Annotated in this window: 100 protein-coding genes and 2 pseudogenes (1 of these 102 running past the window's edge); 55 read left to right on the top strand and 47 right to left on the bottom strand. The window is 70.6% G+C overall.

Annotation, left to right across the window (positions count from 1 at the left end; all coding sequences use genetic code 11):
* From nadA to IPN03_22525, 3 genes are all read left to right on the top strand, one after another.
* Positions 1-591 carry the 3' portion of a quinolinate synthase NadA gene (gene nadA, locus IPN03_22535; GenBank protein ID MBK9376421.1) on the top strand. Its footprint begins 402 nt before the window's first position, so only the last 591 of its 993 coding nucleotides appear in the window; its start codon lies beyond the left edge, outside the window; it ends in the stop codon at positions 589-591.
* A 13-nt stretch (positions 592-604) separates the two neighbouring features.
* Positions 605-2944 (top strand): serine/threonine-protein phosphatase, encoded by a 2340-nt coding sequence (locus tag IPN03_22530; GenBank protein ID MBK9376420.1) that lies wholly within the window; start codon positions 605-607, stop codon positions 2942-2944.
* A 78-nt stretch (positions 2945-3022) separates the two neighbouring features.
* The gene (locus IPN03_22525; GenBank protein ID MBK9376419.1) at positions 3023-3601 is read left to right on the top strand and encodes an ATP-binding protein; all 579 of its coding nucleotides are present in this window, start codon (positions 3023-3025) and stop codon (positions 3599-3601) included.
* A gap of 9 nt (positions 3602-3610) precedes the next feature.
* On the opposite strand, the gene IPN03_22520 is transcribed toward IPN03_22525, so the two are convergent.
* Positions 3611-4078 (bottom strand): hypothetical protein, encoded by a 468-nt coding sequence (locus IPN03_22520; protein MBK9376418.1) that lies wholly within the window; start codon positions 4076-4078, stop codon positions 3611-3613.
* 64 nt (positions 4079-4142) lie between these two features.
* On the opposite strand from IPN03_22520, the gene IPN03_22515 reads away from it, so the two are divergent.
* Both IPN03_22515 and IPN03_22510 read left to right on the top strand, forming a co-directional pair.
* A complete protein-coding gene (locus IPN03_22515; protein MBK9376417.1) occupies positions 4143-6023 on the top strand; it encodes a gamma-glutamyltransferase in 1881 nt (626 codons plus the stop codon).
* A gap of 74 nt (positions 6024-6097) precedes the next feature.
* Entirely contained in the window at positions 6098-7849 is a 1752-nt protein-coding gene (locus tag IPN03_22510) for a gamma-glutamyltransferase (GenBank protein MBK9376416.1), read from the top strand.
* Between the two features lie 18 nt (positions 7850-7867).
* On the opposite strand, the gene IPN03_22505 is transcribed toward IPN03_22510, so the two are convergent.
* Entirely contained in the window at positions 7868-8773 is a 906-nt protein-coding gene (locus tag IPN03_22505) for an NAD(P)-dependent oxidoreductase (protein ID MBK9376415.1), read from the bottom strand.
* Positions 8774-8827: 54 nt separating this feature from the next.
* Between IPN03_22505 and IPN03_22500 the strand changes: the two genes are divergently transcribed.
* The 21 genes from IPN03_22500 (at position 8828) to IPN03_22400 (ending at position 27029) form a co-directional block, all read left to right on the top strand.
* The gene (locus IPN03_22500; GenBank protein ID MBK9376414.1) at positions 8828-9418 is read left to right on the top strand and encodes a hypothetical protein; all 591 of its coding nucleotides are present in this window, start codon (positions 8828-8830) and stop codon (positions 9416-9418) included.
* Positions 9415-9969: a hypothetical protein gene (locus tag IPN03_22495; GenBank protein ID MBK9376413.1), complete on the top strand. Its 555-nt coding sequence runs from the start codon at positions 9415-9417 to the stop codon at positions 9967-9969. Before IPN03_22500 ends, IPN03_22495 begins: the two co-directional genes overlap by 4 nt.
* Before the next feature lie 803 nt (positions 9970-10772).
* Positions 10773-12068, top strand: a complete 1296-nt coding sequence (locus IPN03_22490) for a hypothetical protein (GenBank protein MBK9376412.1) — start codon at positions 10773-10775, stop codon at positions 12066-12068.
* Positions 12069-13016: 948 nt separating this feature from the next.
* Positions 13017-13574 carry a hypothetical protein gene (locus IPN03_22485; protein MBK9376411.1) on the top strand — a complete coding sequence of 186 codons (558 nt, stop codon included), beginning with the start codon at positions 13017-13019 and terminating at the stop codon, positions 13572-13574.
* 1062 nt (positions 13575-14636) lie between these two features.
* Positions 14637-15653: a hypothetical protein gene (locus tag IPN03_22480; protein ID MBK9376410.1), complete on the top strand. Its 1017-nt coding sequence runs from the start codon at positions 14637-14639 to the stop codon at positions 15651-15653.
* A gap of 103 nt (positions 15654-15756) precedes the next feature.
* Complete coding sequence (locus IPN03_22475; protein MBK9376409.1) at positions 15757-16026, top strand: BrnT family toxin; 270 nt, start codon at positions 15757-15759, stop codon at positions 16024-16026.
* On the top strand, positions 16023-16316 hold the full coding sequence (locus tag IPN03_22470) for a BrnA antitoxin family protein (protein ID MBK9376408.1): 294 nt from the start codon (positions 16023-16025) through the stop codon (positions 16314-16316). Before IPN03_22475 ends, IPN03_22470 begins: the two co-directional genes overlap by 4 nt.
* Positions 16317-16516: 200 nt before the next feature.
* Positions 16517-17368: a CPBP family intramembrane metalloprotease gene (locus IPN03_22465; GenBank protein MBK9376407.1), complete on the top strand. Its 852-nt coding sequence runs from the start codon at positions 16517-16519 to the stop codon at positions 17366-17368.
* A 1099-nt stretch (positions 17369-18467) separates the two neighbouring features.
* Positions 18468-18698: a CopG family transcriptional regulator gene (locus IPN03_22460; protein MBK9376406.1), complete on the top strand. Its 231-nt coding sequence runs from the start codon at positions 18468-18470 to the stop codon at positions 18696-18698.
* On the top strand, positions 18685-18948 hold the full coding sequence (locus tag IPN03_22455) for a type II toxin-antitoxin system RelE/ParE family toxin (protein ID MBK9376405.1): 264 nt from the start codon (positions 18685-18687) through the stop codon (positions 18946-18948). Before IPN03_22460 ends, IPN03_22455 begins: the two co-directional genes overlap by 14 nt.
* An 84-nt stretch (positions 18949-19032) precedes the next feature.
* Entirely contained in the window at positions 19033-19617 is a 585-nt protein-coding gene (locus tag IPN03_22450; GenBank protein ID MBK9376404.1) for a YdeI/OmpD-associated family protein, read from the top strand.
* Between the two features lie 180 nt (positions 19618-19797).
* Entirely contained in the window at positions 19798-20352 is a 555-nt protein-coding gene (locus IPN03_22445) for an NAD(P)H-dependent oxidoreductase (GenBank protein ID MBK9376403.1), read from the top strand.
* 131 nt (positions 20353-20483) lie between these two features.
* Positions 20484-21068 carry a hypothetical protein gene (locus tag IPN03_22440; GenBank protein MBK9376402.1) on the top strand — a complete coding sequence of 195 codons (585 nt, stop codon included), beginning with the start codon at positions 20484-20486 and terminating at the stop codon, positions 21066-21068.
* Between the two features lie 103 nt (positions 21069-21171).
* The gene (locus IPN03_22435) at positions 21172-21864 is read left to right on the top strand and encodes a hypothetical protein (protein MBK9376401.1); all 693 of its coding nucleotides are present in this window, start codon (positions 21172-21174) and stop codon (positions 21862-21864) included.
* Positions 21865-22057: 193 nt separating this feature from the next.
* A complete protein-coding gene (locus tag IPN03_22430; GenBank protein MBK9376400.1) occupies positions 22058-22537 on the top strand; it encodes a VOC family protein in 480 nt (159 codons plus the stop codon).
* A 208-nt stretch (positions 22538-22745) separates the two neighbouring features.
* Positions 22746-23015, top strand: coding sequence for a hypothetical protein (locus IPN03_22425; protein MBK9376399.1), 270 nt, complete (start codon positions 22746-22748; stop codon positions 23013-23015).
* 16 nt (positions 23016-23031) lie between these two features.
* A complete protein-coding gene (locus tag IPN03_22420; GenBank protein ID MBK9376398.1) occupies positions 23032-23595 on the top strand; it encodes a hypothetical protein in 564 nt (187 codons plus the stop codon).
* Between the two features lie 35 nt (positions 23596-23630).
* A complete protein-coding gene (locus IPN03_22415; protein MBK9376397.1) occupies positions 23631-24203 on the top strand; it encodes a dihydrofolate reductase in 573 nt (190 codons plus the stop codon).
* 18 nt (positions 24204-24221) lie between these two features.
* Positions 24222-24995: an SGNH/GDSL hydrolase family protein gene (locus tag IPN03_22410; protein MBK9376396.1), complete on the top strand. Its 774-nt coding sequence runs from the start codon at positions 24222-24224 to the stop codon at positions 24993-24995.
* 76 nt (positions 24996-25071) lie between these two features.
* Complete coding sequence (locus IPN03_22405) at positions 25072-25443, top strand: VOC family protein (GenBank protein MBK9376395.1); 372 nt, start codon at positions 25072-25074, stop codon at positions 25441-25443.
* A 26-nt stretch (positions 25444-25469) separates the two neighbouring features.
* Positions 25470-27029 carry a beta-lactamase family protein gene (locus IPN03_22400; GenBank protein ID MBK9376394.1) on the top strand — a complete coding sequence of 520 codons (1560 nt, stop codon included), beginning with the start codon at positions 25470-25472 and terminating at the stop codon, positions 27027-27029.
* Here the strand turns inward: IPN03_22400 and IPN03_22395 are convergent.
* Positions 26925-28754, bottom strand: coding sequence for a peptidase M14 (locus IPN03_22395; GenBank protein MBK9376393.1), 1830 nt, complete (start codon positions 28752-28754; stop codon positions 26925-26927). The two genes, IPN03_22400 and IPN03_22395, sit on opposite strands and share 105 nt — an antisense overlap.
* Positions 28755-28867: 113 nt before the next feature.
* Between IPN03_22395 and IPN03_22390 the strand changes: the two genes are divergently transcribed.
* The 5 genes from IPN03_22390 to IPN03_22370 all read left to right on the top strand — a co-directional run bounded on the left by IPN03_22390 (position 28868) and on the right by IPN03_22370 (position 32688).
* A complete protein-coding gene (locus IPN03_22390; protein ID MBK9376392.1) occupies positions 28868-29275 on the top strand; it encodes a hypothetical protein in 408 nt (135 codons plus the stop codon).
* Positions 29276-29291: 16 nt separating this feature from the next.
* On the top strand, positions 29292-29699 hold the full coding sequence (locus IPN03_22385) for a TonB C-terminal domain-containing protein (protein ID MBK9376391.1): 408 nt from the start codon (positions 29292-29294) through the stop codon (positions 29697-29699).
* A 134-nt stretch (positions 29700-29833) separates the two neighbouring features.
* Complete coding sequence (locus IPN03_22380) at positions 29834-31879, top strand: oligopeptide transporter, OPT family (GenBank protein ID MBK9376390.1); 2046 nt, start codon at positions 29834-29836, stop codon at positions 31877-31879.
* Positions 31880-31976: 97 nt separating this feature from the next.
* Complete coding sequence (locus IPN03_22375) at positions 31977-32507, top strand: hypothetical protein (GenBank protein ID MBK9376389.1); 531 nt, start codon at positions 31977-31979, stop codon at positions 32505-32507.
* Positions 32473-32688 (top strand): hypothetical protein, encoded by a 216-nt coding sequence (locus IPN03_22370; GenBank protein MBK9376388.1) that lies wholly within the window; start codon positions 32473-32475, stop codon positions 32686-32688. Before IPN03_22375 ends, IPN03_22370 begins: the two co-directional genes overlap by 35 nt.
* A gap of 36 nt (positions 32689-32724) precedes the next feature.
* Here IPN03_22370 and IPN03_22365 read toward each other — a convergent pair whose 3' ends face one another.
* Positions 32725-34260, bottom strand: coding sequence for a VWA domain-containing protein (locus IPN03_22365; protein MBK9376387.1), 1536 nt, complete (start codon positions 34258-34260; stop codon positions 32725-32727).
* A 249-nt stretch (positions 34261-34509) separates the two neighbouring features.
* Between IPN03_22365 and IPN03_22360 the strand changes: the two genes are divergently transcribed.
* Positions 34510-35448, top strand: coding sequence for a CPBP family intramembrane metalloprotease (locus IPN03_22360; GenBank protein MBK9376386.1), 939 nt, complete (start codon positions 34510-34512; stop codon positions 35446-35448).
* A 131-nt stretch (positions 35449-35579) separates the two neighbouring features.
* Here the strand turns inward: IPN03_22360 and kbl are convergent, their stop codons facing one another.
* The 4 genes from kbl to IPN03_22340 form a co-directional block, all read right to left on the bottom strand.
* Positions 35580-36764, bottom strand: a complete 1185-nt coding sequence (kbl, locus tag IPN03_22355) for a glycine C-acetyltransferase (protein MBK9376385.1) — start codon at positions 36762-36764, stop codon at positions 35580-35582.
* Between the two features lie 70 nt (positions 36765-36834).
* Complete coding sequence (locus tag IPN03_22350) at positions 36835-37476, bottom strand: VOC family protein (protein ID MBK9376384.1); 642 nt, start codon at positions 37474-37476, stop codon at positions 36835-36837.
* Between the two features lie 120 nt (positions 37477-37596).
* Entirely contained in the window at positions 37597-38031 is a 435-nt protein-coding gene (locus IPN03_22345) for a molybdenum cofactor biosynthesis protein MoaE (protein MBK9376383.1), read from the bottom strand.
* A 2-nt stretch (positions 38032-38033) separates the two neighbouring features.
* A complete protein-coding gene (locus IPN03_22340; GenBank protein MBK9376382.1) occupies positions 38034-38288 on the bottom strand; it encodes a MoaD/ThiS family protein in 255 nt (84 codons plus the stop codon).
* A 57-nt stretch (positions 38289-38345) separates the two neighbouring features.
* Between IPN03_22340 and IPN03_22335 the strand changes: the two genes are divergently transcribed.
* Genes IPN03_22335 through IPN03_22325 form a run of 3 tightly spaced genes read left to right on the top strand, consistent with a single transcriptional unit; the run spans position 38346 to position 41381 of the window.
* Complete coding sequence (locus IPN03_22335) at positions 38346-39137, top strand: SDR family oxidoreductase (GenBank protein MBK9376381.1); 792 nt, start codon at positions 38346-38348, stop codon at positions 39135-39137.
* A gap of 59 nt (positions 39138-39196) precedes the next feature.
* Positions 39197-39835 (top strand): HAD-IA family hydrolase, encoded by a 639-nt coding sequence (locus IPN03_22330; protein MBK9376380.1) that lies wholly within the window; start codon positions 39197-39199, stop codon positions 39833-39835.
* A gap of 34 nt (positions 39836-39869) precedes the next feature.
* Entirely contained in the window at positions 39870-41381 is a 1512-nt protein-coding gene (locus IPN03_22325; protein MBK9376379.1) for an amino acid permease, read from the top strand.
* A 49-nt stretch (positions 41382-41430) separates the two neighbouring features.
* Here the strand turns inward: IPN03_22325 and IPN03_22320 are convergent, their stop codons facing one another.
* The 8 genes and pseudogenes from IPN03_22320 to IPN03_22285 all read right to left on the bottom strand — a co-directional run bounded on the left by IPN03_22320 (position 41431) and on the right by IPN03_22285 (position 52552).
* Complete coding sequence (locus IPN03_22320) at positions 41431-42456, bottom strand: hypothetical protein (protein ID MBK9376378.1); 1026 nt, start codon at positions 42454-42456, stop codon at positions 41431-41433.
* A gap of 94 nt (positions 42457-42550) precedes the next feature.
* The gene (locus IPN03_22315) at positions 42551-44752 is read right to left on the bottom strand and encodes a hypothetical protein (GenBank protein ID MBK9376377.1); all 2202 of its coding nucleotides are present in this window, start codon (positions 44750-44752) and stop codon (positions 42551-42553) included.
* A 37-nt stretch (positions 44753-44789) separates the two neighbouring features.
* Positions 44790-45602, bottom strand: a complete 813-nt coding sequence (locus IPN03_22310) for a hypothetical protein (GenBank protein MBK9376376.1) — start codon at positions 45600-45602, stop codon at positions 44790-44792.
* A gap of 24 nt (positions 45603-45626) precedes the next feature.
* On the bottom strand, positions 45627-46526 hold the full coding sequence (locus tag IPN03_22305; protein ID MBK9376375.1) for a sugar ABC transporter permease: 900 nt from the start codon (positions 46524-46526) through the stop codon (positions 45627-45629).
* A gap of 1 nt (position 46527) precedes the next feature.
* A pseudogene (locus tag IPN03_22300) lies at positions 46528-47681 on the bottom strand (sugar ABC transporter permease).
* A gap of 839 nt (positions 47682-48520) precedes the next feature.
* Positions 48521-49735: an extracellular solute-binding protein gene (locus IPN03_22295; GenBank protein ID MBK9376374.1), complete on the bottom strand. Its 1215-nt coding sequence runs from the start codon at positions 49733-49735 to the stop codon at positions 48521-48523.
* Between the two features lie 20 nt (positions 49736-49755).
* Positions 49756-50853: a sn-glycerol-3-phosphate ABC transporter ATP-binding protein UgpC gene (gene ugpC, locus IPN03_22290; GenBank protein MBK9376373.1), complete on the bottom strand. Its 1098-nt coding sequence runs from the start codon at positions 50851-50853 to the stop codon at positions 49756-49758.
* Between the two features lie 16 nt (positions 50854-50869).
* On the bottom strand, positions 50870-52552 hold the full coding sequence (locus tag IPN03_22285; GenBank protein ID MBK9376372.1) for an alpha-glucosidase C-terminal domain-containing protein: 1683 nt from the start codon (positions 52550-52552) through the stop codon (positions 50870-50872).
* Between IPN03_22285 and IPN03_22280 the strand changes: the two genes are divergently transcribed.
* From IPN03_22280 to IPN03_22270, 3 genes are all read left to right on the top strand, one after another.
* Positions 52551-53840: an NTP transferase domain-containing protein gene (locus tag IPN03_22280; protein MBK9376371.1), complete on the top strand. Its 1290-nt coding sequence runs from the start codon at positions 52551-52553 to the stop codon at positions 53838-53840. The genes IPN03_22285 and IPN03_22280 overlap by 2 nt on opposite strands.
* 53 nt (positions 53841-53893) lie before the next feature.
* Positions 53894-55504, top strand: coding sequence for a DUF1957 domain-containing protein (locus tag IPN03_22275; protein MBK9376370.1), 1611 nt, complete (start codon positions 53894-53896; stop codon positions 55502-55504).
* Between the two features lie 103 nt (positions 55505-55607).
* Positions 55608-56210 carry a superoxide dismutase gene (locus tag IPN03_22270; GenBank protein ID MBK9376369.1) on the top strand — a complete coding sequence of 201 codons (603 nt, stop codon included), beginning with the start codon at positions 55608-55610 and terminating at the stop codon, positions 56208-56210.
* A gap of 115 nt (positions 56211-56325) precedes the next feature.
* Here IPN03_22270 and IPN03_22265 read toward each other — a convergent pair whose 3' ends face one another.
* Together IPN03_22265 and IPN03_22260 are read right to left on the bottom strand one after the other, a co-directional pair.
* Entirely contained in the window at positions 56326-60807 is a 4482-nt protein-coding gene (locus IPN03_22265; protein MBK9376368.1) for a DEAD/DEAH box helicase, read from the bottom strand.
* Entirely contained in the window at positions 60804-61130 is a 327-nt protein-coding gene (locus IPN03_22260) for a hypothetical protein (GenBank protein MBK9376367.1), read from the bottom strand. Before IPN03_22260 ends, IPN03_22265 begins: the two co-directional genes overlap by 4 nt.
* Before the next feature lie 105 nt (positions 61131-61235).
* Between IPN03_22260 and IPN03_22255 the strand changes: the two genes are divergently transcribed.
* Positions 61236-62048 (top strand): SDR family oxidoreductase, encoded by an 813-nt coding sequence (locus IPN03_22255; GenBank protein ID MBK9376366.1) that lies wholly within the window; start codon positions 61236-61238, stop codon positions 62046-62048.
* 93 nt (positions 62049-62141) lie between these two features.
* Here the strand turns inward: IPN03_22255 and IPN03_22250 are convergent, their stop codons facing one another.
* Genes IPN03_22250 through IPN03_22240 form a run of 3 tightly spaced genes read right to left on the bottom strand, consistent with a single transcriptional unit; the run spans position 62142 to position 66296 of the window.
* The gene (locus IPN03_22250) at positions 62142-63626 is read right to left on the bottom strand and encodes an efflux RND transporter periplasmic adaptor subunit (GenBank protein ID MBK9376365.1); all 1485 of its coding nucleotides are present in this window, start codon (positions 63624-63626) and stop codon (positions 62142-62144) included.
* Positions 63627-63642: 16 nt separating this feature from the next.
* Positions 63643-65052 carry a TolC family protein gene (locus tag IPN03_22245; GenBank protein ID MBK9376364.1) on the bottom strand — a complete coding sequence of 470 codons (1410 nt, stop codon included), beginning with the start codon at positions 65050-65052 and terminating at the stop codon, positions 63643-63645.
* Entirely contained in the window at positions 65049-66296 is a 1248-nt protein-coding gene (locus IPN03_22240) for an ABC transporter permease (protein ID MBK9376363.1), read from the bottom strand. The genes IPN03_22245 and IPN03_22240 overlap by 4 nt, the downstream gene beginning before the upstream one ends.
* Positions 66297-66314: 18 nt before the next feature.
* On the opposite strand from IPN03_22240, the gene IPN03_22235 reads away from it, so the two are divergent.
* The 3 genes from IPN03_22235 (at position 66315) to IPN03_22225 (ending at position 70109) form a co-directional block, all read left to right on the top strand.
* Positions 66315-68150 (top strand): serine/threonine protein kinase, encoded by a 1836-nt coding sequence (locus tag IPN03_22235; protein MBK9376362.1) that lies wholly within the window; start codon positions 66315-66317, stop codon positions 68148-68150.
* Positions 68151-68553: 403 nt separating this feature from the next.
* A complete protein-coding gene (locus tag IPN03_22230) occupies positions 68554-69696 on the top strand; it encodes a PKD domain-containing protein (protein MBK9376361.1) in 1143 nt (380 codons plus the stop codon).
* Between the two features lie 59 nt (positions 69697-69755).
* Positions 69756-70109 (top strand): DUF971 domain-containing protein, encoded by a 354-nt coding sequence (locus tag IPN03_22225; GenBank protein ID MBK9376360.1) that lies wholly within the window; start codon positions 69756-69758, stop codon positions 70107-70109.
* Between the two features lie 40 nt (positions 70110-70149).
* Here the strand turns inward: IPN03_22225 and waaF are convergent, their stop codons facing one another.
* The gene (gene waaF, locus IPN03_22220) at positions 70150-71166 is read right to left on the bottom strand and encodes a lipopolysaccharide heptosyltransferase II (GenBank protein MBK9376359.1); all 1017 of its coding nucleotides are present in this window, start codon (positions 71164-71166) and stop codon (positions 70150-70152) included.
* 21 nt (positions 71167-71187) lie between these two features.
* Between waaF and IPN03_22215 the strand changes: the two genes are divergently transcribed.
* Positions 71188-71961, top strand: a complete 774-nt coding sequence (locus tag IPN03_22215) for a glycosyltransferase family 2 protein (protein MBK9376358.1) — start codon at positions 71188-71190, stop codon at positions 71959-71961.
* A 3-nt stretch (positions 71962-71964) separates the two neighbouring features.
* On the opposite strand, the gene IPN03_22210 is transcribed toward IPN03_22215, so the two are convergent.
* From IPN03_22210 to IPN03_22200, 3 genes are all read right to left on the bottom strand, one after another.
* The gene (locus IPN03_22210) at positions 71965-74055 is read right to left on the bottom strand and encodes a hypothetical protein (GenBank protein MBK9376357.1); all 2091 of its coding nucleotides are present in this window, start codon (positions 74053-74055) and stop codon (positions 71965-71967) included.
* Positions 74056-74673: 618 nt separating this feature from the next.
* Positions 74674-75090, bottom strand: coding sequence for a YjbQ family protein (locus tag IPN03_22205; protein MBK9376356.1), 417 nt, complete (start codon positions 75088-75090; stop codon positions 74674-74676).
* A gap of 13 nt (positions 75091-75103) precedes the next feature.
* Entirely contained in the window at positions 75104-79678 is a 4575-nt protein-coding gene (locus IPN03_22200) for a GNAT family N-acetyltransferase (GenBank protein ID MBK9376355.1), read from the bottom strand.
* A gap of 86 nt (positions 79679-79764) precedes the next feature.
* On the opposite strand from IPN03_22200, the gene IPN03_22195 reads away from it, so the two are divergent.
* The 6 genes from IPN03_22195 (at position 79765) to IPN03_22170 (ending at position 87825) form a co-directional block, all read left to right on the top strand.
* A complete protein-coding gene (locus IPN03_22195; GenBank protein MBK9376354.1) occupies positions 79765-81276 on the top strand; it encodes a hypothetical protein in 1512 nt (503 codons plus the stop codon).
* A 152-nt stretch (positions 81277-81428) separates the two neighbouring features.
* Entirely contained in the window at positions 81429-83417 is a 1989-nt protein-coding gene (locus IPN03_22190; GenBank protein MBK9376353.1) for a hypothetical protein, read from the top strand.
* 131 nt (positions 83418-83548) lie between these two features.
* The gene (locus IPN03_22185) at positions 83549-85159 is read left to right on the top strand and encodes a HAMP domain-containing protein (GenBank protein MBK9376352.1); all 1611 of its coding nucleotides are present in this window, start codon (positions 83549-83551) and stop codon (positions 85157-85159) included.
* Positions 85156-85719 (top strand): archaemetzincin family Zn-dependent metalloprotease, encoded by a 564-nt coding sequence (locus IPN03_22180; protein ID MBK9376351.1) that lies wholly within the window; start codon positions 85156-85158, stop codon positions 85717-85719. Before IPN03_22185 ends, IPN03_22180 begins: the two co-directional genes overlap by 4 nt.
* Entirely contained in the window at positions 85716-87077 is a 1362-nt protein-coding gene (locus IPN03_22175; GenBank protein ID MBK9376350.1) for a sigma-54-dependent Fis family transcriptional regulator, read from the top strand. The genes IPN03_22180 and IPN03_22175 overlap by 4 nt, the downstream gene beginning before the upstream one ends.
* A 49-nt stretch (positions 87078-87126) precedes the next feature.
* On the top strand, positions 87127-87825 hold the full coding sequence (locus tag IPN03_22170) for an aspartate/glutamate racemase family protein (GenBank protein ID MBK9376349.1): 699 nt from the start codon (positions 87127-87129) through the stop codon (positions 87823-87825).
* A gap of 103 nt (positions 87826-87928) precedes the next feature.
* Here IPN03_22170 and IPN03_22165 read toward each other — a convergent pair whose 3' ends face one another.
* The 13 genes from IPN03_22165 to IPN03_22105 all read right to left on the bottom strand — a co-directional run bounded on the left by IPN03_22165 (position 87929) and on the right by IPN03_22105 (position 99511).
* Positions 87929-88744, bottom strand: a complete 816-nt coding sequence (locus tag IPN03_22165; protein ID MBK9376348.1) for a hypothetical protein — start codon at positions 88742-88744, stop codon at positions 87929-87931.
* Positions 88745-88757: 13 nt separating this feature from the next.
* Positions 88758-89993 (bottom strand): polysulfide reductase NrfD, encoded by a 1236-nt coding sequence (nrfD, locus tag IPN03_22160; GenBank protein ID MBK9376347.1) that lies wholly within the window; start codon positions 89991-89993, stop codon positions 88758-88760.
* Positions 89986-90741 (bottom strand): 4Fe-4S dicluster domain-containing protein, encoded by a 756-nt coding sequence (locus tag IPN03_22155; GenBank protein MBK9376346.1) that lies wholly within the window; start codon positions 90739-90741, stop codon positions 89986-89988. Before IPN03_22155 ends, nrfD begins: the two co-directional genes overlap by 8 nt.
* Positions 90742-90745: 4 nt before the next feature.
* Positions 90746-92638, bottom strand: a complete 1893-nt coding sequence (locus tag IPN03_22150; GenBank protein ID MBK9376345.1) for a molybdopterin-dependent oxidoreductase — start codon at positions 92636-92638, stop codon at positions 90746-90748.
* Positions 92639-92648: 10 nt separating this feature from the next.
* Positions 92649-93227 (bottom strand): cytochrome c3 family protein, encoded by a 579-nt coding sequence (locus IPN03_22145; GenBank protein MBK9376344.1) that lies wholly within the window; start codon positions 93225-93227, stop codon positions 92649-92651.
* A complete protein-coding gene (locus IPN03_22140; protein MBK9376343.1) occupies positions 93224-94171 on the bottom strand; it encodes a hypothetical protein in 948 nt (315 codons plus the stop codon). Before IPN03_22140 ends, IPN03_22145 begins: the two co-directional genes overlap by 4 nt.
* Before the next feature lie 25 nt (positions 94172-94196).
* A complete protein-coding gene (locus IPN03_22135; protein ID MBK9376342.1) occupies positions 94197-94448 on the bottom strand; it encodes a hypothetical protein in 252 nt (83 codons plus the stop codon).
* Positions 94449-94672: 224 nt separating this feature from the next.
* A complete protein-coding gene (locus IPN03_22130) occupies positions 94673-96007 on the bottom strand; it encodes an ABC transporter permease (protein MBK9376341.1) in 1335 nt (444 codons plus the stop codon).
* A complete protein-coding gene (locus IPN03_22125; protein ID MBK9376340.1) occupies positions 96004-96918 on the bottom strand; it encodes an ATP-binding cassette domain-containing protein in 915 nt (304 codons plus the stop codon). The genes IPN03_22130 and IPN03_22125 overlap by 4 nt, the downstream gene beginning before the upstream one ends.
* A 52-nt stretch (positions 96919-96970) precedes the next feature.
* Positions 96971-97384 (bottom strand): globin, encoded by a 414-nt coding sequence (locus IPN03_22120; GenBank protein MBK9376339.1) that lies wholly within the window; start codon positions 97382-97384, stop codon positions 96971-96973.
* Positions 97385-97487: 103 nt separating this feature from the next.
* Positions 97488-98360, bottom strand: a complete 873-nt coding sequence (locus IPN03_22115) for a CoA ester lyase (GenBank protein MBK9376338.1) — start codon at positions 98358-98360, stop codon at positions 97488-97490.
* A complete protein-coding gene (locus IPN03_22110; GenBank protein MBK9376337.1) occupies positions 98357-98803 on the bottom strand; it encodes a thioesterase family protein in 447 nt (148 codons plus the stop codon). The genes IPN03_22115 and IPN03_22110 overlap by 4 nt, the downstream gene beginning before the upstream one ends.
* A 45-nt stretch (positions 98804-98848) precedes the next feature.
* Positions 98849-99511 carry a heme-binding protein gene (locus IPN03_22105; protein ID MBK9376336.1) on the bottom strand — a complete coding sequence of 221 codons (663 nt, stop codon included), beginning with the start codon at positions 99509-99511 and terminating at the stop codon, positions 98849-98851.
* Positions 99512-99567: 56 nt separating this feature from the next.
* On the opposite strand from IPN03_22105, the gene IPN03_22100 reads away from it, so the two are divergent.
* Positions 99568-99849 (top strand): hypothetical protein, encoded by a 282-nt coding sequence (locus IPN03_22100; GenBank protein MBK9376335.1) that lies wholly within the window; start codon positions 99568-99570, stop codon positions 99847-99849.
* A 27-nt stretch (positions 99850-99876) separates the two neighbouring features.
* On the opposite strand, the gene leuD is transcribed toward IPN03_22100, so the two are convergent.
* The 9 genes and pseudogenes from leuD to IPN03_22055 form a co-directional block, all read right to left on the bottom strand.
* Positions 99877-100377, bottom strand: coding sequence for a 3-isopropylmalate dehydratase small subunit (gene leuD / locus IPN03_22095; GenBank protein ID MBK9376334.1), 501 nt, complete (start codon positions 100375-100377; stop codon positions 99877-99879).
* 1 nt (position 100378) lies between these two features.
* Positions 100379-101668 (bottom strand): 3-isopropylmalate dehydratase large subunit, encoded by a 1290-nt coding sequence (locus IPN03_22090; protein MBK9376333.1) that lies wholly within the window; start codon positions 101666-101668, stop codon positions 100379-100381.
* A 10-nt stretch (positions 101669-101678) separates the two neighbouring features.
* Positions 101679-102877: pseudogene (locus IPN03_22085) on the bottom strand (CoA transferase).
* Positions 102874-103812: a hydroxymethylglutaryl-CoA lyase gene (locus IPN03_22080; protein ID MBK9376332.1), complete on the bottom strand. Its 939-nt coding sequence runs from the start codon at positions 103810-103812 to the stop codon at positions 102874-102876. Before IPN03_22080 ends, IPN03_22085 begins: the two are co-directional and overlap by 4 nt.
* A gap of 1 nt (position 103813) precedes the next feature.
* A complete protein-coding gene (locus IPN03_22075; GenBank protein MBK9376331.1) occupies positions 103814-104932 on the bottom strand; it encodes an isocitrate/isopropylmalate dehydrogenase family protein in 1119 nt (372 codons plus the stop codon).
* Between the two features lie 52 nt (positions 104933-104984).
* On the bottom strand, positions 104985-107342 hold the full coding sequence (locus IPN03_22070; protein ID MBK9376330.1) for a response regulator: 2358 nt from the start codon (positions 107340-107342) through the stop codon (positions 104985-104987).
* Positions 107339-107923, bottom strand: coding sequence for a hypothetical protein (locus IPN03_22065; protein MBK9376329.1), 585 nt, complete (start codon positions 107921-107923; stop codon positions 107339-107341). The genes IPN03_22070 and IPN03_22065 overlap by 4 nt, the downstream gene beginning before the upstream one ends.
* Positions 107924-107935: 12 nt before the next feature.
* A complete protein-coding gene (gene ispG, locus IPN03_22060; protein MBK9376328.1) occupies positions 107936-109222 on the bottom strand; it encodes a flavodoxin-dependent (E)-4-hydroxy-3-methylbut-2-enyl-diphosphate synthase in 1287 nt (428 codons plus the stop codon).
* Between the two features lie 119 nt (positions 109223-109341).
* Entirely contained in the window at positions 109342-110115 is a 774-nt protein-coding gene (locus tag IPN03_22055) for a methyltransferase domain-containing protein (GenBank protein ID MBK9376327.1), read from the bottom strand.
* A 38-nt stretch (positions 110116-110153) separates the two neighbouring features.
* Between IPN03_22055 and IPN03_22050 the strand changes: the two genes are divergently transcribed.
* The 5 genes from IPN03_22050 to IPN03_22030 all read left to right on the top strand — a co-directional run bounded on the left by IPN03_22050 (position 110154) and on the right by IPN03_22030 (position 115030).
* Positions 110154-111257, top strand: coding sequence for a saccharopine dehydrogenase NADP-binding domain-containing protein (locus tag IPN03_22050; GenBank protein MBK9376326.1), 1104 nt, complete (start codon positions 110154-110156; stop codon positions 111255-111257).
* A gap of 89 nt (positions 111258-111346) precedes the next feature.
* Positions 111347-111766 (top strand): CoA-binding protein, encoded by a 420-nt coding sequence (locus tag IPN03_22045; GenBank protein ID MBK9376325.1) that lies wholly within the window; start codon positions 111347-111349, stop codon positions 111764-111766.
* A 75-nt stretch (positions 111767-111841) separates the two neighbouring features.
* Positions 111842-113278, top strand: coding sequence for an amidophosphoribosyltransferase (locus tag IPN03_22040; protein ID MBK9376324.1), 1437 nt, complete (start codon positions 111842-111844; stop codon positions 113276-113278).
* 112 nt (positions 113279-113390) lie between these two features.
* Entirely contained in the window at positions 113391-114374 is a 984-nt protein-coding gene (locus IPN03_22035) for a phosphoribosylformylglycinamidine cyclo-ligase (GenBank protein ID MBK9376323.1), read from the top strand.
* 5 nt (positions 114375-114379) lie between these two features.
* Positions 114380-115030, top strand: a complete 651-nt coding sequence (locus IPN03_22030) for a phosphoribosylglycinamide formyltransferase (protein MBK9376322.1) — start codon at positions 114380-114382, stop codon at positions 115028-115030.
* Positions 115031-115343: the final 313 nt, after the last annotated feature.

Genomic DNA, 115343 nt, shown 5'->3' with positions numbered 1-115343 from the left:
TCCGACGTCATCGTCACCTCCTCCTCGGCGGAGGCCATCCTCCGCCAGCTGCCCGACCCGATCGTCTTCGCTCCGGACAGGAATCTCGCGGCCTGGCTCGAGAAGAAGCTCGACCGCAAGTTCGTCGTCTGGCCGGGGACGTGCGTCGTCCACGAGACCTTCTCGGAGAAGCGGATCCTCGACCTCATGGTGAGGAACCCGCGGGCCCGCCTCGTCGCCCACCCGGAGTGCGACGAGCGGATCCTGGCCCACGCGCACTTCGTCGGCTCGACCTCGGCGCTCCTGAAGCACGTGACGGAATCGGAGCACGCCTCCTTCATCGTCGCGACGGAGGAAGGGATCCTCCACCAGATGAAGCGGGCGGCGCCGGGCAAGGAGCTGATCCCGGCACCGCCCGACGACGGCTGCTCGTGCAACACCTGCCCGCACATGAAGCGCAACTCGCTGGAGAAGCTCTGGCTCGCCCTGCGCGACCTCCGTCCGGCGATCGAGGTGGAGGAGGGAATCCGGGTTCGGGCGAAACGGTCGCTCGACCGGATGCTCGAGATGACGACGGGGAAGACCTTCGTTCCCGCTCTCGGCCGATCGTGACGCTCGAGACGCCGTGACCGGGAACGCCCGGCCCCCGCGCCCGCGCGTTCCGTGGGCGCCTCTCCTCGCGGGGTTCGCCGTCCTCGCCGCCGGCGCCGTCGCGGCGCACCGCGTCCTTCCCGAGTGGCAGCCGCTCGGCGTGTCGAAGGAATCGGCGCTGCAGACGGCGCGGGACGAGATGGCCGCGGCGGGCGCGACGCTCCTCTCGCCGAAGGCGAAGGTGCGCAACGCGCTCGCGAGCTCCGAGCTCGAGAGGGCTTACCGCCGGCTCGGGAGGGAGGCGCCGGCGTGGCTCGCCCGGCACGGCGCGCTCGGGTCGTGGGTCGTGTCGGGGGACCTTCGCGTCCCGGGCGTCGGGACGGGACGGACCGAGATCGCCATCGGGCGCGACGGGTCGATGCGGCGCCTCGAGTTCACGAGCGGGAGCCTCTTCCGCGTCGCGGCCCCGACGGGGGAGCTCGCGGGGGCGCGCGAGCGCTTCGCCGAGGCCGTTCTCGCGCGGCTGGCCCGCGGCCATGCGATCGGCCCCTCGGCCGACTACGAGAGCGGGAATGCGATCGTCCGCGTCACCGCGCTCGAGGCGAGGGGCGAGGGGCCGCGCGAGGTCCTCACGCGCCTGGCGCCGACGCCGGCGATGCTGATCGTCTCGCGCGAGCTGTCGGACCCCGACGTCGGCCACCGCTTCGAGCGCATGAAGTCGCGGGCCCTCATCATCGCGATTCCCCTCTTCGCCATCGTCGGCCTCCTCGTCGTCGTCCTCCTCGGCGTCCTCCTCTTCCGGCGGCGCCTCGGCTTCCGGATCGCGATCGGCCTCGGCCTCCTCGGCTTCGGCGCGATGGTCCTCTCGGGCTCCCTCTTCGAGCTCGAAGGGCAGAGCGGGTACACGGCGGGGATCATCCTCACCGGGCGGATCTTCATGGCCGTCGCCCTCGTCGCGTACTGGGCCGTCGCCGAGTCGCTCCTGCGCGACACCGTCACCGGCTTCCGGACGAGCCTCGACGCCCTCGCCGCCGGGCGCCTTTCGCCGCGCCTCGGGAAGGCGATCCTGGGCGGCCTCGGCCTCGGCGCGGCGGTGGCCGGCCTGCGCCTCCTCTTCGCCTCGGGAGTCGCGGCGGCGGGCCTCCGCGGGGTCCACGCGGAATCGCCGTCCTACGTCCTCCCGCTCTTCGGCGGCATCGCGAACGCCCTCCTCGAGGGGCCGTACGCGGCGGCGAGCCTCGTCCTCGTGGCGGCCCTCTTCCGGTTCGTCCTCTCCCGCGAAAGGGCCGACGCGCTCGGCGCGATCGGGTACGCCCTTCTCTACTCGTGCGCCTTCCAGTACGCCCCCTGGGGAGCGACACTGGTGCTCAGCCTCGCCGAGGCGGCGATCCTCCTCCTCGCCTTCCGGACGCTCGGCCTCACCGGCCTCCTCGTCGCGGCGACGACACCCGCGCTGCTGCGCGATCTCCTCGCGTCGCTGCGCTTCCCCGGAGAGCTCGTGGCGCCGATGCTGCTGGCGGCATCGGTCCTCGCGGTCCTCGCGTGGGTCGGGGTCGTGGCGACCCGCAAGCCCGAGAGAGAAGACGAGGCACGGCTCGACGCGCCCGACTTCATCAAGCGCATCGAGAGCGAGACGCGCGTGAAGCACGAGATGGACCTCCTGTCGCGGATGCAGGTGGCCCTCCTCCCCGACCACCCGCCCGAGGTGCCGGGGCTCCAGATCGCGGCGAAGACGATCCTCGCGACCGAGGCCGGGGGAGACCTGTACGAGTTTCTCGTCGACGAGGAGGGGGCCCTCTGGGTCGCCGCGGGCGACGTCGCCGGGCACGGGTTCTCGTGCGGCATCCAGGGGGCGATGGTGAAGGCCTGTCTCCTGACGCTCGTCAAGGCGGGGCGGCGGCCGGCGGAGATCCTCGTCGAGGTGGACCGCGTCCTGCGCGCGGCGAACACGGGGCGCCTCTTCACCTCGCTCGTCCTCGTGCGGATCGAGCCCGAGACGGGGCGCGCCGTCCTCGCGAACGCGGGCCACCCGTACCCGCTCCTCGTCGTCGAGGGAAGGGTCCGCGAGCTGACGGCCTCCGGCCTGCCGCTCGGCAAGGGCCCGGCGCGCATCTACGAGGAGACGGAGTTCGAGCTGCCGGGCGCCGCGAGCCTCGTCCTCGCCTCCGACGGCCTCTTCGAAGGCCCCGACCGCTTCGACGACCCGTACGGCTACCACAAGCCGCGCGAGGTCCTCGAGCGCGTCGGTCTCTGGCGGCGGCCCGCCGAGTCGATCCTGGAGGCGCTCCTCGGCGACTGGCGCGCCCACGTCGGCGAGGGCGAGCCCGCCGACGACACGAGCGTCGTCGTCGTCCGCAGGACCATCTGGTCCTGAGTCTTCCCGGGGGGCCTACTCGCACTGAGTCTCGTCGCAACGGGCGTGTGCCCCGCGTTCGTGCGAGGATCGGGGCGGATGAAGATCGCGTTCATCGGAACCCACGGCGTCGGCAAGACGACCCTCTGCTACGACCTCGCCGCGTCGCTCAAGCGCCGCGACCTCACCGTGGAGCTCGTGCGTGAAGTGGCGCGCGAATGCCCTCTCCCGATCAACCGCGACACGACCGTGAAGGCGCAGGCGTGGATCCTCCACACGCAGATCGCCTGGGAGCTGCAGGCCGAGGCCAAGGCCGAGGTCGTCGTCTGCGACCGCGCCGTCCTCGACAACTACTGCTACCTGAAGCGGGCCGCGCCGGGAGAGCCGCACGTCAAGGTCCTCGAGGAGCTCGTCCGGGCGTGGCTCCCGACCTACGACGTCCTCTTCCGCGTCCCGATCGTCGGCGACCCGAGCTTCGACGGCGTGCGCGACACCGACCTCGCCTTCCAGCACGACATCGACGCGCTCCTCCTCGCGACGCTCGAGGAGTGGAAGGTGCCCTTCCTGACGTTCGACCCGGCGGGGCGCGACGGCTGGGCGAAGAGAGCCATCGAAGCGCTCCTGCCCACCCTCAGGCCGCAGGAGCTCCTCTTCCCCGACGCGGTCGGCGGCCGCTGACGGCCGGCCTCACTTCCTCCAGATCTCGTACCTCACCTTGAACGAGCGGACCTGCTTGTAGTAGCGGGTCTTCATCTTCACGAACATCTTGTTCGTGTCGCCGATCTTCCCCGCGTCGAGCGTGGCGGTCCGGTCGTTCTCGGCCCAGACGGCGCCGTCCTTTCCGTTGATCGTGACGACGTAGAGGCACTTCCAGTCGCGCGCCTCGTCGCGGTTCGAGTATTCGAACTCGACGACCATCGTGTGCGTCTCGTTCAGGTCCCTCTCGGCGTCGGCGAAGTCGTCGGCGTCGGGCCAGTTGCGGATCCTCACCGACTCGATCGTCACGGGGCCCTGCCGGATCCCGACCTTCGACTCCCGGTCGGGGCCGAACGGGTGCGTCTTCGTGTAGGTCTTCCGGTCACCGGGCTCGGCGAGGGCCGGTGACGGCGCGAAGAGGAGCGCGACGGCGAGGCAGGCGAGGGCTGTCCGCTTCATGGAGCCTCCGGAATCTGGATGTGCCGCGATTCTAGGTCGAACGCGGCCCCGGGCGGGTTGACAGGTGCGGACGGAGAGGCTCTTCTACGCCGCGATGACGGCCTCCGCCTTCCGCGCCGCCCGGCCCTTCGCGGCACTCCTTGCCGCCCTCGTCCTTCTCGGTCCGGCGCTCGCCCCCGCGCGGCTCAACGCGGCGTCCGCCTCCGACGCGAAGCCGAAACCGCTGGGACCGGGCCAGACCGGTGCGGCACTCTCGCCCCTGGGTGGCCGGTCGCCCTGGGGCGCTGTCGCGTCGGACACGGAGGCGTCGTCGAAGGTGGCCGCGGCCGTCCTCGAGGCGGGAGGGAACGCGATCGACGCGGCCGTCGCGGGCGCGTTCGCGGCGGGTGCGGCCGCGCCGGGCAGCTCGGGCGTCGGCGGCCAGGCGTGGATGATCGTCCACACGGCGGACGGCGAGGACGTGGCCTTCCTGTCACCCCTGCGCGCGCCTCCGCGCGTCAACCTGGCGCGCGCGAGAGCGGCGAAGCGGGACCAGGTGATGACGGGGCCGCTCGCCCCGACGGCGCCGGGAATGGTGGCGACGCTCGCGCGCGCCCACGCCCGCTTCGGCACCCGGCCGTGGGTCGAGCTCGTGACGCCCGCCGTCGCCCTCGCCGAGGCCGGCTACCTCCTCGCCGAGAGCGAGCGCCTCTTCCTCCTCCTCTACCGGGACAGGATCGAGGCGTCGCCCTCGCTCCGCCCCCTCTACATGACGGGCTCCTGTGACGACCACGCGCTCGCGGTTCCCTTCCCCGTCGGCCACCGCGTCACCTTCCCGGACCTGGCCCGCACGCTGCGCCGGCTCGCCGAGGCCGGGCCCGACGACTTCTACCGCGGCGCCATCGCGGCGGAGATCGCGGCCGACTTTTCGAGGCACTCGGCGTTCCTTGGCGCGAGCGACCTCGCCCGGATTCCGGCGAGCATCGTCGAGACGGTCCCTCTCCGCGGCCAGTACCGCGATCTCGACGTCCTCTCGCTTCCCCTGCCGGGGGGCGGCGGCCTCGTTCTCGAGACGCTGCACGTCCTCCAGTCGTTTCCGCCGGACGTTCTCGGAGCCGAGGCGTGGGCACGAAGCCAGGCGATCGTCGAGTCGGTCCGGATCGCGTTCGCCGACGGGCGGAGCGTTCGGCCCGGGGAAGAGGTGGGAGACGGCCCCGAGACGTCTCCCTGGCTTCGCCCGGGCCGGGGCGCGGAGCTGGGCCGCCTGATCCGGCTCGGGCGGGCGCTCCCACGGGAGGTCCTGCCGGCGAAGGCGGCCACGCGGGCCTTCTCCGACCGCGACACGACCCACATCTCCGTCGTCGACCGCGCGGGGAATGCGGTCTCTCTCACCCTCAGCCTCGGGAGAACGTGGGGCTCGACCCACGTCACCCCGGGGCTCGGCTTCCCGTACAACGCCTTCCTGGAGGGCTTCGACGTCGAGCGGCCGGCCTCTCCGTCGTACCTCGCTCCCGGGGCTCCCCTCACGACCGCCGTCGCCCCGACGATCCTCCTGCGCGACGGCCGGGCCGTCCTCGTTCTCGGCGCGGCGGGCAGCAGCAAGATTCCGTCCGCCATCGCGAACGTCGTCGTGGGCGTCGTCGACGGGAGGCTCGGCGTCGCCGAGGCGGTGGCCGCGCCGCGGGCGGTCTGGTCCGAGGGAAGGGCCAACAGGGGCTTGCGGCTCGAGGTGGCCCCGCCTCTCACGCCCGAGGATGTCGACTTCCTGCAGGCCGCCGGCTACGACGACCTCGAGGCCTACGCCCCGGGCCCCGAGACGAGCAACTTCTGCGCCCTCAACGCCGTCGCCTGGAACGCAGCGGCAGCGGCCTGGGAGGGCGGGGCTGACCCGCGGCGGCAGGGGGCGGTGGCCGTGCCGGCCCTCGAGCCGCCTGCCGGACGGGCCCGGCCGGGGGCGCAGCCGTGACGCCGGCCGCGGCTGGGTGGCGCCGCCGGACGGGTGCCCTGTCCGTGCTGGTCCTCGTGCTGGTCCTCACAGGCGTGACCCGAACGGCCACGAGCCAGCCCGCCACACCCCTCCCCGTCCCCGTCCCGTCGCCATCCCTCGCCGACTCCCTCCGGCCGCCACCCCCCGTCACGTCCGCGCTCGGGATGGTCGTGACCTCCGCGCCCGAGGCCACCTGGGCGGGGGTGCGCATGCTGGAGAAGGGCGGGAACGCCGTCGACGCCGCCGTCGCCGCGGCTTTCGCGCTCACGGCCTCGGACCCGGGCGGCTCCGGCCTCGGGGGCCAGACGTGGATGGTCATCCGCCTCGCGAGTGGCGAGGAACGGGCCGTCTACTGCCCGGCGCGCGCACCACTCCTGATCGACCGCGCGAAGATGAAGGCCGCGCGGCAGGGAACCGACCTCTGGGGACCGATGGCCGCCGCCGTCCCGACGACCGTCGCCACCCTCGCGCACGCCCTGCGCCGATACGGAACGATGGGCGCCGCCGAAGTCCTCGGGCCGGCGATCGAAGCGGCGGAGTCGGGCTACCGGATACAGGGGTTCGAACGCTCCTTCCTCGGCGACTACACGCGGCGCCTCTTCGATTCAGAGGTCCTCTATCCCGTCTACCTGACCGGCCCGACGGGAGAGTCGGGTATTCCCGACCCGGCCCCGACCGGAACGTGCGTGAAGATCCCGGGCCTCGCCGACACGCTTCGGAGGCTCGCCGGGGCCGGCCTGCAGGACTTCTACACGGGGGCGATCGCCGCCCGGCTCGTCCAGGACGTCACTGCCGCGGGCGGCTTCCTGCGGAGGCCGGACCTCGTGCGCATTCCCCAGAGCGTCCTCGACACGGACCCCGTCCGCGGGACCTACCGCGGACGGACCGCCCTGTCGATCCCGTCCCCGGCCGGAGGGGGCGTCCTCGTCATCGCCCTCCAGATCCTCGACGAGCTGCCGGCGGAGACTCTCGCGCGACCCGGGCTCGAGCGTGGCCACGCCATCGTGGAGGCGGTGCGCCTCGCGCGCGCCGAGGTGGCGGCCCGAAGCCACGAGCAGGACGTCACGGAAGGGCCGCTCCTCTCGGAGCGGTTCACCAGGGAATGGGCGAAGCGGCAGGCGAAGCGGATCCGTCCAGGGCGTGCACTTTCCCTGGACGAGCTGGCGGAGGAGCCGGGGCCGAAGTCGGGCGATCGCGGGACGACGCACGTCTCGGTCGTCGACGCGCGGGGCAATGCCGTCTCGCTGACCCAGAGCCTCGGCCGCTACTACGGCGCCGCGTGGGCTCCGCCGAGCCTCGGCTTTCCCCTGAACGCGTTCGTCGAGGCGCTCGACTCCGACGACCCGAACTCCCGGGGCTATCCGGGGCCGGGCGCGGCCGCGTTCGCGCCGGTCGCGCCGTTCCTCCTCGTCGGCGACGGCCGGACGGTCCTCGTGGCGGGAACCGGCGGCAGCAGCCGGATCCCGTCCACGCTCCTTCACCTGGTCGCGGGGCTCGTCGACGGTCGCCAGACGCCGGGGGATGCGTACGCGGCGCCCCGGGTGCTCTGGGAGGACGACCACGCCGGACCGAGGGTCATGATCGAGGTCGCGGCCCCTCTTCCGGCAGACGCCGCCGCGACGCTGAAGGGAATGGGCTACCAGAAGGTCTTCGCGCTGACCGCACCCGGCCGGGACTCGACCGTCTTCGGCGGCATCAACGCGGTGTGGTGGGACGAGGGGTCCTCGACGTGGAAGGGCCTCGTCGACGGACGCCGCGCCGCCGTCGCCGCCGCGCCGTCGCGCATCGCCCCGGCCGCCCGCTGACGGCCGCCGGCCCCGGCGTCAGCGGGAGAGCTCTTCGTAGAGCGTCAGGAGAGCCTGGGTCCCTTCCTCCCCGCGCCCCTTCGCCTCCAGGGCGGAGAGGAGCTGGTGGACGAGCGCTGCGGCCGGGAGCGGGACGCCGTTCGCGCGGGCCGTCTTCAGGACGATCGCGAGGTCCTTCTGCTGGTGCTTGATCGCGAACGCGGGCGCGAAGTCGCGGTCGAGCATCTTCCGGCCGAGGACCTCGAGCGCCCACGAGTTCGCCGCGCCGCCCGTGAGCGCAGCGTGGATCGCCGGAAGCGGCAGGCCCGCGGCCCTCGCGAAGGCCATTCCCTCGGAGACGGCCGCGAGCGTCCCGGCCACGATCACCTGGTTCGTCGCCTTCCCGAGCTGGCCCGCTCCCGAGGGGCCGAGGTGGGTGATCCGCTTTCCCATCGCCTCCAGGACCGGGCGCGCCTTCTCGAGCGCCGCGGCGTCGCCACCGACGAAGAACGACAGCGTTCCCTCGTTCGCCCCCTTCTGCCCGCCCGAGACCGGGGCGTCGAGGAACGCGACGCCCTTCTCGGCGAGCCGCGCGGCGACGGCACGGGCGACGACGGGGTCGATCGTCGAGCAGTCGACGACGACGGTGCCGGGACGGGCCCCCTCGATCGTGCCGTCCCGTCCGAGGTGGATCTCCTCGACGTCGGGACCGTCGGAGACGCACGAGACGACGACGTCGGAGACCCCGGCGACCGCCGCGGGGCTCGGGAGCGCGACGACCGGCGCCGCGCCGGCCGCCAGGTCGCTCGCGAGGCGTACCGCCTTCTCCATCGTCCGGTTCGTGAGCGCGAGGGAGAAGCCCTTCGACGAGAGGTTGCGGGCCATGCCGAGGCCCATCGTGCCGAGGCCGACGAAGCCGGTGCGGAGGGAAGCGTTCGAATCCATGCTGCGAGTGTCGACGCCCTGTCGGAAGCCGTCAACGTTCGTTACCATTCCCCCATGACGCGGATGGGGGAGCGGACGATCTATCCGGTGCTCGGCGTCCTGGCCTTCCTCGCCGCGGCGCTCGCCTACCTGCCCGCGGCGCGGGCGCTGCGCTACGCCACGATCGCCTTCTTCACGCGACCCGCCTCCTGGCACACCGCCCTCCCGCTCGTCGTCCTCGTCGCGCTCCTGCACGAGTCCCTCGTCCGCGGCGCCCTCTACGGCGCGCTCCGCCGCCGGGTGCGGGTCGGCTTGGGCGCGCCGCTCGCGGCTCTCGCCGGGATCGTCGTCCCCGTCGCCGCGCGCCTCTGGCTCTTTCCGTACCCGGCGGTCCCGTGGCCGCTCGTCCTGGGCCAGGCGATCGTCGCCGAGCTGCCGCTTTCGCTCGCCCTCTGCCTCCTCGCCCTCGGCACCGGCCGCTGGGCTGCCGGAGGCGTCGCCCTCGCCCTCCTCTGGACCGCGCGGATCGTCATCGTCCCGACCTTCCACGGGAGCCCGCTGCCGACCCTCGAGATCCTCGCGGCGGTCCTCGCCGCGGCGGTCGTCGCGCTCGTCCTCCACAGGCCGCTCACGCCTCACCGCGAGGCGCTGGAGGCACTCTCGTGAAGGGTGAACCTCTCGTCCAGCTCGACCTCTTCTCCGACCCCCCGCTGACCCGCGAGGAGCTGCGCTCCGACCAGAAGTCGCTCCAGGCGCTCTATGACGCGCTCGCCGAGGGCTACCGGCTCCCGCCCGCGCGGGTGGAGCTCTCCTCGCGGCGCGCGACCGGAGGCGTCATCCAGTACGGCCCGCCGCACGTCATCCGCGTCTCGGCCCACATGTCGGCGGCCGACCGCCGCCAGACGCTCCTCCACGAGACGGCGCACGCCATCTGCCACGACCGCTGGGGCGTGGACGAGGGGCATTCCTCGCGCTTCTGGGAGATCGCCCGCGAGCTCGGTGTCACGCGCAAGAGCGCCCCCGAGACCGACCGCCTCGCGACGATCCGCGCCCGCAACGCCCGCTACACCTACCGCTGCCTCGGCTGCGCCGAGGAGTGGACCCGACGCAGCCCCTTCGGCCGCGCCCGCCTCTGCGCATCCTGCGAAGGGAAAGGGCGCCCCTCGCGCCTGGTCCTCGTCCGGCGGCCGAAGCGGGCCGCCAGGTTGAAACGCTGACGTGACCGGGCACGTCCGGGCCCACGGCGTCGCACGGACGAGGTATCTTCGTCGCACCTGTCGCAGTTCCAGGCCTCTCGCGCAGCCTAGGGTTGGGGGCTGCGCTCCTTCGTACGCGAGTCACCCCGTCTGAACCCGGTGTCGAAATCGTCTCTTTCTCGAGGCCCCACGGATTGCATACCCGGTTCCGGCCCTTCGGCGACGCTCGCCAGACCCATTCGGCCGGGGACACCGAAGGGCGCGGAGTGTCGGCGCCGGCCGGACCCGTGCTCCATAACTCTTTTGTGATCAGTCGCTTGAAAATGCCGCGGACAACCTCTTGCCAATCCGGACCGGTTCCGGGCCCGGCTCTCGACGTCCGCTGCGCCCCGCGGAGATCGACGGAGCCGGTGCACGGCGGCGCCCCTGGCCGGAAGCCCTTCGTCGGGCGCATCGACGTCGCCGGCCGTCGGGGTGTCGCGACGGCAGCTGCCCGTGCGGGAGCGTCCGGCCCGGCGGACGGGGCGCGCGGCTCCACGTTTCGGGAGGAGCGATTCCGCGCCGTCTATCGCATGCCCGCCGAGAAAGGTCTTAGACGGCGCCCCCAGTCGTGTCTCTCCGCGCCCGCTTGTGGGGGGGCCGGATTAGACAGCTCCGAATGCTGTCTAAGACCATCGCCGCCGGTTCGCGATAGACGGCGATTTCACGCGATTCCGACATTTTCCAGCCGTCTAATAAACGGTTAGGCCGTCGCGCCCGACAAGTCCGCCTCTTCATCCGTACACCCTGAAGTGAGCGCTCAGCCTCCCTACACCCACGACCCTATGCGAGTGCATGCAAGGCTTCGATCTGTTGTGACTGCGGTGGTCGGTGCCGTCCTGGCCTTCGTCGGCATCCTCGTCTTAGGTGCCGGGCTGTTGTTTGACGCTGTCTACTATGCAGGTCTCCCTGTCTGGCTCCATACGGTGGCGGGACTCCTTGCTCTGGCTCCGGGTCTCCTCCTGCTCCTCCGCGCTCTCGTGCGGCTTCCTCGTCGCCTCGCGCGCCTTTGGGTTCGGAGGCGAGTCTTCGTGCTCCTTCCGGTCGGCCTCGGGGTCGTTCTCGTGGTGTCCGCAGAGCTCTGGCATGCACTTAGACCCCTGCCGCCGGTGCCGGGCGCGTCTCGTGTTGCGGTCGCCTACCTACTCGAGGCGCTGTCCCTCATGGAGAGTCGCTACCTCCATAGCGACCAGGTCCCGTGGCCCTCCGTCCGCGCAGCGGCCCTCGCGCGGATTGTGAACGCGAAATCCCCGCGGGACACGTATCCCGCCATCCGGCACGCCCTCGCAGACATTCACGACCGCCACTCCTTTCTCTTCGCGCCGCATGAACTCGAACGTATGGCACACCCAGCGCCATCTACTCCAGCGCCCAGGCCATACTCCTCGAAGCCGTTTGGACGCCTAACAGATGAGCACCTGGCTTACGTCCTCGTCCCGGCGCACGTCGGCACCGGCTGGGGCTCCGTCTACTTCCTGAACGACTCGTCCGGACGGGAGTACGCGCAGGCCCTTCGGACGCTTCTTCGTGACCTCGATGCGGAGCGACCACTCGGCTGGGTAGTGGACCTCCGCACTAATGTCGGCGGCAACATGTGGCCCATGCTTGACGGCCTCGGTCCCCTCTTGGGAGAGGGGCGCATCTCCGCCATTCTTATGCCGCAGTGGGATCGGCGTGTGGACACTTGGATCGTCGCTGGTCAAGCGAGCTCCGGTCCTCCATGGTTCGGAGGGCTGGGCCTCAGGCGGCCGGAGACGCTCCTTCTTCGTACTGCATCCGCGCCGGTCGCGGTTTTGGTCGGACCTCGAACCGCAAGTTCGGGCGAGGCCGTGGCTGTCGCCTTTCGGGGCCGCCCGAACACCTACTTCGTAGGGGCTCCAACAGCTGGTCTGGCGACCTCGACGATGTCCTTGTCGTTGCCCGATGGCGCAGAACTGCTTCTTGCCATCGGCTATCTCGCCGACCGAACGGGCCGGCAATACGAGGGCCCGATAGCGCCCGATGCGCAGGTGGCCGCCACGAAAGGCCGCGACGAGACCTATCTCGTAGCTTCTCGCTGGATTCTCAGTAGACCGAGGTAGGCGCACGCCGAGAGCTTTCCGCAGCGGCGCTTCACGGTCGCGCCCGTCCGCTTCACCGGCGCGGTCTAACCCGGCATGCAGCGGACTCGCTACGCTCGCCGCTGATGCCCCGGTTAGACCGCCGTCGGAGAGACATCTCGCGTGCTGAACGCATCGTGCCCGTCCGGAACACATGGCGCACTGGCACGCCCCGCGACGCGGTCAACGGAGAAGCGCGCATTCGCGCCTACGAGTCTCCGGCGTCCTCGTCTCTCCGACAGATCCGCAGCGCGCACGCTACCTGTTCCCGTGCGCCTCACCGTGTCAACCCAGGCCCACTCTCGCGCCACACACCTCGCAGGCTTCGAGCGTCGCCGCAGTCCTTCCTGTCGTTCTCGGTCCGTTCTCCCTGTCTCTTCCACCTTTCGCGGCGGCGGACCGCTCTATCGACCTCTCCGGTCTCCTCTCGGCACTCGCGACGCCGCCGCCATCGCCTTCTTCGTTCTTTCATCTAGCTCACTCGGTCGGGCCCATACCAGTTCACGGCCCACGGACGCCGAGGGCTTTCGAAGCTGTCAGGCATCCTGGGTTCAGGCGGCTCTCGTCTCTCATTCCCAAACACGGCGGCGGTCTAACCCCGGCATGCAGCGGACTCGCTACGCTCGCCGCTGATGCCAGACGTTAGACCGCAGCCGTCAGAGTCACTTCCACAGTGGAGGCCTTCTCGTGGCGATTCGTTGTTTGCGACTGCTTGTCCTCGCTCTGTCCCTTGTCCCACTCGTCGTTCGCGCCCAGTATCAAGAACGGGAAAAGCTCGTCGTCCCTGCTGCGGCATCGGCACACGGGCTTCAAGACACATACTGGCGGACGGATCTCTGGCTGACTAACCAGTCCTCGGAACACCTGTACCTTACGCTTCAGTATCTCTGCCGATCCGGCTGCGGTCCAACGAGTATTCCATCTCGATCCGTGGCACTGGCTCCGGCCCAGACCCAGCTGATCAGCGACGTCATCGGGGCATTCCTAAAGGCACCCGACACCTCTGGCGCCATCGCCATCTACCCTGACCTAAGCGCCACTCCGGCGGCCTTCTTCGCAACGAGTCGCACCTACACTACGGCGTCCTCCGGTGGCGGTTCGTATGGTGTGGCTATTCCGGCCATCGACTCCGCGACGCAAGCTACGAAGCGAACCATGTTCATCGGCCTCGCATCAAACGGTCGGGATCGCAGCGTCGGCTTTCGCACAAACGTAGGCGTCGCTCCGAGTCATGGCGGTGGAACAGTCACCTACCACCTCAAGGACTCTGCCGGCCAAACCATCGGTGTTCCGCTCACCTTCGAAATGTGGCGGCCGCAGCAGATTGACGACATCTTTGGCGCGGTCGGTGCCGGCGACATGGTCACTCAGAACGCGGTCCTCGAAGTCACGACTACTGCGTCCGCGATTCCCTACGCAATCGTCATCGACAACGGCACCGGAGACGCCGTCTTCCTGCCCGGTGCTTTCGCTCCGGTCCCGCGGTGACCTGCCGCGCCAGGTCCGGCCGCTTCCCGTGCCCGCACCAGCAAGCGCCCGTGCAGCATCCTCCGCTGCGCTCTAACCCGGCGTGCAGCGGACTTCGCTTCGCTCGCCGCTGACGCTGACGCCCACGGTTAGGCCGACCTTCCGCCTTTTGGAGGTTCATTATGCGTTTTGCGATACTCTGCCTCGCCTCCCTTCTTCTCGCACCCAAAGACCTGGACGCAGCCACGATCTACATCCCCGTTGGGGTCGCCCCAGGGGCTCGCATCCCATCCGACGTGTGGCCCTGGCAGTCGATTGAGTGGTGCACGACACGGGCTGTCACCAACACCACGAACGGGCCGTTGGCGTTCCGCTACATAAGCGTCCTCGGTGGGGAGTACGCGAGGATCGAACCGGGCTGCTCCGAGGGCCCCCTCATCGTCCCACCGCGGGCCACGTGGCACGTCGCGCCGCTCGGGTCCCTGGGCTGCGTTTCACCAGGCAATGGCGCCGGCTTCGTGGAACTCGACGTTGACCCGGGCGTGATCGTCTCAGGGAGCATCCACCTCGAAGCCTTCCGGGCCTGCGAACCTTCGCCGCCCCCTGTCGCCGTGTCTCTGGCCACTGCGCCGCTCCCCGTCTACGAGGTCCCTTTCCCCGCCGGCATGACGGCCCACTCAGCTTCCATTCCTCCCCCGCCTTCGGAAACGTTCTGTTCTGATCCAGCCGATCCTGCCTCGCGCCGGATCAACCTCACCGTCGCAAACACCGGCGACGCGGAAGCCATGGCGACAGTGTGGGTTCCTGGCGATTCCCCTGATCCGTACGTCTTCTCAGTTCCCGCCCGTCGTTCGGTCCAACTGAACGGCGTTCTTCCCGGCCACGCCTACGAGATTCTTCTCCTTTCCGCTACGCAGCCTTACCTCGCATACGCTAGCTCGGTGACGACGTACCTTGACCCCAGTCGTCCACCAGATCTTGCCGTGTACCCGTTCCGTCTCCTCCGTTGAATTGGCCTAACCCGGCATGCAGCGGACTCGCTGCGCTCGCCGCTGATGCCCCGGTTAGACGTCGCAAGCCAATATGAAAGTCCGCATTTACACCCAGGCCTACAACCAGTACGGCAGCGCCGCGAGCGTCTCGCCCGTTGGGGACTACCTCTCGCAGCACCTTGCCGCTCTTGTTCCACACGAGCTGACCGTTGAGGCCACTGCGTGCTTCACAACGGCGGGGCCTCCCGGGAAGACCCTTGAGCGCCTGTACGACGAGTTCCACCGGTCGCTCGCGCACCTACCTACTACGCGCTTCCTCTCGAAGCGCGCCGTGCTGTACGTCCGCTACCACAGCCACGTGTGCTCCGCGGAGCGCGCCCTCCGCTTTGGCCCTGCCTCTCTCGACGTCTTCCTGCCGGTCCTTCAGGAACTCGCTGCACTTCTCCCTGTTGTCCTTCGCCGGAAGAGGGCAGCGGCTCCCGCTCTGAAATCGGAAGCACTTGCCGCCGCGCTGGCGACCGCCATCGCCGCCGTGCCAGCCACGGAGGAGGCCCTTCGCCTCTTCGTCGCCGACGCCAAGGCCCGATCGGTTGCGGCCGCGGCTGCGCTTTCCCCGTGGGAGCGACTCGACATCGACTGGTCCGAGTATCACCCAGACGCACGGACGCTTCTGAACGATCCATTCTTCTGGGAAGAGGCAGACGACAATGCGCCTCACGGAAACGACACAGGCGCCGACCTGCTGCCCGACTTCCGACGGTGGCGGCGCACACATCGGGACAAGCTCGTTGCCATCTTCCTTCCTGGCCTTCTGGCGCGCTGGGGTTTCGAAGAGCGCGTCTTGGCGTGGGCGACCAAGCCCCTACACGAGTGGACCGATGACGACGCACTGACCGTCTCTGTTCATGACGAGGCAGCCATCGCGGTGGCATTCGCGCAGATCAAGCTCGAAGGCCGCTGTGATCCGGAGGTGTGCGCGTTGGCTCTCGCCGCGATCACCCGGCAAGAAGCGCCCACAGTGGCAGACCATTTCGGTTGGTCCGTATCTGCCGAGCGCGCCCAGAGACTGGTGCTCATGCGGTCTGCCCTCATGCAGGGCGCCGTCTAACCCGGCATGCAGCGGACTCGCTGCGCTCGCCGCTGATGCCCGCGGTTAGACCCCTTAGTCGCGGTTCTTGCGCGCTGTGTACGCGCGTGCATATACTCGCGCCGTGGAGTACGAATGGGACCCCGCGAAGGCCGCGGCCAACCTCAGGAAACACGGCGTCGATTTCGCCGACGCAGCATCCGTTCTCTCCGACCCTCTCGCAGCAACTCGCGATGACGATCATCCGTTCGAGTCTCGTCGTCTCACCCTGGGCGCAGATGCACTCGGTCGGCTTCTCGTCGTCTGTTACGTCCGCCGCGGCACAAAGGTCCGCATCATCTCGGCTCGCAAGGCCACGCCTCACGAGAGGCGCCAGTACGAGGATCAGCCATGAAGCGTGAATATGATTTCAGCAGGGCCAAGCGAGGCGCCGTCGATCCCCTTCCCTCCGGCAAGACCCGCATCACTATCCGCCTCGATGACGCCATTCTCGAGTGGTTCAAAGCGCAGGTTCATGCCGCTGGCGGTGGCAACTACCAGACCCTTATCAACGCCGCGCTTGCCGAGCACATCCGGCGTCGCAAGGAGCCCCTTGAGGAGATCCTGCGTCGTGTCATTCGCGAAGAGCTACCGAGAACCAGCCCGAAGACTCGCCACGTCGCCTCTCACGCTGGCGGGGTCTAACCCGGCGTGCAGCGGACTCGCGGCGCTTCGCGCCGCTCGCCGCTGATGCCCGCGGTTAGGCCGACATGAAGAATCATGATTCACTTGAAACTTCTCTGAATCTTGAATCGCAAAACGTGAGCGAAAATGCAAAGTCTCCTGAGGACATTGAGACAAGCCGCACCGCTCCGCCTGCAACTGGAAACATCGCGCGACGGCGTATGCGCGTCGCCGGCCGGATGCTCGGCTCACTGCTGCTGGGTGGGGTGGCGATTCTTGGCTCGATTCTGATCTTTCGACAGGGCCTGCTGCCGCTGATCGAAGCGGTGTTCCACCCCGGGCCCGCATTGCTCAGTGTCTTCAGGCGCGCGGGCATCCTTCTGACGGCAGTGGCGGGCTACTGGGCTTTCGTGCACTGGCATGAAAAGCGCGAAGCGACCGAGCTGCATCTTCGGCCGATTCACCTGATACTTGGCGGCGCGAGCGGCGCTGCCATGGTGGCGCTGCCGATGGCGGTGCTATTCGCTCTGGGCGTCTACCGCCAGGTGCTGTTCCGCGGCGCCTCGCCGGCGCTGCTCGGCGTCGCAGCGCTTATCGGCATCGCGGCTATCCTGGAAGAACTGGTTTACCGCTGTCTGCTGTTCCGGGTCCTGGAACGGGCCTGGGGAACGAAGGTTGCGTTGGTAGTACAAGCGGTGGTGTTCGCCGTGCAGCACCTGGAAAACGTCGAACAAGGTGGGATCAGCGACGTGGTGACAATGCTGGTATCAGTGACTTTGGCGGGCCTGCTCTGGGCCGGGGTGTTCGTCCTGGCGCGCAACCTGTGGGTGGTGGCCGCCAATCACGCGGCATGGAACTTCACCATTCTGCTGAGTGGCCTGCCGCTTTCCGGCATTGAAGACTGGCGCAAGTTGGCGCCACTCGAAAGCCGCTTTGCCGGGCCCGACTGGCTGACCGGCGGGATGTTCGGTCCAGAGAGTTCGTTGCTGGTGATCGCGTCGACCACGGTCGCGGTGGTGCTGCTGCTGCGCGCGGCACGGCGACATGGTGCCTTCCTCGTGCCGGCGGCCTAGTCCAGATGCGATGCCTACGAAGCCCTGACAGAACCCATGCGGCCTGACCGGGCATGCAGCGGACTCGCTACGTTCGCCGCTGAAGCCACGGTTAGGCTCGTACCCGCTTAACCTCATGCTCGAGCAATCTCACACCGCGGGGATTCAAACTTGAACGGGCGCTTTCTCGGCATCGCTTTGCTGAGCTCGTCTCTCCTCGCGACTGACGTCTCCTCCGGCGTGCCCACCCTTCCGTGCGGCGCCCGGGCGGAATGGCTTGTCGAGGGTCCGGAAGAGCTGGTGCTCTATCTCGCCTTTGATCCCGCAACGGTCCAGAGGCGCCTACCCTCACGCCTTCGCTTCGTCACCATCGGGGAACTCGCTTCCGGTGGCGTCGCTTGGGCAAAGGAGTTTCTCGGTCAGCACCCGGCCAAAGGCCCTTGGGGCGTCTCCTATCTCGAGTTCGTCCGGGCGCGCACCTTCACTATCGATGGCCGCGCCCCAGCCTGGCCAGCCCAGGGAGCCCTCGCTCTGTGGTTCGCTCGTGTGGCGCCGTCCGACCCCTCCACCGATCTCGGCCCAGGTCGGCCGCTCCTCGTTCTCGACTTCTGGCTCCCCGACCATGCGTATGTCAGGTACATGAGCGGAAAGGGCTACTACGCCTCGTATGGCGCTGGTCGCCTCACTCCAAGCGCTCGAGGGCGGTGGTCTGCCGCTCTTGCTGTCGACGGCCTCACCATCACCGCCGAATGCACGCCAGCCGGGCCCGTGACCGGCGGGCCTAGCTCTGCCGGTATGCAGGCCATCTTCCCTCCTGCTTCATCAGCGGTGACTGACCTCGTCCGCATCGCTTTCGCCGGTCACCGAGAACAGGCGTGCGAGGCGGCTCCTCCTTGGACCTTCCGCGGCTCACACCCGCTCGCAAGCGCTGTCGCCCTTGGCGCTCCGACCTTCCAGTTCGGCTACCACCTCCGCGGAGGCGTCTATCCACACCCGTAGCACGAGCCTAACCCGGCGTGCTGCGGGCTTCGCTCCGCTCCGCTGCGCTCGCGCGCCGCTGACGCTGCGGTTCGGCCGCTGCCTTCGTGGCGTCATGACGTCATAGCGCTATACTCACCTCATGCAGGGCCTTCGTCGTTCCACCGTCTACTTTGACCCTGGCGTCCACCGTGCCCTCAGGGCCAAGGCCGCGGCAACCGACCGCTCCATCTCTGACCTTGTCGGTGAGGCGGTCCGGCTCACGCTTGCCGAGGACGCCGACGACCTGTCCACCCTCCGTCAGCGCGCTAACGAGCCCGACCTCGACTTCGAGAAGGTCGTCGAGAGCCTCAAGCGCCGTGGAAAGCTATAGCGTCTCCATCAAGCCCTCAGCGGCCAAGGAACTCGAGGCGCTTCCTACACTCAAGGATCGGCAGCGGGCCACCGCACTCATTCGGGGCCTCTCCGAGAACCCCCGGCCGCAGGGCAGCCTCAAGCTCGCAGGCGCCTCCGATGCCTACCGCATCCGCTTCGGCTCGAACCGCATCCTCTACACCGTCAGCGATCGGGTCCGCATCGTCGCCGTCATCAAGGTCGCCCACCGCCGGGAGGCCTACCGGTAGCTTCCGGGCGCGCCCTAACCCGGCGTCCAATGGACTCGCGCGGCTTCGCTGTGCTCGCGACTGGCGCCCACGGTGAGGCCGCTTATGTCAAAGCCGATCGCACCGGGCGCGCCTGTCTTCTTCCCAACGCCTGGCGCATTCCGCAGGTGGCTGGCTCGTCACGCATCCTCTGCATCCGAGCTCTTCGTCGGCTTCTACAAAGTCGCCTCTGGCAGGCCCAGCCTCACCTGGTCCGAGTCCGTCGATGAAGCACTCTGCTTCGGCTGGATCGATGGAGTTCGGAAGCGCATCGACGACGAGTCCTACCAGATTCGGTTCACACCGCGCAGACCGGGCTCTCACTGGAGCACCATCAACGTCGCGAAGGCGGAGGTCCTCATCTCCCAGGGGCGCATGCTGTCGCCCGGCCTGCTCGCGTACTCTCATCGGGCAGATCAGAGATCCAGCGTCCATTCCTACGAGAGAGAGGCCTCTCCATCCTTCACTGCGCAGGAACTGGCGTTCTTCAAGGGCTCTCCTGCCGCGTGGCAGTTCTTCGACGGCACACCGCCGAGCTATCGGCGAGCCGTCGTCTACTGGGTCGCGAGCTCTAAGCATTCCGCCACTCGGGCCCGGCGTCTATCGCGCCTCATCGAATCATGCGCCGCTGGAAAGCGCTTGCAGTCATAGCGTCGCGGCTGCGCCCTGACCCGGCGTGGAGCGGACTCGCGGCGCCCGGCGCCGCTCGCCGCTGACGCTGCGGTGAGGTCGCACCACGCGCGTCCTCATGCACCTTCGTGGCTGAGGACGCGCACACTGGCGCGCGCGTGACGCTCGTGGCAGACGGCAATACGGGCACCGTATGGAATCATGACGCTCATGAAGGTCCTCGCAGTTTCTGGAAGCCTGCGCGAGGCCTCGTCAAACACCTCCCTGCTACGCGCACTCGCGGCACTTGCTCCGGCTGACACCGCTGTCCGCTTTCCGCGCCCGCTCGATTCACTGCCGTTCTTCAACTCTGACGTCGAGGAGGCAGGTCTTCCTCCGTCCGTTCGGGCGTGGCGTCAGGACATCGGTCTCGCTGACGCCATCGTCATCTCGAGTCCGGAGTACGCACACGGCGTGTCCGGCGTCCTAAAGAACGCACTCGACTGGCTCGTCGGCGGCGTCGAGATCAACGGCAAACCAGTCTCCGTGCTCAACGCGCGCCCGCAGGCGTCCGTCGCGCACGGCGCCCTCGTCGAGACTCTTCGGGTCATGGGCGCGCGTGTCGTGGACCAGACAGCTGTTCCGCTTACGGGTCGCAAGCTCGATCACAGCGGCATCGCCGCCGATCCGGAACTGGCCGCGTTGCTCCAGGCCGTGCTCTCCACGCTTCGCCAGTCCACCCCGGATACCGCTGGCGGCTCGGCCGGCCCGGCCTAGACCCCTCGCTCAACCGGACCCATAGCAGCAGTCACCCCAAGGCCCGCCATTTCGATCCGGGCTCTTGGCCACATACCGCAACGGGCCGGTAGGCTCAAACGTTGGATGGCTTCGTCGCAGGAGGAATGCTCATGACGCGTCTTGAACGCCTCGCCGTCTCGGCTCTCGTCGCAGGCATGACAGTCGTCTCCTGCACCAGCGCGCCCGAAGCCGAACCCGGTAGCCAGGCCGCACAGCCCCTCACGGTCATGCCGAGGTGGCTCGAGGGGAAGGCCCGTTTCCACCGTTCTCTTGCCGAGCCCACTTTCGGCGTCTCCGTTCGCCTCCGCGGTTCCGACTTCTCAGGCGTCGACGCCGCTCTCGGCGTCAACAACCCCTGCTTCTCGCTGGCCTTCGTCCAGAAGTGCGCCAACGGCGTCTCCGGGCCCTCGCGTCCCAATCTGTCCCTCGTCACCCGCGGCCGCGCCACCACTCTCGATGTCCCCATCTGGTGTCCTTCCGTCGGCACCGCCTTCGCCTGGAACGCGGAGTTCACGGACTACCGTCGTCTCATCGGGCATCCCGGCACCCAGTTCCAGCCCCTCATGCGCTGCGAGGGCGTTGCGGCTGGCGCTGTCTTTCTTTTCCCGTCGGGCCTTCGATCCGAGCCCTCGACCCTCCCCCGGCCCGGCATCCCCCTGGAGGGCCTTCAGCTCACAGACTGGGTCACCCTCTAAGGCGCCAGCGAACCCGGCACGCAGCGGACTCGCGTCGCTTCGCTCGCCGCCGACGCTGCGCTGGCCCCGGAGCCCCCGGTCAGGCATCGACAGGCCAATCATCATGTTCATCAGTGCAACGTTCGGCTTCCTCGCGCTGTTCCTCCTCGCGACCCTCGCGTTCTGGCCGCGATATATCTCCCTGCTGGGCAGCCCGATCGACCCCTACACGCACCTCCACGCAGCATTCGCGTCTCTCTGGTGCCTGCTTCTCATCGCTCAACCCGTCCTCGTCCGCAGGTCGCGGCCGCTTCATCGCCGGCTGGGAGCCATCTCTTACGTCATTGCTCCCTGCTTTCTGGTCGCGTCGGTTCTACTCGCGCACTCCCGCTTTCGAGCCATGGACGAAGAGACCTTCATGCGGGAGGCGCCGAGTCTCTTTCTGCCACTCTCGGCGGTGGCTCTCTTCAGCGTCTCCTACATTCTCGCCATCCGGCATCGCCATACGATGCCGCTTCACGCACGCTTCATGATCGCAACCGGCCTACCCATGATCGACCCGGTCCTCGGGCGTCTCCTGTTCTTCTTTGGACCGGCGCTCCCTCACCCGCTTCATTACCAGCTGGTGACATTCGTCGTCACCGACGCCGTGCTTCTGGCACTCCTGCTGCGCCCCCGCCTCGCGCCTTCGCTCCGGCCCGCCTTCATCGTTCCTGCTGCTCTCTTCCCCGTCCTGCACGTCGCATGGTTCACGATCGTTCAGCGTCCCGAGTGGGTGCCGTTCGCCGCATGGTTTCGTCGCCTTCCGCTCTCATAGCGAGCGAGCGCGATGCCAAACCCGGCGCACAGGGGCCTTTGCCTCGCTCGCCGCCGATGCTCCGGTGGAGCGTCTCCCGCGCTGCAGGGTGCGAGTCAGCGGGAGCGCGCGCTCTTTGAAGCCGCTGGCGCTTCGAGGCCCGGCGGAGCGGGTGCAGAGGACGCGCCCGGACGGCCACGAAAGGGGAACGAATATGGTCTCTAAGAACACCATCTGCCTCTGGTACGACGGTACCGCCCTGGACGCCGCGCGGTTCTATGCCCAGACGTTTCCCGACAGCGCGGTCGGAACGGTCCTTCGCGCGCCGGGAGACTATCCCTCGGGCCAGCAGGGCGATGTGTTGACGGTCGAGTTCACCGTGATCGGCATCCCGTGTCTCGGCCTGAATGGTGGCCCGGCGTTCAAGCACAACGAGGCATTCTCGTTCCAGGTTGCGACGGACGACCAGGCCGAAACCGACCGCTTGTGGGATGCGGTCGTGGGCAACGGCGGCCAGGAGAGTGAATGCGGCTGGTGCAGGGACAAGTGGGGCCTTTCGTGGCAGATCACGCCGCGCGCGCTCGTGGCCGCAATCTCCGATCCCGATCCCGCTGCTGCCAGGCGCGCTTTCGAAGCCATGAGGCGGATGAGAAAGATCGACATCGCGGCGATCGAAGCGGCCCGGCGCGGCTGACGCGCGACAGCGCCCGTTCGCCATCGCCGCGCATCCCCGCGCTCGAGAAGGCCATGAAGCAGGCCGGTGCGGGCCAGCCCCTCAACGGCATCGGCGCCGCGATCCAGCGAACCGCGCCCGCTCCGGGGCCGGCCAGGCGAAGGCAAGGATCACGAACCTGCTGCAGGACTCTCTGGGTGAGAAGCTCACTCCCGGGCGCGAGGTGCTCGTGGATCTCGTGGAGATACCGCCGAACGGCCAGCTCGACCGGCACTGGCATCCTGGCGAGGAGTTTCACGATTACCTGGAGGGTGATCCCGAGATCACCATCAAGGTCCTGACGCGGTACGCAAGTCGTCGCGGGAGAAGGGACCCTGGCGCAGCAGCCGGGCGCGCCTTCGACGCGATGATGCGGGTGAGAGAGCTCGACGCCGCGGCAATCGGGGGTCGGGTGCGGCTGACACCCGCCGTTGCGGCCAGACGGCGGACGTCCCCCTAGGCCGGTGGGAGCTTTGATGACACGAATCGAGAAGCCCGCGAAGGCGCCCACGCGTGCCACCGTCGCCGTCGGTTGTGGTCTCGTGATCCTGACGGTCTCAACGCTCTTCATACCGAAGAACCTGCGCGACGTGGGCATACTCATGAACCGCGGCGATTTCGTGCGGGACGAGTTCGAGGTCGACCATTTCAGCCAAGGCCGCAAGTCGACCAACATCAAAGGTCATGTCGTGTCGACCGGTGAGACCCTCTCCACCTACGACGAAGGGATCATCATCCCGGGCGGGTTGGAGAGGCGGCGAGAGCTGCTGGCGCAGAAGAGGCTGGTGGGTTACAGGTTTCCGGTCTGGTACCTGCCGGCAACGGGGTTCTGGCGTTTCGTCGACAGGATCAACCATTTCCGCGTCCTCTCGCCGGAACAGTTCGAGGAGTCCGACGAATCCAGGGTCGTCTGGCTCGGCGTTGGCGCAGCGTTCTGGCTGACGGGGGCCTTGCTGCTCCGCTCAGGTGTGGTGATCGCGAAGAGAGCGGCGTTGCAGGTCCCCCGCGGGCACCAGACGCGCGGCGAACGCCGGCGATGACGGCATCTTCGGGCCGCAGGCAGGAGGGAATGCCCATGCGAACGTCGGTTTTCGTCGGAACGAGCCTCGACGGCTTCATCGCTCGGCCGGACGGGACCCTCGACTTCCTTTCGGCGGGCGAAGCGGAGCCCGAGCCGTACGGTTTCGAGGAGTTCCTCTCGACGGTCGACGCGCTCGTGATGGGGCGCAACACCTACGACGTCGTTCTGCCGTTCCCGACGTGGCCGTATGGCGCCAAGCCCGTCTTCGTGCTCAGCAGCCGCCCGCTGCCCCCGCCTCCGGACGGCGCGATCGTCGAGGGCATCTCCGGAACGCCGCCCGAGGTGCTTTCAGCGCTCTCTTCCCGCGGGTTCCGGCACGTCTACGTGGACGGCGGCGCCACGATCCAGGCCTTCCTGCGGGCGGGCCTCGTGCAGCGCCTCGTCGTCTCCCGCGTCCCGGTCCTCATCGGCGCGGGAATCCCCCTTTTCGGTGCGCTGGACCGGGACATCCAGCTCCGGCACGTCGCGACGCGCCAGTTCTCGAGCGGTCTCGTCCAGAGCGAGTACGAGGTCGCGCCCCTGGCGCCCGTGGCGGCGGACGGCGTGTGGACCCGCGTCGCGGGCTGACCCCGGCAGCTCTTCAGCATGCGATCCGTCCTGCTCGCCCTTCTCGTCCTCATTGCGGCGGCGCGAGGCTCTTCCGAACCGCAGCAGGGCCGTGACCCGCTCGTTCCGCAGAGTCCTCCGGCCCTCTCCGTCCTGTTCGTCGGCAACAGCCTGACGTTCGTCAACGACGTCCCGGGCCTCGTGCAGAAGCTCGCGGCGTCCTCCACGGTGCAGGCGCGCCTCACGGTGCACTCCGTCACCAGCGGTGGCGCGCGCCTCGAGGACCACTGGCGAAAAGGGGAGGCGGCGCGCGCGCTGCGCAAGCGCAGACCCGACGTCCTCGTCATTCAGGGGCAGAGCACCGAGCCTCTCAACCGGGCGACCGACTTCACGCGTTACGCCAGGCTCCTGAAGGCCGAAGCCGACGCGGTCGGCGCCCGGACGATCCTGCTTCAGACCTGGGCGCGGCCAGCCGGCGACCCGTTCTATACGCGGCCCGCATCCGGTGGGTCGCCCGCGGCCATGCAGGCGCGCCTGAACGAGGCCTACGACTCCCTCGCCCTGAGCCTGAATGTGGACGTGGCCCGGGTCGGCGAGGCGTTCTCGCTCGTTCAGCAGCAGTCACCCGAGATATCCCTTCTCGACGGTTCGCAACATGCGACGCGCGCCGGGTCCTATCTCGCCGCGGCCGTGGTCTTCCGGGCGCTCTATCGCAGCTCGCCCGTAGGTGCGTCCTTCAGCGCGGGCCTTCCGCAAGCCACGGCCAGCACCCTCCAGCGCGCGGCGGACGCCGTACCGCAGGGCATACCGTAGCCCGGTCCCGGCCCGCGCGGGAGTCGGGCCGCCTGGCGCGGTCGGGTAAGCTTTTCCGAACCAAGAGGAGGACCGCATGCAGCTCGGCGTGTTTTCGATCAGCCTGGCCGTCAAGGACATCGAGGCCTCCCCCGCGTTCTACGAGAAGTTCGGGTTCAGCGTCTTCGGCGGGAACGCCGCCCAGCACTGGCTGATCCTGAAGAACGGCGATCACGTGATCGGGCTGTTCCAGGGGATGTTCGAGAAGAACATCCTCACGTTCAATCCCGGGTGGGACAGCAACGCCCAGAGGCTCGACTCCTTCACCGACGTTCGCGAGCTGCAGCGCCAGCTGAAGGCCCAGGGGGTAACGCTCCGGCAGGAGGCGGACGAGAGCACGACGGGGCCGGCGAGCTTCGTCGCAGAGGACCCCGACGGCAACCCGATCCTCTTCGACCAGCACGTCTGAGAGGCCCGCGCGGGCGCGGGAGGAACATGTATCGACCAGGCTCGGGGCTGGCCCTGCGACTCGGCGCGCTGGTCGGCCTGACACTCGTCGCATCGGGACCGCCCGCTCATGCCGCGGATCGCCCGCCGGACGCCACGAAGATGACCGGTTTCGTGGAACGGCAGATGCGGCTGTCGCGTATTCCCGGCCTGGCCCTCTGCGTCGTGCGGGGCGAGCAGGTCGTCTACGAGGCGGCCTTCGGCGAGGGGGGCGCACCGATCACGGTCGAGTCGCCGTTCCTGATCGGGTCCGTCACGAAGACGTTCACGGCCCTCGCGGTCGCGCAGCTGGCCGACGACGGCAGGCTCCGGTTCGACGACCCGGTCGGCGAGCGTCTGCCGGGGTTTGCGGTCGGTGGGGCGGATGCCGGGCGGTCGATCACGCTGCGCCACCTGCTGACGCACACGAGCGGGCTGAAGCAGTGGAGTGGCCACGACAGGCGCGCTCAGCGCGAGGGGCGTTTCGACCACATCACACCGGCCAGGCCTCCGGGAGCCGCGTTCGAGTACTCGAGCCTCAACTACATCGTCCTCGGGAAGGTCGTGGAGGCGGTCTCGGGGATGCCGTACGAGGCGTTCCTGCGGCGCCGCGTCTTCGAGCCGCTGGAGATGACGAGCAGCTTCGCGTATCTCGAGCCCGCAGGCCCGGGCCGGATCGGTCGGGGGCACTGGTATCTCTTCGGGCTGACGATTCCCCGCCGGGAGCCCCTGCCGCCGGGTCCGCTCGTGCCGGCCGGCTATGTGGCCTCGAGCGCGCGGGACCTCGGCAACTACCTCGGGATGCTGCTGGGCGGGGGGAGATTCAGGGGCAGGCAGGTCGTCTCGACGGAGGCGCTCAGGGAGATGCTCACGCCGTGGGACGGCGGAAAGAGCGGCGCGGGGATGGCCTGGGGAATCGGCAGTACCCGGATCGGCCACGCCGGAAACACGGCCACCTTCAGCGCCCGTCTCGCGATGCTGCCCCCGGAGGGTTACGGCATCGCGCTCCTGGCGAACGTGAACAGCGGCCCGTTCGTTCCGGGCACGGCGGCGGTGATGGACGGCGTCGTCCGGATCCTGCGCGGGGAGGACGTCGATTCCGTCCGTCCCGACGAGATCCTGCTCAAGCTCGGCGTGCTCGCCCTCGTCTTCGCCGGCGCGGTCCGAATGCTCCTGGCCTTCCGCCGGTGGTCGGGCCGGGGGTTTCCGCATCGGCTGAAGGCGTCCCGCCGTGCCGCGACGCCCCTCGTCACGGAGGCGGTGGCGGCGGGTCTCGTCCTGCTGGTCCTACCGCGGTGGATCGGCGTGCCCCTGCTCACGATCGGGGAGTACTTCCCCGATCTCGGCATCGCGATCCTCGCCGGCGTCGTGACCGGAGCGGCGGGTGCTCTGATGAGGGCCTTCCTCCTCGCGGAGGCGGCCCCGTCGCAGCGCTCGCCAGATCGAGCTAGACCACCCTCTCCGTCATCGGGGGCGCGTCCCGGCGGCCGCGGGCGGGTCCGCGAGCCCGGCGTCGAGCCGGAAGACCGGCAGGAGCCCGACGGATTCGTCCCAGTAGGGCGTCCGTGAATAGAAGAAGCGGTAGCGCTCGCGCGCGTCTGCGGCGAACTGCGGGTCCGCGAGCTTCGCCTTCCACTCGGCCGCCAGCTTCGGGTCCTTCCTCAGCATCTCCTCGGCGAGGGGATCGAGGACGCGGGCGTCGATGTACTCCTTCATCTCGAGGGCGGAGGAGAGATCGCCCCACGCGAAGAGGGAGTCGGGCCCTTCCGGCTCGAGGAGGTGCATCGCCACCGGGGCGAGAGGGTCGTCGAGCGGGACGTAGAGCGATCCGGCCGGAACCGTCCGGGTCTCGACCGCCTTCGCGATCCGCGCGCTCACCCTCACGCGCCCCTGGTACGGCGCGTTCTCGAGCTTCACCTCGCTCGCCCGGTAGGTGCCGACGGGAAGAGTGCGGGGCGCGTCGAGCCTCGTGAAGCGGATGCCGTGGGCGGCGAGCTTCTCCTCGATGCGCGGCCAGCCGGCCGGCACGAGGTAGGCCGCCGGGCGCGGCGCCGTCGCGGTGGCCTTCGCGTGGCGGTAGACGGGCATCGGGACGCTCATCGGCTTCGTCGGGTCGTAGACGAGGCGCCGCCGTCCCGTGACGGGAGAGACGACCTCGGACCAGGCGAAGCCGGGAAAGTCGATCTTCTCGGGCCGCGAGGTGTCGGTCACGGCGGCGAGGACGAAGGGTGAGCCGACGGGCGACTTTCTTGCGGCCTCGAGAGCGGAAGCGCGCGCCTCCTTCAGCGGCTTCGGGGCGGCACCGACACGGGCGAGGAGGGCCGAGAGGAAGGCTTCGTTCGCGCGCACCCTTTCGCCGTACGGCTTCAGGGCGTGCATCTCGACGAGGACCGAGGGTATCGAGCGCAGCGGCATGTAGCCGGTGCCGTAGCGCGGCTCGGTGGGGCCGAGGTCGATCCCCTTCGCCGGGTCGAGCGGGTCGATCCAGTCGATGTAGGGAGAGGTTTTCCAGCCCGCCTCCTCCACCTCGGCGAGGGCAGGGCGCATGACCGTCTCGAGCCAGGCGCGGAGCGGCTCGGGCGTGGCGGGCTCGCCGCCGTACGAGACGGTGACCGTCGGCTGGGCGTCGGAGCCGTCGGTGACGTGGTTGTCCACGAGGAGGTCCGGGCTCCAGGCGGATACGAGCGAGAGCAGCGCGCGGGTCTCGGGGGCATCGGCCTTCAGGAAGTCCCGGTTGAGGTCGTAGCCCATCGTCGTCGTCCGGAAGCCCATTCCTTCGACGGGCCCGTTCTGGTTCGGGCGGTTCCACTTCGAGACGCGCTCGTGGCCGTCGACGTTGTAGATCGGGACGACGAGAAGCGTCAGCGTGTCGAGGAGGTCGGGACGGTTCCCGAGCGCCATGTCGCGCAGGAGGATCAGGCACGCGTCCTTGCCGTCCGGCTCGCCGGGGTGGATGCCGTTCAGGACGAGGACGACGGGCTTGCCCGACTTCGCGGCCGCTTCCGGGGTGAACGCCCCGTCCTTCGAGGCGACGAGGAGGGGCATGGGCCGTCCCTCGGCGGTCGTCCCGTAGAACGAGAGCGACAGGTACGGCGAGGTCTTCTCCAGCCGCCTCAGGAACGCGATCGTCTCCTCGTAAGACGGCGTCCCGCGGAAGGCGTTCAGCTCGACCTTCGTGTAGTGGTCGGGCGGAATCGGGACCTTCGGCCGTCCCTGGGCGCCGAGCGGCGCCGCGAGGCAGACAGCGAGAGCGGCGGGAATCGCGAGGGTCGCGGCGGGGAAGGTCGGACGCATCCGCGGAGGTTAGCGCGGGGCGAGGGCCGGCGCGCTGCCGGCGCGGCGGAGGTATTCTTCGCTGCCTGGGCCCCTCGGGGCGCCATTCCCCGAAGAAGGAGCACGTGACCGCGATGAAACGCACCCTCGTCGCCCTCGCCGCCGCCCTCGCCCTCATCGCGACCGCCGCCTCCGCCGCCCCGGGGCCCGGAAACACCGCTCCGAGAAAAGGCCCCTCGTGCTGCGCCGAAGCCGAGACGGCCGAGCCGAAGTGCGACCCCGTATCCAAGTCCGCTGTGACCCTCACGGGCACCGTCCTCTGCGAGCACTGCGACCTCCACGTGGCCAGGAGCTGCAACCCAGTCTTCAAGGCCGACGGCCGCGAGGGATACCTGCCGTTCTGCCCGGGCACCAGGGACGTGGACGCGATCAAGTCCGCCGCCGGGAACGGCAAGGTGAAGCTCGAAGTGAAGGGGACGGTCTGCAAGATGAAGGACGGCAAGGAGCTGCTGGTGGTCGCGTCCTTCGCGAAGAAGGGATAGGGCTGGTGGAGCCGTGGTGAGCAAGCCCCGAACCCCTCGCCGATCGGCAGGCCGGCTCCTCGCCGGCGTTCTCCTCGCCAGTGCCTCACTCGCTGCCCTTGCCGCGGGGCAGCCCTCGTTGAACGTCTACTTCCAGTCGACGCTCAAGGACGCGGGCTACCAGAAGCAGGTCTTCCAGAAGGTCGCGGGCCTCTGGAAGGCGCCTTCGACGTTCCCGGCAGTGGGGAAGAAGTGCGTCGTCCAGGCCGTCATCAGCAGGGACGGACGGGTCCAGAACGCGTTCGTCTCGATGGAGTCGGGCGTGAAGGCATGGGACAAGGCCTCGGTCGCGGCGGTCGAGAAGGCGTCGCCGTTCCCGCCCCTCCCCGCTTCGTACCAGCACAAGACCCTCGAAGCCCACTTCCACGTCGCGGTCGTCCCGTAGGCCCGCGCCCCGCCCCCGAAGCCGCTTTGCCGGCGCCGGTAGCCCCGGCTCCCCGTGTAGAATCCTCGTTTGATGCGCCTTCGGCCACTTGACCGTTCATTACGAGAGCAGACCACGAGGGAGGATCTTCCTGAATGAGTGAGAAACCGTTCCAGCCGTTCGTGCCGGCGAGCTCCACGATGTCGGAGTTCACCGTACGGGCGCTCGTCCTCGGGCTTCTGATGGCCGTCATTCTCGGCGCGGCCAACGCCTACCTCGGCCTGAAAGCCGGGATGACGATCGCCGCGACGTACCCGGCCGCCGTCATCGGCATGGCCGTCCTCCGGATCTTCAAGGGCTCCCTCCTGGAGGAGAACTTCGCCCGAACCGTCGGCTCCATCGGCGAGTCGGTCGCGGCGGGCGCCATCTTCACCATCCCGGCGTTCGTCATCCTCGGGATGTGGAAGTTCAACGGGTTCGACATGAAGGAATACGGGGTTGCGACGGCCCTGATGATCCTCGGCGGCTTGCTGGGCATCTTCTTCGTGACGATCCTGAGACGCGTCATGGTCGAGGACAAGGGGCTGCCATTCCCCGAGTCGGTCGCCGCGAGCGAGATCCACAAGGCGGGTCAGCGCGGGGCCGACGCCGCCATCCAGCTCTTCAAGGCGATGGGCGTCGGGGCCGTCATCAAGCTCCTCGGTGACGCGGGCGTCTTCCGCGCCTCGAACGACTTCCACGTCGGCGTCGGCAGGCTCAAGGAGAGCTTCGTGCGGCTCGGCCTCACGAAGGACGCGAACACCATCTCCGCCGGCGGCATCACGACGATCTCGGCCCCGGCCGCCACGCCCGCCTACATGGGCGTCGGCTACATCATCGGACCCGAGCTCGGCGCGCTGAACTTCGCGGGCGGCCTCCTCGCGTGGGGGCTCTTCGTCCCGCTCCTCGTCTTCTTCCTCGGCCCGAACCTCATCGACAAGTACACCGACGCCTCGGGCGTCCAGAACTGGGCCGGCCTCGCGGGCCACCTCTACCGCTACATCGTCCGGCCCATCGCGGTCGGCGGGATGCTCGTCGGCGCCTGCTTCACCCTCTGGAAGATGCGCAAGAACCTCATCTCGGGCATCAAGCGCGGGGTGGCCGACGTGAAGAAGTCGGCGGCGGCGTCCGAGGCGACCGAGCGGACCGAGAAGGACCTCTCCTTCAAGGTCGTCCTGATGGGGATCGCGGCGGTCTTCGTCCTGATGGTCGCCCTCTACTACTTCTTCACCGGCGTCCTCGGCGGCGCGCTGCTGGCGGCGGTCGTCATGCTCGTCACCGGCTTCTTCTTCGCGGCCGTCTCCGGGAACCTCGTCGGGCTCATCGGCTCGTCGAACAACCCGATCTCGGGCCTCACCCTCGCGACGACGATCGTCGCCGCGCTCACGATGGTCATCATCGGCGTCAAGGGCGCCGAGGGCGTCGCGGCGGTCCTCGCCGTGGCCGCGGTCGTCTGCGTCTCCTCCGCCGTCGCGGGCGAGATGCTCCAGGACCTGAAGGTCGGACACATCCTCGGCGGTACCCCGTGGAAGATGCAGGTCGGCGACGTCATCGGCGTCGTCATCGCCGGCGCCGTCATGTTCTTCCCGCTCTACCTCCTCCACACGTCGGACCTCGCCAGCAACCCCGGCATCGGCGGCTTCGGCGGCAAGAACCTCCCGGCCCCGCAGGCGGGCCTCATGGCGGCCCTCTCGCAGGGGATCGTCGGCGGCGAGATGGCCTGGCCGCTCGTCCTCGTCGGGATCGCGATGGGGATCACGCTGATCCTCGTCCGCGTCAAGAGCCCGATGCTCTTCTCGGTCGGCATGTACCTCCCGCTCGAGACGACCTTCGCCATCTTCATCGGCGGCCTCATCCGCGGCTTCGTCGACAAGCTCGCCGGCAAGCGTGACTTCAACGCGGCCCAGAAGGCGCGCGTGGAGAACGCGGGCGTCCTCGCCGCGTCCGGCCTGATCGCGGGCGAGGCCCTCGTCGGCCTCCTCGTCGCGGGCGTCGTGGCCTTCCGCTCGGACAACACGTTCCCGACGATCGCGGCGTTCGCGCCGGTCGCGCCGTGGCTCGCGATCCCGGTCGTTGCCCTCCTCGCGGCGTACCTCATCTACGTCCCGCTCGGCAAGGCAGGCGCGGCCGACGAGCCGGCGCCGCCGACGGCGGTCATGTAGCCCCGGGAATCCCAACGTTCCGGTCGAAGGCCGCGGCGCACGCCGCGGCCTTCGTGTTTCCGGAAGCCGCGATGGTCCGTGCCATGATGACCGGGTCGTGGACGCCGAACGGCTGCTGCAGGTGGTCAAGGGGGCTTGTGACCGCGCAGGGTCGCGGTGGGCCGTCATCGGCGGTATCGCGATGAACGCGTACGGCTACGCGAGGGCAACAGTGGACTTCGACATCGTCGCGGAGGAGCAGCACCGCGCCCACCTCGTCGACGCGCTCGCCGCCGAGGGATTCCGGGTCCTCAACGACGTCGAGGGTTTCACGAATCTCCTCCACGCGGACACGGCGCTCGGGCGGCTCGACGTGATGTGGCTGGAGCGGCAGACGGCCGAGCGCATCCTCGACCGGGCGCGTCCGTTGCGGGACAGCGGCGGCCTGGCGATCATGGTTCCGGCTCCCGAGCACATGGCGGCGATGAAGGTGCGATCGATCCAGTGCCAGCCCACGCGCGTCTTCCGGGACGGCGCCGACCTCCAGCACCTCCTGACCCTCCCGGAGCTCGACCATAATGAGGTGCGTGGCTACTTCGAGAAGGCGGGGCTCAGTGACCTCTACGACAGACTACGCGGTCCGGTGTGAACCGCTCGACCTCGAGTTGCTCCCTTCCGCGACCGGAGCGGCCGCGACGGCCCTCGAACGCCAGCGCCCGGGCGGCCTCCCTTACCGCGAGTACTTCGGCTTTCTGAAGCAGTTCTCGCGAACCGAGGAGCAGCTGCGCGTTCTACCGCTGTCCACCGGGTCCCGCTTCACGCTGGACTGAGACGCTCGCAGAAGGCGGGCCGGTCGCGTCGATCCGCTACTCGTCGACGAGCGACTCCGTGGCGACGGCCGTACGCCCGGAAGCGACGTCGCGGACGGTGGCGACGATGCGATGGGAGCCCGGGCGGGTGCGGACGAGCCCCGTGATGGGCACCTCGCGGCCGGCCGTCTCGGCGAACCTGGCGGCCGGCACGGAGATGGTGTGGCGCTCGGGCGCCAGCTCGGAGCGGCCGCCAGCCTCGTCGACGGCGGCGATGGTGACCTCGACGACGGCGGTCCGAAGGTCGCCGTCGGGGGCGAACGTCAGCTCGCCGGACGGGACGGAGAGCTGCCACTGCGTGACGCGGCGCCGGGAGAAGGCCCCCTCGGGACGCGGCGTCCCGAGGGTGAGGCGGACGCGGAACGCCGAGGCCGGCGGCGGGGAGAGGAGCGCGGACTCGGCGAGATCCCGCGCCGCCTGCCCGTCGCTGCGGGCGCCGACGCTCGACCGCGTCTTCAGCACGACGCCCGGGCGTGTGCAGGAGACGTCGACCTTGACGACCTTCCCTTCGGCGAGGGCCCCGGGCAGGGAGACGCCGACGGAGTACCAGTCGCTCGCGTCGCGCCAGAGCGTCTCGAGACCGACCGAGAACGAGTTGGCCCTCTCGAGGAACGAGCCGCCCGTCGCCTCGGCGAGCGTCGCCATGGCGGGGCGCCGGTTCGAGGTCGAGACCCACGCGCCGGCCTCGCGCCGCTCGCTGAGCTCGACGTCCAGCTCCCCCTCGAACCCCATCGCGTCGACGACGTCGACGGAGACACCGCTCCGGTTCGCGGCGGAGAGGAGATCGTCGAGCTGGCGGCGGAGCGTCGTATCGAACTGGCGCAGCGACGTGACACCGAAGGCGATCTGCGCGAGCGTCTGGCCGGGGGTGCTCTCCCAGCCCGGCGTCACGAGGAGCATCCGGCGGCGCCCTGGCCGGCCGGCGAGGGCGGAGATCGTCCGGGCCAGGTCCGCGAGGCTGGAGCGGCTCCGGACCCGCTCCTGCTCGGAGTAGTTCCTCACGATCGTGGCGCGCAGGTCCGAGGGTGCGCCCCGCCCCGACCGGCCGGTCTGCAGCCGGGCTTCCTGCTCGACCGCGGAGGCGGCAGTGCGGAACTCGCGCTCGCGGGCGAGGCCCTTCGGGAGGATCTCCTCGAGCCGCGAGAGACCGTCGAGGAGCGCCTCGTGCGAGGAGGTGAACGGGACGAGAACGTTCGTGCTCCCGTCGTAGGAGACGATCGAGGCCTCGTCCGTCGGGCCGAGCCGGTCGACGAACGCGCGCAGCCCCTCGATCACAGGACGCCTCTGCCAGGGGAGGAGCCTCGCGTCGTCGAAGTAGAAGAGGAACTGCCGCGGGACGACGGTGGCGTCCCCGGTCTCGGGGGCCGGTCCGGGCGCGCCGGAAACCTGGCTGATCTGAGCGCCGGCGATGCGGGCGAAGAAGTCCACGGAAAGGACGCGCCCGCCGATCCTCACGACGATCTCGTCGCGGCGCAGGTCGGTCACGGAGCGGCCGCCCTGCGTGGCGACGACGTCGAGGTCGAGAACGGTCACGTCGACAGACGCCTGGACGCGGGGCGGGTCTCCGCCCGAGGAGGGGAGCGCCGGCCGTGCCGCCGCGGCGGAGAGCAGGACGAACGCAAGAGCGAACGAGGGAGGGCGGGAAGAGGGGCGCCGGGGGAAGAGGGCAGGATCGCGTCGTATCGACATGGAGAGCTGCAGCGGATTCACGCACGGGATGTGCCACGCGGAGCGTCCTCCGGGAGGGGCGTGAGCGCGTGCCGGGCGTGCGAGACTGGCCGTGTGACCGAGATCGAGCCTGTCGCGCCCGAGACCCCGTCGCCCTCCGAGCCCGTCCCCGCCCGCGCGGACGAAGCCCGCAAGGGGCTGCTCGTCTTCTTCGCCCTCGTCGCGCTCGGGAGCGGCATCTTCCAGGGCCTCCTCCTCCGCTCCCCGAAGCCGATGGAGGCGCACCCGTGGCTCGTGTACGGCCTGATGTGGGTGCCGGGGCTCGCGTCGATCGTCTGCCGGCTCGTCTTGCGGGAGGGGTTCCGGGACGTGTCGTTCCGCGTGGGGGGCCGGGCGGGGTGGAAGTCCATGGGTCTCGCGTGGGTCGGGCCGCTCGTCCTGGGGTCGGTGGCCTACGGTCTCGCCTGGGCGACGGGCCTGGCGCAGTTCGAGATTCCGGCTCTCGCGGAGGCCGGGCTGTCCTCGCTCGCGCCGCCGATGAGGTTCGCGGTCCTCGTCGGCCTGTCGATGACGCTCGTCTCCTTCCTGAGCCTCTTCTCGGCCGCCGGGGAGGAGATCGGCTGGCGCGGCTACCTCCTGACCCGCCTGATCGAGGCCGAGGTCCCGAGGCCGGTCCTCGCCAGCGGTCTCATCTGGGGCGCCTGGCACCTGCCCCTCCTCCTGGGAGGAAAGTACCCCTCGGGTCCGAACCGGCCGCTCGCCGCGGTCGTCCTCGTCTTCACCGCCGCCGGCCTGAGCTTCGTCCTCGCCTGGATGCGCCTTTCGACGGGGAGCGTCTGGCCGGCGATCGTTCTTCACGCGGCCTGGAATGCCGTGATCCAGGGGACGTTCGACGTCTCGACGAGGGAGCCGTCGATCTGGGTCGGCGAGACGGGACTGCTGGTCGCCGCCGCGGCGCTCGCGGTCGCCTGGCTCCTCGCGAGGAAAGCCTACGAGGCCCGCCGGACGCCCGGCGAGGCCCCCTTCGCGACGATTCCCGGCCTCGCGGGTTGAGACCAACGAGGACGGGTGCCAGGCGTGAAATCGTGTATTGTTAAACAATACACGATTTCACGCCTGGCACGGAATGGGGTGCGGGGGGACCGGCCACCGGCCCGAAGGGCCGGGGTCCCCCCGCGAGCGCTTCAGATGACGCCGAACTCCCGGCCGACGGTCTTGAACGCCTCGACGGCCTCGTCGAGGTCGGCGGTCGAGTGGACGGCCGAGATCTGGCACCGCAGGCGCGCGTGGCCCTGGGGGACGACGGGGAAGCCGAAGCCCGAGACGTAGACACCCTTCTCGAAGAGCGCCGCCGACATCGCGAGGGCCTTCGCCGTGTCGCCGACGATGACCGGGACGATCGGGTGGACTCCCTTCGGGATGTTGAATCCAGCGTCGGTCATCTTCGTCCGGAAGTGGGCCGCATTCGCGCGAACCCGCTGCACGGGAGTGGGGTCTTCCATCAGCATCCGGAACGCCTCGAGCGAGGAGGCGGTGACGGCGGGGGGGAGGGCGTTCGAGAAGAGGGTCGTCCTCGAGCGCTGCCGGAGGAGCTCGACGAGGGGGCCCGGGCCGGTCGTGAAGCCGCCCGCGGCCGAGCCCATCGCCTTGCCGAGCGTCGAGGTGAAGACGGCGACCTTCCCGTGGACGCCGGTCTCCTCCGCCGAGCCGCGGCCGGTGGCGCCGAGGACGCCCGTCGCGTGGGAGTCGTCGACGACGAGAAGGGTGTCGTGCCTGGCGCAGAGGTCGACGAGCTCGGGGATCGGACCGACCTCGCCTTCCATGGAGAAGACGCCGTCGGTCATGTAGAGGCGGCGCCGCTGGGCCTGGGAGTCGACGAGCGCCTTCTCCGACGCCGCGAGGTCGCCGTGCGGCAGGACGTAGCGCTTCGCCTTGCAGAGGCGGATGCCGTCGATGATGGATGCGTGGTTGAGGCCGTCCGTGAGGATGGCGTCCTCCTCGCCGAGGAGAGGCTGGAAGAGCCCTTCGTTGGCATTCCAGCAGGACATGTAGAGGATCGTGTCCTCGGTGCCGAAGAAGGCCGAGATCGTCCTCTCGAGCTCCTTGTGGAGCTCCTGCGTCCCGCAGATGAAGCGGACGGAGCCGAGGCCGTTGCCCCAGCGCTCGAGGGCCTTCTTGGCAGCCTCGACGATGCGCGGGTGGTTCGCGAAGCCGAGGTAGTTGTTGGAGGTCAGCATCAAGACCTCGCGGCCGTCGACGCGGACGCGGGCCCCGGTGGGCCCCTCGAGGACGCGCTCCTTCTTGTAGGTGCGAGCTTCCTTGAGGGCCTCGATCTCGGTGCGGCAGTAGTCGATGAGGGCGGTGCTCATGACCGGCCAGAATACCAGCGCCCCGCGGGTGCGGGGCGCTCGGAGTCCGAGGATGGGCCGGGACGAAGGGCTACTTCTTCGCCTTCTTCGGGGCGGGCCTCTTCGGAGCAGGCTTCGCGGCCTTTTTCGGAGTGGGCTTTCCAGCCTTCTTCGGAACGGGCCTTTTCGGAGCGGGCTTCTTCGGAGCAGCCTTCGCCGGGGCGGGCTTCTTCGGGGCGGCCTTGGCCGGGGCCGCCTTGACGGGAGCGGGCTTCGCCGGCGCGGGGGCCTTTCCCTTTTCCCGGGCTCTGAGCAGCGCGATCTTCTCCTTGACCTTCTCGTCGACGTCCGACATGCGGACGTACTCCTCGTCGGGGTGAAGGTCGGAGGAGTGGAAGACGATGATCCTGTAACCGTCCGGGTCGAGGATCTCGGCCGAGCGGCCGGTGAACTCCTCCAGCGGCCCCCGGGTGACCGTCACACCCCTTTCCTTCAGGGCCGTCAGGCAGGCCTCGAGGTCGGCGGTGGACAGGGTCAGGGCTACCTGGTTGCGGGCCGGCACCTCGCCGGGGCGGAGCGGCGTCAGCTTGACGAGGACGGGACCCAGGCCGAACTCGACCCAGTCCTTCTCGAACCCCCCGATTTCGGGCAGGCCGAGCGTTTCCCCGTAGAAGCGGCGAGACCGCGAAAAATCGCTGGCGGCGACATGCACCCGCCGCAGGGCCACGAACATCTCTACCTCCCGAGTGGTGCACCAGCGGCCAGGCCGTGGCCGGATCGCCGCCGGTCTCTCAGACGTTCCCCGGGGAGTGATTCCCCTGACATGCCTCTTTACCAGAAAGTGATTGACTTTTCAACAACTTTCGTGTTTATGCCCCATTCCGCAGGGGTCGACCCAGACGCTCCCGTCGGGACCCCACTCCCTCTTCCAGACCGGCACCCGTGCCTTGATCTCCTCGATTCCGGCCCGGCAGGCGGCGAAGGCCTCCTCCCGGTGCGGGCCCGACGCGGCGACGACCACGGCCACCTCGCCGACCGTCAGCCGGCCGATCCGGTGCCTCATGACGAGCCTGACGGTCGGGAAGCGGGCCGCGAGGTCGGCCTCGATGCGCTCCATCTCCTTCTCCGCCATCGGTTCGTAGGCCTCGTACTCCATTGCCTCGACGGCCCGCCCGTCCGCGTTGTCCCGGACGACGCCGACGAAGAGGGTCAGTCCCCCGTCGCCGTCCCGCCGGGCCTCGGAAAGGAGGACGGCCGGATCGAGGGGGGACCGGGTGACGCGGGCCACGCTCAGCCCCCCGCCACGGGCGGCAGGAAGGCCACCGTGTCGCCGGGACGGACCGGATCGGTATCCCGGGCGAACTGCTCGTTCACGGCGACGAGGATCCGCTTCCCGAGCCGGGTGGCGGAAGGGGACACCAGGAGGAACGCCTCGCGCAGGGCTCCGACCGTCGTCCCGCCAGGGCCGCTCTCGGGCACCTCGAGGACACGTGTATCACCGAGCTCGTCCCTGAGGGACGCGAAAAGGAGAATCTCGACCCGCATGGGCCGGGATCTTACAGTCGCCTGGCCGCTAGAATGCCCGACGCACCAGGAGGCGACATGACCCAGACGCCGGGGCGGCTCAGCGGAAAGAAAGCCCTCGTGACGGGGGCTTCGCGTGGGATCGGACGGGCGATCGCCCTGCGCCTCGCGGCCGAGGGGGCCGTCGTGGCCCTCGGGGTGAGGAAGGCGGAGGACGGCGACCCGCTCGTGGCCGAGATCGCCGCGGCGGGCGGGACGGCCGTGGCGGTCCTCCTCGACGTGACCGACGCGGCCTCGGTGGCGACCGGCGTCGAACGGGCCGCGCGGCCCGAGCGGCGCCTCGACATCGTCGTCAACAACGCCGGGTTGGCCGGTCAGACCCCTCTCGACGGCGACGAGCGGTCGGACCTGGCCTTCGAGCGGATCTTCGACGTCAACGTCACGGGGACGTGGCGGGTCCTTCGCGCCGCCCTGCCGTTCCTCGTCGAGGGGGGGCGGGTCGTCAACATCTCGTCCGTCTCGGGACGTTTCGGCGTCCCGGGGCAGTCGGGATACTGCGGAGCCAAGCACGCGGTCATCGGCGTGACCCGGGCGCTGGCGCTGGAGCTCGCCCCGAAGAAGATCACGGTCAACGCGGTCTGTCCCGGGTGGGTCGACACCGAGATGGGGCGGTACGGCATCCGGGGCTACGGCAAGGCGATGGGCCTCACGGAAGCGGAGGCCTTCGCCGCGGCGGGGAAGATGGCCCCCCTCGGACAGGTCCTCGTGCCGGAGGAGGTGGCCGGCCTCGTCGCCTGGCTCGTCTCCGACGACGCACGCAACGTCACGGGCCAGTCGATCGTCATCGACGGCGGGCAGGTGATGCCCTGAGGACGACGAAGGCGGTCTTCCTCGACGCGGGAAACACGCTCCTTTCGGCGAATCCGCCGGTGGAGCAGGTCTACGGCGAGGTCTTCCGCCGCTGGGGGGTCCCCGTCGCAGACGGGGACGTCCTCGCGGCGCTCCACGGTACCTGGGGCCTCGTCGCCGCCCGGCAGGCGCGGGGCGAGACGCGCTGGGGGCACGAGGGCGGGGAGCGGGGCTTCTGGCGCAGCTTCGTCCAGGAGGTCTTCACGCGGGTCGGCGGCGGACCGCTCCCGGAAGGGCTCCTCGACGACCTCGTCGACCACTTCGCCCGGCCGGAGAGCTGGAGCCTCTACCCGGAAGTCCTCGAGGTCCTCGAGGCCCTCCGCGAGAACGGGCTGAAGCTCCTCGTCGTCAGCAACTGGGACTCGAACCTCCCCGCCCTCCTCGACCGCCTCGACCTGACGCGTCATTTCGACGGTGTCGTCGTCTCGGCCCTCGTCGGATCCTCCAAGCCGGCGCGGGAGATCTTCGAAACGGCCCTCGCTCTCGCCGGGGTGGCCGCCCACGAGGCGCTCCACGTCGGCGATTCGCCGTCGGAGGACTACGAGGGCGCCCGCAGCGCCGGCCTCCCCGCCCTGCTTCTCGACCGCGCGGGACTCGGCCACGACGGTTTCGAGAGCATCCGGTCCCTCCAGGAGATCCTGCCCCGGGTCGCCCCGTGAGTTCCCGGCGGACGCCCGCCCAGAGGAGCCGTTCATGAGCCTCTTTCGAACGAAGCCGATCGACCAGCTCGTCGCCGAGGGGAGCGACGAGGGGACCGGGCTGAAGCGCGAGCTGACGGCCGCGGACCTGATGGCCCTCGGGATCGGCGCGATCATCGGCGCCGGGATCTTCGCGACGCTCGGGACGGCGTCGTCCGGTGGGGGCACACTGCCCCCCGCGGGCCCCGGCGTCGTCGTCTCGATCCTCCTGACGGCTCTGGCGTGCGGCTTCTGCGGCCTCTGCTACGCCGAGTTCGCGAGCCTCGTCCCGGTCGCCGGGTCGGCCTACACCTACAGCTACGCCACGCTCGGCGAGCTCGTCGCGTGGATCATCGGTTGGGACCTGATCCTCGAATACGCCGTCGGGAACATCGCCGTGGCGATCTCGTGGGCCGCCTACTTCCGGCAGCTCCTCCTCGGCTTCGGGCTGGAGTTCCCCGCCTTCCTCGCCACCGACTACCGCTCGACGCTCCTCGCGGCCAAAGCGGTGGCGGGCGGGGGCGTCGGAGCGCTTTCCCCCGAGCAGTCGGTCGCCTACCAGGCGCACCTGCACCACCCGGAGCTCTTCGGGGTCCCGATCGTCTTCAATCTCCTGGCGGCGCTGATCACGGCGGCGATCACGATCCTCCTCGTGAGGGGGATCAAGGAGTCGGCCCGGGTCAACGACTTCATCGTCGTCCTGAAGGTCGCGACGCTCCTCTTCTTCGTCGCCGTCGGCGCCTTCTTCGTCAAGCCGGCGAACTGGCACCCCTTCTTCCCGGGCGGCTTCTCCGGGGTCTGGATGGGCGCCTCCCTCATGTTCTTCGCCTACATCGGCTTCGACGCGATCTCGACGGCGGCCGAGGAATGCAAGGACCCTGGCAGGGACATGCCGCGCGGCATCCTCGGGTCCCTGGCCGTCTGCACCGTCCTCTACGTGGCCGCGGCCCTCGTCCTCTGCGGGATGATCCCGTACACGAAGCTCGTGGGCGTGGCCGACCCGCTCGCCGCGGCGCTGGCCTACGTGAAGCAGGACTGGGCGGCGGGGATACTCGCCGCCGGCGCCGTCTTCTCGATGACGGCCGTCCTCCTCGTCTTCCAGCTCGGCCAGCCGCGCATCCTCATGGCGATGTCGCGCGACGGGCTCATCGGGCCCTGGTTCGGGAGGATCCACCCTAAGTACCGGACGCCGCACGTCGGGACGATCCTGACGGGCGTCTTCGTCGCGACGTTCTCGGCCGTCGCGAACATCGACGAGATCATCCAGCTGACGAACATCGGAACGCTCTTCGCGTTCGCCCTCGTCTGCATCGGGATCCTCGTACTGCGCTACAGGGAGCCGAACCGTCCGCGGAAGTTCCGGGTGCCGTTCGTCCCTCTCGTCCCGCTCCTGGGCATCGCGATGTGCGTCGCGCTGATGGTCAAGCTCCCGGCCCTGACCTGGGAGCGGTTCGTCATCTGGCTCGCTGTGGGGCTGGGGATCTACTTCCTCTACGGGAGGCGGCGGAGCCGGCTGGCGAGGGCGTGACGCGGTGTGGCGGGGGCCGCCGGGCGGCCCCCGCGAACACGGGCGGGACCTACTTCGCGGCAGGAGCCGCGAGCTTCGAAGGGACGACCGCGGTGAGCCTCGGGAGGGTCCGGGTCCGCGGGTTGCCGCTTGCGAGGATCTGCTCCTGGGTCGGGCCGCCGGGCGGGACGAGGACGTCGACCAGGGCCGGCGGGGTCGGGTCGGCCTCGTCGATCCCCCCGAACGTGTTGGCGGTCCGCCCGGGTGCCGTGCGCATGATGAAGAGGGGGTCCATCGGGGCGTCGGGCTTGAGGCCCGCGAGCTTGACGAGGTCGTACCGCCCCGTGACGTCGGCGCCGGACGAGGCGACGACGTATCCCCACTCCGCCTTCGCCGGACCGCCGAAGAACGTGTTCGGGACGAAGAAGCGGACGGCGCGCCCGCGGATCTCGACGACGGTCGGGAAGAAGACGGACTCGGCGACCTGGCGGGAGACCTCGCTCTTGATCCCGGCCTTCTGCTCGGAGGTCAGCTTCCCCGTCTCGCTCTCCGTCTCCCGCGCCGTGTTCCGCTCGACCTCGGCGTAGGTCCGCCGGAGGAGCGTGCCGGCCTGCTCCGGCAGAGGCGTCAGGCAGACCGCCTTCTCCCACCCGGTCGCCGGGTCGACCTCGACGTTCCGCCCCGGGAGCATCCGGGTGTTCCCCGAGCCCGGCGCGCCGTCGGTGTCGATGTAGACGTCGACGTTGAAGGTGTAGAAGCCGAGCTTGGCGACGTCGGTCATCATGGTGCCGCCGTCGTCGATCGGCCGCCGCTCCGTCTTCTGGGGAGCGCGCGCGAAGACGACCTCGAAAAACGTCCCGTCGGGCGTGTTCCGGGCCGAGAACGAGAGTATGTCGAGGTGCCCGCGCACGAGGTCGTTCTGCGACCTCACGGGGTACGTGAGGCTCCCGTCGCCGTGGTCGTCCTTCTCGGGATCCTTGAGGGTGAAGAGCTTCTCGTCGGCGGAGAGCGCGGTGGCGGCGGCTCCCGAGAGGAGAGCCACGACGACGGCACCCTGGAGGAGCGTGCGCCGGGGGAACGAAGCGGGCTTTGACATGGTGCAAGTGTGCCGCAGTCGGGGCCGGGAGGAAAAGAGAAAGGGCCCGGCGGCAGGTGCCGCCGGGCCCTTCGGGGCCCCTTCGGGCAGGGATCTAGAAGAGGATCTTGAGGTAGGCCTTCAGGCGCTGCTGGTCGAAGTCCCTCTTCTCGAGGCTGTTCCAGTTCCCGTAGCGGCCGGCAAAGCCGAGCGAGCCCACCGGGACGTGGACGTTGTTGGCCGTGTCCTGGCTCGCCTTCGTGGCGACGAAGCCGTCGCCGTAGTCGGGCTCGAAGGTGCCGAAGTTGTACTCGTAGACGAGGCCGCACTCGGAGAGGCCGCCGAGCGTGTAGCGGAACTTCGCGATGAGCTGGTTCTTCTGGTGCTTGCCGGAGGCCATCTCCATGAGGTTGTAGGCCTGGAACGCCGTGTTGCCGTCCTGCAGGTCCGCGTTGTAGTAGTTGTACTCGAGCGAACCGTAGAGGTCGCGGGTCCACTGGTACCCGGCGCCGACCTGCATCATGAAGTAGCTCAGGTCGCGGTCGTCGTCGGAGAGGCTGCTGAACGGCTTCCACTGGTAGCCCTGCTGGCCGTTCGCCCCGGTGACGACGCCGGGGTTGCCGAAGTAGTCGCCCGTCGAGTTGCCGGTGGAGTAGAAGTTCTTCTCGCCCTTGCAGCCGAGCGTCCCCGAGGTCGCGCAGTCACCGGCCTTGTACGGGAGGTACTTGGCGTCGTTCATGCGCTTGTCGGTCTCGTCGATGAACTTGATCTTGCCGAAGAGGTCGATCCCCTTGCCGGCTTCGACGACGTACTTGCCCTTGACGAGGCCGATCGTGGTCTTCTTGTCCTGGAACGGAGCGTAGGCCGACCGGTAGCTGCCCATGCCCGTCTGGGTATCCATCGCCGGGTAGAGCGTGTTGGTGATCGACTTGCTGTCGTCGCCCCACGCCTGCCAGTTCGTGTCGTAGGTGATGTAGGAGAACTCGCCCGCGAGCTCCAGCGCGCCCTTCTGGAAGGTCGGGGTGATCGTGAAGCCTTCCCAGCCGATGGCCGTCTCGGCCATCGGCTCGTTGAAGTCGGTGAACTGGTTGTCGACGTTGATCGTGGCGACCTGCTGGGCGTTCCCCTCCCAGCCGCCGTAGCCGATGACCGTCGGGTTGCCGCCGAAGACGCCGTACGTGGCGTTGCCCGGGCCGGGGAGCGCCCAGGTGCCGTCGTGGCCCTCGGTGAGGAGGACGTCCGACTCGCGGCGGGCGGCCAGCATCGAGACGTAGTCGGCGCCGATGTGGAAGGCTTCGACGTTGATCCCGAAGCCGCTGCCGCCGAGGTCGCTGAAGTCGAGGTTGAGCTTTCCGCTCCAGTCGTCGTGCTTGCCCGCGGGGACCGGCGAGTAGCCGTTGATGCCGAAGCTGGCGGGCGCCAGGTCGGTGGCGGACTCGTAGGTCGAGTAATAGAAGGCGGCCTTCGCGTCCACCGTGGCGCTCGGGTGGACCCCGAGCTTGGCGCCGTAGGTCGTGTTGCGGAACCGGAGCCGGGTGTTCTTCCCGTTGTCCCAGTTGATGTCCTTCTGGTCGACCTCGATGTCGTTGATCCACTGGACGAGGCCGCCGAAGTCCCAGGCCGAGCCGCCGGAGTACTTGAACTGGCCCACGTAGGCCCCGTCGGCCGCGTGGTAGTTGCCCGTGTTGTACGAGGGGCCGGCCCAGAGGCGCGGCAGGGAGATCCGGGCCGCGTCCCACGTGAGCGACTTGTCGAGGGCCGACCCCTGGAAGAGGAGGCCCTGGACGTTGTCGCGGTCGATGTACCGGATCCGGCCGACGACGTACGGGTCGAACATGCCCCAGTCGCTCGAGCCGATCGTGGCGGAGTCGAGCCAGCTGTAGCCGGGCGTGAGGGTGACCGCGACGCCGCGGAGCTTGATGTACTGGTTCGAACGCGGGTCGAACTCGCCGCAGCCGACCGAGGTGCCCGAGCCGGAGCAGTCCTCCGACGGCTGGCCGAAGCCCCCCATGTTCGTCCAGAAGTTCTGGTAGAAGCGGCTGTGGATGCGGGCCTGCACCTCGACGTACTTCGAGGGCTTCGCCTTGAGGAGGAGCTCGATCTCGGTTCCCTGGCCGTTGTCTCCCCAGCCCTCGCCCGGCGCGTCCTTGAAGCCGTAGAGGGCGCCCTGGTCCCGCTGGTTGCCCCAGAGCCACTTCGTGTAGGTCGTACCGCCGAGGGTGAAGGTGGGGCCCTGCTGCGCCAGGACCGTGCCGGAGGTGGCGACGGCGACGAGGAGCAGCGCGAGCCCGAGAGTCCGGAACGTGCGCGTCTTCATTCTTCCTCCCTTATCTGTATGAGATGGATCGTCGCGTCTACTTGCGGATCATCGACAGGGTCGCCATTTTCTTCGACGTCCCGTCGGCGTTGCACTCGTAGGCGAGCATCTTCTTCTGCTCGTCGGCCTCGCTCTTGTCGCCCGTCCCCTTGCCGGCGAGGACGTCCATGGCGTGCGGGTCGCAGTCGCCGTCGTTGCCGCCGCCGAAGCGGTGCTGCCCCTCGAACTCGTTGACCTTCCGGGTGAGGAGGTCGGCCTTGTCGGGGAAGCCCTCGTTCGACTGCACGACGACCTGGTAGCCCCACTTCGCCGGGTCACCGGCGCCGAGGTCCTTGATGGCGACGGAGCCGTTGATCGACCGGCCCATGCCCTTCGTCCGCACCGGGACGACGACGGCGCCCTTGGCCCAGCCGGCCTTCGTCTCGACCTCGCTCACGACGCGGCCCTGGGGCTGCGGCGAGAGGATGACGCACTTGTCCCACGCATCGGCAGCGGCGAACTCGACGTTCAGGCCCGGGAGAGCCTTCGTGAAGCCGCTCCCCTCCTTGTTGTCGGTGTCGATGAAGATGAAGATCATCTGCGTCGCGAACCCGCCGCCCATGCCCCACGGGTCCTCGAGCTTCCCGCCGATCGCGACGGAGAAGTCGGCCTTCTCGCCGGAGACCTTCATCTTGAACTCGGTCAGGTCGAACGAACCGGCCGTGTAGACCTTGTCGGTCGGGTACACGTAGTTGCCGGGGCCCTTGTCGTCGCCCGACGGGTCCTTGAAGGAGACCTCCTGCGCCAGCGCGGTGCCGGCGACCAGGGCGATCGCGAGGAAGAGGACGGAGTAGCGGAAACAGTTCTTCATTTCTTGCCTCCCTTTCGTTGAGATTCAGCCTTTGACGCTTCCGGCCGTGAGGCCGGAGACGAGGTACTTCTGGAGGTACAGGAACAGGGCCACGACGGGGATGGAGACGATGACGGCGCCGGCGGCGAAGAAGCCCCACTGCTGGGAGAAGCCGCCGACGAAGAAGCGAAGGCCGACCGGGGCCGTGTACATGCTCTCCTTGTCGATGAGCGTGGCCGCGAGGATGAATTCGTTCCAGCCGGTCATGAAGGAGAAGAGGGCGGTGACGGCGACGGCCGGCTTGGCGAGGGGAAGGACGATCCGCCAGAAGATCGTCGCCGGGGAGGCGCCGTCGATGAGGGCGGCCTCCTCGAGGTCCCGCGGGATCGTGTCGAAGTAGCCCTTCATCATCCAGACGCAGAAGGGGATCGCCGTCGTCGAGTAGGCCAGGACGAGGCCCGTCCGCGTGCTCCCGAGGCCCAGCCACTTCACGAGGATGATGTAGAGGGGGATGAGCATCAGGGTCCCGGGGAACATCTGCGAGACGAGGAACGACATCATCCCCGTCTGGCGCCCCGGGAAGCGGAAGCGGGAGAAGGCGTAGGCCGCCGTGCACGCGAGGAAGACGCCGAGGATCGTCGTGGCGATCGAGACGATGGCGCTGTTGAGGATCCACGTCGAGAACGGCTGGTCCGCGAAGACGGACGTGAAGTTCGAGAGGGAGATGTCCGCGGGCCACGGGATCACGGCGCGAAGCCGGTCCCAGATCGTCGGGTCGGACGGCACGTCGGCGATGGCGAGGCTCTGCTTGCCCGAGAAGGCGATCGAGAGGACCCAGAGGACCGGGTAGATCGCGTAGAGGGTCGCGACGACGAGGAGGACGTGCATCGGGAAGTGCGGCGGCTCGTCGGCGCCGGCGCGGGACTTCTTCGTCAGCAGGCCCATTTCAAATCGCCTCCGTGCCCTTCGTCATCCGGTTCTGGAAGACGCCGTAGATCAGCAGGATCCCGAAGATCACCGTCGAGTAGGCCGCGGCATAGCCGTACTGGTACTTCTGGAACGCGAACTTGTACGACTGCGTGATGAGGATCTCGGTCGAACCGGCGGGCTCGCCCGCGGAGACGAGGTAGATGATGTTGAACATGTTGAACGTCCAGACGACCGAGAGGATGACCGCCGGGACGAGCGCGGGCTTCAGCGACGGGAGCGTGATCGAGCGGAACTGCTGCCAGCGCGTCGCGCCGTCGACGCGCGCCGCTTCGTAGAGGTCGGAGGGGATCGACTGGAGGGCGCCGAGGGAGATGACCATCATGAACGGGAAGCTGAGCCACCCGTTCGTCGCCCACACGGCGAAGAACGACGTGAGAGGCTTCTCGAACCACGAGACCGGCTCCATCCCGAACATCTGGATGACCTGGTTCACGACGCCGAACTGCTGGTGGAACATCCCCTGCCAGATGAGGGCCGTGATGTAGTTCGGCATGGCCCAGGGGAGGATCAGGAGGACCCGGTAGGCCGGCTTCAGCGCGAGGCCCTTCGTGTTCAGGATGAGCGCGAGGATCAGCCCGACGACGACGCCGTACGTCACGTTCGTGACCGTCCAGGCGATCGTGATCCAGAGCGTCCAGTAGAAGTTCTGGTAGTTGAAGACGAGGCCGCCGTCGGCGGTCGTCTTCGCGACGTTGAAGTCCGTCAGGATCGAGACGTAGTTCTGGAAGCCGACCCAGATCTCGGACAGGGGCGCGCTGGAGTTGTAGATCGTCTGGTCCGTGAACGAGAGGACGATGCCGTAGACGAAGGGGAAGAAGACGAGGAGGACCATCCCGAACATCGCCGGCAGGACGTAGGAGTACGCGACGCGGTGGGTCTTCAGCGTCCCGAGGAGCGCGGCGAGGCCGCCGAGGCCGATGAACCCGGCGAGGACGAGCGCGAGCGCCCCGAGGAGGAGGGTCGTCCGCCTCACGGCCGCCTTCGCCGCTCCGAGCACGGAAGCGACCTTCGCCTCGTCGACCTGCCCCGCGCCGTCGGAGAGACCGAGCGGCTTGCGGAAGGCGTCGGAGTCCCACGAGGCGGGGTCGAGGGGAGCGGGAGGAGTCGCAGGAGCGGCCTCGGGTGCGGGGGCCGGGAGCGAGCCGAGGAGCTCCTGGGCCCGCGCGGCGGAGGTCTTCACCTGCCCGGCGACGTCGGCCTCCAGGGCCGTTCGCGCCCGGGAGAGCTTCGCCCACGACTGCGCCCCGTATCCCCAGGCGGTCCCGGCCAGGAGGACCGCGGCGAGGATGCCGAGCGGCACCCTTCGTTCGCCGATGACGAGGGAGAGGAGCACGAAGAGGACGACGGGGGCCACGACGTAGGAGAGCGTCGTCAGGAGCGACGGGCGCGGCGCGGGCGGGGGCGGGACGCGCCGCGTCTCGACCAGCCCGGCGACCTCGCCGTCCCTCTCGATGGGCGCGGCGAGCGAAACGGAGCCGTCGGGAAGCCTCTCCTTCTCGACCTCGTCCTTCCTCCCGCCGCCCTCCTGAAGGTTCGTCTCGATGGCGGCGCGGAGGCGCTGCCCGCGGTCGTAGAGGTCCTTCTCCTCGCGCTTGAGCCGCCGCGGCGCGGCGTTCTCGCCGGTGTCGGCGGGGTCGGTCGAGGCCTCGAGGGAGGTCCCGTCGAAGAGGACGACGCGCGTCGCGGCGACCTGCGGCTGCAGCTTCGCGAATGCGGCGACGACGGTCCGAACGGCCTCGCCGCTCCCCGCCCTGGCGACGACGTCGGTCAGGGCGCGCAGGGAGATGACGGCGCGACGGTCCTCGCCGAAGCGGGCCGTCTCGCCGAGCGAGTTGGTCAGGAGCCGGTGGCCGACCGCGGCGACGAGGAGCGTGCCGACGAGGAGGCCGGCCCCGAACCGGAGCCGGTGAGAGGGCTCCCTTCGGTTCTCGTCCGGCCGCTGGCTCACGTTACTTCTTCCTCAGGGCGGCGACGTCCTTCAACACCGCCTGCTGCGCCTGGTCCATCGCCGCCTTCGGGGTCGCCGACTTCTTGACGATCGTGTTCATCGCCGTCGTCGCCGGGGACCAGACCATCGTCATCTCGGGGAGGTTCGGCATCGGGACGGCGACCTCGACCTGCTTGCGGAATGCGGAGAGGATCTTGTCCCCCGAGACGGCCGCGTCGGCGTAGACCGCCTGGTTCGCGGGCGTCTGCCGCCCCTCGACGGCCATCACCTTCGCCTGCGGCGTGTCGGTGAGGTGCTTCACGAAGTCGTACGCGGCGTCCTTGTTCTTCGAGGGGGCGGCGATGTAGACGCCCTCGACCGTCATCCAGGGGCGCATCGGCTTTCCGCCCGCCTCGTCGATCGTCGGGAGGGGCGCGAGGCCGTAGTCGATCTCCTTCGCGATCTCGCCGAGGAACCAGGGGCCGGAGAAGACCATCGCGGCCTTGCCGCCGTTGAAGAGGGAGGTGATGAGGGCCGTCGACGGCTCGGCGGGGAGGATCCCGTCCACCGTGAACCAGCGCATCAGGAGCTCGAGCGCCTTCACGTTCTGCGGGGCGTTGAGGACGGGCTTCGGGCCCGGGTCGAAAACGCGGCCGCCGAACGCGTTCTGGAGGGCCGCGTGGTAGTAGAAGTCGGAGTAGGAGTAGGCGAGGCCGAAGCGGCCCGACCTGGCGTCGGTGAGCTTCTTCGCCATCGCGACGAGCTCCTTCGAGGTCTTCGGCGGGGTCGGGAGGAGCTTCTTGTTGTAGATGAGGGTGATGACCTTGTAGTTCAGCGGGAGGCCGTAGACGGTGCCCCGGTAGGTCATCGCCTCCATCGTCGTCGGGATGAACCGCGCGATCGTCGCCTTGTCGAGGAAGAAGTCGATCGGCTCGACGGTCTTGCCGGCCTCGATCCAGCCGCCGAGGCGGTCCTGGGCGTAGATGAAGATGTCGGGACCCTTGCCGCGCGGTACGGCCGCGGTGATCTTGTCGGCGAAGGCGTCGTACGGGACGGCGAGCGTCGTCACCTTGACGCCCTTGGCCGCGTTCGCCGCGTTGTAGGCGGCGACGACCTTCTCCAGGGCGGCCTTCTCCTCGGCACGGTAGGCGTGCCAGACGACGACCTCCTTCTGGGCGAGAGCCGGGGCCGCGAGGGCGGCGGCGAGGAGAGGGAGCGCGAGGCGGGAGATCTTCATGGCGTGTGCCTCCGGTCGTTTCAGGCCGTCAGACGGCGTTCCGTCGCGGCGTCGAAGAGGTGGAGGGACTCGAGCTCGACGACGAGCTCGATCTTCTGGTCCATTGCCGGGGCCCTGTGAGGGTCGACCTTGGCGACGATGAGGTCGTCGCCGCCGATCCGGGCGTAGACGAGGACCTCGTGGCCGAGCGGCTCGACGACCTCTACGGTCGCCGGGATCCGGGCGCTCTCGCCGCGGACGGGACGGCTGCCGTCGCTCAGGTTCTCGGCGCGGATCCCCACGACGAGCGACTTCCCGTCCTTCCCGGCGGTCAGGGCCCGGTACGACTGGGCCACCGGGAGGGAGAACGACGGGGTCTTCAGCGTGGTGCCGCCGCCTTCGAGCGTCGCCTTGACGAAGTTCATCGGCGGCGTGCCGATGAAGGCGGCGACGAAGAGGTTCGCGGGCTGCTCGTAGACCTCGAGCGGGGTTCCCACCTGCTGGAGCTTGCCGTCCTTCATGATGGCGATGCGGTGGCCCATCGTCATCGCTTCCACCTGGTCGTGCGTGACGTAGACCGTCGTCGTCTTCAGGCGGTTCTGGAGCTTGCTGATCTCGGCGCGCATCTGGACGCGGAGCTTGGCGTCGAGGTTCGAGAGCGGCTCGTCGAAGAGGAAGACGGCGGGCTTTCGCGTGATGGCCCGGCCGACCGCGACCCGCTGCCGCTGGCCGCCCGAGAGCTGCTTCGGCTTGCGGTCGAGGAGCTGCGTGATGCCGAGCATCTCGGCGGCCTCGTTCACGAGCTTGTCCATCTCGGCCTTGGGCGTCTTGCGGATCTTCAGGCCGAACTCGAGGTTCTCCCGGATCGTCATGTGCGGGTAGAGCGCGTAGCTCTGGAAGACCATGGCGATGTCGCGGTCCTTCGGGGCCACGTCGTTCACGACGCGGTCGCCGATGGCGATGGTGCCGTCGGAGATCTCCTCGAGCCCCGCGATCATGCGCAGGGCCGTCGACTTGCCGCAGCCCGACGGCCCGACGAGGACCATGAACTCGTGGTCCTTGATCTCGAGGTTCAGGCCCTCGATGACGGAGACGTCGCCGTAGCGCTTGGCGATCTCCTTGAAGACGACTTGAGCCATGCAGGAGCCTCCTCGGTCAGGTGCCGGGCGCCAGGATGGCGGCGCTCCGGGGCGGAAGGGTGAGAGAGACAGCGCCTTCCGAGAGCGAAACGGCGAGGGCGCCGAAAAGATCCCTGGGCGTCCGTCCGCCCCACTCCGCGGGGGCGGGAAAGGTGATGGTGACGGGTTCGGCGCCGCGATTGACGGCGACGGCGACGGCGCTCTTCGACGCGGCGTCCCGGCGGAGGAACGCGTAGCCGTCGCCCGTCGTGAAGAGCCCCTCGTGGGTCCCGCGCCGGAGGGCGGGCTGGACCTTTCGAATCGCCACGAGCTTCACGTAGTCGGCCCGGAGCGCCTCGTTCCGGGGCAGGCCCTTGCCCGGAAGGACGTCTTTCTCTCCCCACGGCATGTCGCTCCGGTTGTCGGGCCAGTCGCCGCCGGCGCGGGCGACCTCCTCGCCGTAGTAGATCGTGGGGATCCCGGCCGTCGTCATCTGGAGGACCGCGGCGAGCCGGAAGAGCTCCACGTTCCCGCCGAGCTGGAAGAGCCCGCCGGGTACGTCGTGCGAGGAGAGGAAGTGCGACAGGTGGTAGCCGGGACGGACCTTCTCGCGCGACTTCAGGTAACGGTCGAAGGCGACCGCCCGTCCGCGCCCCTCGACGAACGCGAGGGCGTTCCCCTGGAAGGCGAAGTCGAACCCCGCGTCCATCTCGTCGCGCTCGAACCAGGGGTCGAGGACCTGCGGGTCGCCCCCCCAGACCTCGCCGAGGAGGAAGAAGTCCTTCCCGACCTCGTCGCGCGTCCGTTTCCGGTGCTCGGTCCAGAAGTCGTGGGCGACGTGCTTGACGGTGTCGAGGCGGAAGCCGTCGACGCCGAGGCGCTTCGCCCAGGCGATCTGGGCGTCGAGGAGGTACTTCGCGACCTCGGGGTCCTCGGTCCTGAAGTCGGGGAGGCCGGCGACGCACGACGTGACGTCGTCCGCGCCGCAGTCCCCCTTCTCGTTCGTCCGGAACCACCCGCGGGTCTTCGGGTCCTTCGTGTACTTCGACTCGTACCCGGCGTGGTTGTAGACGACGTCGAGAAGGACGCGGATGCCGCGCGCGTGACAGGCGGCCACGAGGGCGATGAAGTCGTTTTCATTTCCGAAACGCGGATCGAGGGAGAGGAAGTCGTCGGCCCAGTAGCCGTGGTAGGCCCAGTCGGGGAAACCTGCCCCGGTGACGAAGCCCGGCGTGTTCCTCACGATGGGCGTGATCCAGAGGGCGTTCACGCCGAGGGACGCGATCTCGTCGAGCCGGGCCGTCAGCCCCTTCGCGTCGCCGCCGTGGAAGTGCCCCTTCTTCGAGACGTCCACGCCGACGTTGCCCGATGGGTCGCCGTCGGCGAAGCGATCGAGAACGACGAAATAGAGGACGGCGTCGCGCCAGTCTTCGAGGAGCTTCGGGGCGTGAGCGTCGCGGGCTTCGACGTCACGGGCCGCTGCCGTCGCCGGTGCCCCGGGTCCTGCGGTCGCGGAGGAGGCGGGCGGGGCAGACGAGCAGGCCGACACGGCGGCGGCGAGAACGATGGCAGTGCCCACGCCGAGAGAACGGAAGCCGAGGGTGCCACGCTTGCGAATGTGTCTCTCCTGTGGGAGGCCGTCAGGGCATTTCGGTAGGACTTTACAGGAAACCGACGCGTCCGGACACGATGGAAACCCGCCTAGAATTCCATCAATCATGCGAGAAGTGCCGCAGCGCCGCGTCCACACCGTCATTCTCGGCGGAGGCCAGGGAAAGCGTCTCTACCCCCTCACCCGCGACCGGGCCAAGCCGGCCGTCCCGCTCGGCGGGAAGCACCGGCTCATCGACGTGCCGCTCTCGAACGCGATCAACTCCGGCTTTCGGGACATCGCGGTCCTGACGCAGTTCAACTCCGCCTCGCTGAACAACCACATCTCCCTCACCTACCGGTTCGACAGCTTCGCGCGGGGGGGCGTCGAGGTGATCGCCGCGCAGCAGACCGAGGAGGGGGGGGAGTGGTTCGAGGGGACCGCGGACGCGGTGCGAAAGCACATGCGGCGGCTCGGGAACCGGGACTACGACCACGTCCTCGTGCTGGCGGGAGACCATCTCTACCGGATGGACTACCGCGAGATGTTCGACGCGCACATCCAGTCGAGCGCCGACATCACCGTCGGGGTCCTCCCCGTGCCGAAGGAAGACTGCGCGGGTTTCGGCGTCCTCCTGACGGCGGCGGACGGCCAGATCCGCGCGTTTCGCGAGAAGCCGAGGACCGACGAGGAGCTCGCCCCGCTCGCGCCCTCCAAGGAGCTGCGCGACCGATGGGGGCTGCAGCCCGGGCAGTACCTCGCGAGCATGGGGGTCTACGTCTTCCGGATGGAGACGCTCCGCGACGCGCTCGCCAACCCCGCCAACATGGACTTCGGGAGGGACATCCTCCCGGGAATGATCGAATCCGAGAAGGTCCAGGCGTTCCCGTTCCGCGGCTACTGGCGCGACATCGGGACGATCCGGAGCTTCTACGAGGCGAACCTCGCCCTGACCGAGGACGACCCCCCGTTCCACTTCTACCACCCCGACGCGCCGATCTACACGAGGCCCCGCTTCCTCCCGGCCTCGTCACTCGTCGACGTCCGCTTCGACCACTGCCGACTCGCCGACGGCGTGAGGATCTTCGGGGCGGAGGTCGTCAGGAGCGTCATAGGCCTTCGGGCCCGGATCGAGAAGGGGTGCCGCATCGTCGACTCGATCGTGATGGGCGCCGACGACATCGAGGAGGAGGACGGCCGCATCGCCGCCCTCGCGAAGGGGCTGCCCCCGGTCGGGATCGGGGCCGACTGCGTCATCGAGCGGGCCATCATCGACAAGAACGCCCGAATCGGCGCGGGGTGCGTCCTTCGCGGAGACGCCTCGCGTCCCGACCACGACGGAGACGGCTGGTTCCTCAGGGACGGGATCCTCATCGTCGCCAAGAACGGCATTCTCCGGCCCGGAACCGTCGTCTGAAGGGAAGGGCCCGGGGGAGACCCCGGGCCTTCCCGGCAGGTCCCAGGAGGCGCATGCCGCCCGTCTCGTTCGTCCTCGTCCTCCACGGCCACATTCCCGCCGTCCTCGGGCACGGCGTCTGGCCGCACGGGGCGGACTGGCTCCACGAGGCGGCGGCCGAGACTTACCTTCCCTTCGTGGCGGCAGCCCGCGCGCTCGACGCGGACGGCGTCCCCTGGAAGGCGACCGTCGGCCTGACGCCGATCCTCTGCGAGCAGCTGCGCGACGCGCGTTTCGCGCGCGGGTTCCGCCGCTACGTCCGGCACCGCCTCGCGGCGGCGGGGAGGGATGCGCGGGAGTTCGCCCGTGCCGGGCACGAGGCCGAGCCGCTCGCCCGGGCGTGGCGGGCACACTACGAGGAAGCCCTGGCGCTCTTCGACGCCCTCGACGGTGACCTCGTCGCCCCGTTCGTCCGGCTGGCCGACGAAGGGAAGGTCGAGCCGATCGCCTGCGCCGCCACCCACGGTCTTCTCCCGCTCCTCCCGTCCGACACGGCGGCCGAACGCCAGCTCGACGTCGGCCTGGCAGCGCACCGAAGGCACTTCGGCCGCCCTGCGCGCGGCCTCTGGCTGCCCGAGTGCGCCACCCGGCCCGCGGGAACACTCGTGACGCCCGGCTTCGGCCGGCGCGTCGCGCGGCGGGACGTTCTTTCTCTCCTGGCGGCGCGGGACGTGAAGTACACGTTCGTCGAAACGCACCTCGTCGCAGGACGCTTCGGCAGGCCCGCGTACGGCGGCAGCGGTGGCGAAAGGTGGAGCGCGGGCGAAGCGACGCCGACGGGGCGGACGCCGTACGCCGTTCACCGGGTTCGGACGGACGCCGGGCGCGTGGCCGTCCTGGCGCGCGACCCGCGCAGCTCGGAGCAGGTCTGGTCGGGAGAGGTCGGTTATCCGGGGGACCCGGCGTACCTCGAGTTTCACCGGAAGGCGGCGCGCGGGGGGCTTCGATACTGGTCCGTGACAGACGCCCGCGGGCCCCTCGACGGCAAGGAGCTCTACGATCCGGTGACGACGGCGGAGAGGGTCGCCGCGCACGCGATCCACTTCTGCGACCTTCTCGAGGAGTCGGCCGCGGCCGAACCTTCCGCCCGCGTCGTCGTCGCCATGTTCGACTTCGAGCTCTTCGGGCACTGGTGGTTCGAGGGGGTCGACTTCCTCGCCGCCGTCTTCCGCGAGCTCGCGCGCCGGGGCGGGCCCGTTCGGGCGGCCACGGCGTGGGAGGCGGTGTCCGAGGCCCGGGTCGAGGCCCCGGGTATTGCGCTCCCCGCGGGTTCGTGGGGGCGGGACGGCGACTTCAGCGTCTGGGACAACCCCGAGACGGAGGAGTACTGGCGGACCCTGGAGCGAGCCACGGAGCTCTGCAGGGGGATCGCCGGCCGCGACCCGCGCCTCGGCCCGGCGGCGATCCGGCAGCTCCTCCTCCTCGAAGCGTCCGACTGGCCCTTCCTCGTGGAGAACGGCTCGGCGCGCGACTACGCCGAGCGGAGGATCCGGGAGCACGCCGCGGCGATCGACGCCCTCTCGGGCCTCGCCGGGCGCCCCGGGCCACGCACGCGCACGGACGCCCTTCTCCTCGCGCGCCTCGCGCGGAGGGACCGCGCCTTCGCGCCGGAGCTGGGCGGCTGAGCCCTTCGGGGCCGGTGGGCGGCGCCCCGACGTCCACGCCGGGAGTTGCGACGTAGAATCGACGGCGATCCGGCCAGACCTCGCTCGAGAAAGGACGACCACCATGGCTTACACGGCGAAGAGCTACGACCATCTGCTCGGCACCCCGGGCTTCTCGGATGCCCTCCTGAAGAACCACTTCACCCTCTACCAGGGCTACGTCGCGAACACGAACAAGCTGAACGAGGAGCTCGCCATCCTCCTCGTCGACGGCAAGCAGGGATCCCCCGCGTTCGCGGAGCTCAAGCGCCGCTTCGGCTGGGAGTGGAACGGCATGCGCCTCCACGAGTACTACTTCGGGAACATGAAGGGCGGCGGCGTCCCCCTCGACCCGAACTCGGCGCTCGGAAAGAAGCTCGCGGCCGACTTCGGCTCCCTCGATGGGTGGGAGCGCCACTTCCGGGCCGTCGGCGCGATGCGCGGCATCGGCTGGACGACCCTCTACCAGGACCCGGCCTCCGGCCAGCTGATGAACATGTGGATCGGCGAGCACGACGGCGGCCACCCGGCCGGCGGCACGCTCCTGATGATCATGGACGTCTTCGAGCACGCCTTCATGCTCGACTACGGCCTCAAGCGCGCCGACTACATCGAGGCGTTCTTCAAGGCGATCGACTGGTCGGTCGTCGCGGCCCGCTTCGACGCGGCGCCGAAGCTCGCGCTGTAGGGTTCCGCTCGCCGGGGGGTGCGTTTCCTTGCACCCCCCGGACCCCAGGGGGGGGGGCGGGCACAGCTTCCCGAACGCGCGGGCGGGCCTTTGGGCCCGCCCGTTCTGCCTTCGGCTACAGCGCCCGCCAGGCGTACGACGTTCCGTCCCGCGTGAAGCCGAGCCCCTCGAGAAGCGGCGCGAGGGGAGAGCCGGCAGCGGGGCGCGACGAGCCGGCGGAAGAGATCGACTCGACGACGAGTCGGCGCGGCCGGCCGAGAGGGTCGCGCGCGCGGAGCAGGAGCGCCTGCAGCTCGGCCAGCCCCGCCCGCAGGACGCGGTCGGAAGCCGGCGACGCGCCGAGGTCGAGCTCTCCCGAACCCGGGAGCACCAGGACGGGCGCACCGTTGCGAAGAACGGAGTACCCGTCGCGGGGCGTGTCGAGGCCGAGGAGGGCGGGGTCGGAGGCGGCGAGGGCGGCGAGGCCGTCGGCCGGGTCTCCGTCGTCGGGCGCCTCGCGCATCCGGCGCAGCTCCTCGACGACGTCGGGCTCGGCGTACTGGAGAGGCCCGTCTCCCTCGACGAACTCGCCCCGCCGGAGGTCGCCCCGCAGCTCCATCCGGGCGAAGGCCGGTGCCACCTCGCTCCATCGAACCGCACTCTCGGCCGCCTCGACGACGGCGCGCGAGACGACGCCCCAGCGGGCGAGGAGAAGTCGGGCCCAGGCCTCGGCGCGCTCGCCGGGTGCGAGCTCGGGACCGAGGACCGACGGCGCCGAGAGGAGGGACCAGCGGCCCGAGAGGACGTGCGAGGCCGCCGCCGACGTCCGTCCGCCGATACCGAGGCGCGATGCGACGCGCGCCTCGGCGGCGCGCAGCGCGGGCCGCGACGGGGGACGACCGAGGGGCGCCGCGGTGGCCGGAGCCGGGGCCATGGGCGCGGCCCGTTTCGCGCGGAGGAGCTCGCGGAGGCCGTGGAAGCCGTCCCCGGTGACGAGGCCGGCGAGGAGGAGCTCGCGCAGCGGCGGAACGAGCGCCTCGGGGCGCTGTCCGAGCGGCCCTGCGAGGTCGGAGAGAAATGACGCCCCACCGAGGGCGAGCGATTCGTGGAGGCCACGGGCCTCCGGTGAGAGCGCCTCGACCGGCGGCGGCGCGTCGGACAGGACGAACCGTCCCTCGCCGCGGAAGAAGAGGCTCATCCGCGAGGAGCGCAGCTCCCTCTCCCCGTCGAGGCGCCAGACGAGGAGGCCGCGCGCCGAGAGGACGTCGAGGGCGTCGGGTTCCGGTTCGGCGAGACGCGCCGGGAGAACCGACGCCTCCCACGCGGCGGCCGGCAGCGCCAGGCCCCGCATCAGGCCGACGGCACGCTCGGCCGCGTCCGGGCCCGCGAACCGCGCCCCCGACACGGCCCCCTGCCGGCGGGCGACGAACGCGCGGCGCACCGAAGCCGGCACCGGCCGGATCTCGCCGCGCAGGATCGAGAGCGTCTTCCGCCGGATCGCCTCCGCGAGGCGCGCCCCGGCGAAGCGCCGCGCACCCGCGGCCCCGCCGAGCCGCCCCGCGACGACGAGCGCCTCGAGGCGCAGCCGCTCGAGCGAGTCGAGGACGTCCTCCTCGCCCAGGCCGTAGCGCGCCGCGACCTCCGCCGCCGTTGCCGGCCCGCGCGTCCCGACGTACCCGAGGACGAGCCGGTCCCGCTCTTCCCGAGGCAGCGTCCCCGCCGCGAGCGCCGCCCAGAGTCCGCGCTCCTCCGCCGCGACGAGCCGCTCCTCGCCCGCGACCCGCACCCGCGCCACCGACCCCCGTCCCTCGAGCCGGGCGATCCACGCGGCCCCGTCCCCGACCGACCGCTCGAGGACCTCCCGTGGGGTCAGGTCTTGATTTTCCATTATAGCGAGAAGGAGCTCCTCGGCCGTCCGGGCCATCCGCCGCGGCGTCAGGCGCGTCGCGTCGGCACGGGCCGCTTCGGCAGCCTCGGGCCGGAGCCCGTCGTCGAGGTTCTCACCGAGGACCTCGCCGAGAAGGGCGCGGTTCGCGGCGACGGCGTGGAGGTCCCGCTCGGCGCGGGGAGCGTCCCACTCGTACATGTAGACCGCGACGAACTTGAAGAGGAGTGACGCCGCGGCCGGCGAGGGCGCGCGCCGCCGCTCGAGGACCCGCTCGACCTCGCCCTTCTCCATCCGCGCGAGGAGGTCGAGGAGCCGGTCCATCTCCCAGAGGTCGCGCAGGCAGTCGCGGTAGGTCTCCGCAACGACGGGAAAGTCGGGAAGGGAGCGGGTCGTCTGGAGGAGGTCGCGCGCCTTGATCCGCTGGAGCCAGAACGGGGTTCGGCGCCCGCTCCGGAGGCGCGGCAGGAGGAGTGCGCGCTGCGCGTTCTCGCGGAAGCGGGCCCCGAACATCGGCGAGTTCGGGAGCTGCGCGAGGAGCCGCTCCCGGGCCTCGTCCGGACCGATGCGCGAGAGCCGCTCGAGAGGCACCTCCCGCTCGGCACCGGGCGTCCGAAGGAGGATGCCGTCGTCGGAAGCGACGGTCTCGACGTCGACGCCGGTCTCTTCCCGCAGGACCGCCGAGAGGACGAGGGACCAGGGGAGGTTCACGCCCCGCCCCAGGAGAGAGCGGACGACGATGCACGGGTCGCCCAGGTCGTTCGGGAAGGTCTCGAAGACGACGGTGCGGTCGGAGGCGAGGCCGCCGGACTCGGTCACCTCCCGCCGGACCGAGCCGACGATCGCGGCTGCGGCGTCCGGTGTCGTCGCGTAGCGCGCGGCGAGGAGGTCATTGAGCCCGGGGTCGTCGAGCCGTTCGGCGACGAAACGCTTCAGCCTGCCGATCCGCTCGCCGAGGATGCCGGTCCGGCCCAGTCCCTCGCCCCTCCAGAACGGCATCCGCGGCGCCGGCTGGCCGTGCGCCTCCTCGACGACGACGGTGCTGTGGCCGATCTCGAGGGCGCGCCAGGCCCGCGAGCCGAGGAGGAAGACGTCGCCCTCCTTCGTCTCGTGGACGAACTCCTCGTCCAGCTCGCCGACGGCGGTCTTGCGGTCGGGCAGGACGGCGCGGAAGGAGCCGCGGTCGCCGATCGTCCCGCCGTCGAGAAGCGCGGCGAGACGCGCGCCGGGGAGCGGCGTGACGCGGTCCGTCGCGCGGTCCCAGACGAGCTTCGGGGCGAGCGCGGCGAAGCGCTCCCGCGGGTATTTTCCCGAGAGCATCGCGAGGGTTTCGAGGAAGAGCGAGCGGGGCAGGGCGCGGTAGGGAAAGGCCTTCCGCGCGAGCGCGAAGAGCTCGGCGGCGGTGACGGCGAGGCCGTCGGCCTCACGCGCCACGGTCTCGGCGACGAGCTGCTGCGCGAGGACGTCGAGCGGGAAGTCGGGCGGGCGCGTTTCCTCGACGGCACCCTCGCGCATCGCCTCGGCCGTCGCCGCGCTCTCGAAGAGGTCGTCGAGGTAGAGGGGAACGAAGAGGCCGCGCGCCGTCTCGCCGACGAGGTGCCCGGAGCGCCCCACCCGCTGGAGCCCGCGGGCGATCCCCTTCGGGCTCTCGAGGAGGACGACCGAGTCGACGTGCCCGACGTCGATGCCGAGCTCGAGGGAGCCGGTCGCGACGAGGACCGGGAGGGTGCCCGACTTGAGGGCCGCCTCGATCTTCTCGCGCATCGGGCGCGAGACGGAGCCGTGGTGCGTCGGGACGTCGGTGCCGGTCGCGTCGGAGAGCTTGCGGGCCACCTTCTCGGCGAGCCGCCGGTTGTTGCAGAAGACGAGCGTCGTCCTCCGCGCGGCGACCTCGTTCACGACCGTCTCGACGGCCGGCCCCCACGCCGAGCCGTCGGGGAGCGAACGGAAGTCGCTCGCCGGGGAAGTGACGGTCAGGTCCAGCGCTTTTCTCGCCGCGACGACCACCGGGCGCATGGCGCGCCCCGTCCCGGCGGCGAAGGAGGCGACGACATCGACCGGCGCGACGGTGGCCGAGAGCGCGATCCGCTGCGGCGAGGCGCCCCCCGCGCGCGCGACGAGCTCCTCGAGCCGCTCGAGCGAGAGGGAAAGGTGGCTGCCGCGCTTCGTCCCAGCGACGGAGTGGACCTCGTCGAGGATCACCGTCGAGACCCCCTCGAGGGCACGGCGGCCCGACCCCGTCAGCATCAGGTAGAGCGACTCGGGGGTCGTGATGAGGACGTCGGGCGGCGCCTTCAGCTGGCTCGCCCGCTCGCGCGACGGGGTGTCGCCCGTCCTCACGGCGGTCGTGATCGGCACGCGGTCGGCGCCGAGATGAGCTGCGATCCCGGCGCGTGGCCGCTCGAGGTTGCGATGGACGTCGTTGTCGAGCGCCTTGAGCGGCGAGACGTAGAGCGTAGCGAGGCGCGGGGCGCCGTCGCCCGCGAGGCGGCGGCGGAGGATCGCATCCAGCCCGACGAGAAACGCAGCGAGCGTCTTGCCGGTGCCGGTCGGTGAGACGAGGAGGACGTTCTCGCCCGCCTCGATCGGGGGCCAGGCCCCGCGCTGGGCCGCAGTCGGGCCGTCGGGGAACGCCTCGCGGAACCAGGACGCGACGGCAGGGTGGAAGAGCTCGAGCGGGTCCGACGGAGGAGCCGGGGCGGGCAGGAGGACCTGCCGCGAGCGGGGGCTCACGGTGCGGCAGAGAGCTTTCGCCGCGCCTCCGCGTCCGCCACGGCTTCGCGGAGGAACTGGTCGAGGAGCTCCCACGGGTCCATGACGAAGCGGTCTTCGGGGCCGGGGCCCGTCCTTTCGAAGAGGAGCTTCACGCCGACGTCCGCTTTTCCGTCGAAGGGAGCCTCGACGCCGATCGAGAAGACCGCGGCGAGCGGACGCCCGCGCCCGTCCGCTCCGACGACCGTCACGTTGCGGTGGGCGGAGGTCCCGCTGATCGCGTCGAGGAGCGCGAGCTCTTCGGGGGTCGAGGCGGGAAAGGAAGTCCAGCGTTCCCGGTTCACGACCGGGAGTATAGGGAGGCCGCCGCGGCTGGTCCGGACGGGGTGCCCGAAGCCGTCGAGGGGTTAACGTATCGACATGAGGCGGTGAGGCGCGAGGAGGCGGCGATGGCGAGAACGGTGATGGTGACCGGGGGCGGAACAGGGCTCGGGAAAGCGGCGGCGCTCCGCTTCGCGCGCGAGGGGGACCGCGTGGCGATCTGCGGCCGGCGCACCGAGGTGCTCGAAGCGGCGTCGAGGGAGATCGCGGCCGCGGGGGCTGAAGGCGTGGCGATCTTCACCTGCGACGTCCGGTACGACGACGACGTGGCGAAGATGGCCGCGGCCGTTCACGAGCGCTGGGGTGCGCTCGACGTCCTCCTCGCCAATGCCGCCGGGAACTTCGTCTGCCCCGCCGAGAAGCTCTCGCCGAACGGCTGGAAAGCGGTCATCGAGATCGTCCTCAATGGCACCTTCTTCTGCTGCTCGGCTTTCGGCCGGAAGATGATCGAGGCCCACGCCGCGGACGGGAGGGGACGTTCGATCGTCACGGTCGTCGCCGACTACGCCTGGGCCGCGGGGCCTGGGGTCATCCACTCCGCCTCGGCCAAGGCGGGGGTCCTCGCCCTCACGCGGACCCTCGCGGTCGAGTGGGCGCGGCACGGTATCCGCGCGAACGCCGTCTCGCCCGGGCCCTTCCGCTCCGAGGGGACCGACAAGAACCTCTGGCTCGACGAGACGCTCGCCAGGGAGATCGTCGAGTCCATCCCGCTCCGCCGCTACACGACGCCCGCCGAGGTCGCCGAGTCGATCGCCTTCCTCGCCGACGAGTCGAAGGCGGGCTACATCACCGGCGCATGTCTTCCCGTCGATGGCGGGCATTGGCTAACGGGTTCGCACCTGGGCTTCCTCGACGCAATCGCGAGGGCGGCGAAGCCCTGAAGAGAGCGTGGGGTCAAGAGCGTGGGGTCAGGTCCCGAATGGTGTATTGTTGAGAACAATACACCATTCGGGACCTGACCCCACGGGTGTCCCCTAGCGGGAGATGAGGACGACGTCGCCTTCGGAGAGCCCGTCGCGGACCTCGACGAAGAAGGCGTTGCTGCGGCCCGTCTTCACGCGCCGCGTCTCGGTGCCGGTGACGGTCCGGACGGTGCAGACCGCCTGGTCGCCTTCGTAGCGGACGGCGTCGACGGGCACCTGTATGGCGTCCTCGACCTCGCCGGCCAGGACGAGAGCCTGTGCGCCCATTCCCGGGCGCAGCCGCGGCTCGGCCTTCGCGAGCCTGAGGACGAGGGGGAACGTGCGCGCCTCGCCCTTGTCGCCCGCCGTGAGGGCGCCGAGGCGCAGGACGGTGGCGGCGAACGTCTCGTCGGGGAAGGCCTCGAGGCGGACCTCGGCCTTCTGGCCGGGCTCCACGCGGTGGATCTCACCTTCCTTCACCCGCGTCTCCACGAGCATCTCGGAGAGGTCGGGGAGGTCGAGGACGGGCTGCCCGGCGAAGACGGCGTCGCCGACGCGGACGCGGCGCTTCTCGCCCCCCTTCTCGAAGATCTCCCGGTGGACGACGAGGCCGGGGGAGCGCGCGGTCACCGTGCAGAGCGCGATGCGGCGTTCGACGTCGGCGACGGTGCGGGCGGCCTCCGCGGCGCGCGCGTCGGCGAGGTCGGCGGCCGCCTTCGCCTGGGCCGCCTGCGCGGCGGTCTTCTCGGAGACGACCTTCAGGGAGGCCTTCCTCGACTCGACCTCCTGCGTCTTCTGCGCGAGGAGCTGGGGGTGGGTGAAGCGGGTGAGCGTGGAGTGCTGCTGCCCCGCGAGGACGAGGTCGGCCTCGGCCTCGGTCGCCCGCCGCTCGGCCGAGCGCAGCTCGTCGCGCGAGACGTACCCCTTCTCGGCGAACGGGGCGAGCCCCTCGAGCTTCTGCCGCGCCTCCTCCGTCTCCCGCCTGGCCCGCTCGACCGCGGCCGCGGACTGCTGCACCTGGAGCGGCGCGACGCCGTTGACGAACGTCCTCAGGTCGAGCTCGGCCCGCGCGTAGGCGGAGGAGGCCTCGAGGCGCTCGCTCTGCTGCGTGGCAAGGAGGGCGCGCAGGGCCTGCCGCGCCTGCTCGGCTTCGCCGGAGGTCTGGACGAGGCGGGAGCGGGCGACCTCCAGCTCGCGGCGGAAGGGGGCGTCGTCGAAGCGGACGAGGAGCGCCCCGGGTGCGACCCACGTCCCCTCCGGGGCGAGCTCGGCGACCTTCATCTCGACCCCCGCGACCTCGGGGCCGTAGCTCTCGGCGCGGGCCGGGGCGAGGAGGCCCGAGACGGCGACGGTGATGCGCAGCGGACCACGAACGGCACGGACCTCGCCGACGACGTCGGACACGGCGGCCCGGCGGACGAGGAGCGCGGTCGCGAGGACGAGCGCGGCGGCGCCGGCAGCGAGGAGGGCCTTCTTCCGCGGCGACAGCGCACCGAGGAGCGAGAGAGCCTCGCGAAAACGGCGCACGGCCGGCGCGATGCGGACAGCGTCGAGCATGGGATCTGCGCGCAGTTTACGGCGCCCGGGCCGGACGGGGGAGGAACTCCTCGGGGCGCAGGAGCCCGGCCTCCGCGAGGAGGGCGAGCTCGTAGAGGAGGACCTGCTGGCGCGAGGTGAGGAGGGAGACCCGCGCGGAGTTGTAGAGCCCCTCGGCGTCGACGACGAAGAAGTTGTCGCTGAGCCCCTTGCCGAAGCGCAGCTGGGCGACCTCGAGCTGCATCCTCGCGACGCCCTCGTTCGCCGCGTCGAGGGCGAGCCGGTCGCGGGCGGTGGCGAGGCGCCGGGCTGCGGCGCGGACCTGCCGGACGACGTCCGCCTCCAGCGACTCGACGCCCCGGCGGGCGCTCCGGAGCGCCACCTCGGCCTGGCTCTTTGCGGCGAGCTGCGTACCGAGGTTCAGGGGAGCCTGAGAGGAGAAGCCGAGCGTCCAGACGGACGGACCAGACGACCCGAGGGCATTCCCCAGGCGATTTCCGCTCCCGGCTGCGCTCCAGGTGAGCCCCGCGTCGAGCGAGGGGAGGAGAAGGCTCCTGGCGATACGGAGCTGGAACTCGGCGTCCTTTACGCGCTCGCGGGCCTCGACGACCTCCTCGCGGGAGGAGAGGGCCGCGACGATGGCCTCCTCCTCGTCCGGGACGTCGACCGGGAGGCGCTCCGGCGAGACGAGGCGCCAGCGGCTGCCGGCCGGGCGGCCGAGGAGGCGGGCGAGGAGGTCGAGGGCGTCTTCCCTGGCGTTGCGGGTGTCGTTCTCCTGCGAGCGGGACTGGGCGACGAGCTGCTCGGCCCGGAGGACGTCGAGGCGCGAGACGCTCCCGGCCTGCTCCTTGGCATGGCTCGACGCGAGGATCGTCTCCGCCCGCTCCGTCCGCCCGGCAGCCTCACCCACGAGCTCGTCCTGGAGGATCGAAGCCAGGTAGGCGCTCCAGACGGCGACGACCGTGCGCCGCTTCTGGACCGAGAGGTTCCGGCCGACGGTGTCCACCTGCCTTCCCGCCACGCGGAGCGGTTCGCGCGTGACCGCGGGGTCGAGGCCCCGCAGGAGCGGCTGCGCCACGGAAAGCGAGTAGAAGGAGCTCCACTCCCCTCCTTCCTCGAATCGGGCTGCCTCGGCGATGCCCGAGAGGCGCGGGCCGAACGGCAGCTGCTCGGAAACGCTGACGCCGTACCTGCTCAGCGCGGGGGCCCCGCCGTCCCGGAGGGAGGGCGAGAGGAACGGCGTCACCTGCGGCAGGAAACCGGAGCGGGCGGCGGAGAGGCTCGCGGCGGCGATCGCGGCGCTGTCGACGGCGTCGAGGAGGTCGGGGTTGCCCATGAGGGCGGTCTCGACGGCCTTGGCGACGGGGAGCTCCTCGGCCGGCGGCGCGGCGAGAGTGGAGACGAGAGTCGCGACGAGGGTCGAGGCCAGGAGAAACGCCGCGATCACTCGAGCCTCAGGGTCGCGGCCGGGTCGAGCGCGGCCGCCTCGTTCGCGGGGCGGATGCCGGCGGCGATGCCGAACGCGGCCGATCCGCCGGCGAGGAGGAGGAGCGTGCCCGGCGCGAAGTGCGGCGTCCATCCGGCGCGCGAGAGGAGCGTCAGGGAGAGGAGCGCGCCGAGGAGGATTCCGAGAAGACCGCCGCCGAGACCGAGGAAGAGCCCCTCGGCGAGGAACTGGAGGCGCACATCCTCGCGGCGCGCCCCGGTGGCGCGACGCAGGCCGATCTCGAGCGAGCGGGCCCGGACCGAGGCGCGGAGGAGGTTCGTGACGCCGAACGCGGCGGAGGCGGCGGTGAGGATCGAGACGAGGAGGACGACGCGGTCGAACGAACGGTGCGCCGCGCGGTACTGCTCGACGGCCTGCGTCGGCGTCGTGACGGCGGAGCCGGCCGGGACGAGCGGACCCAGGAGCCGGGCCGCCCGCGCCGCCTCGCCCGGGTCGGAGAAGCGGAGGGCGAGCAGGTCGACCGGGTAGTCGGCCGCCGGCGAGGCGGAGGCGCGCGGCTCGGCGCCGAGCGGGACGAGGAGGCCCGAGTCCCAGTCGACGCCCGCCAGCTCGCCGCCGCTGCCGGCGACCGCGGCCGAGGCCCGGAGGATCCCCGCGACCTCGTAGGTCTCGCCGCCGGCCGAGAGGCGCGTTCCGAGCGGGTCGCCGTGGCGGGCGAGCTGGGCGGCGAGCCGGGCGCCGAGCAGGCCGACGCGCGCGCGCGAACGCCCGTCGTGCGCGCCGAGAAGCCGTCCCCTCTCCGCCTTCAGCCCGAAGAGCGCGAGCCCCTCCGGCTCGACACCGTAGACGGTGGCCGGGACCTCGACCGTTCCGCTCCTCACGACCGCCGGGACGGCGCGGACCCCGGACGCTCCCGCGAGGCCCGGGAACCGGACGCGGGCGGCCTCGATGCCGGCCGTCGTGAGCGGGGTCGGCGCCCCGCGCTCGGCTCTCACGAAGACGTTCGAGGGGCCCGCGGCCTCCACCGAGCGGAGGAGCTCGCGCCGTCCCCCCTGGACGATGGAGACGAGAGCCACGACGACCGCCGCCCCGGCCGCGACGCAGAGGAGGCCCGCCCGCGTCCTCTGCGGGTCGAGCCGGAGCGCCTCGACGGCGGCCTCCGCCGCCCGGGTCCAGGTCTCGTCGTCGGCGACCGCCGCCTTCCGGGACGGGGTCGCCTCCGCGGCTGACGTAAACTCGCCCATCGGAATCATCGTCGCGCAATGAGGAAGCAGCTCGGAAAGTATCTCATCGAGGCCGAGCTCGGCCGGGGGGGCATGGGCGTCGTGTATCGCGCCCATCAGCCGTCGCTCGACCGCACGGTCGCGATCAAGCTCCTCTCCTCGGACCTGATCGGCGACCCCGACGGCGTCAAGCGCTTCCGCCTGGAGGCGAAGTCCGTCGCGAGGCTGAACCACCCGAACATCACCCAGGTCTACGACATCGAGGAGGAGGAGAACCTCATCTACCTCGTGATGGAGTACGTCGACGGCGAGAGCCTCGACGGCCTCATCACGAAGTCGGTCCTCACCGAGTCGCGCTGCCTGAAGATCGTCGCCGACATCGCCGACGCCCTCCACTTCGCGCACGAGAAGGGGATCGTCCACCGCGACGTCAAGCCGGCGAACGTCCTGATGACGTCCGACGGGCGAGTGAAGGTCGCCGACTTCGGCCTGGCCTACCTCATCGACCGCGAGGGGGGGACGACGCGGACCGGGTTCCTCGTCGGCTCCCCGAACTACATGTCCCCGGAACAGGCGACCGGGCAGAAGATCGACCGCCGCAGCGACATCTACTCGCTCGGCGTCGTCCTCTTCCGGATGCTGACGGGGCGCGTTCCGTTCGTCGCGGAGTCGAGCCACGCCGTCCTCTTCATGCAGGTGGGGCAGGAGCCGCCCGACCCGCGCGAGCTGAACAAGAGCATCTCGCTCGTCACGCGCGGCCTCGTCCTGAAGGCGCTCAACAAGAAGGCCGAAGCGCGCTTCCAGACGATGGCGGAGTTCCGCGACGCGCTGCTGAAGCAGGCCGCGGCACTCGGCGCCGGATTCGCGGGCGAGATCTCGATGGACGACGGGACGGTCGCGCTCGGCACCGCCGACGTCCGCGGCGCCTTCGAGCGGGCCCACGCGGACGCACACGGCATCTCGATGCCGCCCACCGAGCCGACGAAGGCGACCGCCCAGATCCCGGTTCCGCCACCGGCTCCGCCGACGCCGGTCCCCGCGGCCCCTGCCCCGGCTTCCGCCGCGCGGCGACCGGCGCGGCCGCCGGCTCCTCCCAGCTCGCCCGTCCTCCCGATCGCGATCGCCGCCGTCGGCCTCTTCGTCGTCGCCTTCGGAGGGACGCTCCTGTACAAGAGTGGCCTGGTTCCCGGCTTCGGGAGCCGTCCCGCGCCCACCCCGGCCCCCCTCCCCACGGCCGTGCCGACGGCCGTCCCCGTCCTGCCGCCCCCGACGCCGGCACCCGAGGCGACGCCCGTCCCGACCCCGGAGGCCGCGCCCCCCACCGCGGCACCGGAGCCGACGAAGCCTCTCGTCGTCAAGCTCCCGCCGCCGAGGCCGACGGTGCGCGGCGAGATCCGGATCGCCGACGCCCGCCCCCAGCCGACGGCGGCTCCCGCGGGGGACGCGCTCTGCGTCCAGATGAGCTCGACGAGCTTCGCCCAGGGTAAGACGAAGGGCTTCGCGCCCGGCTTCGACGTCTCGAGCGGGACGCAGTCCCGCGCGGCCAAGCCCGACGCCGGGCTCTTCCAGATCGAGTTCGAGGTGTCGCCGCGGAGGCCCGTGGCGGGCGAGACGGTGCAGATCGAAGCCTACTTCGCCAACGAGGCCGAGCGCGACGTCTCGCTCGACGGCGTCGAGGAAACCGCGCCGATGAGCATCACGAGCTTCCGGCCGGTCACCTCGCCCCCCGTTCCCGCCAAGGTGAGGGTCGGCAAGAAGGAGCCGATCTGGGTCTTCCAGGGCCCTCTGAGGGTCCCGTACGTGAAGACGATCCGGGTCACGGACGCCTCCGGGGACTCGTGGACGCGGACCCTCGAGATCACCCCCTGCCAGTGACGCGTCTCACCCCGTCGCACCGGCGAGGCGCGTCGGCGGTATAGTCGTCTTCAAGAAGCCGAAGTTTCTCGTGCCGGAGGCGCCCGCCGGGTGACCGTCTCCTTTGTCGTGGGGGCGCCCGAAGGACCGTCACCGTCCGAACCGAGGAGGACCGCTCGTGAAGAAGCTCGTTCCGCTCCCCGAGGTTCCCGCCGGCATCCGGCAGGCGTGCGCGATCCTCCTCGCGTCGACGCTCGCCACCGGGGCCTTCGCCGCGCCCGCGCCCGCACCCCAGGCCGACCCCGTCGTGAAGAAGGCCGCGCCCGGAGAGAGTCCCCGCCTGTCGATTGCGCACGACCCTCTGAAGTGCCTTTCAACGGAGGCGCGTCCGCTCGTCGACGCCCGCGTCCTGCCCGTCGCCGAGATGGACCAGGGCTTCGTCTACTTCCGGGCGGCCGGCACGGAGGACTTCTACTACGTCCTGATGAAGCCGAGGGCCCAGGACGATTTCATGGGCGAGCTGCCGCGCCCGATGCCCGGCATTCGCGGAATCGACTACTTCGTCCAGGCCCTCGACCGCCAGAGTCTGCCCAAGAAGACTCCGGAGTACGCCCCTCCCGTCACGGACCGTGGCGTCTGCCGCGACGAGCGGACCGTGACCGCCGTCGTCACCGTGACCGCCCCGCGGGAAGGACTGACCGTCGGGCTGACGCGGTCGGGGCAGAACCCTGTCCCGGCCGGATTCAACAGGGACGACATCGCGAAGGTCATTCTCGTGACGGGAACCGTCGTGACGCTCGCGAGCGCGCTGTCTTCCGGGACCGGCGCCGCGGCGGGCGCGGCCGTGGCAGGCTCGACCGGGCTCTCGACGGGCGCGATCATCGGTATCGGGGCAGCCGTCGCGGCGGGGGGAGTCGCGGTGGCCGCGGCGAACAGCAGCAACGAGGATCCCAATGGCGTGCCGACGATCGGCTCGGCCAGTATCACGCCTCTCTACGGCTCCGCCCCGCTCCAGGTGACGGGGACCGCGACGGCCTCGGACCCCGACGGCGACCCGCTCACCTATTCGTGGAACTTCGGCGCCGGCACGGCGACGGGAGCGACGGCGAACTTCACCTATCAGTCTGCCGGCACCTTCACCGTCGCCCTGACGGTCACCGACAACCGGGGAGGGACGGTGACGAACGCGAACGTGGGGAGCGTCAAGGTCGACCCGCAGGGGACCCCGCAGTACCTGACCGGCCTCGCGAGCTGGTCGGGGGACGCGGACCTCGACGTGCGGATCGCGGGCCCCGGAGGGATCGACGTCGCGACGCAGCCGGGCGGGCGGAAGCTCCCCGCGGGCTGCACCGTCGGGAACCGGACGGAGAGCGTCATCTACGAGGGCAACCGCCTTCCGCCCGGCACCTACACGCTCTTCGTGAAGCACGCGGCGACCTGCACCGGGAGCCCCGCCACGGCCCGCTTCACCTACACGGCGCAGGCCACCTCGGGCAGCAAGTGCGCCGGCCTCCTCGACGTCGCCCCGGGAGCCGAGATCCAGGCCTGTACCTTTACCTTCCCGTAGCGCCGCGTTCGCGGCAGGCCCCGGCGGCTCGTCCGCGGGAGGCGGGGTACCATCAACGAATGGTTCCGCCTCCCGCGCAGATCCTCGTCATCGGCGACGAGCTCGCCCTCTCCTGGAAGGACGGTTCCGAGAGCTACCTGAAGCTCCGGGACGTTCGACGCCTCTGTCCCTGCGCCGGCTGCGCGGGCGAGCGCGACCTCTTCGGCCGCCTCGCGAAGCCTCCGCAGAAGCCCTATACCCCCGCCTCGTTCGAGGTGGCCGCGACGACGCCGGTCGGCGGCTACGCGGTCCAGATCTACTGGAAGGACGGCCACAGCGACGGCCTCTATCCCTGGGCGAAGCTCAGGGAGTGGGCGGAAGACCCGCCCGACCTGCCGCCTCTCGAGGTCAAGACCCTCCTCCCGACTCTCTGACGCGGGCGAACGGAGAGCCGGAGGAAGTCCCGGGCCCGGCTCAGCAGAGGACGTTCTCGACGGGGATGCCGGTCATGCAGGCGTGGTCGAGCGGGCAGCGGGTGAAGCGGCAGGGGGCGCAGAGAACGCGCTCCCGGACGACGTCGAGGCGCACGGGGCGGCCGTCGGGGCGGGGGCCGTCCCAGGGCCGCGTCGCGTCGGGGTCCGTGGGACCGAAGACGACGGTCGTCGGCGTGCCGGCGGCGTTGGCCAGGTGCGCCAGTCCCGAGTCGTTCCCGACGAAGAGCTCGGCAAGGGCGACGATGCCGAGCACTTCGGGCAGGGACGTCTTCCCGGCGAGGTCGAAGACGCGCGCGCCGGACGCGAGCGCGGCGACGCGGGCATTCATCGGCGCCTCGCTGGCGCTGCCGAGAAGGACGATGGGCAGGCTTCGCTCCGCCGCGAGACGGGAGAAGAGCGAGGCGAACCGCTCCCCGGGCCAGCGCTTGGCCTGGTGGGCGAAGGAGGCGACGTGGGCGGCGGCGAAGGGGGCGGCCGGGACGCCTGCCTCCTTCAGCTTCGCGCGGGCGATGCGCCGGAGGTCCTCGGAGACGGGCCAGGTGGCGTCGGGAACCTCGGGCACCGGAGCGCCCGTCGCGGCGACGAGGCGCAGGTGCCGGAAGAGCTCGTGCTCTCCCGGAGGGCTCGAGAACGGGACGGGGTGCGTGAGGAAGGGAGAGCGTAGCTCTCCCCGGTACCCCCACCGTTCCGGGATGCCGGCCCGGTACGCCGTCCACGCGGTCGCGAAGCTGCGGGGCAGGAGGATCGCGCGGTCGAATCCCTTCCCGCGCAGCTCGGCGGCGAGGGCGGCGCGGCCGGCGGCGCCGGCGTGGCGGCCTTTCGGTTCCTCCACGAGGACCTCGTCGACCTCGGGGAGAAGCCGGTAGAGGGCGGCGACCCACGGCCGCGCGAGAACCCAGATCCGGTCGCCGGGGTGATGGGCCCTGAGGGCGCGCAGCGCGGGGAGCGAGATCACGACGTCGCCGACCCAGTTCGTGGCGCGCAGGAGGATCCTCACCCCGTCCAGCATAATCGACGGATGCGCCCTGCCGTCTCCGTCGTCTTCATGGTGAAGGACGAGGTCGACCGGCTCGGGCCCTCCCTCGCCTCGGTCGGCTGGGCCGACGAGGTCCTCGTGGCCGATACGGGCTCGACCGACGGCACGCAGGACCTCGCAAGGGCGGCAGGGGCCCGCGTCGAGTCGATCCCGTGGGAGGGATACGTCGCCTCGCGCAACCGGGCCCTCGCGCTCGCGACGCACGACTGGGTCCTGGTCCTCGACGCCGACGAGCGGGTGTCGCCCGCCCTGGCCGAAGACGTTCGGCGGTTGGTCGAGACGCCGGGTGACGCCGCGGGTTTCCGGATGCCGCGCCTCTCGCACGTCGGAGGGCAGCCGATCCGCCACGGGGTCTGGTCTCCCGACCGCAAGCTCCGCCTCGGCCTTCGCTCCAGGGGCCTGAGGGCCGCGGGGGGGCGCGTCCACGAGTGGATCGAGGTCGACGGCGCGGTACGTGACCTCGCCGGCCCGATCCTCCATTTCCCATACCGCGACGTCGCCGACGCCGTCCGAAAGAACACGCTCTACGCGCGACTCTCGGCCCTCGATCGCTTCGACCGCGGCGCCCGGGGCCACGTCCTGCCCGTCTTCTTCCGCCCGCCGCTGGAGTTCCTCAGGAGCTGGATCCTGAAGCGGGGCTTCCTCGACGGGCGCGCCGGTGTCGGCGTCGCGCTCCTCCACGCCTGGTATTACCTCCTCAGGGCCGCGTTCCTGATGGAGGAATCGGAGCGGGAGAGGGAGAGGCGCGAGGGCTGACGCTCAGGGAGCGTCGACCCGCAGCGGGGCGAGCCCCGCGGGGTCGTTCGACGCGTTGTCGATCCGCGCCACCGACGCGACGATCGGACCGCCCTCGGGGAGGACGAGCAGCGTCGCCCCCTCGACGGGGCCGCCGGGGAAGAGCGCGGGGAACGAATCGAGCTGAACGACGCGCCCGGCGTCCACGTCGACGAAGTGCTCTCCCCGGATGCCGTCCCGCGCGTACAGGACGAGGCGGACTCTCGAAGCCGTTTCCGGCGCGACGAGGACGAGGTTCGAGCGGGCCGCTGGGGACTCGTCGACCCCCGCGAAGGCGACGGGGCGTCCCGGAACCGCCCCGGCGCCTCGCGGAACGCAGGGGAGGTCCTGCGACGACCAGCCGGTATCCGGTTCGCTGCGCGTCACGGCGAGGGGGAGGAGACCGCCGGTCGACGACAGGAGGAGGGCACCGGCCCCGGGGGCCTTCGACGGGAAGAGAGTCGCGAGGAGGTCGGGGACGATCCGGGTCTCCCCGGCCCCGAGTCCCAGGCGGACCGTTTCCGGGGGCGACCCGTCGCGCGGGAGAAGCGTCGCGTCGAGAATCGAATCGGCGGTGGAGAAGAGGAAGAGATCGCTGCGGAAGAAAGCCCCGTTCCGTCCCTCGGACGAGGCGACGGCCGGAACGGTCCACGCGGAGGCGGCGCCGCCGAGGGGGAGGGCGGGAACGCGCCAGGGGTCGTTCGTCGAGAAGTTGGAAACGGCGGTGCCGTAGACCTGCACGCGGCCGGCCAGGACGGTGACCCGGACCGAGGCCCCCGGTGCGTCGCTTCGGCCGAGAACGTCGTCGAGCTGGGCCCGGCGGAGGTGGGTGAGGTCGACGCGCGAGGACCGGCGCACGGAGCCCGAACCGTCGAGGACGGTGACTTCGGCCGCCGCCGCCCCCAGCGGCGCGAAGAGCGAGACGTTCATCCGCTCGAACCGGGAATCGACCGGGCCGAAGAGGTGGGCCTCCTCGCCCACTCCGAGGACGCTCTCGCCCGCGGGGAGGACCGGGAACGAGAGCCCGTAGGTTCCCTGCGCCGTCGTGTTGAAGACCCGCGCGGACGCCGCGACGGCCCCGGCGTCGCCGGAGACGACCCTCAGGCGGAGCGGCGAGGCGACGGGCCCGGCAGCGGCCGTGACCAGGAGAGCGTCCGAAGCGAACGCCCGGCTCGAGCCGGCGGGAACCTCGAGCGCGAACGGCGTGGAGACGCCGTCGAGGAGGAGCGCTTCGAGGTGGAGCGGGCTCCGGGCGAGGTTCCCGACGGTGAGGACCGTCTCGTACCTCGCCCCGTTCGCTCCGTCCGCTCGGACCAGCGCCGGGACGAGCAGGTCGCGCTCGGCGACCGGCCCGGCGGGCGCGGGCGAGACGACGAGGAGCGAGCCGGCCGGCCGCGGAACGAGGCCCGGCAGCAGCACCCCCTCCGCCGTCCGATCGAACGCGAGCGGCATTCCGTCGAGCGTCGCGACGATCGCGGGGGCGAAGGGTCCGGCGAGCGCGAGGTCGAGCCGCCCCGCGCCGGCGAGGTGCAGCGAGACCAGCCGGGTCGCGTCGAGGCGGGCGCCGGGGAGGTCGAGACGGATCCGGACCGATCCCTCGAACGCGAGATCGGCGCGGTTCCCCGCGGTGTCGGCGCGCGCGTCGAGGAGCGCCCGCGTACCGTCGGGGGGGGCCGTCCGCGCGAGGCGCGCCCAGTGGAACGTCCTCTCCCGCGAGCCGAACGAGACGCCGACGACGCGCTCGGGGTGCGAGGGGCGCACCTTCCCGAGAGCCGCGTCGAAGAGGACTCCGGGCGGAACGAGGCGCAGCTGCTCGTGACCGACGTCGGCGGGGAACCAGGTGGTGAAGGCGTAGCCCGCGGGGTCGTCCGCGCGGAGCTCGGAGAGCGTCGGGCGAGGCCCGCGCGCGTCGGTGAATCCCGGCGTCACGCTGACGTGGTGCCCGTTGCGGTACGGGAAGAAGCCGGGTGCGTCGGGAACGTTGTCGTCCGCCTGGCCGTGGAGGACGGCGACGAAGAGGTTCCTCGCGTTCGGGAGGAGAAAGCGCGGCGACAGCTCGAACCAGTGCGCGAGCACGCCGCCGCCCGCCGAGGCCGGACCCCCGGCCGCCGAGGCGTAGTCCGGGGAACGAGGGGGACCAGAGCTGTCCCTGGAACGCGTCCGTCGGGCCGGCGGCGTCGACGAGCGCGGCGAAGCGCGTCGGGTTCAGGAGGCCGACGTTCAGGGCCCCGCGCCCTCCCTGTGAGAACCCCGCGAGGGCGACGCGGTCGGGGTCGATCGGCGCCCACGTCATCGCGCTGTCGAGGCAGGCGAGGATGTCCGTCTCGTCCGGGACGCCGTTGGCGCCGTCCACGTAGTACGCCGACGGGAACCCGCCCAGCGCCGGGATGCGGCGCCCCTCCCAGAAGACGAGGACGGCGCCGCGCGCGTCGGCCTCGGCGTAGTGCTCGGGACGCTGGAACTGCTGCTTCGTCCCGCCGCGCCCGTGGAGGAGCAGGATCGCCGGAAGGAGGCTCGTCCCGTCCCACGTCGCGGGGATGCGCAGGTCGTAGACCCGCTCGACACCGTCGGCCGGCGAAATGTAGGAAAGGGGGTGGAGCCCGCCGGGTGGAAGGGGTGCGGGCGTGGCCGGAGCCGCGGCGAAGAGGATCGCGGCCAGGAGGGCCACGGCCTGGAGGAGACGTCTCAACGCGCTCACTCTCCGAAGACGTGAACGACGAGCGAGCGCCTGTGCGGCGCGGTCCTGTGCTCGGCGAGGTAGATCCCCTGCCACGTTCCGAGGGCGAGCCGGCCGCCGGCGACGGGAATCGTCTCGCTCGAGCGGGTGACGGCGCCCCGCAGGTGGGCCGCCATGTCGTCGTCGCCCTCGGCGTCGTGCGAGTAGCGCGGGTCGCCGTCGGGGGCGAGCCGGGCGAGGAAGGCGAGGAGGTCGGCGCGCGCCGAAGGGTCGGCGTTCTCCTGGAGGAGAAGGCTCGCCGAGGTGTGGGGGCAGAAGACGACGCACAGGCCGGTCGTCACGCCGCTCCGCTCGACGACCGCCGAGACGGAGGCGGTCACCTCGTGAAGGCCGCGCCCCGGCATCCTCACCTCGAGCCGCTCCTGCCGCTGCATCACGGCAGCGACTCTACGCCAGCTCGGCCGTTCGCTCCGTGTCGGCCGTCAAGTCCCTCACGAGCCCTCCGAGGCGCCGGTCGAGGCGGAAACCCGGGAGCGGGAGGTTGCGGAAGGCGAAGTGGGCGAGCAGCGCCTTGACGCCGAGCGCGGAGAGGCGCGCGCAGAGGTCGTCCAGGAGGGCGGCGGAGAGGCCGCGGCCGCGAAGACTCGGAGCGACGACGAGGCCATCGAGCTGGGCGGTGTCGCCGCCGAGGAGGGAATACGACACCCCGCCGGCGATCCGCTCCCCGGAGTCGAGGATGACGAGGTACCGCCGGTCGGGCGAGAAGGCGCGCGGGAGTCCGGAGCGGACGAAGAGCCGGTAGAGGCGCCCCACCTCGGCGGCGTCGACGGGGTCGCGGACGGTCCAGGCCGCGTCCATCCTGTCGACCAGCTCCGTCGCGAGGATGACGTGCTTGACCGCGTCGCCCACGACCGTCACCTCGACGGGCCGGCTCGTCCGCGCGGCGGGGAAGACGAGGCGGGTGAAGGCGTGCCGCTCCTCGTCGCTCTTCAGCGCGGAGTGGAGCCCTTCCAGCTCGACGAGGTGCGAGGGGCGGGCGCCGGACCGGGCACGCAGAGCGACGAGGAGGACGTCGAAGGCCTGGAGGACCTCCGGCGAGGAACGCGAGAAGACCGTCCGGCGGAAGAGGCGGTAGCGCGACTCCTCGCCCAGCGTATCCACGCGGTAGATCCGCAGGAGGGCCTCGGCCGTCTTCTCGCGCTCCGACACCGGGGCGCCAGGCCGTTCCACCTCCCACGCCTCGAACCGGGCGATGGCGGTCTCGAGCGCGAGGGGGACCCTCTCTCCCGGGGACGTCGCCAGTGCGGCGTCGACCGCGCCGAGGAGCGAAGGCAGGATTCCCGTGGCCGGCACCGGGGCCGCCTCCCGCAGGTCGCGGAGAAAGCCGCGGGCTCCGGTCTCGCCGAGGGCTTCGAAGGCGGCATCGACGATCCAGGCCGGCTCGAGGACCGAAGCGAGGCGCGGCGCGAGAGCCGCCGTCTCGAAGAAAACGTTCCGGAGCATCGGTGCGACGAGATCGAACGGCCCCGTATACGGCCGCGAGCCGGAGATCGAAAGAAGGCACGTCCCCTCGCGGTAGTCCTCGGCCGGGACGGCGACGTTCGACGGCGCGACGGCGCCGGGTACGAGAGCGCGACCGCTCCTGTCCCAGGCGGTGAAGAACGCGGCGAGGGCGCGGACGACGAGGCTCTTGACCGAGTGCCCCTCGCCGGGCCGGGCGCGACCGGGGACGGCGGCGTCGCGGAGCCGCTCGGCGAGCGTCAGCTCGTCGACCCACGCGAGCGAGAGCGCGCCGAGATCGGGGCGCCAGGAGCCGACGCGCGGGACGACGGGGGGCCCCCAGGGGTGGCCGGCGAGCGCGATCATCCGGAGGGTCGTCGATCGGACCGCCTCCGAGTCGAGGTCGCTGCGCACCGTCAGGAGGAGGTCGTGGTGCGCTCCCGCCGCCGTTCTCACCGAGATGCGGTAGAGGCGGTGCCGGTGGAGAGCGAGGACGGGCGTCACCCAGATGCCCTCGTCGGGGATGTCGGCGAGGTCGGGCGGATCGGTCTCGAACGCGAGCTCGATCGACTCGCGCAGGAAAGAGGTGCCGAGGAGAAGCCCCTCCAGCGCGCGGATCTCGTCTTCCGGAAGACCGTCGCGGAAGCAGAGCTTGCGCCGGCCCTCGGAAACGGGCGGGAGCAGCGCCGAGGCCGCGGCGGTCTCCTCGTGCCAGATGCCGAGACCGTCGAAGAGCGCGTCGGCCCGACGGGCGAGGTCCGGGTCGTTCGTCTGGATCGCCCACGAAGCCAGCTCGGCGCGGACGGCGGCGTGGTCTTCCGGGTGGTGCCGGGCGAACCCCGCGAGGAGCTCGAGGACGTCGCCGAGTGTCTGCCGCGTCACGGTGGGCAGCGGCCCCGTCATCGCCTTGCGGTAGGAGTGGAGACGACGGCGGAGGGCGGTGAGCCGCTCCTCGCCGAGGTCGGCGCGCCCGATCGCGGAGATGCTCTCTTCCGAGAGGAACGGGAGACCCGCGTGGAGAAAGGCGGGGAGGATCGTCCCGGCGTCGACGAGCGGGTCGTCGAGAAGGAGGACGCGATAGGCCTCGCAGCGGACCCGCATGTCGGGGTGGCGCGCAAGGGCCTGAAGCCGCCGCCTCAGGAGCTCGGCCGTCCGCCGGTCTCCCTGGCGCAGGAGCGCCTCGGCGCGCGAGACCGCATCCAGTGCCTCGTCGGACCGCCCGAAGAGCGCCGCGATCGAGAGGCGGTGCAGGGCGGCGAGCTGTGGGGTCGGAAGCGGGTCCAGGCGCGCGCCGGGGTCTCCTTCGGGGACCTCCTCTCGCGGCGGCAGGAAGACCTCTGCGCAGGAGGGTGGGAGGGGCGTCTCCCAGCCGTCCTTCACGGGGAGGAGGGCGGCGAGCTCGGCGTTTCCGAGCCAGAGGAGCGGTTGCCGGGCGAAAAGCCCGAGGTCGATCCTCTTCCCCGCGCAGCGGTACGCGAGGTTCCCCATGCGGATCTCCTCGCCGCCGGGGCGCGCGGCGAGAGTGGCCGAGCGGCCGCGGCGCCGGTCGACGAGCCGACCGCCATCGAGAACGAGGTCCCCCTCGAGGAGGCCGAGGTCGCGGAAGAGCCAGCGCGGGACGTCCACCTGGAGCCCGTCGCCCGCGAGGGTCACGACGCGGCTGCGGTAGAGGCCGTCGAGGACGGACGAGAACGCCTTCTCGATCGCCTTGCGCCGGTACGAGCCCTTCGGCGTCAGCTCTCCCGCCTCGAGCGAGAAGTCGCGCGGGAGGACGGCGAAGTCGACGACGCGCTCGTACGTCGCGAGGTCCCGGTTCGCGGCGGCGACGATGCGGCGGAGGTAGTCGCGTGCCGCCTCTCCCTGGGGGTCGCCCCCGAGGACGGGGTCGTCGGCATCGGGGACGACGAGGAGGACGTTGTCGTCCCTTCCGTCCCCCGCGAGAAAGACCCTGCGGACTCCCGGCACCCCTTCGAACTGCTGCTCCACGCGCCGGGGCGCGACCGTCCGCCCGCGGCTGTTCTTGTAGATGTCCTTCACGCGGTCGACGATCTCGAGGTGCCCGTCGTCCCGCCGGCGGAAGACATCCCCCGTCTTCACCCAGCGTTCCTCGCCCCCGGACGGTTCCGGGTCGTCGAGGTAGCGCGCGACGTAGGGCCCTGCGATCTCCAGCTCGTCGCCCTCGCCGAGCCGGACGCGGATGCCGGGCAGCGGGAGTCCGACGGAGCCTTCCTCGTACTCGCCAGGGGGCGTCATCGTGATGCCGCCCGTCGCCTCGGTCATCCCGAAGCCCGAGCAGAGCTCGACGCCGTGCGCCTGGAAGAAACGGAAGACCTGGGGCGCGAGGTAGCCGGCGGCGGAGAGCCCCCAGCGAAGCCGCCCGCCGACGACGCTCCGGAGCGCCGCCTGCGCGGCCTCGGCCGAAGGGGCCTCGCCCGCCGCCGCCCGCGCGCGGGACTCCAGCTGCGCCCAGCGGATCGGGATGGAGATGAGACCGGTCGGCTCGACCTCCTTCAGTCCCGCCGCGAGCCCGTCGAGCGACGGGTTCCCGGCGAAGACGTACGTCCCGCCCCAGAAGAGCATCCCGAGCATCTCGAGGTAGCGCCCGAACGTGTGGTAGAGCGGGAGGAAGCAGAGGAGGACCTCCTCCTCGCCGACGAAGGGGAGCGCGGCCGCCCTCGCGAACCGCTTCGTCACGAGGTTCGCCATCGAGAAGGCGACCCCCTTCTGGCCGCCGGTCGACCCCGACGTGAAGAGAACGGTGCACGTGTCGCCCAGGGCCCGGCGCGGGGCGCGCGCGAGCGCGGCGGGGACGAGGGTCTCGGCCTGTGCGGCGAGCAGCTCGCCGAGGACGACGTCTCCTTCGACCGCCAGCTCGGCCGCCTCGTCGAGAAGGACGACGCGGAACGGGCGCGTGCCGTGGCGGGCAGCCTCGTGCAGGCGACGGAGGCTCTCCTCCGACGACACGACGGCCAGGTTCACGCCGAGGGCGTCGAACGCCGCCGCCAGCTCGCCGGACGAGAGGTGAGGCGAGAGGGGCGAGACGAGGAGGCCGTGGAGGAGGCACGCGAGGTCGACGCAGGCGGAGTCGAACCCGTTCTCCGAGACGATGGCGACGCGGGGCTCCACCTCGAGGGAGAGGAGCGCGGCGGCGATCGCGTCGGCCCTGCGCGCGACGTGGGCGTAGCTCCAGCGCGGCGCGTCGGCGCCGGGACCGTCGGCGAAGAGCGTCCGGCCGGGGTGCGCCGCGACGCGCTGCGCGAGCATCGCGGCGAGGCCGTAGCCGGAGACGGCGACCGCCTCGACCGCGGCGTCGGCCCACCTGTGCCGCGCCGACCGGCCGGGAAGGGCGAGGAGATGTTCGCTCCGGCGCGTGATGTCGAGCCAGCGGTGCCAGAGCGCCGGCGCGACGGCGCCGAGGGCGAGGGCCGCCTCCGCGGCCTCGAGGAGCCCGACGGACCTCTCCGGCGAAGGGGCTGATTCCCAGAGGGCGAGCGATTCTTCGAGGCGAGGCGTGTTGCTCATGGATCGGCGGCGCGCGAGGGGAAAGGATAGCCCGTCCGGGCGCGTGGACTCGGATCGCGGCAGCCCCTACGATGTGCGGGGACGACATGCCGGAAGACGAGCAACGACTTCAGTCCGAGCTCCCCGAGTTCCTCGACCTCCTCGAGAACGTCGCGGGCTACGTCGGCGGACTCGACCTCGCGAAGGTCGACGAGATCCCTGCGGAGGCACTCCTCTCTCTCCGCGATGGCCTTCACCGCGCGCTCGGCTTCCTCCAGGAGCTCTCGGCGCTGAGGGGCGAGCCGCCTCCGTCTCCCGAGCCGGGTATCGCCTTCGCCGCCCTCGGTCCTTCGCTGAGGCGGACGCTCCCCCAGCGCCTCGCGGCCCAGCTGGCCGACGAGCTGAACGCCCTGCCGGGGAGCGGTCTCGAGGACGTGTCCCAGTTCGCCGTGTTCGGCCTCGCCGGGTGCGTCGCCGACCTCCTTCGTTTCGTCGCGTACGTGATGGATCAGCGGTCGGAGGCCGCCCGGCTCGCTGCGCCGCCGACGCTCATGTCGGCCCGGCGGCCGAGGCCGCAATCGGCGAAAAGCCCGTCGCCGGTGCCGGGCCCGTCTCCGGCGCCGTCCGCGCCCGGCGCCGCGAAGGTCTCACAGCCCGGGCGGCGAGCTCCGTCCGGGCCCGCGGCACCCGTGCCAGCTCCCGTAGCCGGCGCCCCTCCGCCACCGGCACCGGGAGGCCCCGGCCCCGACCTCTCCGCCTACGGCATCCGGATCGACGAGGCGGGGGAGAAGATCCAAGCCGGGAGTGCGACCGTCTGGTTCGCCGCCGCTGCGGGCCCGCACGCCGCAGGCGAGGGCCGTGCCGCGTCGTTCGCCGTTCCTTTCCCGGGCGGGGTCGCGTTCGCCGTGGCCGAAGGAGCCGAGTCTTCCCTCGGCGCCCGCCTCGCGTCCGTCGTGGCCGTCCGTGCCTTCTGCCGCGCCGCCGCGGCGAACCCGACGGTTCCCGAGGCTGCCTTGAGGATGGCGCAGAGCCACCTCGACATGCTCCTCTCCGCGATCCTGTCGGCGGGGGACGCCACCGATGCCTTCACGCGGGTCCGGGGGAATACGCCTGCGGCCACCGCGCGCCGGATCCTGAGGCACACGAGAGAGCCCGAAGAGGCGCTCCGGAGGGTGATGCCGGCCCTTTCGACGAGCCTTCTCGGCGCGGTCGCTGTTCTCTCGGAAAGCACCGTCCGGGTCTCGGCCGTCCGTCTCGGCGCGGGACTGGCGGACGCCCGGGTCTCCGGGCGCGTGACGCCGATCCTCGGCATCAGCTCCGGGGGGACGGTGCCCCTGCTCCACCCCGGAGGCCGCGGTGCGGAGGACGCCTGCCGGGCGGAGTCCTCCCAGCCCGTCATGCTCTCCCCGGGCGACGCCCTCCTCCTCGGGACGCCTGCACTCGCCAGGGGCGCTACGGGAGCCTGGAACGGCCTTTCCACCCTCTGGCCTCCGTTCCCGGAGGGGCTCTCCTCCGGCGAGACGGCGCGCGACCTCCTCCGCCGGGCAGAGCGCTGGGGAGAGGCCGAGCCGCCTCACTTCGCCGGGCCTCTCGGACTGGCCCTTCTCCTCGCGAAGTAGGAGCGTCGAGTCCGGAGCTCGTCGAAGGCTAGACTCCCACGGTTGGAGGTCTCCCCATGCGCATCGCCTTCGCCGCGCCGGTTCTCGCGGCCGCCCTCACCCTCGGTGGCGACGTGAGCGCCGCCTCGCCCGTGGCCGTCTCCCCCGAGACCCTGTCGTCCCTCGAAGGCGAGCTCGTGGCGCGCCACGGAGATGCGGCCCGGGCGCGCGCGAAGCGGGGTCTCGCGCAGGCGGCTGCCCTCTGGCGGGCCTCCGACGGCGACGCTGCGGCCTTCGGAGAGGTCGTCCGGACGCACTTCCTCTCGGACCCGGCACGGCGCGACGCGCTGTTCGAGAGGATGCAGAAGGTCCTCGAGTCGGTGGACGGGCACCTCCTCGAGGTCGTCCGGGACCTGAGGGAGCACTCCGACCTCGACCGCGGCGAGATCCTCGCTTTCGACGAGGCCATGGCGGGGTGGGACCCGTCGGCGCACGTCCTCGACGACCTGTTCGGAAACCGGCTCGCGTTCGCGGTTCTCCTCAACTTCCCGCTCACGACCCTCCAGGAACGCCTCGAGAAGGGGCCGTCGTGGAGCCGCAGGGAGTGGGCCGAGGCGCGCCTGGCCGAGCGGTTCGGCAAGCGCATTCCGGCCGACGTGAGCCAGGCCGTCGCCTCGGCGTCCGCCGACGCGTCGCGGTACGTCGCCGAGTACAACCTGCGGGTTCACCACCTCCTCGACGAGAAGGGCCGGCGCCTCTTCCCGCAGGGCAAGAGGCTCCTGGCGCACTGGAACCTGCGCGACGAGATCAAGGCGAGCTACGGAGACGGACCGGATGCGCTCGCCAGGCAGCGGACGATCGCAAAGGCGATGGAGCGGATCGTCACGCAGACGATTCCGAAGACCGCCATCGACGCGCCGTGGGTCGACTGGAACCCCTTCACGAACGAGGTGAAGGTCACGACGTCGCTCGAGCCCGGCGCGCCGCCGCTTCCGAAGGAGCCCCCCGTTTCCGCCGCGGCCGAGCCCGACACGCGCTACGCCAAGCTCCTGGCGACCTTCCGCGCCGCGCGCCTCGTCGACTCGTACTCTCCCGCCGCCCCGTCCCTCGTCGCCCGGCGGTTCGATGAGGACCGGCAGATCCCCGAGGAGCGCGTGAGGGAGATGCTCGAGGCGGTCCTGTCCTCGCCCGCCTTCGCCGAGACGGGCGCCCTCGTGAAGCAGCGGCTGGGCCGTCCGCTCGAGCCGTTCGACGTCTGGTACCCGGGCTTCCGCGACCGCGGGGCCACCACCGAAGCCCAGCTCGACGCGATCACGCGGAAGAGGTACCCGACGCCGGAGGCGTTCGAGAAGGACATCCCCCGCATCCTGCGGGACCTCGGCTTCCCGGCGGAGCGCTCGGCCGCGGTCGCGGCGAACGTCGTCGTCGACCCGGCCCGCGGCTCGGGCCACGCGTGGGGCGCCGCCCGCCGCGGGGACAGGGCGCACCTGCGCACGCGCGTCGCCGCGGACGGGATGGACTACAAGGGCTACAACATCGCAGTCCACGAGCTGGGGCACAACGTCGAGCAGACGTTCTCGCTGAACTACGTCGACCACACCCTCCTCGCGGGCGTCCCGAACACCGCCTTCACCGAGGCGATGGCCTTCGTCTTCCAGGAACGAGACCTCGAGCTCCTCGGGCTCCCACGGCCGGACGCGAAGAGCCGCGCGTTGGGAACGCTCAACACGTTCTGGGGGACGGCGGAGATCTCGGGGGTCGCCCTCGTCGACATGGCCGTCTGGCGGTGGATGTACGACCACCCCTCAGCGACGCCGGCCGAGCTGAAAGGCGCGGTCCTCTCCATCTCGAAGGAGGTCTGGAACCGCTTCTACGCCCCGGTCTTCGGCGTGAAGGACTCCGTGATCCTCGGCGTCTACTCCCACATGATCGACTCGTTCCTCTACCTCCCCGACTACCCCGTGGGCCACCTCATCGCCTTCCAGATCGAGCGCCACGTCGAGAAGGCCGGGACCGTGGGACCCGAGATCGAGCGGATGGCCCGGCAGGGGAGGTTGACGCCCGACCTCTGGATGAGGGGCGCCGTCGGCGCGCCGGTCGGGCCCGAAGCGCTCCTGGCGGCCACGAAGGAGGCTCTCGCGGAGGCGAAAGCGGCCCGCTGAAGCTCCCGGACGGGCTGCCGGCGGAGCCTCTTCGTGCGGTGTCGCCGACCCTCCGCGGTGTACCATGACCGATGGCTCCGGCCGGTCCCGGCCCACGGGGACGGGACGGCCCGGCTGGAGCCAGGCGGACCATGCACTGGCCGACGCGCCTCTCGCAGAAGCTCATCCTCTCGCTGACGGTCGTCGTGACGCTCGTCGTGGTGGCCAACGGCATCTTCGCCGTCCGGTCGGCCGAGACGCAGCTCCAGGCCACCATGCTCCAGGGCGTCGACCAGCTCTCGGGGGCCATCGCGAGCGCCACCTGGCACGCCATGCTCGCCGACAACCGCGAATCGGCGTACCAGGTGATGGAGACGATCGCCGCCAAGCAGGGAATCCGGAGCGTCAGGATCTACAACAAGGAAGGTCGGGTCATGTTCTCGACGCCACCTTCGCAGACGAAGTCCGTCGACAAGAACGCCGAGGCCTGCTTCCTCTGCCACGCGTCCGAGCAGCCGCTCGTGCGGGTCGACACGCCGACGAGGACCCGGGTCGTCCACAGGCCCGACGGCACGCGGACGCTGGCGATGATCACGCCCATCTACAACGAGCCGGCGTGCAGCAACGCCGCCTGCCACGCCCACCCCGCGTCGCAGAACGTCCTGGGCGTCCTCGACGTCGCCCTCGACATGCGGCTCGTGGACGAGCAGGTCCAGCGCATCGAGGTGCGGACGGCGCTCTTCACCTCCCTGGCCATCGTCCTGGTCGGAGTCTGCGCGGCGGTCTTCACCCGCCGGCTCGTCACGAAGCCGCTCGCCCGGCTCGCGGACGCCACGCGTCACGTGGCCGAGATGCAGCTCGACCGTCCCATCGCCCTCGGGTCGAGCGAGGAGCTCTCCGAGCTGGCCCGCTCCTTCAACGAGATGCGCCTGCGCCTCGCCGAGGCGATGGCGGAGATCAACGGCTTCACCCGCAGCCTCGAGGAGAAGGTGGAGGAGCGGACCGAGCAGCTGAAGGTCGCGCAGCAGAAGCTGATGCAGGCCGACCGCCTCTCCTCGCTCGGTCAGCTCTCGGCGAGCGTGGCGCACGAGATCAACAACCCGCTCTCCGGCGTCCTCAACCTCTCGATGCTCATGCAGCGGATCCTGAAGGACGACGGCATCCCGAAGGGTCGGGAGGCCGAGTTCCGGAAGTACCTCGACCAGGTGGCCACCGAGACGGCCCGGACGGGGCGCATCGTCTCCGACCTCCTCGCCTTCTCGCGGCGGAGCAAGGCCCACCGGTCCGAGGTCGACCTGAACGCGGTCGTCGGGACGACCCTCTCCCTCGTCTCGCACAAGCTGAAGCTGATGAACGTCAAGGTCGAATGCGCCCTCGACGCCGCGCTCCCGCGCCTCCTCGCCGACGGCTCCCAGCTGCAGCAGGTCGTCATGAACCTCGTCCTGAACGGGGCCGAGGCGACCCGGAGCAAAGGGGCCGGGCATCTCCGCGTCGCGACACGGGCCAGCGAAGAGAAGCGGGACGTCCTCCTCGAGGTGAAGGACGACGGGGAAGGTATGGGCCCGGAGCTGAAGGAGCGGATCTTCGACCCCTTCTTCACGACGAAGGACGAAGGGAAGGGTGTCGGCCTCGGCCTCGCAGTCGTCTACGGCATCGTGCAGGCGCACGGAGGCGAGATCGAGGTCGAGAGCGTTCCCGGCAGCGGGACCCTCTTCCGCGTCACGCTCTCCGTGCGCGGTGCGGCGTCCGATCTCTCCGCGTGAGCGTCATCGCCGTGGTCGCGATCGGCGCCCCGGACGACGAGGTGCTGGCCTCCGTCGAGCCGGCCGTCGCGGGCGCGTTCGGCCGTGAGGTCCGGCGCCTCGAGCCTCTCGCCGAGCCTTCCGGCTCCCTCGACGCCGCCCGGGGCCAGTGGAACGCGCCCGAAATGCTGAAGACGCTCCTGGCCGCGCGGCCCGCCTCGGCCGAGCGGATACTCGGCGTCACGGGGCGGGACCTCTTCATCCCCGTCCTGAGCTTCGTCTTCGGCCAGGCACAGATGGATGGCCCGACGGCGGTCATCTCGCTCGCCCGGCTCTCGCAGGCGTTCTCGGGGCTTCCCGAGGACCGGCCGCTCCTCCTGCAGCGCGCGCGCAAGGAGGCTCTCCACGAGCTGGGTCACACCTTCGGCCTCGTCCACTGCCCGGACGCGGCCTGCCCCATGTCACTGTCGACGGGCGTCGTCCAGGTGGACCGCAAGGGAGAGGCGTTCTGCGCCTCGTGCGCGGCGCTCGTCAGGGAAAGGACCCCGGTGGCGATGCCACCGGAAGGGAGGACACGATGAGAGCGACGTGGCGGATCCTCGTCATCGACGACGAGGCGGTCATGCGCGAGTCCCTCGCGGCCTGGCTCCGCGAGGACGGCTACGAGGTGGACACGGCCCCCTCGGGCCGCGAGGGGATCGACAGGGCGCGGGAGACCGACTACGCCATCTACTTCGTCGACCTGAAGATGCCGGGGGGCATCGACGGCATCGAGACGATGATGGAGGTCAAGAAGCTCCGGCCCGACGCCTCCATCGTCATCATCACCGCGTACGCCACCGTCGACACCGCGATCACGGCGATGAAGGAGGGGGCGCTCGAGTACATCGTCAAGCCCTGCAATCCGCAGGAGATCTCGCTCCTGGTCACGCGGATCATCAAGGTGAGGAAGCTCCAGCGCGAGAACGAGATCCTGCGGCGGCGCCTCTCCGGCCGCTGGCACTTCCACGACCTCCTCTCCAAGAGCCCGCGGATGCAGGAGGTCTTCGGCCTCGTCAAGGACGTCGCCAGCATGAGGAGCACGGTCCTCATCACCGGGGAGAGCGGGACGGGGAAGGAGCTGATCGCGCGGGCCCTTCACTTCTCGGGCGAGAGGGCCGAGAAGCCGTTCGTCGGTGTCTCCTGCGCGGCCCTGACCGAGTCGCTCCTCGAGTCCGAGCTCTTCGGGTACGAGAAAGGGGCCTTCACGGGCGCCGCCGAGAGGCGCAAGGGGAAGTTCGAGCAGGCCGCGGGCGGGACGATCTTCCTCGACGAGATCGGCGACATCTCGCCGAAGGTCCAGGTCGACCTTCTCCGGGTCCTGCAGGAGCGGCGCTTCTTCCGGGTCGGAGGGAGCGAGGAGGTCTCGGTGGACGTCCGCGTCGTCGCCGCGACGCACGTCGACCTCGCCGCGGCGGTGAAGGAATCGCGCTTCCGCGACGACCTCTACTACCGGCTGAATGTCGTCGCGATTCACCTCCCGCCGCTGCGCGAGCGCCCGGAGGACATTCCCCTCCTCGCCCGCTCCTTCCTCGAGCGCCTCTCGCACGAGCTGGGGAAGGAGGCCGAGGACCTCTCCGAGGGGGCGCTCAAGGCGCTCCTCGGCCACCGCTGGCCCGGGAACGTCCGCGAGCTGGAGAACGCCGTCGAGCGGGCGCTCGTCACCGCGAAGGGACGCGTTCTGACCGAGGACGACTTCGCCTTCCTGCGCCCCGTCTCCGAGGCGGCGCCCGGATGGAGCGTCCCGACGCACCTGCCGCTCGCCGACGTCGAGAAGACGGTGATCGCGGCCACGCTGAAGCGCAACGAAGGGAACGTGAAGGAGACGGCGCTCGTCCTCGGCATCGACCGCTCGACGCTCTACGACAAGCTGAAGAGATACGGGATCGAGCGAGCCTGAGCTCACAGCGGACCGCCCTCTCAGCCGGGCTGGCGGACGTGGAGGAGACATGAAGACGATCGGGCTGATCGGCGGCATGAGCTGGGAGTCGACCGTCCCGTACTACCGGGAGATCAACGAGCACGTGAGGCTTCGACGCGGCGGCCTCCACTCCGCGCGCGTGGCCCTCTACAGCGTCGACTTCGCCGACATCGAACCGCTCCAGCGGACGGACCTCTGGGACGAGGCGGGCGAGGCCCTCGCGAGGGCCGGGAGGGCCGTCGAGGCGGCAGGAGCCGACTTCATCGTCCTCTGCACGAACACGATGCACAAGGTGGCCCCGGCGATCGAGGCGGCCGTCTCGATCCCGCTCCTCCACATCGCCGACCCGACCGCGGAAGCGGTGAAGCGCGCCGGAATCCGCACCATCGGCCTGCTCGGGACGCGATTCACGATGGAGCAGGACTTCTACCGGGAGCGGCTGCAGAGGCGTCACGGCCTCGAGGTGATCGTCCCGGCAGCCCAGGGCCGGGACGTCGTCCATCGGGTCATCTACGAGGAGTTGTGCCGCGGCGTCGTGACCGAGGAGTCGCGGGCGCAGTACCGGGAAGTGATCGCCGGGCTCGTCCGGAAGGGGGCCGGCGGCGTCATCCTCGGCTGCACCGAGATCGCGATGCTCGTGTCGGCGTCCGACTCCTCCGTGCCGGTTTTCGACACGACCCGCCTCCACGCGGCGGCCGCCGTCGATTTCGCGCTCGCCGAAGCGTAGGGGTCCGAAAAGAAGCGCCCGCCCGGTCCTGTGCGTGGAACCGGGCGGGCCCTGGATTGCCGGGAGTCGAGGGCGGAAGGGGGAGGTTCGCCTCCGGTACCGGCTACGCCTCGAGGAGCATCTCTCCGAGGACCCGGTCGCGGTCCTCGTCGGGAATCGCCTTCGAGAGGTCCCCGACCAGGAGGCCGCCGTCGGCGAGGGCGGGGATTCCCTGGGCCGCGGAGAGGACGAGCTGGAGACGGTCCCGCTCGCGGCCGAAGAACGCGGCGGCCTCGCGGCCGGAGAGGAGGGCGCGGGTGTCGAGGGGGCCGTCGGGCTTCACGCGGAGAAGGAAGCCCTTCGCGAAGCTCCCCGTCTCGACGACCTCGCCCGAGACCGGCGAGGCGACGCGGACGCGCGCCTTGCCGGCCTTCAGGCGGAAGGCGGGGCCGTTCTCGGCGAGGCGTTCGCCGACGGCGGGGAGGACGAGGGCGTCGGGCGTCCCGACGAGGCGCGTCGCCAGGTCGTCGAGGCCGAGGGTGACGGTCCCGTCCTCTTCGGCCTTCAGCCAGGCGTGGCCGCGGTGGTACAGGCGGTCGGCCAGGACGAAGAAGCCGCCGGCGTCGTAGGACGGAAGCGGCTTCGCGTCCGCCACGAGGCGGGCGTGCGTCTCGCATCCCTTGCAGTCGAAGGCCCGCTCGCAGTGACGGCCGGGGAGCTCTCCGGTCAGGTCGTGGCGGCAGCTGCGCGCCGAGGCGGGGAGCTCCTCGAAGTCCTCGTGCCAGAGGATCGAGGCGGCCTGACCGCGGGCGACGGCACGCCGTGCCGAGACGATCGCCGAGGCGAGCGTCCCGACGACGACCACGAGGACGAGGGCGAAGACGCCCAGGAAGATCACGTTGGCCGGGTCGAGGATGAAGTCGGTGTTGCCAGGGAGCATCTCGAAACCTCCGTCAGCCCTTCGTCGCCAGCTCTCGCTCTTCGGGGAAGAGGTTGAGCCAGCGGAAGGAGATCGAGTAGAGAAGGACGCCGTAGCCGAGGACGGCGAGGAAGGCCGCGGTCTCCTGCCAGCTCGGCGAGTAGGAGAGGAAGCTGTCGAACGGGAGCGAGGGGAGGGCGAGGGTCTGGATCGTCATGACGTAGCGGTTCAGGACGACGCCCGCGCAGGCCATCGCGGCGGCCAGGACGAGGAGCCCCGTCCGCGCGCGGACCCGCCGCGAGAGGAGGAGGACGGCCGGAACGAGTCCGAGGAGGACGACCTCGGCGAAGAGGACCCAGGTGCCGAACGGCGGGTGCGCGTAGAAGGACGACACCTGGACCCCGGTCTTCGGGCTCGTCGCGTTGATCCAGACGAGGGAGTCGATCCCCTTCAGGACGACGTAGACGAGGAGGAGCCAACCGGAGATCTTCGCGAGCGTCTGGAAGACCTCCGGGGAGACGAGGCGCTTCTTCGAGACCTTCCCGACGAGCCAGGTCGTCAGGAGGATGAAGCTCGGGCCGACGGCGGCGGCCGACAGGATGAAGAGGAAGAACGTCGTCGGCCAGATGCCGATGTGCTCGCGGAAGGCGAACGGGTTGCCGCGCAGGACGCCGTAGAGCCCGCCGAGGGAGCCCTGGTGGAAGAAGGAGAGGAGCGTGCCGATCCCGGCGAAGACGACCATCACCTTGTGGAGCTGGTGCTCGAGGACGAGGAGGCCCGGGACCTCCTTGACGCGGCGGTTCTTCAGGACGAGCGGCGCGTACTCGATCGCGAGGACCGAGAGGTAGAGGGTGAGGCAGAACGTCACCTCGGCCAGCATCGAGTGGACGTTCGGGTGCCAGAACGTGAACCAGGCGCGCAGCGGCTGGCCGACGTCGACCATCAGGATCCCGACGGCGCCGCTGTAGCAGATGAAGCCGATGACGACCGCGCTGTTGATGACGGCCTTCAGCTCCTTCTTCTTCAGGATGTAGAGGAGGAAGCCCGTGAAGAAGGCGCCCGCGCCGAGGGCGATGACGGTCAGGTCGAGGTAGATCCAGAGTCCGAACGCGAACCGGTTGTCCATGTTCGTCTGGTTCAGGCCGACGGCGAAGCAGAGGTAGACCGCGTAGAGGCCGAGCGCGAGGAGGGCGGCCCACGGGACGAGCCAGAGGAGGAAGCGCGGGAGGGGCGTCCTCTTCAGGCCGCGGCCGATCAGGGTGTCATCCACGCGTCACCCCCGTGCGGGACAGGCGCTCCCGGGCGGCGGGATCCGAGGAACGGTAGAGGACCTTGGGCCCGGTGCCGAGTCCGGCCAGGAGACGGAAGCTCTCGGGGTCTTCTGCGAGCCGCGCCACCTCGCCCTTCTCGTCGGCCGCGTCGCCGAAGGAGAGGGCTCGCGAGGGGCACGCCTCGACGCAGGCGGGGACGTAGTCGGCCGGGTCGATCTCGGCCTGGCCGGCGGCCGAGGCTTTCGCCCGGGCGGCCTGGAGACGCTGGACGCAGAAGTTGCACTTCTCGACGACGCCGCGGGTCCGGATGGAGACGTCGGGGTTCAGGGTCGCCTTCATCCCCTCGGGCCACTCCGGCGTCCACCAGTTGAAGGAGCGGGTGTGGTAGGGGCACGCGACCATGCAGTAGCGGCAGCCGAGGCAGCGGACGGGGATCTGGGCCACGATGCCGGTCCGCGGGTCGTACTCGATGGCGCGCTGCGGGCAGACGTCGACGCAGGGCGGGTTGTCGCACTGCTGGCAGGGGATCGGGACGAACGTCGCCGGGCCGTCGCCGGCCGCTGCGGCCTCGTGGACGCGCATCCAGACGGTGCCGGTCCGCTCGGTCGCCTTCTCGGCGGCCGGCGGGATGTTGTTCTCCACCGCGCAGGCCGTGCCGCAGGCGCCGCAGCCGGTGCAGCGGTCGAGGTCGACGACGAGCGTGTAGCGGTGCGCGGGAAGGGAGCTGGTGTGCTTCGAAGTGTGCATGACGTTACGCCCTGGCGGCAGTGGTGGCCGCGGCGGCGGGCGGGGTGAAGAGTGCCGTCTCGCGGGTCAGTTTCGTGAGGAGGAGCGACGGGGGCGCCGCCGAGAGCGCCTCCCGAGGGAGGGACGCGGGGAGTGCCGGAACGCTCGAAGGAGCTCCGAGAGCGGCCTCGAGGAGGCGCGCCGCCTCGCCGTCCCTGAGGAGGGCGAAGCGCCCCTTCGGCTCGGGGGTCGCGTCGTCGACCCAGCACGCGCCGCGGGCGAAGAGCTCGCCGAGAGCGTTCGTATCCGCGACGTCACCCGTCGCGACGAACGTGGCCGCCGCCGGGTCGAAGAGACGGCCGCGCCTGGCCGCGAGAAGCGCGTCCGCACGTGAGCCAGGGGCGGGAGCCGGAAGGGAGAGCCCCGCGGCCGCGGTCGCCTCGCGCAGGATCTCCTCCCCGGGAACGAGGTTCTTCGGGGGAGAGAGGAGGGCGGGGGCGAACGCGAAGGTCGCGAAGGGTGCGTCGACCGGCCCGTCCAGCTCGATCGACTCCTCGAGCGGCGCCGGGCCTGGGATGAGGAGCGTCGCCTTCTCGCCGAGGCCGGCGCGGAACGGAGAGAGGCTCACGACGAGGGCGTCGCTCGCGAGGGCCCGCTCGAGGCGCGCCCACGGCACCAGCCCCTCGGCCACCGTCGCGTCGAGGAGGAGGAGCCCGACGGAGCCGTCGGGGAGCGCGTCGAGAGAGGTGGCGGCGGCGAGCTTCGCGTCGCCATCCGTCGCGCGGGGTGCGTCGCCGCGCACCGGGAGCGCGGCGAACGGGGCGCCGAGGAGGAGGTTCAGGGCGGCGATCGCCGCCTCGGCTTCCCCGGAGAGGGGTGCGGCCGCCGGGTCGCCACCGAGGACGAGCGCCGGGCGGTTCGTGGCGAGGTCGCGCGCGAGCGCGGTGACGACTCCGGCCTGAGCGCCGGTCTTCTGCTCGACGAGGGCGGGCGCGAAGCGCGCCGCGAGGGCCGCGAAGTCGGCGAGGCCCGTCGTCCGCGCGTCGAGGAACGCCGCGTCGGCGAGCTTCTCGTCGAGGAGAACGTGCGCGAGGCCGAGCGCGAAGGCGGCCTCGGTCCCGGGGGCGATCGGGATGTACCGGTCGGCGAGGGCGGCGCTGCGGCCGCGCGTCGCCTCGACCTGGATCACCTCGATCCTCTCGGCGGCCGGACGGCGGCGGCTCTCGGCGCGCAGGCGCGCGAGGAGGCCGGGCGTCCCGGCGTCGGTGAGGACCGGCGTTCCGAAGGAGACGACGCGGCGGGCCTTCGAGAAGTCGACGCCGAGTGCGAGGGCACCGCCGTCGAACCGCTTCGCGAGCGTCTCGAGCGAGAGGGCGGCCCCGGCCGCGGGGGGCGTGACGTAGAGGCCGCCGGTCGCCGCCGCGAGAGCCCGGTAGGTGCGCGAGAGGGTCCGGCCGGGGCGGCCGTCGACGACGGCAAACGTGCGCTTTTCCCTGCCGCACGCGGCGAGGGCGGCCGAGAGGGCCGCCACCGCGTCGGCGCGGTCGATCCGTTCGCGCTTCCCGCCCGAGACGCGCTCGGGGTGGGTGGCACGGAGCGGGTGTTTTGCGAGGTGGTGGGCCGTCAGGCCGAGCGGACAGAGGCCGCCGTCGCTCGCCGGGTGTCCGGGGACGGCCGCGAAGCCGACCGGCTGCGCCCCGAAGCAGCGTGCCTTCAGGCCGCAGGAAGCGGGGCAGAGAGCGCACGACGTGAAGCGGAACGCGAGCGGCCCGGCGGGTCGCGGCGTCGGCGTCGGCGGCTGCTGCGTCCAGATCGAGAGGTCGTCGAGGAGCTTCCAGGGGACCGGCGAGAGGGCGATTCCGGCGACGGCGCCTCCACCGGCGAGGAAGAGGTCACGGCGGGAGAGCTCGAGCTTCATGCCGTCCCCTTCACTTGTGGCAGTCGAGGCAGGCGCTCTCGCGTCCGCCCGCGCGGTGGCACTGGATGCAGTCGGACATCTTCATTCCCTGCCCGTCTTTCGGGCCGACCCTCGCCAGAGATGGGCCCCAGATGTCGCGCGAGTACCCGGACAACCGGTTCACCGCGTACGTCCGCGTCGCGGTCGACGCACCGTGGGGGCCGTGGCAGCGCGCGCACGCGAGCTTGTCGCCCGTCACGTGCGGCGCGTGGGGGAAGTAGACGTTGTCGGGCTGGCGGGCGTGGACGAGCCACGGCACTTCGCGTCCCGGCTCCACGTAGCTGGCGACGAGCGCGTTGATCCCCGCGTTGTCGCCCTTCTCGGCGTGGCAGCCGGCGCACGCCTCGGTGGTCGGAAGACCGGTGAAGCGGCCGTTCTCGGCCGTCGCGTGGCAGTCGGTGCAGCCCATGCCGCCTTCGGTGTGGACCTTGTGGTTGAACGGCAGGGGTTGCGCCTCGGTCTTGTAGAGGAGGCGGGGAAAGAGGAGCCAGCCTGCCGCGAGTGCGGGAACGAGGCCGACGGCGAACGAGACGGGGGCCGGTAGTTTCAAGAGAACCTCTCTTCGTCGGTGGCGGTGGAGAGGAGAAGGTGGGAGAGGCGGAGCGCTTCCTCGTGCGGGAGCGTCCGGATGAGACCCGGGGCGGGAAGGCCGCCGTCGGCGGCGAGACGGGCGCCCCAGATCCGCTCCGAGGCCGCTTCGGCGAGGCCGCGGAGACGAAGCCCCTCGCGGCGCATCCACGCCGTGGCGGCGTCGCCGCGCAGGAGGCCGTCGGTGAGCTTGGTGTGGCCGCTCGGAAGGGAGGCGCGATCGCGGACGATCCCCTCGAAGAGCCAGCCCAGGCCGTAGGGGTCGCGGGCGAGTCGGGCCGGGTCGGCGCGGAGCGCGCCGTTCACGCCGGTGATGAGGACGGGATTGGGAAAGGAGACGGTGAGGTCGACGTCGCGGACGGTCAGGACGGCGGCAGGCCGCTCCAGACCCTTCGTCGTCACGAACTGGACCCTGTCGATCCCGCCGAGCGTCCGGGCGAGGAAGGCGTCGACGCCGATGTGGCAGACGCCGTCGGACGCCACGGCGAGCCAGGTGTGGCTCGGTGCGAACCAGAGCCAGGTCGGAACGGGGATGCCGTCGGCGTCGTCGGAGCGCGGGGCGGGCTCGCCCGTCTCCGGCGTGGGAGCGGAGGTCCTCGCGAGGGCGAGGTAGAGGTCGCAGTAGCGGTGGGACTCGCTGCCGCAGCGGGAAAAGGCCTGATCGCTCCAGGGGATGAACTTCGTCACGGGAGCGGAAGAGCAGTACTGGACGAGCGACTCGGCGTGGAACGGGCAGGAGCCTGCGCTCGGGTGCTCCTCGGTCAGCTCGCGGGCCGCGAAGCAGTCGCGCCACGCCGCCGAGCCGCAGCGATCGTCGGCGGCATGGCCGCTCCGGACGATCTGCTTGCGAAACGGGGAGGCCTGGCACGACTGGACGTGTGCCTCGCGGAGGAAGGGGCAACGCACGGCTCGCTCCTCTTCGGCCCTCGGGCTACTTCTCCGTCTCCTTCGCCTTCTCCTCGTCCGCGTCGATCTTCTCGCCGCCGTCGGCCATCGTGAGGCCGAGCTCGGGGATGAAGGCGGAGTGCGGATCGAGGGAGTGGACGGTGACGCGGCTCTTCGCGCGCTCGCCGAGCTCGCGGACGGCCGTCCAGGCGAGGACGCCGATTCCGGCAAGGGTGGCGAGGCCCAGTCCGGCGTTCGTCAGGTTGAGCCAGAGGATCTCGGTGTCGGTGGGCTGCATGGGAAACCTCCTCGCGTCGGGATTTCCCTCGCGGGGGAACCGGCGCACACGTGGAGCTGCATGAGGCGTGCCCACGGCGACCCCGACCGACGGAGGGCGGCCAAGTCGTGCAGAAGGAGAGTCTTAAGGCGACGCGCGGGAATCGGGCGTTCGCTCCGGCCTTCGTTCCGTGCCGGAAATCCCGACGGCCGCGCCGGACTTCCCGACGCGGCCGTTCGCGGACCTCACGCGGCCTTCAGCCAGCGCCAGAGCTCGGGAATGGTCGGTCGCTTTCCGGTGGCCAGGAGGCCGGCCCGGAAGATCTTCGCGGTCGCCTTCAGGAGGAATGCGATCGTCGCGACCGAGAGGACGAGGGAAAGGGCCACCTGCCACGCCGGCGGCTCCGAGACGAGGATCCGGATGAACATCGTCATCGGCGTGTAGATCGGGACGAGGGAGAGGACGACCGAGAGGTTCGAGTCGGGATTCGACAGGATCGGCATCATCAGGAACCACGGGACCATGAAGACGATCATCACCGGGGTCAGGACCTGCTGCGCCTCCTTCTCCGAGCTGACGATCGACCCGCCCGCGGCGTAGGCGCCGACCGTGACGAGGTACGAGAGGACGAAGAAGACGACGAACCAGACCGCGACCGCCGGACGGAGGACGGCCGAGAGGTCGAGCCCGGCTGTCTGCGCCTCCGAGAGGCCCGACCCGAGAAGGAGGCCGGCCATCGTCATCCAGACGGCGATCTGCGTCAGGCCGACGGCGGCCATCCCGAGGATCTTCCCGGAGAGGAGCTCCATCGGCGTCATCGACGAGACGAGGATCTCGACGACGCGGTCCGTCTTCTCCTGGATGACGCCCCGCATCACCTCCTGCCCGTAGACGAGCGACGGGATGAAAAGGAGCGCCATGAAGACCATCGCGACGAGGAAATTGCCCTCGCCTCCAGTCCGCTCCTGGCCCGACTTCGTCACCTGGACCGTCCGGACCGGGAGCGGTGCGAGGAGGAGCTCCACCTCGGACGGTTCCATACCCCTGGCCGCGAGCCGCTCCCGCTGGAGCGCACGGTTCACGACGCGCCCGAGACTCTCCTGCGCGAGGAGGTCGACGGCGGAGCGGCTGAAGTAGGTGAGGCTCGTGACCGGGCGCTCGAAGGCGTCGGCCGGGACGAGCAGGACGCCGTCGAGGAGCTGGTCCTTCGGCGTGCCTTCCCCGGCAAGGCGGGCGAGATACGGGCCGACCGCGTTCTTCGGGTCGACGCCGAAGAGGTTGACGTATTCGGGGACGATCCTTCCCGTCGGTGCCCCCCCGCGTCCCGCGCTCCCGCCCCGCGCGAAGGGAGTCAGGCCTTCCGGTGACTTCCTCTCGAGGACGGCGACGATGCTGCCGAGCCGGCCCGTGCCGTCGAGGATCGCCACCCGCCGCTCTCCCATACCCTTCACGGCGAGAAGGGCGGGCACGATCATGAGCGCCGCCAGCAGGAACGGCGCGAGGACGGTCATGACGAGGAACGACGGCTTGCGCACCGTCTCGCGGTACTCGCGCTTCAGGACGGCCCAGAGCTTCCTCACGCCGCCACCTCCGCCGGGGTCCCGCCGACCGCCTCGAGGAAGACCTCCTCGAGCGACGGCGCGACGACCTCGAACCTGAGGATACGCAGCCGTCCCACCGCCGCGGCGAGCAGCTCCTGGGGGTCGGCGCTCGCCTGGAGGCGGAGCTCGGCGCGGTTCGTGTCGACCCGGGCCGAGCCGACGCCCGGCAGCTGGGAGAGGAACGCCCCGTCCCCCTCGAACTCGACGTGGACCGCGTCCCTCCCGCCGGAAGCCTTCACCTCGGCGAGGGATCCGGCCTTCACGACCCTGCCGTCGTGAACGAGGACGATCTCGTCGCAGAGCTTCTCTGCCTCGCCCATCTGGTGCGTCGAGAGGAGGATCGCCTTTCCGTCCGCCGCGAGCTCCTGGAGCAGGCGTCGCACGAGGACGACGTTCACCGGGTCGAGGCCGGATCCGGGCTCGTCGAGAATGACGAGGTCGGGGTCGAAGAGGAGGGCGCCGGCGAGCTGGACCTTCTGCTGGTTCCCCTTCGAGAGCTCCTCCACCTTGCCGTCCCGCTTCTCCCAGAGCTCGAATCGCCTCAGCCATTTCTCGGCGGCCGGCCGCATGGCGGCGGGGGAGCGCCCCTTGATCTCGGCGAGGAAGAGGAGGTGGTCGAGGACGCGCATCTTCCGGTAGAGGCCGCGCTCCTCGGGCAGGTAGCCGAGCCGGTCGCGCGCTTCGGCGACGCCGGCTCCGAAGAGCTCGACGCGGCCCCGGTCGGGGTGGAGGACGCCGGTGATCATCCGGAGGGTCGTCGTCTTCCCGGCGCCGTTGCGGCCGAGGAGGCCGGTGATGCGCCCCGCGGCGACCTCGAAGGAGACGCCGTCGACGGCCTTCACCTTCCCGTAGTGCTTCACGACGTCGAGGACGGAGAGGACTTGGCTCACGGCGCGGGATCTTACGCACCCCGGGGACCCGGGGCGCGCGGATTCCGGAGCCTCAGGAGTTGTAGCGCGAGCAGAGGTAGCTGATGCCGACGCCCATGACGGCCTCCCACGCCTGCTCGACGTCCTCCGACCAGCCCGCGTCGCACGCCTTGACGGTCTTCAGGAGGTTGTCGAGCCAGAGGTCGTAGAGCTCGGCTCCGATCCGCAGCTGGCGCGCGCCGTGTCTTTCGGCGAGAGGGGCGAGCCAGATCGCCGGTCCGTTCTCCTCGTCGCGGGCGGCGTTCAGCATCGTGTCGAACGACGCACGCAGCATCTGTTTCTGCCTGTCGAAGTCGGTCCCCGCGAACTTCTCGCGCACCTTGGGGGACGAGCCGAGGAAGTTCCCGTAGAAGATGTCGAGGAAATCCGGATCCGCCATGCAGCGCCCGAGGCTCTCTTCGAACTTCCTGAGCGTTCCGGAATCCATCTGATTGTTTCCCTCGGGCGGGATCGTAACCGCAGAGTCCATTCCCAGCGCAGGGAAACGGCGGCTCCGGCCCCGGGGCGGGAGCGCGCAGCGTCGCCTCTCGTCAGGCGGGCCCCGTCGCCGCGACCGCGTCTGCGAGGGTGACGAGCCGTTCGGCCTCGAGCGCGTGGAGCTCCTCGACGAGGTGGCCGTCGAAGACCGCGACGCCGCTCCCCGCGGCCCGGGCCGCGCGCCAGGCCGCGAGCAGCCGACGCGCCGCCTCGACCTCGACCGGGTCGGGGGCGAAGAGGCGGTTCGCGGCCTCGATCGTCCGGGGGTGAATCAGCGTCTTCCCGTCGAACCCGAGGTCGCGCCCCTGCCGGCACGAGGCCGCGAAGCCGCTCTCGTCGTCGAGGGCGAGGTGAACGCCGTCGAGCACCCAGAGGCCGTGGGCGCGGGCCGCCAGGACGATGGCCGAGAGGGCGAAAAGGAGCGGCTCCCGGCCGGGAACGTGCCGGGCGCGCAGCTCCTTCGCCAGGTCGGACGTCCCCGCGACGAGGCCGGCGACGGCCGGGTGCGCCCCCGCGAGGACACCGCAGGCGAGGACGCCCCGGGGCGTCTCGATCGTCAGCCAGAGGGGGAGGCCGGGCGGCGCGCCCGGGCCCGCGAGGAGGGTGGCCGCGGCCAGCACGTCCTCCGGCGATTCGACTTTCGGCAGGACGAGCCCGTCGGCACCGGCCCGGGCCAGAGCGGAGACGTCGGCCCCGAACCACTCCGTGCCGCGCGCGTTGACGCGAACGAGGACCTCCCGGGGGGCGAAGCCCCCCTCGGCGAGCGCCGCGACGACTGTGGCGCGCGCCGCCTCCTTCGCCTCGGGCGCGACGGAGTCCTCGAGGTCGAGGATCAGCCCGTCGCACGGCAGCGTTCTCGACTTCGCCAGCGCTCTCGGGTTGGACCCCGGGACGTAGAGAAAGGATCGGCGCGGCCGAATCGTCACGCGCCGCTCGCGGTCCCGACGCCGGGGCGCGTCTCTCCCGCCGCCTCCGCCTTGGCCTTCCAGCGTTTCTCGAACTTCGCGAGGTCCACGGCGCCTCGGACGTGCGTCCCCTCGCCCACCTTCTCGACGCCGTCGTGGGCGACGACCTCGAACGTCGCCGTCCGCTCCGTCGCCGAGACGAGCTTCGCCGTCGCCGTCACGGTCATCCCGAGCGGCGTCGCCGCGAGGTGCGAGACGCTCACCTGCGCCCCGACGGTGGCCCACCCCTCGGGCAGGTAAGGCTTCAGGACGTCCGCCGCAGCGACCTCCATGAGGTAGATCAGGAACGGCGTTCCGAAGACCGGCGGCATCCCTTCGGCCCAGTGGCCGACGGTGAGGTCTTCCGTCACGACGAGCGAGCGGGAGGCGGTGGCGCCGGGAGGGACGATCGCGGCGAGATCCATGCCGCGGATGTTAGGCCGGGAGGGATCGCCGATCGACCTGGCGCCTCAGCGGACCGCGACCGTCTTCGGACTGCCCTGCAGGGGCACGAGCACCTCGTTCTTCCGGAGGAACCACGGTGTCCAGGGTGGGTCGTAGCGCGCGTAGACCGGCGGGCCGGAGGGGACGAAGCCGGCCGCGTCGAGCCTGCCGAGGAGCTCCCTGGCGACGGCGTCGAAGCGCTCGGCTCCCCACGTACCGCTGAACGTCACGGCGGCCACGCGCCTCGCAGGGACCTCCCGGAGAGTGACGCGCGGGTCGTTCGGCCTCGGCAGGGTCGCCATCGTGTGCTCGGCGGGCATGATGAACGCGACGGTCCACCCCTCTCCCGTCTTCTCCTGCGCCACCGGTGCGGTCATGGCGATCTTCGTCCCGTCGCGCGGGCCGGGGCTCCGCTCCTGGGCGACGGGGGCGGTCATGGCGATCTTCCGGCCGCCGTCGTTGCCGCCGAAGATGTAGCCGGCCACCCGCCGGAATCCCTCGTTCCCACCCTCGCCGAACTCCCCCGGAACGAGGGTCTCGGCGACGACCTGGGGTTCGTAGAGGCGCACTTCGAAGCCGTCTCTCGTCTCGAGGACACGGTGTTTCGGTTCTTCGGTCGCCATCGCCACCTCCGCGGCCGGCGCGAGGAGGAGAAGGGCGAGGGTCGCGGCGAGCCGTGTCGATCTCATCGCCTTCTCTACGCCGCCGCCGGCCCGGCGGACGCTCCCGCCGTAGACTTCCCGCCGTGACCACGTTCGGCATCGTCCTCATCGTCGGGGTTCCCCTTCTCGTCCTCCTCGTGGTCCTCGAGGGGAAGAGGCAGGCGCGGATCTACGGCAGGCCGAGCGCCCGTCCCAACCTCGCCGGCGCCGGCCTCCTGGAGCTGCAGAAGCACCTCCAGGCCGACCGGCGGGTCGAGACGCTCGTGGAGCAGGTGAAGGACGAGGCGGGGGAGACGCGGGAGGACGGATCGGGGGAAGGGCCGCGGACCGGAAGGGGCGCCCGTTCGGGCGCCCCTTCGACCTGAAGCCTGGTTCTCGGCGCCGAGCCGACCTCAGCCCATCGCCTGCGCCTTGAGCATCCGCTTGCGCGTGAAGGCGATGAGCCCGCCGGCATCGATGATCGCCTGCCGCGCGGGGGGGAGCGGGACGACGTCCCACGACTTCCCGCTGGTCTTGTTGACGACCTTCGGCCCCTCGACGACGACCTCGTCGCCTTCCGAAGCCTCGACGCCGGGCGCCGTGATGATGTTGAGCCCGAGGTTGATCGCGTTCTGGAGAAAGATCCGGGAGATGTCGCTGGCGACGATCGTCAGCTCCCACCCCTTGAGGCAGGAGACGGCCTGCTCGCGCGAGGAGCCGCAGCCGAAGTTCTTCCCGCCCACGAGGACGGAGCCGGGCGGGACCAGCTTCGCGTTCAGCTTGTTGTTGAGCGCCGGGTCGTTCGCGAAGGCGAACTGGGGCGTCTCGGTGGGGAGGACGGTGGCCATGTAGCGGCCCGGGTAGATGACGTCGGTGGAGACGTCGTCCCCGACGACGAATGCGACCTTGCCCATGTCAGTTCCCCTTCCGCGGGTCGGCCAGGACGCCCGCGACGGCCGAAGCGGCCGCGACGGCGGGCGAGCAGAGGTAGACCTCCGACTTCGGGTTCCCCATCCGCCCCTTGAAGTTGCGGTTCGTGGTGGAGACGGCGACCTCGTTGTCGCCGAGCGCCCCCTCGTGGACGCCGAGGCACGGGCCGCAGCCGGCGTTCATGACGACGGCGCCCGCCCTCATGAAGTCGGAGACGTAGCCCCGGTCGAGCGCCTCCTGGAAGACGCGGCCCGAGGCGGGGAAGACGAGCATCCGCGTCCCCTGGGCGACCTTCTTGCCGCGGATGATGTTCGCGGCGGCCTCGAGGTCGTCGATCCGCCCGTTCGTGCAGGAGCCGATGACGACCTGGTGGACCTTCACCCCGGCGACCTCGGAGATCGCCTTGACGTTGTCGACCGTGTGCGGGCAGGCGATCTGCGGTTCGAGGGTCGAGACGTCGATCGTGACGACCCGCTCGTAGACGGCGTCGGCGTCGGGGACGACCGGCTCGATCGGGTCGGTGACGCCCGCCTCCTCGCGCAGGTAGCGGATCGTCTCCGCGTCGGCCGGGACGATGCCCGACGTGGCGCCCGCCTCGACCGACATGTTGCAGACGGCGAGGCGCCCGGAGGTCGACATCTTCCGCATCGTCTCGCCGTGGAACTCGAGGACGCGGAAGTTGGCGCCCTGGGCCGTGAGCTTTCCGACGACGTGGAGGATCAGGTCCTTCGGGCCGACGTGCGGGCCGAACTCGCCGTTCACCTCGATCTTGATCGTCGTCGGAACCTCGATGTTGAGGGCGACGCCGAGCGTCCAGACGGAGGCCATCTCGGTGGCGCCGATGCCGAACGAGAAGGCGCCGAGGGCGCCGTGGCTCGTCGTGTGGGAGTCGGTGCCGACGACGACCTGCCCGGGCCTCACGTAGCCGTACTCGGGGAGGATCTGGTGGCAGATGCCGCCGACGTCGCCGCGGATGTCGTGGAAGCGGGAGATCCGGTGCGCGTCGACGAACTCGCGGATCTTCTTCTGGTTCGACGCGGTCTTCGGCGACTCGGCCGGGACGCGGTGGTCGAAGATGATCGCGATCTTCGAGACGTCCCAGGGGTGGGCGGTGACCCCGGTTCCCTCGTAGATCTCGAGGAACTGGTTGATGACGAGCGCGGCGTTCTCGTGGCTCATCGCCACGTCGACGCGCGGCTCGACGACGTCCCCGGCGCTGACGGCGGGGAGGCCCGCGGCGCGCGCCAGGATCTTCTCGACGACGGTCTTGCCCATGGAGGTCTCCTTACACGACTCCCTCGGCCTTGAGGCGCGCCACGTCGTCCGTGGCGTAGCCGATCCGGCCGAGGATCTCTGCAGTGTGCGCGCCGAGGCGCGGGGGGGGCGCGTCGATCGACCCGGGGGTCTTCTCGAGCTTCGCCGTGAGGTTGAAGAGGGGGAGGGTCCGATCCCGGGAGTCTCGACGTTCTCGAGGGTCTTCCGGTGGACGACCTGCGGCTGCTTCAGCGCGGCCTCGAGCGAGAGGATGTCGCCCGACGGGACGTCCTTCGCGTTGAGGAGGTCGACCCACTCGGAAGTGGGCTTCTCCCCGAGCTTCGCCTCGAGGAGGGGCGTCAGCGCGTGTCGGTTCTTCTTCCGCGTGTCGCGCTCGGCGAACCTCGGGTCCGCCTTCAGCTCCGGGACGCCGAGGACGTCGCAGACCGACTCCCACTGCTCCTGCTTGTTCGCGGCGATGTTCACGAAGCCGTCCTGCGTCCGGAACGTCCCCGACGGGGCGGCGGTGAAGTTGTCGTTGCCGATGGCGACCGGGGACTGCCCCCCGATGAGGAGGTTCGCGGCGACCCACCCCATGAGCGGCATGATCGAGTCGAGGAGGGCGACGTCGATCGACTGCCCCTCGCCCGTCCGCTCGCGGTGGTAGAGCGCGGCCAGGATCGCGAAGGCGGCGTTCATCCCGCCGACGGTGTCGCAGACGGGGAAGCCGGCCCGGAGCGGGTGGAGCCGCTCGTCGCCGTTGACGTCCATCTCGCCCGAGAGCCCCTGGATGATCTGGTCGTAGGCGGGCTTGTCGGCGTCGGGGCCGTCCTGGCCGAAGCCGGAGATGGCGCAGTAGACGAGCCGCGGGTTGATCTCGCGGAGCGTCTCCCAGCCGACGCCGAGGCGCTTCATGACGCCCGGGCGGAAGTTCTCGACGACGACGTCGGCCGTCGCCGCGAGCTTCTTGAAGATCTCCTTCGCCTCGGGCTTCTTGAGGTTCAGCGTGAGCGACTTCTTGTTCGCGTTCTGCGCGAGGAAGCTCGTCCCCATCAGCTCCTTGTTGAGCTTCGGGACGTTGCCGAGCTTGCGCGCCAGGTCGCCGTCGGTCGGGTTCTCGACCTTGATCACCTCGGCGCCGAGGAGGGCGAGGTGGAGCGTCGCGAACGGCCCCGAGAGGACGTTCGTCAGGTCGAGGACGACGACGCCCTCGAGGGCCTTCTTCGTCATGCCGGGGTCTCCTGTTTTCGAAGCTGCGGGGCGGGGCCGGTCCGGTGGACGCGGCCGGGCATCTCGCGGCCGAAGAACGTCGCGACGTCGCGGGCGACCTCGATGAGGCGCGCGAGGTCGACGTCGGTCCGCTGACCGTTCCGCTGGAGGGTGTGGACGAGGTCCTCCGTCGCGACGTTGCCGGCGGCGACCTTCGTGAAGGGGCAGCCGCCGAGGCCGGCGAAGGAGGATTCGAGGGAGACGGCGCCGGCGCGCAGGGCGGCGTACACGTTCGCCATGCCGGCGCCGTAGGTGTCGTGGAGGTGGCAGGCCGCCTCGATTCCGGGGTGGAGCGCGAGGAGCTTTCCGTAGAGGCGTTCCACCTGCTCGGGGTAGGCGTGTCCCGCCGTGTCGGCGAGGGCGATCGTCAGGAGCCCGGCGTCGACGTAGGCACGGGCGATGTCGAGGACCTTCTCTTCGGAGACGACGCCTTCGAAGCCGCAGCCGAACGCCGACTGGACCGACACCTGGACCTTGCGGCCCGCTTCGACCGCTTTCCTCGCCGTCGCGACGATCCGCACCGTGGCCTCGGCGGTGCCCATGCCGGTGTTCTTCCGGCTGTGGGTCTCGGAGGCCGAGACGCCGAGGCAGACCATCTCGACGCCGCACGCGAGCGCCCGGTCGAGGCCCTTCTCGTTGAGGACGAGGCCCGAGTAGACCGCCTGCCCCTTCCGCTCGGCCCCCGGCGCCGTGAGTCGCCGGAAGAGCGCGTCGGTGTCGGCCATCTGCGGGACCTTCTCCGGGTGGACGAAGGAGCCGACCTGGACGACGTCGAGGCCCGCTTCGCAGAGCGCGTGGATCCAGCTGAGCTTCGTCTCCGTCGGGACGACCGTCGTCTCGACCTGGAGCCCGTCGCGGGGCCCCACCTCGTGCAGGACGATACCGCGATGGGTCACGTCAGAGCGCCCGGGCGACCGCCTCGCCCAGCTCGAGCGTGGTGGCCGAGCCGCCCATGTCGTAGGTGCGGACCTTCCCCTCGGCGATGACCTTGGCGACGGCGGCCTCGAGGCGGACGCCCTTCTCCTTCTCGCCGAGGAAGTCGAGCATCATCTTCGCGGCGAGGATCGTGGCGATCGGGTTCACCTTGTTCTGGCCGGCGTACTTCGGTGCCGAGCCGTGGCTCGGCTCGAAGACGCCGAGCTTCGTCCCGATGTTCCCCGAGCAGCCGAAGCCGAGGCCGCCGACCATCTGGGCCGCCAGGTCCGAGATGATGTCGCCGTAGAGGTTCGGGGCGACGAGGACGTCGTAGCTCATCGGGTTCTTCAGGAGCCACATGCAGATCGCGTCGATGTTCGCGTCGTCGACGGCGATCTCCGGGAAATCGGCCGCAACCTTCTTCGCTTCCTCGAAGAAGAGGCCGTCCGTCGCGCGGACGACGTTCGCCTTGTGGACGATCGTCACCTTCTTCCGGCCGAACTTCCGGGCGAACTCGAAGGCGGCGCGAACGATCCGCTCCGAGCCCTTCCGCGTGTTGATCTTGCACGAGACGGCGTACTGGTCCCCCGGCAGGCCGGCGAAGTGGCCGAACGGCTTGCTGAGGGCGCTGAGCGTCGTGGCGAGCGCGTCGGGGACGGGCGAGAACTCGACGCCGGCGTAGAGGTCCTCGGTGTTCTCGCGGAAGATGACGAGGTCGATCGCCTCCTTGAAGTTGAGAGGGTTGCCCGGGTAGGCCTTGCAGGGCCTGAGGCAGATGTAGAGGTCGAACATCTGCCTCATCCGGACGATCGGCGAGCGGTAGGTGAGCCCCTTGCCCTTCAGCTCGGGGACGAGCTCCTGCTCGGCGGCCTTCACCGGTTTGGAGGTGATGGCCCCGAACATGGCGGCATCGGACGCCTTCAGGAGGTCGACGGTGCGCTGGGGGAACGATTCCCCTTCCGAGCACCAGAACTCCCAGCCGATGTCGCCGTGGGTGTAGACGGCGTCGAGCTTCAGGGCGTCGAGCGTGATGCGGGCGGCCTCCATGACCTCGTTGCCCACCCCGTCTCCCGGCAGCCATGCGATCTTGTACGCGCTCATCGGAATCCGCTCCCCGCGCGCGCCCTCGGGGGGCGCCTGCGCATCGGAGAGTCTATCTCTGCGCCGGGCCTTCGCCGCCTGCGAGCACCTCGAGGAGGACGGCCGCCTCGTCCTTCAGGGACGGCAGGAAACGTGCGGCCTCGTCGAGCCCGCCGGGTTCGGCCGAGAGCTTCTCCATCTGCGCGCAGAGAGCCTCCACGCGGGCGCCTCCCAGGGAGGAGGCGCTCGACTTGAGGCTGTGGGCTGCGCGCCGGAACGACTCGGCGTCGGCCGCCGTCGCGGACCGCTCCATCTCCTCGATCCGGAGCGGCGTGTCGCGGCTGAAGATCTCGAGGAGCGACGCGAGGAAGGCCTCCTCGCCCGGCCGCTCCAGCTTCTTCAGCGTCTCCATTGGGCCGGGGACGAGGACGGGGAGGGCATTGGCCGGCGGGATCCGCCGCGTCCTGCGCGGTGCCCGTCGCAGGGCCGCGGCCAGGTCCTCGACCCGGACGGGCTTCGAGAGGTAGTCGTTCATCCCGGCCGCGAGGCACTTCTCCGGGTCGCCGGTCATCGCGCTGGCCGTCACGGCGACGATCCAGGGACCCTTCTCGCCCGGGCCGAGGGCCCGGATCCGCCGGGTCGCTTCGAAACCGTCCATCTCGGGCATCTGGACGTCCATCAGGACGACGTCGTAGCTCTCCCGGCGGACGGCTTCGAGGGCCTCGCGGCCCGTCACGGCGACGTCGGCGGCGTAGCCCATCCGGGAGAGGTAGGACAGCGCGACCTTCTGGTTCACCACGTTGTCCTCGGCGAGGAGTATCCGCAGCGGGTGCGTCCGGGCCAGGTCGCTCGGGAGAGTCGGGGCGGAGCTCCTGCGCCGCCGCCGGCTGACGCTGTCGTCGCGAAGCCCTGCAAGGGCGGAAGCGAGAGAGCGGGGTCTCACGGGGCGGGCGAGGGCCGCGACGAAGGTGCCGCGGGTCCCGCCGGCCCGCCGGCCCCGGGACGTGACGAGCAGGAGCGGAAGCTCGTCCGCGTCGCGGCTCAGCCGTATCGCCTCGGCCAGGCGACGGCCGTCGAGCTCCGGCATCTCCTCGTCCAGCAGGCCGACGTCGAACGGCTCCCCGGCCTCGACCCAGGAAAGCGCCTCCTGCGGCGAGGCGGTGGCGCGGACCACCATCCCCCACGACGAGAGCGTTTCCGAGAGCGTCTCCCTCGATCCCGGGGCGTCGTCGACGAGCAGGACCCTCTGCCCCACGAGGCGGCCCACGCCGGGGATCGCCTCGCTGATGGCGGGCGGCGGCCCGATGGCCGCGACGAACGTGACACGGAACGTCGAGCCCAGGGACGGGTCGCTCGAAACGCTGATTCCTCCGCCCATCCTCTCGGCGAGGCCCTTGCAGATCGCCAGACCCAGACCCGTCCCGCCGAACCGGCGGGTCGTCGATGGATCGACCTGGCTGAAGCTCTGGAACAGGAGATCGAGGCGCTTCCTGGGGATGCCGATCCCGGTGTCACGCACGAGGATCTCGACCTCCCGCTTCTGGTCGGCCGTCTGTTTCGAGGAAGCCCTGAGGACGATCTCGCCGCTGGGGGTGAACTTCACGGCGTTCGAGAGGAGGTTGAGGAGGATCTGCCGGACGCGGGTCACATCGCCCTCGAGGGTCGCGGGAACGGAGGGCTCGATGCGGAAGGAGAGGTCGACGCCCTTGGCCGCCGCGGCCGGCGCGACGAGGTCGAAGGAGTCCTCCACGGCGTCCCGGAGCGAGAAGGGGCGGCTCTCCAGCTCGAGCCTCTCGGACTCCATCTTCGAGAAATCGAGGACGTCGTTCAGGAGTGTCAGGAGAGTGTCGCCGCTCGTCCGGATCGTCTCGACGTAGTCCTGCTGCTCCGGCGTCAGCGACGTCTCCAGGAGGAGGCCCGCCATGCCGATGACCGCGTTCATCGGCGTCCGGATCTCGTGGCTGATGTTGGCGAGGAACTCTGTCTTCGCCCGGCTCGCCGCCTCCGCCGCGTCGCGCGCGGCCGTCAGCTCTTCCTCGACGCGCTTGCGCCCGCTGATGTCGGTCGAGATCGAAACGAAGCCGTCGACCGCGCCGCCCCGCAGGAGGATCGACGTTCTCAATGCGACCCAGAGGACCTCCCCCTGCTTCGTCACGTTGAGGATGTCCCCCTGGAAGCCTCCGGCCCGCGTCGCCGCGGTGATCTTCTCGACGAGACCGGGTGGGTTCACGTCGCCGAGGAAGAGCCGCCACGGCTTTCCGAGGAGCTCGTCGCGGGTCCAGCCGGAGCGGGCGAGGACGGCCTCGTTGACCCAGGTGAGCTTTCCTTCGACGTCCGTCACGAGGACGAAGTCGCCGATGGTCCGCGCGACGTGCTCGAGAAGGGCGAAGTCTCCCTCGGGGGCGTACGAACCGCCCGGGCCGGGTTTCACCAGGCGAGCTCGAAGACGCAGGCCGGGGCGCCGTCGGCCGCGCAGGCGGTGTGGCGGACGACGATGGGGCCGGGGGCGTGCAGGAGGCGGAGCGCCTCCTGGTAGTAGCCCCGGCCCGAGATGCAGTAGACGGGCGAAAATGCCGACGTGTTCTCGATCCGAACCCGTCCCGAGCTGTCGCCGAGCCGCTCGTAGGCCGATCGGCCGAACGTCTGGAACTGGTGGTGCAGGACGGTCATCCGCTCGAAGAACCGGTGGGGCTCGCCGCTGATGAAGCCCTTGTAGACGCCCGTCAGGTTGAGCGCGGCCGAGTGGCGGCCGAGGGCGAGCCAGGTCTCTTCCGGGTCGGGGCCGGCAGCGGCGGCGATCGCCCGGTCCAGCTCGATGAGGGCCGAGAAGGGGACCCAGTCGGTGGGAAGGACGGGCCTGGACAGGAGCGCGAGGACGGGGGCCGAAAGGCCCTGCTTCACGGTCTCGAATCCTGGACCGAAGCGGTTCGCCGCCCAGCTCAGGTGAGCCCGGAGCATCGTCCCTTTCACCGACGCCTTGTCGTCGAACCGGTCGGGAGAAGGTCCGCTCATGACGCGTGGAGGTTATCGCGATCCGGGGGAGGCGGCACCCGTGGCGGCGTCCGGCCCGCGGTTGCCGGGCTCCCGTCTCGGGTACCTGGTCGCGACGTAGTCGTCGACGAGAGCGCGGAAAGCCTCGGAGAGCTCCTCGGGGGAGCCCTTCAGCGTCGTGAACTTCTGCCCGTCGACGTACACCGGGCAGCTCGGCGCCTCGCCGGTGCCGGGGAGGCTGATGCCGATGCTGGCGGCCTTGGACTCGCCCGGGCCGTTCACGATGCACCCCATGACGGCGAGGGTCATCCGCTCGACCCCCTCCCTCTCGACCTTCCAGCGCGGCATCTGGTCGCGCACGTAGCCCTGGATCCGCTCGGCCAGCTCCTGGAACGTCGTCGACGTCGTCCTCCCGCAGCCGGGGCAGGCGGTGACGCTCGGGGCGAAGGCGCGGATGCCGAGCGACTGGAGGAGCTCGCACGCGGCATACACCTCCTCGCGCCGGTCGCCGCCGGGGCGAGGTGTGAGGGAGACGCGGATCGTGTCGCCGATCCCCTCCGCGAGGAGGACCCCCATCGCCGCGGACGACCAGACGAGCCCCTTCGTCCCCATCCCCGCCTCGGTCAGGCCGAGGTGGAGCGGCTGGGCGGTCCTGCCGGCGAGGTCGCGGTAGAGGGAGATCAGCTCGCGCGGACGCGACACCTTGCAGGAGATGACGATCTGCTCCCTCGCGAGACCGCATTCGAGGGCGAGCTCCGTCGACTGCAGCGCCGAGAGGACCATGCACTCGTTCAGGATCTCCTCGGAGCTCCTGCCGAGGTCCCGGTCGGTGTTCTCCTGCATCTTCGAGAGGACGAGCTCCTGGTTCAGGGAGCCGCCGTTGACGCCGATCCGCACCGCCTTGCCGTTCTCGCGGGCGATCGCGCAGATCGTGGCGAACTGCTCGTCGCGCCTCCGGCCGGTGCCGACGTTGCCGGGGTTGATCCGGTACTTGTCGAGAGTCCGGGCCATCTCCGGGTAGGCCGTCAGGAGCGTGTGGCCGTTGTAGTGGAAGTCGCCGATGAGGGGAACGTCGCAACCCTCGGCGTCGAGCCGCCGGCGGATCTCGGGGACCGCGGCGGCCGCCTCGGGGAGATTCACCGTGATCCGGACGAGCTCGGAGCCTGCCCGGGCCAGCTCGAGGCACTGCTTCGTCGTGGCGGCCACGTCGGCCGTGTCGGTCGACGTCATCGACTGCACGACGACGGGCGCCCCGCCGCCGATCGTCACCTTTCCGACCCTGACCGCCACCGTCTCGTGGCGCCGGACGCTCGTCGTCACGGAAGACCTCCCGCGGGGCCAGCCCCGCCCGCCAGGGTGACGTTAGCAGAGGGTCCGTCGCCCCCGGTCCGGAAGGGGACCGCCGGGAGGCTCGCCGGCGGTTCCCGAGAAGGCCCCCTTCACAGCGCCGCGTGCATCAGGACGCGCTTGAACGTGAAGAAGTACGGCTGCTCGTGGGCGAGGCGGGGAAGGAGGCGGCGGCGATAGGTCTCGAGGAACTGCTCGTACAGCCGGGGGACGAGGCGCGACTGGTACTCGGTGAGGATCGACCCCTTCACCCACTCCACGACGCTCTCGGGCGATTCGAGGAGGTGGCCGTACACCACGAGCTTTACGGACTGCCGGGAGAAGCCGAGGCGGTGGAAGAGGGTGGCGTACGCCTCCACCGGAAGGAGGTTGTTCGGGAGGACGTACCCGCCGAGGGCTTCGGCGAACGGCTCCTCGCGGGCCACCTCCCGGGCGGTGACGTGCGTCGGGTGGTCCTGGTTCGCGGGGAGGTGGACGGCCATCTGCCCGCCCGGCGCCAGGAGCGCGGCGAGTCGCGGCCAGAGCTCCTCGTGCCCCTCGACGAAGTGGAGCGCGGCATTGGAGAAGACGAGGTCGAAAGGACCGTCCGGGACGAACGACTCGACCGTTCCCTTCTCGAACCGGAGCCCGGGTGCGGCGAAGGCGGCGCTCTTCTCGAGCATCCTCGCCGAGCGGTCGAGCGCCAGCGTCTCCCGGCAGCCGAGCCGCTCGTGGAGCTGCCGGGTCAGCTCCCCCGTGCCGCAGCCGAGGTCGACGGCACGCATTCCAGGGCGGGTCTCGACGAGGTCGAGGAGGTCGAAGAAGGGGGCGCTCCTCTCGCGCAGGAACTTCGCGTACTGGCCCGGATCCCACGTGTCGGCGGTCATGCTCCCGATCGTAGCGGACGGCGTACCATCGGACGCCCGTGTCTGCTGCCAAGAAGCGACTCCTCCTCTACGGCGCCAACGGCTACACGGGGCGGCTCATCCTCGACGCCGCCCTCGCCCGGGGCCTCTCCGTGACGATCGCGGGCCGGCGCCCCGGGGCGATCGAGCCCCTCGCCAGCGAGCGCGGGGTCCCGTTCGAGGCGTTCGGGCTCGACGAGGCGCCGCGGCGCCTCGCGGAGCGATTCTCGCGGTTCGGCGCGGTCCTCCTGGCCGCGGGCCCCTTCTCGAGGACGAGCGCCCCGGTCCTGGCGGCCTGCCTGAAGGCGCGGGTTCCCTATCTCGACATCACGGGGGAGATCGGCGTCTTCGAGTCGGTTTTCGCGCGGCACACCGAGGCGGTGAAAGCGGGCGTCGTCCTCCTCCCCGGCGTCGGGTTCGACGTCGTCCCCTCCGACTGCCTCGCGGCGTCGCTCGCAATGGCGCTTCCCGGCGCGGTCCGCCTCCAGCTCGCCTTCCGCGGGTTCGGGATCTCGGCCGGAACGGCCCGGACGATGATCGAGGGGCTTCCGAAAGGCGGCGCGGCCCGCATCGACGGAAAGCTCGTCTCCGTGCCCGTGGCGTGGAAGGCGAGGACGATCCCGTTTCCCGACAGACCACGGTACGCCGTGACGATTCCCTGGGGAGACCTCTCCACCGCCTACCGCTCCACCGGGATCCCGAACATCGAAACCTACATGGCGATGGCTCCGGCGCACGTCTCGGTGCTTCGGTGGAGCCGGTCGCTGCTCCCGCTGGCCGGGTTCGGCCCCTTGCAGGCCCTCCTTTCGGCCTGGGCGAAGAAGGGGATCGCCGGGCCGACAGACGCGGAGAGGGCCCGCGAGCGTTCGCTCCTCTGGGGCCGGGTCGAGGACCGGGAGGGGCGTGCGGTGGAGGGAACGGTCGAGACGCTCGAGGGCTACACGCTCACCGCCGAGACCGCCGTTCTCGCGGCGGAGCGGGTCCTTCGCGGGGGCGTGAAGCCGGGGGCGTGGACGCCCTCGAAGGCCCTGGGACCCGGCTTCATCGAAGACGTCCGGGATACGAAGCTGACGGTCCCGACGCGGGCCGACGGCGGGCGGCCGGGGAACAAGCCGGGCGCGTGAAAGGGCTGAAGCCCGGGCGCGTCCCTGCCGGGGACACGTGTCGCAGAATGCGGCCGGGCCGCTCGCAGCGGCCCGCCAGGAGGTTTCCGATGACCCGACCCGACCCGCACCCGCCGGAGGTCTTCGAGCAGCTTCGCCGACGCGGCCCCGAGACCCGGATCGCCGTCGTCGGTGCGAGCAACGACCCTGCCAAGTACGGGAACATCATCGTGAGATACCTCGCGGCGAAGGGGTACACCGTCCTCCCGGTGAATCCGCGACAGCCCGAGATTGCCGGCATTCCCGCATTCCCGAACCTCGCGGCGGTCCCGCCGCCGATCCACATCGTGAACGTCGTCACCCATCCCGACGTCACGATGGGGGTCCTCGAGGAGGCCTCCCGGCTCGGCCTTCCCGCGGTCTGGCTCCAGGACGGGAGCTACGACGAGGCGGTCCTCGAGGCCGCCGCCCGGGCCCCGTTCAAGACGGTGCACGAGGCCTGCATCATGGTCGCGAGCAACTTCGCATGAGGCTCCCCTGCCCGCGCCGGGGAGAGGCGAGGCCGGGCGGATAAACTCCGACGCGTGAGCGAACAGCCAGAGGCGATCGAAACGGACGGGTTCCGCGAGGAGTGCGGGGTCTTCGGGATCTACGGGCACCCCGACGCCGCCAACCTGACCTACCTCGGCCTCTACGCCCTCCAGCACAGGGGGCAGGAGGCGGGCGGGATCGCCGCCTGGAACGGGAAGCGGATCGTGTTCGAGAGAGGGATGGGCTACGTGGCCGACCTCTTCGACGAGGCCCGCCTCGCGCGTCTGCCGGGACGGTCGGCCGTGGGGCACGTCCGCTACTCGACGGCCGGCGGATCGCTCCTGGAGAACGCCCAGCCGATCGTCTACAACACGAACAAGGGGCCGCTGGCCATCGCCCACAACGGCAACCTCGTGAACGCCGACGAGCTGCGGGCCGAGCTGGAGGCGGAGGGGTCGATCTTCACGACGACCTCCGACACCGAGGTCCTCCTGCACCTGATGGCCCGCTCGAGGGCGGAGAGCCTCGTCGAGGCGCTCCGCGACACTCTGGCCCGCGTCCGGGGGGCGTACTCGATCGTCCTCCTCGCCGGGGAGAAGGTCCTCGCGGCGCGCGACCCGCAGGGCTTCCGGCCGCTCACGATCGGCCGCCTCGGCGACGCCTGGCTCGTCGCCTCCGAAACCTGCGCCTTCGACCTCCTCGACGCCGAGCCGCTGCGCGACGTCGAGCCGGGTGAGATCGTCATCCTCGACGCCGGCGGCGTCGCCTCCTCGTCCTTCGCGATGGGGCGGCGGACCGCGTTCTGCATCTTCGAGCACGTCTATTTCGCCCGCCCCGACTCGACCGTCTTCCACAGGTCGGTCGCCGAGTCGCGACGCGCGTTCGGGAGGCGGCTGGCGCGCGAGCACGCCGTCGCGGCGGACGTCGTCGTCCCCGTTCCCGACTCCGGGATCTTCGCCGCCCTCGGCTACGCGGAGGAGAGCGGCATCCCGTACGGCATGGGCCTCGTGAGGAACCACTACGTCGGACGGACCTTCATCGAGCCGAAGCAGTCGATCCGGAACTTCGGCGTCAAGGTCAAGCTGAATCCCGTCCGGTCGGTCGTCGGCGGAAAGCGGATCGTCCTCGTCGACGACTCCATCGTCCGTGGGACGACGTCGAAGAAGCTCGTCAGACTCCTGAAGTCGGCCGGGGCCACCGAGGTCCACATGCGGATCTCCTCTCCCCCGACGACGAACCCCTGCCACTACGGGATCGACACCCCCCAGCGCCGGGAGCTCATCGCGGCCACGAAGGAGCTCGAGGAGATCCAGGCCTTCATCGAGGCCGACTCGCTCGGGTACCTGTCGCTCGACGGGATGCTCCAGGCCTTCGGGAAGGGAGAGGGCGAGACGTGCGCCGCGTGCTTCTCGGGTCGCTACCCGGTCCCCTTCGTCGCGGCTCTGGAGCAGCAGCCGCTCTTCGGCGAGGACGACGTCCACGCGCCCGCGGGACGCGACGGGAAGCGCTGATACCATCGTGCCGCCCCGCCGGAGGCCCGGCGGAACCCCTGCGAGGAGGCGCGCCATCCCGAACGACACGCCGCTCACCTACGCCGCCGCAGGCGTCGACATCGACGCGAAGATGGCGGCCGTCGCCCGCGCGAAGGAAGCGATCCGCTCGACGTTCACTCCCGGCGTCGTCGGCGACGTGGGGGGCTTCGGAGGACTCTTCCGGCCCGACTTCGCGGGGATGGAAGACCCGCTCCTCGTCGCCTCGGCGGACGGCGTCGGCACGAAGATCCGCGTGGCCATCGCCGCCGGCGTGCACGGCACCGTGGGGCAGGACATCGTCAACCACTGCGTCGACGACATCCTCGTACAGGGGGCCAGGCCCCTCTTCTTCCTCGACTACGTGGCCACCGGACGGATGCGCCGGGAGGTGATCGCGGAGGTCATCGGGGGCGTCGCGGCCGCGTGCCGCGAGAACGGCTGCGCTCTCCTCGGCGGCGAGACGGCCGAGATGCCGGGGATGTACGCCGACGGCGATTACGACCTCGCCGGGACGATCGTCGGGGTCGTCGACCGGCCGAAGCTCCTCGACGGCTCGCGCGTCGTCGAGGGAGACATCCTCCTGGGCCTCGCTTCCTCGGGCCTTCACACGAACGGCTACTCCCTTGCCCGGATGCTCTTTTTCGAGCGGCTCGGCCTGTCACCGCACGACCGCGTCGCCGAGCTCGGAACGACCGTCGCCGAGGCCCTTCTCGCGGTGCACCGGAGCTACCTGAAACCGCTCCTGCCGCTGGTTCAGGACGGGCTCCTCTCCGCCCTCTCGCACGTCACCGGAGGCGGCTTTCCCGACAACCTCCCGCGCGTTCTCCCCGAAGGCCTTCGGGCCGTCGTGGAGCCCGGGGGATGGGAATGGCCGGCTCTCTTCCGGTTCATTCGCGACAAGGGGAGCGTGGCGGAGGACGAAATGCTCCGGGTCTTCAACTGCGGTGTCGGGATGGTCCTCTTCGTCGCCCCCGCCCACCTTGCCGAGGTCACGCTCCGGCTCGCACAGGCGGGCGAGACGGTCCTCGCGGTCGGCAGGGTCGAGAGCGGTCCTCGCGGCGTCCGCTTCGCGTGACGGCCTTGGAGGGCGCCCCGTACGTCGCGCCCGTCCCCTGGTTCGCGCTCCCGGCGCGGCTCGCGGTCCTGCTCTCGGGTCGCGGCTCGAACTTCGAGGCCCTGTCGGACGCGTGCGCGCGCGGCGACCTGCCCGCGCAGATCGTTCTCGTCCTCGCGGACCGGGCGGACGCCGCGGGCCTCGAGAAGGCCCGTGCGCGAGGCCTTCGGGCGCAGCTCGAGCAGCGGCGTCCGGGTGAACCGCGTGCCGCCTACGAAGAGCGCCTGGCCGTGCATCTCGTCGCCGCGGGTACGGACCTCGTCTGCCTCGCGGGGTTCATGCGCGTCCTCTCTCCCGCCTTCGTCGCCCGCTTCGAGCGGCGGATCGTGAACGTCCACCCCTCACTCCTGCCGGCCTTTCCCGGCCTCCAGGCCCAGGAGCAGGCGCTCGAGCACGGTGTGAAGGTGGCGGGCGCGACGGTCCATCTCGTCGACGCGGGCACCGACACGGGGCCGATCGCGGGCCAGGAAGCCGTAGCGGTCCTCCCGGGCGACGACGTCCAGAGCCTCTCGGCCCGCATCCTCGCTGCCGAGCACCGTCTCTATCCCGCCACGATCGACCGTCTCCTTGCGGGGGGCTGGGCCGTCTCTGGCCGCCGTCTGACCTTTCCGGCCTGAGTCCGCTCGGCGGGAGGCCCGGGCTCGAAGCGGGCTTTCCGTTCCGTCGCTTCCGATGGAAATCCCACTTTGGTGGGATTGCGACGGCGTTCGCTTCCCCCTTACCCTCCGGAGCAGAACATCAGGGTGGAAATGTGCGGCGGTGGAACCCCTTGTCCCGGAGAGGGATAAGGGGTCCTTTTCCCGTGCTCCGGCGTCCGAGGCCAACGACCATGGGTCCACATCCGGCCGGTCGGAGAGCGCCCTTGAACGAGCGGCCGCCTCCTCACTCGGATCGCCCGCCCGAGGAAACCGATCTTTTTCGAGCTTCACG

The organism is Holophagales bacterium (assembly GCA_016719485.1).
In the GTDB taxonomy this organism is placed as follows: Bacteria; Acidobacteriota; Thermoanaerobaculia; order UBA5066; family UBA5066; genus UBA5066.
The sequence above is the reverse complement of the archived record's forward strand: the minus strand, read 5'-3'. Positions and strand labels throughout refer to the sequence as shown.

Excerpts from the sequence above, each read along its gene's own strand:
- IPN03_22525 (MBK9376419.1), top strand. The coding sequence starts at position 3,023 with ATGAAGATCGCGTTCATCGGAACCCACGGCGTCGGCAAGACGACCCTC.
- IPN03_22520 (MBK9376418.1), bottom strand. The coding sequence starts at position 4,078 with ATGAAGCGGACAGCCCTCGCCTGCCTCGCCGTCGCGCTCCTCTTCGCG.
- IPN03_22505 (MBK9376415.1), bottom strand. The coding sequence starts at position 8,773 with ATGGATTCGAACGCTTCCCTCCGCACCGGCTTCGTCGGCCTCGGCACG.
- IPN03_22500 (MBK9376414.1), top strand. The coding sequence starts at position 8,828 with ATGACGCGGATGGGGGAGCGGACGATCTATCCGGTGCTCGGCGTCCTG.
- IPN03_22490 (MBK9376412.1), top strand. The coding sequence starts at position 10,773 with ATGCGAGTGCATGCAAGGCTTCGATCTGTTGTGACTGCGGTGGTCGGT.
- IPN03_22480 (MBK9376410.1), top strand. The coding sequence starts at position 14,637 with ATGAAAGTCCGCATTTACACCCAGGCCTACAACCAGTACGGCAGCGCC.
- IPN03_22470 (MBK9376408.1), top strand. The coding sequence starts at position 16,023 with ATGAAGCGTGAATATGATTTCAGCAGGGCCAAGCGAGGCGCCGTCGAT.
- IPN03_22465 (MBK9376407.1), top strand. The coding sequence starts at position 16,517 with ATGCGCGTCGCCGGCCGGATGCTCGGCTCACTGCTGCTGGGTGGGGTG.
- IPN03_22460 (MBK9376406.1), top strand. The coding sequence starts at position 18,468 with ATGCAGGGCCTTCGTCGTTCCACCGTCTACTTTGACCCTGGCGTCCAC.
- IPN03_22450 (MBK9376404.1), top strand. The coding sequence starts at position 19,033 with ATGTCAAAGCCGATCGCACCGGGCGCGCCTGTCTTCTTCCCAACGCCT.
- IPN03_22445 (MBK9376403.1), top strand. The coding sequence starts at position 19,798 with ATGACGCTCATGAAGGTCCTCGCAGTTTCTGGAAGCCTGCGCGAGGCC.
- IPN03_22440 (MBK9376402.1), top strand. The coding sequence starts at position 20,484 with ATGACGCGTCTTGAACGCCTCGCCGTCTCGGCTCTCGTCGCAGGCATG.
- IPN03_22435 (MBK9376401.1), top strand. The coding sequence starts at position 21,172 with ATGTTCATCAGTGCAACGTTCGGCTTCCTCGCGCTGTTCCTCCTCGCG.
- IPN03_22430 (MBK9376400.1), top strand. The coding sequence starts at position 22,058 with ATGGTCTCTAAGAACACCATCTGCCTCTGGTACGACGGTACCGCCCTG.
- IPN03_22420 (MBK9376398.1), top strand. The coding sequence starts at position 23,032 with ATGACACGAATCGAGAAGCCCGCGAAGGCGCCCACGCGTGCCACCGTC.
- IPN03_22415 (MBK9376397.1), top strand. The coding sequence starts at position 23,631 with ATGCGAACGTCGGTTTTCGTCGGAACGAGCCTCGACGGCTTCATCGCT.
- IPN03_22410 (MBK9376396.1), top strand. The coding sequence starts at position 24,222 with ATGCGATCCGTCCTGCTCGCCCTTCTCGTCCTCATTGCGGCGGCGCGA.
- IPN03_22405 (MBK9376395.1), top strand. The coding sequence starts at position 25,072 with ATGCAGCTCGGCGTGTTTTCGATCAGCCTGGCCGTCAAGGACATCGAG.
- IPN03_22400 (MBK9376394.1), top strand. The coding sequence starts at position 25,470 with ATGTATCGACCAGGCTCGGGGCTGGCCCTGCGACTCGGCGCGCTGGTC.
- IPN03_22395 (MBK9376393.1), bottom strand. The coding sequence starts at position 28,754 with ATGCGTCCGACCTTCCCCGCCGCGACCCTCGCGATTCCCGCCGCTCTC.
- IPN03_22390 (MBK9376392.1), top strand. The coding sequence starts at position 28,868 with ATGAAACGCACCCTCGTCGCCCTCGCCGCCGCCCTCGCCCTCATCGCG.
- IPN03_22380 (MBK9376390.1), top strand. The coding sequence starts at position 29,834 with ATGAGTGAGAAACCGTTCCAGCCGTTCGTGCCGGCGAGCTCCACGATG.
- kbl (MBK9376385.1), bottom strand. The coding sequence starts at position 36,764 with ATGAGCACCGCCCTCATCGACTACTGCCGCACCGAGATCGAGGCCCTC.
- IPN03_22350 (MBK9376384.1), bottom strand. The coding sequence starts at position 37,476 with ATGTTCGTGGCCCTGCGGCGGGTGCATGTCGCCGCCAGCGATTTTTCG.
- IPN03_22340 (MBK9376382.1), bottom strand. The coding sequence starts at position 38,288 with ATGCGGGTCGAGATTCTCCTTTTCGCGTCCCTCAGGGACGAGCTCGGT.
- IPN03_22335 (MBK9376381.1), top strand. The coding sequence starts at position 38,346 with ATGACCCAGACGCCGGGGCGGCTCAGCGGAAAGAAAGCCCTCGTGACG.
- IPN03_22325 (MBK9376379.1), top strand. The coding sequence starts at position 39,870 with ATGAGCCTCTTTCGAACGAAGCCGATCGACCAGCTCGTCGCCGAGGGG.
- IPN03_22320 (MBK9376378.1), bottom strand. The coding sequence starts at position 42,456 with ATGTCAAAGCCCGCTTCGTTCCCCCGGCGCACGCTCCTCCAGGGTGCC.
- IPN03_22315 (MBK9376377.1), bottom strand. The coding sequence starts at position 44,752 with ATGAAGACGCGCACGTTCCGGACTCTCGGGCTCGCGCTGCTCCTCGTC.
- IPN03_22310 (MBK9376376.1), bottom strand. The coding sequence starts at position 45,602 with ATGAAGAACTGTTTCCGCTACTCCGTCCTCTTCCTCGCGATCGCCCTG.
- IPN03_22305 (MBK9376375.1), bottom strand. The coding sequence starts at position 46,526 with ATGGGCCTGCTGACGAAGAAGTCCCGCGCCGGCGCCGACGAGCCGCCG.
- IPN03_22295 (MBK9376374.1), bottom strand. The coding sequence starts at position 49,735 with ATGAAGATCTCCCGCCTCGCGCTCCCTCTCCTCGCCGCCGCCCTCGCG.
- ugpC (MBK9376373.1), bottom strand. The coding sequence starts at position 50,853 with ATGGCTCAAGTCGTCTTCAAGGAGATCGCCAAGCGCTACGGCGACGTC.
- IPN03_22280 (MBK9376371.1), top strand. The coding sequence starts at position 52,551 with ATGCGAGAAGTGCCGCAGCGCCGCGTCCACACCGTCATTCTCGGCGGA.
- IPN03_22285 (MBK9376372.1), bottom strand. The coding sequence starts at position 52,552 with ATGATTGATGGAATTCTAGGCGGGTTTCCATCGTGTCCGGACGCGTCG.
- IPN03_22275 (MBK9376370.1), top strand. The coding sequence starts at position 53,894 with ATGCCGCCCGTCTCGTTCGTCCTCGTCCTCCACGGCCACATTCCCGCC.
- IPN03_22270 (MBK9376369.1), top strand. The coding sequence starts at position 55,608 with ATGGCTTACACGGCGAAGAGCTACGACCATCTGCTCGGCACCCCGGGC.
- IPN03_22255 (MBK9376366.1), top strand. The coding sequence starts at position 61,236 with ATGGCGAGAACGGTGATGGTGACCGGGGGCGGAACAGGGCTCGGGAAA.
- IPN03_22250 (MBK9376365.1), bottom strand. The coding sequence starts at position 63,626 with ATGCTCGACGCTGTCCGCATCGCGCCGGCCGTGCGCCGTTTTCGCGAG.
- IPN03_22240 (MBK9376363.1), bottom strand. The coding sequence starts at position 66,296 with ATGGGCGAGTTTACGTCAGCCGCGGAGGCGACCCCGTCCCGGAAGGCG.
- IPN03_22235 (MBK9376362.1), top strand. The coding sequence starts at position 66,315 with ATGAGGAAGCAGCTCGGAAAGTATCTCATCGAGGCCGAGCTCGGCCGG.
- IPN03_22230 (MBK9376361.1), top strand. The coding sequence starts at position 68,554 with ATGGACCAGGGCTTCGTCTACTTCCGGGCGGCCGGCACGGAGGACTTC.
- IPN03_22225 (MBK9376360.1), top strand. The coding sequence starts at position 69,756 with ATGGTTCCGCCTCCCGCGCAGATCCTCGTCATCGGCGACGAGCTCGCC.
- IPN03_22215 (MBK9376358.1), top strand. The coding sequence starts at position 71,188 with ATGCGCCCTGCCGTCTCCGTCGTCTTCATGGTGAAGGACGAGGTCGAC.
- IPN03_22205 (MBK9376356.1), bottom strand. The coding sequence starts at position 75,090 with ATGCAGCGGCAGGAGCGGCTCGAGGTGAGGATGCCGGGGCGCGGCCTT.
- IPN03_22200 (MBK9376355.1), bottom strand. The coding sequence starts at position 79,678 with ATGAGCAACACGCCTCGCCTCGAAGAATCGCTCGCCCTCTGGGAATCA.
- IPN03_22195 (MBK9376354.1), top strand. The coding sequence starts at position 79,765 with ATGCCGGAAGACGAGCAACGACTTCAGTCCGAGCTCCCCGAGTTCCTC.
- IPN03_22185 (MBK9376352.1), top strand. The coding sequence starts at position 83,549 with ATGCACTGGCCGACGCGCCTCTCGCAGAAGCTCATCCTCTCGCTGACG.
- IPN03_22175 (MBK9376350.1), top strand. The coding sequence starts at position 85,716 with ATGAGAGCGACGTGGCGGATCCTCGTCATCGACGACGAGGCGGTCATG.
- IPN03_22170 (MBK9376349.1), top strand. The coding sequence starts at position 87,127 with ATGAAGACGATCGGGCTGATCGGCGGCATGAGCTGGGAGTCGACCGTC.
- IPN03_22165 (MBK9376348.1), bottom strand. The coding sequence starts at position 88,744 with ATGCTCCCTGGCAACACCGACTTCATCCTCGACCCGGCCAACGTGATC.
- IPN03_22155 (MBK9376346.1), bottom strand. The coding sequence starts at position 90,741 with ATGCACACTTCGAAGCACACCAGCTCCCTTCCCGCGCACCGCTACACG.
- IPN03_22150 (MBK9376345.1), bottom strand. The coding sequence starts at position 92,638 with ATGAAGCTCGAGCTCTCCCGCCGTGACCTCTTCCTCGCCGGTGGAGGC.
- IPN03_22135 (MBK9376342.1), bottom strand. The coding sequence starts at position 94,448 with ATGCAGCCCACCGACACCGAGATCCTCTGGCTCAACCTGACGAACGCC.
- IPN03_22120 (MBK9376339.1), bottom strand. The coding sequence starts at position 97,384 with ATGGATTCCGGAACGCTCAGGAAGTTCGAAGAGAGCCTCGGGCGCTGC.
- IPN03_22110 (MBK9376337.1), bottom strand. The coding sequence starts at position 98,803 with ATGGATCTCGCCGCGATCGTCCCTCCCGGCGCCACCGCCTCCCGCTCG.
- IPN03_22105 (MBK9376336.1), bottom strand. The coding sequence starts at position 99,511 with ATGAGATCGACACGGCTCGCCGCGACCCTCGCCCTTCTCCTCCTCGCG.
- leuD (MBK9376334.1), bottom strand. The coding sequence starts at position 100,377 with ATGGGCAAGGTCGCATTCGTCGTCGGGGACGACGTCTCCACCGACGTC.
- IPN03_22090 (MBK9376333.1), bottom strand. The coding sequence starts at position 101,668 with ATGGGCAAGACCGTCGTCGAGAAGATCCTGGCGCGCGCCGCGGGCCTC.
- IPN03_22075 (MBK9376331.1), bottom strand. The coding sequence starts at position 104,932 with ATGAGCGCGTACAAGATCGCATGGCTGCCGGGAGACGGGGTGGGCAAC.
- IPN03_22065 (MBK9376329.1), bottom strand. The coding sequence starts at position 107,923 with ATGAGCGGACCTTCTCCCGACCGGTTCGACGACAAGGCGTCGGTGAAA.
- IPN03_22055 (MBK9376327.1), bottom strand. The coding sequence starts at position 110,115 with ATGACCGCCGACACGTGGGATCCGGGCCAGTACGCGAAGTTCCTGCGC.
- IPN03_22045 (MBK9376325.1), top strand. The coding sequence starts at position 111,347 with ATGACCCGACCCGACCCGCACCCGCCGGAGGTCTTCGAGCAGCTTCGC.
- IPN03_22035 (MBK9376323.1), top strand. The coding sequence starts at position 113,391 with ATGGCGGCCGTCGCCCGCGCGAAGGAAGCGATCCGCTCGACGTTCACT.